93 protein-coding genes (1 of these 93 running past the window's edge) are annotated in these 99,790 nt (G+C 40.8%); 76 read left to right on the top strand and 17 right to left on the bottom strand.

Annotation, left to right across the window (positions count from 1 at the left end; translation table 11 throughout):
- The first annotated feature begins 102 nt into the window (after window positions 1–102).
- Entirely contained in the window at window positions 103–1,236 is a 1,134-nt protein-coding gene (locus tag R3X26_RS02455; RefSeq protein WP_317715522.1) for a flagellin, read from the top strand.
- Window positions 1,237–1,607: 371 nt separating this feature from the next.
- Complete coding sequence (locus R3X26_RS02450; RefSeq protein WP_317715493.1) at window positions 1,608–2,738, top strand: flagellin; 1,131 nt, start codon at window positions 1,608–1,610, stop codon at window positions 2,736–2,738.
- 229 nt (window positions 2,739–2,967) lie between these two features.
- Here R3X26_RS02450 and crr read toward each other — a convergent pair whose 3' ends face one another.
- The 5 genes from crr to cysZ all read right to left on the bottom strand — a co-directional run bounded on the left by crr (window position 2,968) and on the right by cysZ (window position 7,794).
- Window positions 2,968–3,477 carry a PTS glucose transporter subunit IIA gene (crr, locus tag R3X26_RS02445; RefSeq protein ID WP_317715521.1) on the bottom strand — a complete coding sequence of 170 codons (510 nt, stop codon included), beginning with the start codon at window positions 3,475–3,477 and terminating at the stop codon, window positions 2,968–2,970.
- Between the two features lie 46 nt (window positions 3,478–3,523).
- Window positions 3,524–5,251, bottom strand: coding sequence for a phosphoenolpyruvate-protein phosphotransferase PtsI (ptsI, locus tag R3X26_RS02440; RefSeq protein WP_317715520.1), 1,728 nt, complete (start codon window positions 5,249–5,251; stop codon window positions 3,524–3,526).
- Between the two features lie 138 nt (window positions 5,252–5,389).
- Window positions 5,390–5,647 (bottom strand): HPr family phosphocarrier protein, encoded by a 258-nt coding sequence (locus R3X26_RS02435; RefSeq protein ID WP_317715519.1) that lies wholly within the window; start codon window positions 5,645–5,647, stop codon window positions 5,390–5,392.
- Between the two features lie 298 nt (window positions 5,648–5,945).
- A complete protein-coding gene (gene cysK / locus R3X26_RS02430; RefSeq protein ID WP_317715518.1) occupies window positions 5,946–6,911 on the bottom strand; it encodes a cysteine synthase A in 966 nt (321 codons plus the stop codon).
- Window positions 6,912–7,065: 154 nt separating this feature from the next.
- Window positions 7,066–7,794, bottom strand: a complete 729-nt coding sequence (cysZ, locus tag R3X26_RS02425) for a sulfate transporter CysZ (RefSeq protein ID WP_317715517.1) — start codon at window positions 7,792–7,794, stop codon at window positions 7,066–7,068.
- 214 nt (window positions 7,795–8,008) lie between these two features.
- Here cysZ and zipA point away from each other — a divergent pair, with 214 nt between their 5' ends.
- The 3 genes from zipA to cueR all read left to right on the top strand — a co-directional run bounded on the left by zipA (window position 8,009) and on the right by cueR (window position 11,605).
- Window positions 8,009–8,992 carry a cell division protein ZipA gene (zipA, locus tag R3X26_RS02420; RefSeq protein ID WP_317715516.1) on the top strand — a complete coding sequence of 328 codons (984 nt, stop codon included), beginning with the start codon at window positions 8,009–8,011 and terminating at the stop codon, window positions 8,990–8,992.
- A 72-nt stretch (window positions 8,993–9,064) separates the two neighbouring features.
- Window positions 9,065–11,077 carry an NAD-dependent DNA ligase LigA gene (ligA, locus tag R3X26_RS02415; RefSeq protein WP_317715515.1) on the top strand — a complete coding sequence of 671 codons (2,013 nt, stop codon included), beginning with the start codon at window positions 9,065–9,067 and terminating at the stop codon, window positions 11,075–11,077.
- 141 nt (window positions 11,078–11,218) lie between these two features.
- Complete coding sequence (gene cueR, locus R3X26_RS02410) at window positions 11,219–11,605, top strand: Cu(I)-responsive transcriptional regulator (protein WP_317715514.1); 387 nt, start codon at window positions 11,219–11,221, stop codon at window positions 11,603–11,605.
- 5 nt (window positions 11,606–11,610) lie between these two features.
- Here the strand turns inward: cueR and R3X26_RS02405 are convergent, their stop codons facing one another.
- The 5 genes from R3X26_RS02405 to R3X26_RS02385 form a co-directional block, all read right to left on the bottom strand.
- On the bottom strand, window positions 11,611–12,063 hold the full coding sequence (locus R3X26_RS02405; RefSeq protein WP_317715513.1) for an NfeD family protein: 453 nt from the start codon (window positions 12,061–12,063) through the stop codon (window positions 11,611–11,613).
- A 9-nt stretch (window positions 12,064–12,072) separates the two neighbouring features.
- Window positions 12,073–12,993, bottom strand: coding sequence for an SPFH domain-containing protein (locus R3X26_RS02400; RefSeq protein ID WP_317715512.1), 921 nt, complete (start codon window positions 12,991–12,993; stop codon window positions 12,073–12,075).
- Window positions 12,994–13,491: 498 nt separating this feature from the next.
- A complete protein-coding gene (locus tag R3X26_RS02395; protein ID WP_317715511.1) occupies window positions 13,492–14,346 on the bottom strand; it encodes a co-chaperone YbbN in 855 nt (284 codons plus the stop codon).
- Window positions 14,347–14,698: 352 nt separating this feature from the next.
- Window positions 14,699–15,526 carry an SDR family oxidoreductase gene (locus R3X26_RS02390; protein ID WP_317715510.1) on the bottom strand — a complete coding sequence of 276 codons (828 nt, stop codon included), beginning with the start codon at window positions 15,524–15,526 and terminating at the stop codon, window positions 14,699–14,701.
- Window positions 15,527–15,595: 69 nt separating this feature from the next.
- The gene (locus R3X26_RS02385) at window positions 15,596–16,504 is read right to left on the bottom strand and encodes a TIGR01777 family oxidoreductase (protein WP_317715509.1); all 909 of its coding nucleotides are present in this window, start codon (window positions 16,502–16,504) and stop codon (window positions 15,596–15,598) included.
- 218 nt (window positions 16,505–16,722) lie between these two features.
- On the opposite strand from R3X26_RS02385, the gene yfcE reads away from it, so the two are divergent.
- The 61 genes from yfcE (at window position 16,723) to R3X26_RS02080 (ending at window position 77,067) form a co-directional block, all read left to right on the top strand.
- Window positions 16,723–17,274, top strand: coding sequence for a phosphodiesterase (gene yfcE, locus R3X26_RS02380; protein WP_317715508.1), 552 nt, complete (start codon window positions 16,723–16,725; stop codon window positions 17,272–17,274).
- A gap of 219 nt (window positions 17,275–17,493) precedes the next feature.
- The gene (gene flgB / locus R3X26_RS02375) at window positions 17,494–17,889 is read left to right on the top strand and encodes a flagellar basal body rod protein FlgB (RefSeq protein ID WP_317715507.1); all 396 of its coding nucleotides are present in this window, start codon (window positions 17,494–17,496) and stop codon (window positions 17,887–17,889) included.
- Window positions 17,890–17,893: 4 nt separating this feature from the next.
- On the top strand, window positions 17,894–18,310 hold the full coding sequence (gene flgC, locus R3X26_RS02370) for a flagellar basal body rod protein FlgC (protein ID WP_317715506.1): 417 nt from the start codon (window positions 17,894–17,896) through the stop codon (window positions 18,308–18,310).
- Window positions 18,311–18,322: 12 nt separating this feature from the next.
- Window positions 18,323–19,027: a flagellar hook assembly protein FlgD gene (locus tag R3X26_RS02365; RefSeq protein WP_317715505.1), complete on the top strand. Its 705-nt coding sequence runs from the start codon at window positions 18,323–18,325 to the stop codon at window positions 19,025–19,027.
- Between the two features lie 29 nt (window positions 19,028–19,056).
- Window positions 19,057–20,361: a flagellar hook protein FlgE gene (flgE, locus tag R3X26_RS02360; protein WP_317715504.1), complete on the top strand. Its 1,305-nt coding sequence runs from the start codon at window positions 19,057–19,059 to the stop codon at window positions 20,359–20,361.
- A 174-nt stretch (window positions 20,362–20,535) separates the two neighbouring features.
- Window positions 20,536–21,285, top strand: a complete 750-nt coding sequence (locus tag R3X26_RS02355; RefSeq protein WP_317715503.1) for a flagellar basal body rod protein FlgF — start codon at window positions 20,536–20,538, stop codon at window positions 21,283–21,285.
- 24 nt (window positions 21,286–21,309) lie between these two features.
- Window positions 21,310–22,098, top strand: coding sequence for a flagellar basal-body rod protein FlgG (gene flgG / locus R3X26_RS02350; RefSeq protein ID WP_317715502.1), 789 nt, complete (start codon window positions 21,310–21,312; stop codon window positions 22,096–22,098).
- Between the two features lie 79 nt (window positions 22,099–22,177).
- Window positions 22,178–22,957 carry a flagellar basal body L-ring protein FlgH gene (flgH, locus tag R3X26_RS02345; RefSeq protein ID WP_317715501.1) on the top strand — a complete coding sequence of 260 codons (780 nt, stop codon included), beginning with the start codon at window positions 22,178–22,180 and terminating at the stop codon, window positions 22,955–22,957.
- A 46-nt stretch (window positions 22,958–23,003) separates the two neighbouring features.
- Complete coding sequence (locus R3X26_RS02340; RefSeq protein ID WP_317715500.1) at window positions 23,004–24,095, top strand: flagellar basal body P-ring protein FlgI; 1,092 nt, start codon at window positions 23,004–23,006, stop codon at window positions 24,093–24,095.
- 10 nt (window positions 24,096–24,105) lie between these two features.
- Entirely contained in the window at window positions 24,106–25,032 is a 927-nt protein-coding gene (gene flgJ / locus R3X26_RS02335; protein WP_317715499.1) for a flagellar assembly peptidoglycan hydrolase FlgJ, read from the top strand.
- A 259-nt stretch (window positions 25,033–25,291) separates the two neighbouring features.
- Window positions 25,292–27,166: a flagellar hook-associated protein FlgK gene (gene flgK, locus R3X26_RS02330; RefSeq protein WP_317715498.1), complete on the top strand. Its 1,875-nt coding sequence runs from the start codon at window positions 25,292–25,294 to the stop codon at window positions 27,164–27,166.
- Between the two features lie 12 nt (window positions 27,167–27,178).
- Window positions 27,179–28,372, top strand: a complete 1,194-nt coding sequence (gene flgL / locus R3X26_RS02325) for a flagellar hook-associated protein FlgL (RefSeq protein ID WP_317715497.1) — start codon at window positions 27,179–27,181, stop codon at window positions 28,370–28,372.
- A gap of 496 nt (window positions 28,373–28,868) precedes the next feature.
- The gene (locus tag R3X26_RS02320; RefSeq protein ID WP_317715496.1) at window positions 28,869–30,023 is read left to right on the top strand and encodes a flagellin; all 1,155 of its coding nucleotides are present in this window, start codon (window positions 28,869–28,871) and stop codon (window positions 30,021–30,023) included.
- A gap of 293 nt (window positions 30,024–30,316) precedes the next feature.
- A complete protein-coding gene (locus R3X26_RS02315) occupies window positions 30,317–30,640 on the top strand; it encodes a Fis family transcriptional regulator (protein WP_317715495.1) in 324 nt (107 codons plus the stop codon).
- A gap of 74 nt (window positions 30,641–30,714) precedes the next feature.
- A complete protein-coding gene (locus tag R3X26_RS02310; RefSeq protein ID WP_317715494.1) occupies window positions 30,715–31,368 on the top strand; it encodes a cupin domain-containing protein in 654 nt (217 codons plus the stop codon).
- 360 nt (window positions 31,369–31,728) lie between these two features.
- On the top strand, window positions 31,729–32,859 hold the full coding sequence (locus R3X26_RS02305; RefSeq protein WP_317715493.1) for a flagellin: 1,131 nt from the start codon (window positions 31,729–31,731) through the stop codon (window positions 32,857–32,859).
- A gap of 319 nt (window positions 32,860–33,178) precedes the next feature.
- The gene (locus tag R3X26_RS02300) at window positions 33,179–34,315 is read left to right on the top strand and encodes a flagellin (RefSeq protein ID WP_317715492.1); all 1,137 of its coding nucleotides are present in this window, start codon (window positions 33,179–33,181) and stop codon (window positions 34,313–34,315) included.
- Between the two features lie 61 nt (window positions 34,316–34,376).
- Window positions 34,377–34,832 (top strand): flagellar protein FlaG, encoded by a 456-nt coding sequence (locus R3X26_RS02295; protein ID WP_317715491.1) that lies wholly within the window; start codon window positions 34,377–34,379, stop codon window positions 34,830–34,832.
- A 32-nt stretch (window positions 34,833–34,864) separates the two neighbouring features.
- Entirely contained in the window at window positions 34,865–36,877 is a 2,013-nt protein-coding gene (gene fliD, locus R3X26_RS02290; RefSeq protein ID WP_317715490.1) for a flagellar filament capping protein FliD, read from the top strand.
- 1 nt (window position 36,878) lies between these two features.
- On the top strand, window positions 36,879–37,184 hold the full coding sequence (locus R3X26_RS02285; protein ID WP_317715489.1) for a flagellar protein FliT: 306 nt from the start codon (window positions 36,879–36,881) through the stop codon (window positions 37,182–37,184).
- Between the two features lie 13 nt (window positions 37,185–37,197).
- Entirely contained in the window at window positions 37,198–37,608 is a 411-nt protein-coding gene (gene fliS / locus R3X26_RS02280; RefSeq protein WP_317715488.1) for a flagellar export chaperone FliS, read from the top strand.
- 226 nt (window positions 37,609–37,834) lie between these two features.
- The gene (locus R3X26_RS02275) at window positions 37,835–39,301 is read left to right on the top strand and encodes a sigma-54 dependent transcriptional regulator (protein ID WP_317715487.1); all 1,467 of its coding nucleotides are present in this window, start codon (window positions 37,835–37,837) and stop codon (window positions 39,299–39,301) included.
- Window positions 39,302–39,434: 133 nt separating this feature from the next.
- Entirely contained in the window at window positions 39,435–40,472 is a 1,038-nt protein-coding gene (locus R3X26_RS02270) for a sensor histidine kinase (protein WP_317715486.1), read from the top strand.
- Window positions 40,472–41,956 carry a sigma-54 dependent transcriptional regulator gene (locus R3X26_RS02265; protein ID WP_317715485.1) on the top strand — a complete coding sequence of 495 codons (1,485 nt, stop codon included), beginning with the start codon at window positions 40,472–40,474 and terminating at the stop codon, window positions 41,954–41,956. The genes R3X26_RS02270 and R3X26_RS02265 overlap by 1 nt, the downstream gene beginning before the upstream one ends.
- A gap of 119 nt (window positions 41,957–42,075) precedes the next feature.
- Entirely contained in the window at window positions 42,076–42,360 is a 285-nt protein-coding gene (fliE, locus tag R3X26_RS02260) for a flagellar hook-basal body complex protein FliE (protein ID WP_411572380.1), read from the top strand.
- 10 nt (window positions 42,361–42,370) lie between these two features.
- Window positions 42,371–44,116: a flagellar basal-body MS-ring/collar protein FliF gene (fliF, locus tag R3X26_RS02255; RefSeq protein WP_317715483.1), complete on the top strand. Its 1,746-nt coding sequence runs from the start codon at window positions 42,371–42,373 to the stop codon at window positions 44,114–44,116.
- The gene (fliG, locus tag R3X26_RS02250; protein WP_317715482.1) at window positions 44,109–45,167 is read left to right on the top strand and encodes a flagellar motor switch protein FliG; all 1,059 of its coding nucleotides are present in this window, start codon (window positions 44,109–44,111) and stop codon (window positions 45,165–45,167) included. The genes fliF and fliG overlap by 8 nt, the downstream gene beginning before the upstream one ends.
- Window positions 45,168–45,244: 77 nt before the next feature.
- Window positions 45,245–46,045, top strand: a complete 801-nt coding sequence (gene fliH, locus R3X26_RS02245; protein ID WP_317715481.1) for a flagellar assembly protein FliH — start codon at window positions 45,245–45,247, stop codon at window positions 46,043–46,045.
- A complete protein-coding gene (fliI, locus tag R3X26_RS02240; protein WP_317715480.1) occupies window positions 46,045–47,376 on the top strand; it encodes a flagellar protein export ATPase FliI in 1,332 nt (443 codons plus the stop codon). The genes fliH and fliI overlap by 1 nt, the downstream gene beginning before the upstream one ends.
- A 16-nt stretch (window positions 47,377–47,392) precedes the next feature.
- A complete protein-coding gene (gene fliJ / locus R3X26_RS02235) occupies window positions 47,393–47,830 on the top strand; it encodes a flagellar export protein FliJ (RefSeq protein ID WP_317715479.1) in 438 nt (145 codons plus the stop codon).
- Between the two features lie 155 nt (window positions 47,831–47,985).
- A complete protein-coding gene (locus R3X26_RS02230) occupies window positions 47,986–50,025 on the top strand; it encodes a flagellar hook-length control protein FliK (protein ID WP_317715478.1) in 2,040 nt (679 codons plus the stop codon).
- A 68-nt stretch (window positions 50,026–50,093) separates the two neighbouring features.
- Window positions 50,094–50,597: a flagellar basal body-associated protein FliL gene (gene fliL / locus R3X26_RS02225; RefSeq protein WP_317715477.1), complete on the top strand. Its 504-nt coding sequence runs from the start codon at window positions 50,094–50,096 to the stop codon at window positions 50,595–50,597.
- Window positions 50,598–50,604: 7 nt separating this feature from the next.
- On the top strand, window positions 50,605–51,657 hold the full coding sequence (gene fliM, locus R3X26_RS02220) for a flagellar motor switch protein FliM (RefSeq protein WP_317715476.1): 1,053 nt from the start codon (window positions 50,605–50,607) through the stop codon (window positions 51,655–51,657).
- Window positions 51,658–51,806: 149 nt separating this feature from the next.
- Window positions 51,807–52,211, top strand: a complete 405-nt coding sequence (gene fliN, locus R3X26_RS02215) for a flagellar motor switch protein FliN (protein ID WP_317715475.1) — start codon at window positions 51,807–51,809, stop codon at window positions 52,209–52,211.
- Between the two features lie 51 nt (window positions 52,212–52,262).
- On the top strand, window positions 52,263–52,703 hold the full coding sequence (gene fliO, locus R3X26_RS02210; protein WP_411572379.1) for a flagellar biosynthetic protein FliO: 441 nt from the start codon (window positions 52,263–52,265) through the stop codon (window positions 52,701–52,703).
- Complete coding sequence (gene fliP / locus R3X26_RS02205; RefSeq protein WP_317715473.1) at window positions 52,690–53,562, top strand: flagellar type III secretion system pore protein FliP; 873 nt, start codon at window positions 52,690–52,692, stop codon at window positions 53,560–53,562. The genes fliO and fliP overlap by 14 nt, the downstream gene beginning before the upstream one ends.
- A 14-nt stretch (window positions 53,563–53,576) precedes the next feature.
- Window positions 53,577–53,846, top strand: coding sequence for a flagellar biosynthesis protein FliQ (fliQ, locus tag R3X26_RS02200; protein ID WP_317715472.1), 270 nt, complete (start codon window positions 53,577–53,579; stop codon window positions 53,844–53,846).
- Window positions 53,847–53,866: 20 nt separating this feature from the next.
- Window positions 53,867–54,652 (top strand): flagellar biosynthetic protein FliR, encoded by a 786-nt coding sequence (gene fliR, locus R3X26_RS02195; RefSeq protein WP_317715471.1) that lies wholly within the window; start codon window positions 53,867–53,869, stop codon window positions 54,650–54,652.
- 9 nt (window positions 54,653–54,661) lie between these two features.
- On the top strand, window positions 54,662–55,792 hold the full coding sequence (gene flhB, locus R3X26_RS02190; protein WP_317715470.1) for a flagellar biosynthesis protein FlhB: 1,131 nt from the start codon (window positions 54,662–54,664) through the stop codon (window positions 55,790–55,792).
- A 130-nt stretch (window positions 55,793–55,922) separates the two neighbouring features.
- Entirely contained in the window at window positions 55,923–58,016 is a 2,094-nt protein-coding gene (gene flhA / locus R3X26_RS02185; protein WP_317715469.1) for a flagellar biosynthesis protein FlhA, read from the top strand.
- 123 nt (window positions 58,017–58,139) lie between these two features.
- Window positions 58,140–59,690 (top strand): flagellar biosynthesis protein FlhF, encoded by a 1,551-nt coding sequence (gene flhF, locus R3X26_RS02180; RefSeq protein WP_317715468.1) that lies wholly within the window; start codon window positions 58,140–58,142, stop codon window positions 59,688–59,690.
- Window positions 59,691–59,693: 3 nt separating this feature from the next.
- Entirely contained in the window at window positions 59,694–60,581 is an 888-nt protein-coding gene (locus R3X26_RS02175; RefSeq protein WP_317715467.1) for a MinD/ParA family protein, read from the top strand.
- Entirely contained in the window at window positions 60,574–61,308 is a 735-nt protein-coding gene (locus R3X26_RS02170) for an RNA polymerase sigma factor FliA (protein WP_317715466.1), read from the top strand. Before R3X26_RS02175 ends, R3X26_RS02170 begins: the two co-directional genes overlap by 8 nt.
- A gap of 43 nt (window positions 61,309–61,351) precedes the next feature.
- Window positions 61,352–61,720, top strand: a complete 369-nt coding sequence (gene cheY / locus R3X26_RS02165; RefSeq protein ID WP_317715545.1) for a chemotaxis response regulator CheY — start codon at window positions 61,352–61,354, stop codon at window positions 61,718–61,720.
- A gap of 51 nt (window positions 61,721–61,771) precedes the next feature.
- A complete protein-coding gene (locus R3X26_RS02160) occupies window positions 61,772–62,491 on the top strand; it encodes a protein phosphatase CheZ (protein WP_317715465.1) in 720 nt (239 codons plus the stop codon).
- A gap of 9 nt (window positions 62,492–62,500) precedes the next feature.
- The gene (locus R3X26_RS02155) at window positions 62,501–64,819 is read left to right on the top strand and encodes a chemotaxis protein CheA (protein WP_317715464.1); all 2,319 of its coding nucleotides are present in this window, start codon (window positions 62,501–62,503) and stop codon (window positions 64,817–64,819) included.
- Between the two features lie 10 nt (window positions 64,820–64,829).
- A complete protein-coding gene (locus tag R3X26_RS02150) occupies window positions 64,830–66,008 on the top strand; it encodes a chemotaxis response regulator protein-glutamate methylesterase (protein WP_317715463.1) in 1,179 nt (392 codons plus the stop codon).
- A gap of 8 nt (window positions 66,009–66,016) precedes the next feature.
- On the top strand, window positions 66,017–66,796 hold the full coding sequence (locus R3X26_RS02145) for a ParA family protein (protein WP_317715462.1): 780 nt from the start codon (window positions 66,017–66,019) through the stop codon (window positions 66,794–66,796).
- Window positions 66,786–67,931 (top strand): chemotaxis protein CheW, encoded by a 1,146-nt coding sequence (locus tag R3X26_RS02140; protein WP_317715461.1) that lies wholly within the window; start codon window positions 66,786–66,788, stop codon window positions 67,929–67,931. The genes R3X26_RS02145 and R3X26_RS02140 overlap by 11 nt, the downstream gene beginning before the upstream one ends.
- A gap of 3 nt (window positions 67,932–67,934) precedes the next feature.
- A complete protein-coding gene (locus R3X26_RS02135; RefSeq protein ID WP_317715460.1) occupies window positions 67,935–68,429 on the top strand; it encodes a chemotaxis protein CheW in 495 nt (164 codons plus the stop codon).
- A gap of 23 nt (window positions 68,430–68,452) precedes the next feature.
- On the top strand, window positions 68,453–68,887 hold the full coding sequence (locus R3X26_RS02130) for a DUF2802 domain-containing protein (RefSeq protein ID WP_411572378.1): 435 nt from the start codon (window positions 68,453–68,455) through the stop codon (window positions 68,885–68,887).
- 254 nt (window positions 68,888–69,141) lie between these two features.
- Window positions 69,142–69,759: a cytochrome c biogenesis heme-transporting ATPase CcmA gene (gene ccmA, locus R3X26_RS02125; protein WP_317715458.1), complete on the top strand. Its 618-nt coding sequence runs from the start codon at window positions 69,142–69,144 to the stop codon at window positions 69,757–69,759.
- A gap of 1 nt (window position 69,760) precedes the next feature.
- The gene (ccmB, locus tag R3X26_RS02120; protein WP_317715457.1) at window positions 69,761–70,429 is read left to right on the top strand and encodes a heme exporter protein CcmB; all 669 of its coding nucleotides are present in this window, start codon (window positions 69,761–69,763) and stop codon (window positions 70,427–70,429) included.
- Between the two features lie 126 nt (window positions 70,430–70,555).
- A complete protein-coding gene (locus R3X26_RS02115) occupies window positions 70,556–71,296 on the top strand; it encodes a heme ABC transporter permease (protein ID WP_317715456.1) in 741 nt (246 codons plus the stop codon).
- Window positions 71,297–71,298: 2 nt separating this feature from the next.
- Window positions 71,299–71,505, top strand: coding sequence for a heme exporter protein CcmD (gene ccmD, locus R3X26_RS02110; RefSeq protein ID WP_317715455.1), 207 nt, complete (start codon window positions 71,299–71,301; stop codon window positions 71,503–71,505).
- On the top strand, window positions 71,502–71,987 hold the full coding sequence (ccmE, locus tag R3X26_RS02105) for a cytochrome c maturation protein CcmE (RefSeq protein WP_317715454.1): 486 nt from the start codon (window positions 71,502–71,504) through the stop codon (window positions 71,985–71,987). The genes ccmD and ccmE overlap by 4 nt, the downstream gene beginning before the upstream one ends.
- Entirely contained in the window at window positions 71,984–73,942 is a 1,959-nt protein-coding gene (locus tag R3X26_RS02100; protein WP_317715453.1) for a heme lyase CcmF/NrfE family subunit, read from the top strand. The genes ccmE and R3X26_RS02100 overlap by 4 nt, the downstream gene beginning before the upstream one ends.
- 1 nt (window position 73,943) lies before the next feature.
- The gene (locus tag R3X26_RS02095; protein WP_317715452.1) at window positions 73,944–74,495 is read left to right on the top strand and encodes a DsbE family thiol:disulfide interchange protein; all 552 of its coding nucleotides are present in this window, start codon (window positions 73,944–73,946) and stop codon (window positions 74,493–74,495) included.
- Window positions 74,495–74,998, top strand: coding sequence for a cytochrome c-type biogenesis protein (locus R3X26_RS02090; protein WP_317715451.1), 504 nt, complete (start codon window positions 74,495–74,497; stop codon window positions 74,996–74,998). The genes R3X26_RS02095 and R3X26_RS02090 overlap by 1 nt, the downstream gene beginning before the upstream one ends.
- Window positions 74,998–76,212, top strand: coding sequence for a c-type cytochrome biogenesis protein CcmI (gene ccmI / locus R3X26_RS02085; RefSeq protein ID WP_317715450.1), 1,215 nt, complete (start codon window positions 74,998–75,000; stop codon window positions 76,210–76,212). The genes R3X26_RS02090 and ccmI overlap by 1 nt, the downstream gene beginning before the upstream one ends.
- 69 nt (window positions 76,213–76,281) lie before the next feature.
- Window positions 76,282–77,067 carry a VacJ family lipoprotein gene (locus tag R3X26_RS02080; RefSeq protein ID WP_317715449.1) on the top strand — a complete coding sequence of 262 codons (786 nt, stop codon included), beginning with the start codon at window positions 76,282–76,284 and terminating at the stop codon, window positions 77,065–77,067.
- Between the two features lie 97 nt (window positions 77,068–77,164).
- On the opposite strand, the gene R3X26_RS02075 is transcribed toward R3X26_RS02080, so the two are convergent.
- The 4 genes from R3X26_RS02075 to R3X26_RS02060 all read right to left on the bottom strand — a co-directional run bounded on the left by R3X26_RS02075 (window position 77,165) and on the right by R3X26_RS02060 (window position 81,557).
- Window positions 77,165–78,448: an outer membrane protein transport protein gene (locus tag R3X26_RS02075; protein WP_317715448.1), complete on the bottom strand. Its 1,284-nt coding sequence runs from the start codon at window positions 78,446–78,448 to the stop codon at window positions 77,165–77,167.
- 295 nt (window positions 78,449–78,743) lie between these two features.
- Complete coding sequence (locus R3X26_RS02070) at window positions 78,744–79,970, bottom strand: outer membrane protein transport protein (RefSeq protein WP_411572374.1); 1,227 nt, start codon at window positions 79,968–79,970, stop codon at window positions 78,744–78,746.
- 316 nt (window positions 79,971–80,286) lie between these two features.
- On the bottom strand, window positions 80,287–81,003 hold the full coding sequence (locus tag R3X26_RS02065) for a DUF3379 family protein (RefSeq protein WP_317715447.1): 717 nt from the start codon (window positions 81,001–81,003) through the stop codon (window positions 80,287–80,289).
- Complete coding sequence (locus R3X26_RS02060) at window positions 81,003–81,557, bottom strand: sigma-70 family RNA polymerase sigma factor (protein ID WP_317715543.1); 555 nt, start codon at window positions 81,555–81,557, stop codon at window positions 81,003–81,005. Before R3X26_RS02060 ends, R3X26_RS02065 begins: the two co-directional genes overlap by 1 nt.
- A gap of 807 nt (window positions 81,558–82,364) precedes the next feature.
- Here R3X26_RS02060 and fadI point away from each other — a divergent pair.
- Both fadI and fadJ read left to right on the top strand, forming a co-directional pair.
- A complete protein-coding gene (fadI, locus tag R3X26_RS02055; RefSeq protein ID WP_317715446.1) occupies window positions 82,365–83,672 on the top strand; it encodes an acetyl-CoA C-acyltransferase FadI in 1,308 nt (435 codons plus the stop codon).
- Window positions 83,672–85,795, top strand: a complete 2,124-nt coding sequence (gene fadJ, locus R3X26_RS02050; RefSeq protein ID WP_317715445.1) for a fatty acid oxidation complex subunit alpha FadJ — start codon at window positions 83,672–83,674, stop codon at window positions 85,793–85,795. Before fadI ends, fadJ begins: the two co-directional genes overlap by 1 nt.
- A 57-nt stretch (window positions 85,796–85,852) precedes the next feature.
- Here the strand turns inward: fadJ and R3X26_RS02045 are convergent, their stop codons facing one another.
- Window positions 85,853–88,648, bottom strand: coding sequence for an insulinase family protein (locus R3X26_RS02045; protein ID WP_317715444.1), 2,796 nt, complete (start codon window positions 88,646–88,648; stop codon window positions 85,853–85,855).
- 250 nt (window positions 88,649–88,898) lie between these two features.
- On the opposite strand from R3X26_RS02045, the gene sixA reads away from it, so the two are divergent.
- The gene (sixA, locus tag R3X26_RS02040; protein ID WP_317715443.1) at window positions 88,899–89,363 is read left to right on the top strand and encodes a phosphohistidine phosphatase SixA; all 465 of its coding nucleotides are present in this window, start codon (window positions 88,899–88,901) and stop codon (window positions 89,361–89,363) included.
- An 83-nt stretch (window positions 89,364–89,446) separates the two neighbouring features.
- Here sixA and smrB read toward each other — a convergent pair whose 3' ends face one another.
- Window positions 89,447–89,977, bottom strand: a complete 531-nt coding sequence (gene smrB, locus R3X26_RS02035) for an endonuclease SmrB (protein ID WP_317715442.1) — start codon at window positions 89,975–89,977, stop codon at window positions 89,447–89,449.
- 53 nt (window positions 89,978–90,030) lie between these two features.
- On the opposite strand from smrB, the gene prmB reads away from it, so the two are divergent.
- From prmB to glgA, 5 genes are all read left to right on the top strand, one after another.
- Window positions 90,031–90,966, top strand: a complete 936-nt coding sequence (gene prmB, locus R3X26_RS02030) for a 50S ribosomal protein L3 N(5)-glutamine methyltransferase (RefSeq protein ID WP_317715441.1) — start codon at window positions 90,031–90,033, stop codon at window positions 90,964–90,966.
- Between the two features lie 146 nt (window positions 90,967–91,112).
- A complete protein-coding gene (gene aroC, locus R3X26_RS02025) occupies window positions 91,113–92,198 on the top strand; it encodes a chorismate synthase (protein WP_317715440.1) in 1,086 nt (361 codons plus the stop codon).
- A gap of 168 nt (window positions 92,199–92,366) precedes the next feature.
- The gene (locus R3X26_RS02020; RefSeq protein WP_317715439.1) at window positions 92,367–92,897 is read left to right on the top strand and encodes an elongation factor P hydroxylase; all 531 of its coding nucleotides are present in this window, start codon (window positions 92,367–92,369) and stop codon (window positions 92,895–92,897) included.
- A 9-nt stretch (window positions 92,898–92,906) separates the two neighbouring features.
- Window positions 92,907–93,167, top strand: a complete 261-nt coding sequence (locus tag R3X26_RS02015; RefSeq protein WP_317715438.1) for a YfcL family protein — start codon at window positions 92,907–92,909, stop codon at window positions 93,165–93,167.
- Window positions 93,168–93,436: 269 nt separating this feature from the next.
- Entirely contained in the window at window positions 93,437–94,912 is a 1,476-nt protein-coding gene (glgA, locus tag R3X26_RS02010) for a glycogen synthase GlgA (protein ID WP_317715437.1), read from the top strand.
- Between the two features lie 196 nt (window positions 94,913–95,108).
- Here the strand turns inward: glgA and mnmC are convergent, their stop codons facing one another.
- Window positions 95,109–97,133, bottom strand: a complete 2,025-nt coding sequence (gene mnmC / locus R3X26_RS02005) for a bifunctional tRNA (5-methylaminomethyl-2-thiouridine)(34)-methyltransferase MnmD/FAD-dependent 5-carboxymethylaminomethyl-2-thiouridine(34) oxidoreductase MnmC (protein ID WP_317715436.1) — start codon at window positions 97,131–97,133, stop codon at window positions 95,109–95,111.
- A 142-nt stretch (window positions 97,134–97,275) separates the two neighbouring features.
- Between mnmC and fabB the strand changes: the two genes are divergently transcribed.
- Both fabB and R3X26_RS01995 read left to right on the top strand, forming a co-directional pair.
- Window positions 97,276–98,487, top strand: coding sequence for a beta-ketoacyl-ACP synthase I (gene fabB, locus R3X26_RS02000; protein ID WP_317715435.1), 1,212 nt, complete (start codon window positions 97,276–97,278; stop codon window positions 98,485–98,487).
- 244 nt (window positions 98,488–98,731) lie between these two features.
- On the top strand, window positions 98,732–99,790 hold the 5' portion of the coding sequence (locus R3X26_RS01995) for a 4-phosphoerythronate dehydrogenase (RefSeq protein ID WP_317715434.1). It continues 75 nt past the right edge of the window; only the first 1,059 of its 1,134 coding nucleotides appear in the window; the start codon lies at window positions 98,732–98,734; its stop codon lies beyond the right edge, outside the window.

The following is a 99,790-nucleotide window of genomic DNA, read 5'->3' as shown; positions in this document are numbered from 1 at the left end:
GAGCATGTTGCTCTCTTTTTTTCGCTGGTTTTTTATTTTTGTTGCTAAAGTTATGCCACGGTTTGCCGTTAACTTGCTGATACTCCGATCTAAGAAGGTTATATGGCCGTTACTGTTAATACTAATGTTTCAGCACTGATTGCACAAAAGAACTTAAGCCTATCAACTAATATGTTGAATCAGTCTTTAGAACGTTTGTCTTCAGGAAACCGTATCAATAGCGCAAAAGATGACGCGGCTGGATTGCAAATATCAAACCGACTTGAATCTCAAATGCGAGGCTTAGATGTGGCGGTTCGGAATGCGAATGACGGTATTTCTATCATGCAAACTGCAGAAGGGGCAATGAAAGAAACCACCAATATTTTGCAAAGAATGCGAGACCTGTCGTTACAATCATCTAACGGTTCCAACAGCAAATCTGAACGGATTGCTATTCAAGAAGAAGTGATTGCCCTTAATGATGAATTAAATAGAATTGCAGAAACCACATCATTTGCTGGGAAAAAATTGTTGAATGGTAGCTTTGCTAGTTCGTCATTTCAAATTGGCGCATCATCTGGAGAAGCGGTTCAAGTTAGTTTGCAGAATATGCGTTCTGATACCGTCAATATGGGCGCGGTTAGCTATATAGCGAATGGAATGGCTGACCAGAATTGGAAGGTTAAACAAGGTCAAAATCAATTGGTGATGAACTACATCAATGATAAAGGTGGCGAAGAGACGATTCATATAAAAGCCAAACAGGGCGATGATATTGAAGAGTTAGCGACTTATATTAATGGCCAAACCGATGCGGTATCTGCTTCCGTTAATGAAGATGGTCAATTGCAAGTCGTTATAGCGACGAATCAACTATCTGGATCAGTTAATTTTAGCGGTAGCTTAGCGAATGAGCTCGATCTTTCAGGGCCAATAATAGAAACAGTAGATGATCTGGATCTGACTACAGTTGGTGGTTCTCAGCGAGCGGTGGCTATTATTGACAATGCTATGAATTTTGTTGATGGTCATAGATCTGAGTTGGGTGCTTACCAAAATAGATTTGGCCATGCCATAAGTAACTTGGACAATATCCATGAAAATTTGGCCAGTTCGAATAGTCGAATTAAAGACACCGATTTTGCTAAAGAGACCACCAAGATGATTAAGCAACAAATTTTGCAACAGGTGAGTACTACGGTTTTAGCTCAAGCAAAGCAAGCTCCTAATTTAGCTTTAACGTTACTCGGTTAATCTCTTTGTTTAGTGTTATTACTCTTTCAGCTTACTATTTTTTATCTCACTGCGTTTTTTCGTTTTAACACTGTTCTGGTCTCATCACGCTATTCCTTCTTATTTGTATCACAGTGAAAAGTATCAAAGTGAAAATCAACTTGTGTGTATCGACTGTCGGTATAAATACTTGAGCTTTTATGAACTATGAAGCGAATGATTTTTGTCATAGGTCATATTTCGATTGGTTATTAATTTTTTTATTAATTTTGTGCATTTTTTTCTAAAGAAATCCGAAATAGCGCCGTTATAGAAAGTAACTTTGAGAGAACTACTTGGTTTTCCGAGACGTCGGAAACCGCTTTAAACGGAAAATCAATTGGAGAATTACCATGGCAGTTAATGTAAATACAAACGTAGCAGCAATGACAGCACAACGTCATTTATCTAGCGCAGCAAGCGACCTAAACACTTCAATGGAACGCTTATCTTCAGGTTTCAAGATAAACAATGCAAAAGATGACGCTGCAGGTTTACAAATTTCGAATCGTTTGAATGCACAGAGTCGTGGTTTGGACGTAGCGGTACGAAATGCAAACGACGGCATTTCAATAGCACAAACCGCAGAAGGGGCGATGAAAGAGACGTCAAATATTCTGCAACGAGTTCGTGACTTATCTTTACAATCAGCGAATGGCTCGAACTCAAAACAGGAGCGAGTAGCGATTCAAGAAGAAGTAACGGCGTTAAACGACGAATTAAACCGAATAGCGGAAACGACGTCTTTTGGTGGTAACAAGTTATTGAACGGTACGCACGGAACGAAATCTTTCCAAATAGGTGCGGATAATGGTGAAGCGGTGATGCTGAACCTAAAGGATATGCGTTCAGACAATGCGATGATGGGTGGTAGTGCCTACAAAGCAGAAAATGGTCAAGGAAAAGATTGGGCAGTAGCACAAGATGCGAGCATGACAATCAGCTTAACGGACAAATTTGGCGAAGCGCAAGACTATACGATCAATGCGAAAGCAGGCGATGATATTGAAGAGCTCGCGACATACATAAATGGTCAACAAGGTGACGTGAGTGCATCGGTTGATGAAGAAGGACGTTTACAAATATTTGCGGGAAATAACAGCGTAGACGGAGAGGTTTCTTTTAGTGGTAGTCTTGCGAGTGAACTAGGCATGACTGGTCCAACGGCGGTAACGGTGGACACGATAGATGTAACCACGGTTGGTGGTGCGCAAAATGCGGTAGCGGTTGTAGATGCGGCGATGAAATACGTGGACAGTCACCGTAGTGAGTTGGGTGCATTCCAGAACCGTTTTGACCATGCAATTAATAACCTAGACAACATTAATGAAAATGTGAACGCCTCGAATAGTCGAATAAAAGACACCGATTTTGCTAAAGAAACCACAGCAATGACTAAGTCTCAGATTCTACAGCAAGCGTCAACGTCGGTACTTGCGCAAGCTAAGCAAGCACCCAACACAGCGCTGAGTTTACTAGGATAAATAGGTTTACTGTCGTAACTGATGTCAACTAGGTAATGTGTTCCGGTCTTATTTGTTGGTATCGAGTGGACAATCAATAAAAGCCCAGCCAGAAATGGTTGGGTTTTGTTGTTTCAGGGAAAGCTAAATATTATTATGCTGGCAACAGATATAGAAGAATGGATAAAAAAACCGCAGATAAAATCTGCGGTTTTTAACAGTTGAAGCTTTAGTTTATTTAAACTAATTGCTACTTAGTTACGCGTAGCACTGGGCTCTCACCAACTGTCACGGCACCAGAAAGTTTATTCAACTCTTTGATTTCGTCCATATTAGAGATAACCACGGGTGTTAGAGTTGATTTTGCTTTTTCTTCTAGGAAGGCTAAATCAAATTCAATCACTGTATCGCCAGCTTTAACAGCTTGGCCTTCTTCTGCTATACGGGTAAAACCTTGACCTTTCAGTTCTACTGTATCGATACCGAAGTGAACAAAAAGCTCAACACCGTCATCAGATTCAATAGAGAACGCATGGTTAGTTTCAAAAATTTTACCAATTGTTCCGTTTACTGGCGCTACCATTTTGTCGCCAGAAGGTTTAATAGCGATACCGTCACCAACGATTTTCTCTGCAAATACTACATCTGGTACATCTTCGATGTTTACTATTTCACCAGAAATCGGTGCGATGATTTCGATTGCCCCCGCATCAGCGCTATCATCAGATACTAGCTTCTTAAGCTTGTCAAACAGACCCATGTTGTGCTCCTAAACGTTTAATTTTTTTCTATTCTATCGAATTATATTAGCAGTTGGATTTTTCTGCGATAAATTTTTCAACATGAGCTTCAATTTCTGCTGCAGTCGCCATTTCTAGAGCTTTATCAGCCATAGCTTTCACTTCTGCATAATCTGCATTTCGTATTATTTTCTTAACGCTTGGAATTGAAATGCCACTCATACTGAATTCATCTAGGCCCATACCTAGAAGAAGTAGAGTTGCGCGTTCATCACCAGCTAACTCACCACACATACCAGTCCATTTGCCCTCTTTATGAGAAGCATCAATCACCTGTTTAATCACGGTAAGTACCGCAGGTGATAGTGGATTATATAAGTGAGAAATCAGCTCATTACCACGGTCTACAGCTAGAGTATACTGAGTTAAGTCGTTTGTACCAATACTAAAGAAAGAAACTTCTTTGGCTAGGTGGTGTGCAATTGCGGCAGCGGCTGGTGTTTCTACCATTACGCCAATCTCAATTTCTTCGTCAAATGCAAGGTTTTCTGCGCGAAGTTCGTCTTGATAGGTTTTAATTGCTTGTTTAAGTTCACGTATTTCTTCTACAGAAATAATCATCGGGAACATAATACGAAGTTTACCGTGAGCAGATGCACGTAGTATTCCACGTAGTTGATCTTTAAGAATTTCACGACGATCTAAGCTGATGCGAATTGCACGCCAGCCGAGGAATGGGTTCATCTCTTGAGGAAGGTCTAAATAAGGTAAATCTTTGTCGCCACCAATATCCATAGTACGAATGATAACGGACTCACCTTGCATTGATTCTGCAACTTCTTTATAAGCTTGGTATTGTTCTTCTTCGGTAGGAAGAGAAGTCCGGTCCATAAATAAAAATTCGGTACGATATAAGCCAACACCTTCACCACCGTTACGTAGAATACCAGCGCAGTCTTTTACTGTTCCGATATTTCCGCACACTTCTACTCTATGACCGTCAGTGGTAATAGCGGGGAGGTCTTTTAATTTGGCCAGTTCTTCTTTTTCAGCAATAAATGAATCACGAATTTTCTTTGCGTCAGCAAGTTCTGCTTCAGAAGGGTTAACAATGATTTTGTTATTAATCGCATCGAGGATTAACATGTCACCGTTTTTGATTTTTGCAGTGACATCATTCGTTCCAACTATGGCAGGAAGTTCCAAAGAACGAGCCATGATAGAAGTATGTGAAGTACGACCACCAATATCACAAGCAAAGCCAAGCACATAATCAAGATTGATTTGTGCAGTTTCTGATGGTGTTAAGTCGTATGCAACTAAAATAACTTCTTCGTCAATATCAGCAAGAGAAACAATGTTGATACCAAGGGCATTTTTGACGAATCGAGTACCAATATCACGGATATCGGTAGCACGTTCTTTTAGGTACTCATCATCTAAAGATTCAAGTGCCGTTGCTTGCTCTTCAATAACGGTATGAATTGCGTTATCTACAGGCATCTTATCATTCTTAACCAGTGCTAAGATTTCTTCTTCTAGCTCTTCATCTTCAAGTAACATGATATGGCCTTCGAAGATTGCTTCTTTTTCTTCGCCAAATGTTTCTAGAGCTTTTTGTTTGACAATACCAAGTTGGTGAGCAGATTTATCACGTGCTTCATAAAAACGTTTTACTTCGCTTTCAACTTGGTCATCAGAAATTGTGTGTGTATTTAAAACAATTTCATCTTCTTGAAGTAGTAGAGCTTTACCAAAAGCAATACCTGGAGATGCTAAAATGCCTGAAATCATAGCTTTACCTTAAATTGGTCAACAGTATAGAGTATAAAGAAGAGTAACTATTATATGTGTAGTAGAATTTTGTCTCTAAGTCTAACAAAGCCATTTTGCTTTAAACAAAATGGCTTTGATTTTTGGAATTCGAGACGATTAGTCTAGCTTGTCCATTAATGCTACTAGGTGATCTACTGCTGCTTCAGCTTGTGCGCCTTCAGCCGAGATAGTAACTACTGTACCTTTTACAAGGCCCAGAGTTTGTAGTTTAAACAAACTTTTTGCACTAGCACTTTTACCGTTAGAAGTCACTGTGATGTCTGCGTCAAATGATTTTGCTTCTTTAACGAATTGTGCAGCTGGACGAGTGTGAAGACCATTTTCTGCTGTGATTTCTACTTGTTTTTGATACATGTGATATACCCCAATCGATTTATTTATTGTTTAAGTACTAGCTTAATTTGACTATTAGTCGAATTTTAAAATATAGAACTTACTTAGAGTGCTATAAATTGTTCACCAGTAAAACGAGATATTTGTTATTAAATGTTATCCCGTTGCTTAATTTTCTGTATTTATTGTTTTATTTCTAGCTTCAAAATAAAACATGTCCTGATAGTACCAAACGAATAGTAAGGATCAACAAAAAAGCCCCATAAAGGGGCTTTTTTAGTGAAAATTTTGATTTAAGCACACTTTTTTTACAAAAATGTTAGCCGTTTTCTTTCTCAGTAAACAGTCCTGCAAATAAAGCGGTACTTAAATAACGTTCACCTGAACTTGGTAGAACGGCAACAATCGTTTTACCTTCAAACTCCGGTAAAGCCGCAATTCGATTCGCTGCAACAATGGCCGCACCTGACGAAATACCAGCAAGAATACCTTCTTCTTCCATTAGGCGACGTGCCATCTCAATTGCTTCATCTGAAGTAACGGCTTCTACACGGTCTAGTAGCGCTAGGTCAAGATTCTCTGGGATAAACCCTGCACCAATACCTTGGATTTTATGCGGAGCAGGTTGAATTGTGTCTCCAGCTAATGCTTGTGCTATTACTGGTGATTCAGCTGGTTCTACCGCTACCGCTGTGATTGCTTTTCCTTTTTCGCCTTTCAGGTAACGAGCTGTACCAGTGATTGTACCGCCAGTACCAACACCAGCAACAAATACGTCAATTTCACCATCCGTTGCATCCCAAAGTTCTGGACCAGTTGTTTGTTCGTGAACTGCTGGGTTTGCTGGGTTATTGAATTGTTGTAGTAGTAAGTATTTTGCTGGATCGCTTGCTACAATTTCTTCTGCTTTAGCAATTGCACCTTTCATACCTTTCGCTGCTTCTGTTAGCTCTAGGTTTGCACCTAATGCTTTAAGAAGTTTACGACGCTCAAGGCTCATAGATTCAGGCATAGTTAGTGTTAACTTGTAACCACGGGCAGCAGCAACAAAAGCAAGTGCGATCCCTGTGTTACCACTTGTTGGTTCAACAAGCTCAATACCAGGCTTTAGTTTACCTGATTTTTCTGCTTCCCAAATCATGTTAGCACCAATACGGTCTTTCACGCTAAAGCTTGGGTTACGAGATTCAACTTTCGCCAACACTTTGCCACCGCTTACTTTATTTAGGCGAACAAGGGGAGTATTACCGATAGTTAGAGAGTTATCTTCAAAAATTTTGCTCATTTTGTATTGTCCTTTTCTACACGCGATGACATATTTTGTGTCGTTGATGAGCATAATAATGCTTAATGAAAAAAGCAAAAAGACCCAAAAGTTATAACATATTAACGAACGCTATTTTCTGTTTGTTTTTCAATGCGTTTATCAGTATTCATACTCAATGCTTTTGTTTGAATTCGTTAACCCACATAGCAGTAGCACCGCATACGGCGACAGGCATAACGATAAGATTTAAAATAGGAATAGCGGTAAAAAACGCAACACAGAAACCAAAACCATATGCTTTAGTTTGGTTTTGCTTCAGATCTTGGCGCATGGTGTGAAAAGGAACTTTATGGTTATCAAACGGGTAGTCACAGTACTGAATGGCCATGATCCAAGCGGAGAAAATAAACCAAAGAATGGGGGCAACTGTTTGCCCTAAAGCAGGAATGAGCAATAAAATGAACAGGCCGATCGCTTTTGGCGCAAAATAAACGATTTTTTGCAGTTCTCTGGCAATAATCCTCGGTGTATCTTTAATAATACTCACTAGGTTTTGATCACTGTCTAGTTTGCCACTTAGCTTTTCTTCTACTTTTTCTGCTAATAAGCCGTTGAATGGCGAAGCAATTAAGTTGGCTAATGTACTAAATAAATAAGAAAAAGTGCCAAGGATAGTAATGGTAAGTACCGGCCATAAAATATAAGAGAGCCAAGATAACCAATTTGGCACGTAAGACATCCAATCGGTTATCCAACCATTTAGATGAGAGAATAAATAGAATAGGGCACTGCCGACTAATATAATATTGGTAAGAAGTGGCAGGATGACAAATCGACGAATACCTGGAGTTAAGGCGAGTTGGATTCCTTGGAAAAAATAGCCGAAGCCGCTTTGTTTCATTTTTATTTCTCTTTGTGAAGTGGTAGAAAGGTATTGTACCTAGGGTTGTAAAAGTTTCAAAATGAGAAAAGCGTGTGAGTTATCACAAGCTGGTTTACACTAACTGTATTAATTTATTCAAAAACTTCATACACTTTTGGTAAAGTAGTTACATTATCCGATAGATTTTACTTCTGATGTTGGTTATTTCAGTAGATAGAGTAGAGAGTAGACAATGCAGGAATTGCGATTAGTACTCATTATAGTAGGTGCGCTAGCTATAGCTGCACTACTAGTTCATGGGCTTTGGACAAGTAAGAAAGAAGGCAAAAGCAAGTTTGCTGAAAAATCAATCGCTGATAGTGATGATTTGGGAGTACCGTTAACGACTTCTGGTGAGGATGTTGTTGTTAAAAAAGAGAAAAAAGATCCTGTCTTTGGTGTTAAAAGGGACTTTTCTCATGACCCTTTAGGTGTTGATGATCCTCTTGAGGTGGAAAGTGATACCTTTGATAGTATAAATAATCAAGGGGATAACGAGGATGATTTACCACACGTTACCTTATTTGATGATATCGATGCTTCTACAGAGGATAAAGTGATTTTTTCAGATGGCGATGAAGAAATCATCTTGAAGTCACCGAAAGTAACGACCAGTAAATCTTTATCAGAATCCACTCAGGTCAATAAATCTGATCCCGCATTGAATACCCAGTCTTCGTTATCTGGTGACATGCCGTTAGTCGGTGATCCCGTATTATCTAGCGATGAACCTGAAGTAACCGTTGAAGAAGAGATGCAAGTGATTGTTATCAATGTTCACTGCTCTGGTGATGAACCATTTGTTGGTACAAAATTATTCGACAGTATGCAGCAGAATGGTCTGTTCTATGGTGATATGGATATTTTCCACCGCCATAATGATATGTCAGGCACCGGAAAAGTATTATTTAGTGTGGCCAACATGATGGCTCCAGGGACGTTAAAACATGATGATCCAGCAACGTTCACTACTAAGGGTATTTCTTTCTTTATGACATTACCTGGCTTTGGCGATGTTGATCAAAATTTCAAGCTAATGTTGAGAACAGCTCAACAAATAGCGGATGATATGGGTGGAAATGTGTTAGATGAACAACGTAATTTGATGACGCCAGATAAGTTACTCAGTTTTAAAAATCAAATTAGAGCATTCAAAGCACGTACAGCCCAACTGTAAAATAAAAAAATTTAAAGGGCTCCGAATGGAGCCTTTTTTTAATGTATAAAAAATAAAACGGGATCAGGAAAAATGTCTCAGTCGGTCGAAGATAGACTTAATCAACTTAAAAAAGAACTGCATTTTCACGGCGTAAAATATTATGTAGAAGATGATCCTCAGGTACCGGATGTAGAATATGATCGTCTTATGCGAGAACTGTTAGAACTGGAAGAGCTGCATCCAGAACTTGTTTCGATAGATTCTCCAAGTCAACGAGTCGGAGGGATGCCATTAGATGGTTTTTCTCAAGTTAGTCACGAAATTCCAATGTTATCTCTTGATAATGCTTTTAGTGATGAAGAGCTAGATGCCTTCAAGAAAAGAATGGATGATCGAGTCACTAGCGACAACATTGATGCATTTTGTTGTGAGCCTAAACTGGATGGTTTGGCTGTTAGTTTACTGTATGAAAATGGTCTATTGACTCAGGCAGCAACACGCGGAGATGGTAATACTGGTGAAAATATTACCGAAAACGTTCGTACCATCAGTGCTATTCCATTAGTGCTTCAAGGTAAAGGCTGGCCAACAAGAATTGAAGTTCGCGGTGAAGTGTTTATGCCTAAAGCGAGTTTTGAAAAATTTAATCAGCAAGCATTAAAATTTGGCACCAAACCTTTTGTTAATCCAAGAAATGCCGCTGCAGGTAGTCTGAGGCAATTGGATTCACGCATTACAGCCAAGCGTTCATTAAGTTTTTATGCGTATAGTGTTGGCGTAATTGAAGGCGGTGAACTTCCCGTTAGTCATTATCAACGTTTTCTGCAATTGAAGAAATGGGGGCTACCGATGTGTCCAGAAACCGCCAAGTTGGACAATATGACGGCGGTTAAGGAGTATTACCAATCTATTTTACAGCGCAGAGATGAACTCGGTTATGAGATTGATGGCGTAGTAATTAAAGTAGATAGCATCGCTATTCAGCAACAACTCGGCTTTGTTGCTCGTGCGCCAAGATGGGCTATTGCTTATAAATTTCCAGCACAAGAAGAATTGACTAAATTAAATGGGGTCGAGTTTCAAGTTGGACGTACAGGGGCTATTACGCCAGTTGCAAAGTTAGAGCCAGTGTTTGTTGGTGGTGTTACGGTCAGCAATGCGACATTGCATAATGCTGACGAAATCGAACGTCTTGGCGTTATGGTTGGTGATACCGTTATTATTCGCCGTGCAGGAGATGTAATACCTCAAATTACTAATGTGGTTTTAGAAAAAAGACCTGAAGATGCAGTGAAGATCGTATTTCCTGATGCTTGTCCGGTTTGTCATTCCACCATTGAAAGAGTAGAAGGAGAGGCCGTTGCTCGTTGTACCGGAGGTTTAGTGTGTCGGGCACAACGTAAAGAAGCGTTAAAGCACTTTGTTTCGCGCAAGGCACTCGATGTTGATGGTCTGGGAGACAAGGTGGTTGAACAGTTGGTTGACAAAGAGATGGTTGATTCGCCCGCTGATCTATTTAAATTATCTGCTGGCGTGTTAACCGTTCTGGAAAGAATGGGGCCTAAATCGGCGCAAAATGTGGTTAACGCACTGGAACAATCTAAGCAAACGACTTTGGCCCGATTCCTTTATTCACTCGGGATACGAGAAGTAGGTGAAGCGACAGCGGCTAATTTAGCTGCTCATTTTAAGTCATTACCTGCGATACAAACAGCATCGTTGGAGCAGTTAATTGAAGTGTCCGATGTTGGTAATATTGTTGCTAATCATATTGTGCATTTCTTTGAGCAAGAAAAGAATGAACGAGTGATTAACGAGTTATTAGCTCAGGGTATTCATTGGCCCCAAATAGAAGAAACATCAGACGATGTGCCACAACCTTTAGCCGATAAAGTAGTGGTTATTACTGGTTCATTTTCTCAATTGAATAGAAATGATGCTAAAGCAGCTTTACAAGCCTTAGGCGCGAAAGTAACGGGTAGTGTATCGAAAAAAACCGATATCCTATTTGCTGGCGAAGCGGCGGGTTCAAAACTGACTAAAGCACAAGAACTAGGTATTGAGATTCTTGATGAACAAGCCCTAGTCGATATTCTTGCCTAATATTGATAACGGGACAGAGCTTGAATGTTGGCAATAAAGTGAACGGTTATTTCTAGCTTACGATTTGGCATGCAGTAAGGGGGGGAGATGAGTCCCCCTTGTTGACTTTTTATTGTTCTATTCCGTCTATGGTGAGCCTTTATGCATATTAATCAGGTGGTTAAGCTTACTAATTTATCTGCAAAATCAATCCGACTATATGAACAAAAGGGCGTAATTTCTCCGCCTTTTCGTTCCGATAATGGGTACCGTCAATATAACCAATCTCATATCGAAGAGCTACAGATCATTGCCAGAGCGAAAAGAGTCGGCTTTACTTTGGATGAGTGTAAAGAGTTAGTCAGCTTAGCGCTGAATCCCAAGGCCACCAGTGCAGAAGTTAAGCAGAAAACCCAACAAAAGCTGCAAGAAGTGGAGCAAAAATTGATCGAGCTGACTGAAATTAAAAATCAACTCGAACGTTGGGTTGAGGCATGTCCTGGAGATGAAGGGAATGTATGCCCAATAATTGATGGATTAAAATCTTAACTGGATTATTCCGTTGGCTCTATGGTTAAAATAATACCGTCTACTTCAACAATTTTAACTAATGTTCCAGCACTAATGTCTTGTTGACTACGTGCTGACCAAGTCGTGTCACCAAGTCTAATGCGACAGTTACCCTTTATAACATCTTCCTCAAGTTTGGTGACTTTACCAAGCAACTGCTTCTCTTTTTGGTTCAACGAACTCATGCTTTCTGCTTGGAGATCTTTTTTGTATTGGTATCGCCACCAAATCCATGTCGTTATCAACGAAAAGCTCGCAAAACAGATCCATTGTAATTGCCAGCTAATTGGTAAAAAAGATAACACTATGCCAACAAGGATAGCGGATAAGCCTAACCATAAAAAATACCCAGCGGTACCGAGCAATTCTCCAGAGAGCAACAAGAGCCCCAAAGCTAACCAATGCCAATGATTAACTTGATTGAGTAGTTCTAGCAAAATTGTTCCTTACTTATCATCTTTTTGAAGTTTAAACATCTCAGCGATACCCGCCACAGAACCCATTAATCCGCTTGCTTCTAAAGGTAGCATAATAATCTTACCATTTTCTGCTTGTCCAATAGACTTAATCGCATCGGTATAACCTTGAGCAATAAAGTAATTTACCGCTTGCATATCACCATTGGTAATGGCCTCAGATACCATAGTGGTAGCTTGTGCTTCCGCTTCTGCAGCTCTCTCACGTGCTTCGGCTTGTAAGATAGCTGCTTGTTTTTCCCCTTCCGCGCGTAGGATAGCCGATTGTTTGTGCCCTTCGGCTTTAAGAATTTCTGCTTGGCGAATCCCTTCAGCTTCAAGTACGTCGGCTCGTTTATTACGCTCAGCTTTCATTTGTGCATTCATTGCTGCTGTTAAATCGGCTGGCGGCTGAACATCTTTAATTTCAATACGTGTAACTTTCACTCCCCACGGGTTAGTGGCTTCATCGACTACTGAAAGAAGTTTCAAGTTAATCATATCTCGTTGACTGAGCATTTCGTCAAGTTCCATTGAGCCGAGCACAGTACGAATATTGGTTAAGGTTAAGTTTCGGATAGCGTGCTCTAAATCGTTAACTTCATAAGCCGCTTTGGACGCATCAATAACTTGAACAAAACAAACCGCATCGATGTTGACACTGGCATTGTCTTTAGAAATAACTTCTTGAGCTGGAATGTCTAATACACGTTCCATCATGCTGATTTTTGAGCCAACACTGTCAACAAATGGAATGATCAGGTTTAAACCCGGTTTGAGGGTTTGTGTATAGCGGCCAAAACGTTCAACAGTCCAGTTATTACCTTGAGGAACCGTTTTTACTCCTGCAGCTATAAAAACAATTGTAGTAACAATTAATATTCCTATCGTAATGAGTACATCTAAAGTCATGGTATATCCTTTTCTTTGTTTATTTTTATGATGCTGGCGTAACTTGCTGTCTTGATGTAGTAATAATTGATTAATTGACCATACACTAATCAAGAGAACTAAAAGTCAATAGACTTAGTTTAAATTGTTCTTGAATAAATATTAGGTTTATTGTCAATGTTTTGCTTGAATATCAAATAATGTTAACTCATGGAAATATCTTCTTGACTCATGTGATTTTAAGCTTCTTCATTTTGCTTGAGTTAATAAAACATATTAATGAAGCGTGAATGAGTGAGGGGAAAGCAATAAGTTTGAGGGTGGTTTATAGTAAAGTATTGAGCAATAAAACTGACAATCATAGAACTGACAGTCGACAGCGTGTAAACATCGAACATGAATAAAGCGCCGACTGTGAATCGTATTTTGCGATCCGTTAATATGTTTGCCAGTATTGCTTTCATTGCTAATGAAAGTACCGTTGCTAATGAAAGTACCGTTGCTAACAAAGTACCGTTATTAGTAAAGTAATGAATAAAGTTGTCGGCGATACTTAGCTGCAATACTATTGCTTTGACCTAAAGCCGCTAATATATCCATAAAGGACTTCTTCATTTCTCCATCTGATGTATTTAAATCTTTGACTAAAAATGACCAGAGCAATTGCAATGCTTCTTCTGAGCGTGATACTTCGTGGTATTGCAAAGCCAATTCCATCGCAACTTCAGGATCGTTAGGTTGTTGATTTAATCTCTCTTCTAAAGATTGAATTTCTGGACTATCTGCTGCTTGTTCATGCAGTTCTAATTTAGCAATTAGCCCTTTGTAATAATTGTCTTGGTATTCAAGTGGAATATGGTTAAGAAGCTGTTTAGCCAAATCAAATTGATTAGTTTGTAGATAGCAATCTGCGGTTAACAGTTTTACATTTCCTTTATTTTTCAGTTCTTCATCCAAAGAACTTAGTAAGGTTAAGGCACTGTCATGTTCACCAGCCTGCATTTTTTCTTGCGCTTCTTGCAAAGTGAGCTCATCTTGACTTGGCAAGTGCTTACTTAACATCTCTGAGATTGCCTCAATTGACTGAGGACCACCTAAACCGTCTACTGGTTGGCCATTGACAAACAGCGCGATGGTTGGCAACGCTTGAACACCAAATTGACTTGCAATTGCTTGTTGTTGCTCACAATTGAGTAACGCGAGAGTAAATGCACCTTTGTATTGCTGAGCGAGAGTGTGTAGTTGAGGTATGATTTCTGAGCTTTCAGGGCTCATTGATGCCCAGAAATGAATAAGAACAGGGCGCTGAACGGATTGCTCTAGAATTTGACGAAAATTCTGTTCGTTTAATTCAACTATATACTCAGGTTGCATGGTTTTCCCTTATTTAATAATGCTTTCTTCTTAAATATGGGTATAGACGACTAATATCAAGAGTGTTAGGTGGCTTCAAACAAAAAAACGCCAAATAAAGGCGTTTTTGTTTGAACTTTTGCGAGAGCTACAGAATAAATATAAACAGTAGCGCAACACCCACACCAATCCAATTGAGATGGTTTAATGTCATCATAGTCACCGAATGCAACGCTTAAAAAACATAGAACGAACGATCTAATACATCTATGGTATATACATTGTATTACAGCTATGTGACAGTTCTATCAAAAAGCAAATTAATTAAACAATATTGTATGAATAACGATGTTTATAGAAGATTTAATCTTCATTAAGCTGCTTTTCTCAGCAATGAGTCTAACCAGCGAGTGGGTAAAATACGTTTCAAAACGGAGAACACTTTGGTTGGCGTGGTCACTCGATACCTTAGTTTTGGTTTGGGAGAATTGAGCGCATGTAATAGTGGTGCAATGATAGATTCTGCCGGTAATACGAATTTATTTTTAGAAGAAGCATCAGCTAGCCGATCTAACTGAATACGATAAGCTTGCTTGTGCTCACTGTTAGTTACATCTATCCATTGGTTTAGTTTTAGCAATCCATTGGCTCTGAATTGAGTCTCAATTGGTCCAGGTTGGATAATACTGAGCTTAATATCGGTATTGTGTAACTCTAAACGCAAAGTGTCACTCCACCCTTCTATTGCAAATTTTGAGGCATTATAAGCACCTCGATATTTCATTGCTGCAAATCCTAATACGGAACTGTTTTGAATAATTCGACCATAACCGTTTTTTCGCATATAAGGTAATATTTCACAAACAAGTTGGTGCCAACCAAAAAAATTACTTTGGAATTGTTCTTTTAGTGCCTCAACCGGCAAATCTTCGAGAGCACCTGGTTGGCCGTATGCGCCATTGTTAAAAAGAGCATACAAGTTGTTATCACACAAAAGCATGGTCTCAGTAACCGCTTTGGATATACTGGCGGGATCATTTAGATCCAATTGTATGCAGGTTAATCCTTCTTCCTGTAGTCGTGCAACATCTTGCGGCTGTCGACATGAGGCTATCACGTTGAAGCCTTGTTGGTTTAGCGCATGGGCACAAACATACCCGATACCTGTAGAACAGCCAGTAATAAGGATAGTTTTTGACATAATAGTGTGGGTTCGCTTTATTGCAATAATGACCTATAAGTTAACAGCTTACTGGCTAAATTGTTTAAATTAATGTTGCAAAATAGATTTTAGGGCCGGTTCTAATCTTGGGTAGGTAAAATTAAACCCCAGCTCTGTTAAATGTTTCGGCTTAGCTCGAATACTATCGAACAACAGACAATTGGCTTCACCTAATACTAATTTTAGAACCCATTTAGGTGTTGTCAGTAACATAGGTCGATGAAGTGAAGAAGCTAACGTTTGGCTAAATTCTCGATTTGTTACAGGATGAGGGGCGCTAAAATTAAAATAACCACTGGCATGTGGTGTTGTTAATAAAAATACCAGTGCCCTGACCATATCGTGTAGATGTATCCATGGCATGTATTGTGTACCTTGACCTAAACGGCTGCCCAAACCTAGTTTAAATGGCGGTAGCATCATGGGGAGAGCCCCACCGTCTAGCCCTAAGACTAAACCTGTTCGAATAATACATACACGCGTGGATTCTGATTTAGCTTTTTTGGCAATTGATTCCCACATCTCGCATACATGGTGCGTAAACCCTTGATGGTAAACATGCAAAGATTCATCGAATGGATGCTGCTGCTGATCGCCATAATAGCCAACAGCCGAACCACTAATAAATGTAGCGGGTGGGGTAGTGCTTGCATGAGTGAGCTCGACCAACTTTTCAGTTAGCGACCAGCGACTGTCACAAATGACTTTTTTCTGTCTATTATTCCACCTTTTACCTGCAATCGGTTCGCCAGCTAAATTGATGATAGCGTCAATCTGGTTAAAATTAGTGTAGCTATCCAAGCTATCAATGTAAGTAATATTCCCAACATCAGCATGTTTTAATTTGCTTCTGGCACTGACGGTATCTCGAGTTAAAAGTACGATTTGATGTGTAGAAAGATGCTTAATTAATTCTGAACCAATAAAGCCAGTACCACCCGTTAGCAGTATATGCATGTGTCCCTCCCTATATTATAAATGTTACTTTCTAGTATAGACGCTTGCCTCTTTTTCTGGGGAATGTTCTCAAACTTTTGAGACATTTATTAGGTGTTAAAGAGATATTTGATGCTCACGGCTAACACCAATTAGTTATGCTAGTTTTCTTTGATATGAACCTAATATGATTTTATATTGCATGGTAACGTGTATCGAATACTAGATAGAGGTACCAAATGAAACTGTTTTTTGTATCTGATTTACATGGTTCATTACCCGCCACTGAAACGGTCTTAGAAAAATATCAGGCGTCGCGCAGTGATTTTCTTATTATATTAGGTGATGTACTTAACCATGGGCCTAGAAACCCGGTTCCTGATGGCTATCAACCGGCAGAGGTCGCGAGACTACTCAATACTTACAAAGATGAAATAATCGCGGTACGAGGTAATTGCGATAGCGAAGTGGATCAAATGTTATTAGATTTTCCGATGATGGAATCTTATGCATGGGTAATATTAGAAAGTGGAGCACGGATATTTCTTACGCATGGGCATCATTATAATAGTGACAACCGTCCAGCGTTAAAAGTAGGTGATGTGATCGCACATGGACACAGTCATATTCCAGTGGCAAAGAGGATAGGGGAGCAGTTTATTTATAATCCCGGTTCTATTACTTTTCCTAAAGGTGGTTATGTAGCAAGTTACGGTTTATATGAAAATGGGGTATTTAACGTCCTTTCATTCACCGATACAGTACTAAAATCTGTCACCATCGCCAACTAACTAGGATTTTAAGTCATCGAATAAAACATTATTTTGTCTTAAAAAAGCCCAAACCTAAACAACAATAGGTGGCTCAATTTATGCTAGTTAAGATAATGTCATGGTTGAGTTCAAAAAGTGCGTCATTGATTAGTTACACTGGCGATAGATAAATTTATTTTTTGGCACGATGATTGCTTTTATATAATCGTAAGTCATTTTTGATAGTAGAGGTACGGTATGACTATTTCTTTTAATGATGCGTTAGGCATTCACCAACACACCGTTGGTACTCGGGAGCGCAATGCAGAGATTATCTCTACAAACATTGCCCAAGCGAACACGCCTGGCTATAAAGCAAAAGGAATGGACTTTCAAAAAGCACTTCAGGCGGCAACGTCGGGGGCAAACTTTGGTCTTAATCGTACTAACGAGCGGCATATAGCTGCCTCTACTAACATTAATGGGGATGTAAAATACCGAATTCCTAATCAGCCCGATACTGGTGATGGCAACACGGTAGATGTTGATTTGGAGCGTAATTTGTTTATGCAGAATCAAATCAGACACCAAGCGTCACTGGATTTCTTAGGCGGAAAGTTTAAGAACTTAACTAAAGCAATCAAAGGGGAATAATTAGATGAGCTTATTTAATGTATTCAATGTAACTGGTTCTGCCATGAGTGCTGAATCTGTTCGTCTAAATACGACCTCAAGTAACCTAGCTAACGCAGATAGCATTAGTGGTTCTGCTAAAGAAACCTATAAAGCACGTCATGCTGTGTTTGGTGCCGAGTTGAGTAAGGCAAGTTACAACCGTGACCATACGGTTCCAGTTAAAGTTTTAGGAATTGTAGAGAGTGATAAGCCTCTACAAGCGGAATACAACCCAGAACATCCATTAGCTAACGATGAAGGTTATATTTATAAACCTAACGTTAATGTTATGGAAGAAATGGCAAACATGATTTCTGCATCTCGTTCATATCAAACGAATGTTCAGGTAGCAGATGCAAGTAAACAAATGCTGCTGCGTACGCTGCAGATGGGTCAATAAGGAGAAAGCGTAATGGCAATCAACAACGTTGGTCAGACCGGCTTGTCCTATGTAGACCAGCTTAAAAGCCTTCAAGAGCAAAATAAGCCGACTGAGACAACCGGTAAGCAAGACCTTAAGCAAGAGGATTTCTTATCTCTACTCACTAAGCAACTTGCTCAACAAGACCCGTTTAAGCCGGTAAGTAATGACCAGATGATAGCGCAAATGGCTTCATTTGCGACCGTTGATGGTATTAATCAGATGAATGGACAGTTCGAAAACCTAAATTCATCAATGACCTCCAACCAAGCACTTCAAGCATCAACATTAGTTGGGCGAGATGTGTTGGTTCCGGGTGCCGCAGGTATTAAAGCAGACAACGCTGGCATGGCAGCAATGGTTAAGCTTCCAGCCTCGGTGGATAATTTATTTGTCAGAGTAGAAAACGAACTTGGTCAATTAGTACGAACGTTAGATGTAGGGGCGAAACCTGCCGGTGATAGTCGTATTGAATGGGATGGTAAAGATGAAAACGGCGTTCCTATGCCGGCCGGCAAATACAATGTAAAAGCAGGCGGCTTATTGGAAGGACAAAGTACAGAGTTTGAAGTATCAACTTACGCAAACGTGAATAGTGTTCTTCTCGGTAAAGGTGATGGGAATGTACTGCTTAATCTGGCTGGCTTTGAATCGCCAGTTAAACTTGCTGAAGTATTAGAAGTTGGCAAAGCGTAACAGCGCTAGCTAGATAAGAGGAAATTGAAATGTCATATGTAGCTTTAAGCGGTTTATCCGCTGCACAATTGGATTTAAATACAACAAGTAACAATATTGCTAATGCCAACACGTTCGGTTTTAAAGAGTCGCGTGCTGAATTTGGTGATGTGTATTCAAGTTCTGTATTTACTAATTCTAAGACCACACCTGGTGGCGGGGTTCAGCCAAGTAAAGTTGCCCAGCAATTCCACGAAGGGTCAAGTATTTATACTAATAATCCAATGGATTTACGTATTGGTGGTACGGGCTTTTTCGCTGTATCAAAAGATCGCATGGTACCGCAACAAAATGAACTGACTAGAAATGGCGCATTTCATTTGAATAAAGACAACTACATGGTTAGCTCAAATGAGGAGTTTTTATTAGGTTATCAAGTTGATCCAGATAGCGGTGACGTACTGTCATACGAACCTACTCCGTTACAAGTCCCGCCTGAGTTTGGTAAACCTAAGCAAACGGCGAATGTAGAAGTCGGCGTTAACTTACCAGCGAATGGCGATTTAAAAGATCCAGCTCTGTTTGATTTTACAGATAAAGAAACATTTAACCGTTCAACTTCTTCTACCATTTATGATTCGATGGGACAGTCGTACAAATTATCGACCTACTATTTGAAAGATATGACCCAACCAAATACATGGCAGACTTACTATACTGTTACCGATAAAAATGGTGAAAAGCCACTGAATATTACTGGTGGTGATGCAACTAATGCTACCGGCCATATAGGGCATACCGTGAAATTTAATACTGATGGCACACTTGCTAGTATTAACGGTGGCAACAATATAGTGACAGAGCAATTAGGTGTCGGTCCAAATGCTATCGATTTAAATGGCGCGGATCCAACACAGCTAATGTCATTTAAGTTGGATGGGGCCACTCAGTTTGCCGCCCCATTTGAATTAACTAAATTTGATGAAGATGGCGCAACAACCGGCTTCCTCACCAAGCTTGATTTTGATGAAAATGGAACGATTTTAGGCACATACTCTAACGGAGAGAATATATCTCTTGGTCGAGTTGGTTTGGTAAGAGTATCCAATGAGCAAGGCCTTGATAAAAAAGGTGGCACTCAATGGGATTCTACTCAAGCATCTGGTCAGAAAATTTGGGGTGAATCTAATAAAGGATCATATGGAACGATCTCTAACGGAACGTTAGAGCAATCCAACATTGATATGACCCAAGAACTGGTTGATTTGATTTCAGCACAACGTAACTTCCAAGCGAACTCTCGATCACTTGAAGTGCATAATCAAACTCAACAAACTATTTTACAAATTCGTTAAGCGTTTTTATGAGTACAACTTTGCCGCTTTTGGGCGGCAAAGACCTTTCCTTTCTTTGCCTTTTTTCTATTCTTACCAATAATCTATCTATATCTTATTGTTATTAAACAACTAATTTAGTTGGCACGTCTATTGCTTTAGTTTACTTAGACAGTAAATTTTCGGAGCAATATTATGGATCGTGCCTTGTTTCTTGCCATGAGTGGCGCTAAGCAAAATATGCAAGAGATGCAGTTAAGAGCGAATAACCTAGCCAACGTTAGTACAACAGGTTTTCGTGCTGATCTCGCTCAAGCGCGCTCAATGCAAGCTTATGGTGACGGTTTACCCTCTCGCGTTTTTAGTATGACAGAGCGTCCGGGCCAAAATTTTGCTCAAGGGAGTGTTATAACCACAGGCCGTGATCTAGATGTAACGATTGAAGGCGATGGTTGGTTATCTGTATTAGATAAAACCGGCCAAGAAGGTTTAACCCGTAACGGCAATTTGCATATCGATGAAACAGGATTGTTAACCAATGGTTCTGGCCATGTGGTCCTGGGTGAGGCGGGGGCACCAATAACCTTGCCCGTCCCAATAGCAAAAATAGAAATTGGCCGTGATGGTACTATTTCCGTATTGCCGAAAGGTGCGCCTGCCGACGCAATGGAAGAAGTGGATAGAATTAAACTTTCTAGGCCAAATAATCGAGAGCTATTTAAAGACTCGAATGGACTGTTTAGAGCCAAAGATCCAAACCAGTTTTTTGAAGCGGATGCGAACGTAAAGCTTATGACCGGTGCAGTCGAAGGAAGTAACGTAAGTGCGATTGGTGAAATGACCAGTCTAATTGATATACAGCGCCAGTTTGAAATGCAAGTCAAACTGATGAGCAATGCAGAAGAGATGGATAAAGCATCTGATTCATTGCTTCGTATGAGTTAACAGATTTAGTTAAGGGGATTAGTTATGCATCCGGCATTATGGGTAAGTAAAACAGGTTTAGATGCTCAACAAACCAACATCTCGACCATATCCAACAACTTGGCAAACGCCTCAACGATTGGTTATAAAAAGAGTCGTCCTGTATTTGAAGATTTGTTCTATCAGAATATAAACCAACCAGGCGGTCAGTCGTCGCAAAACACAGAATTACCTAGTGGGTTAATGCTTGGTGCAGGTTCTAAAGTCGTCGCAACCCAAAAAATTCATACGCATGGCAATGCCCAAACGACCACCAACGCATTAGATATGATGATCGAAGGGGACGGTTTTTTCCAAATTGTTATGCCAGACGGCAACATGGGATACAGCCGAAATGGACAGTTTACGCTCAATGACGAAGGTATCATTGTAACCTCTGGTTCTGGTTACTCATTAGAGCCTGAGATTGCTATTCCCGATGATGCTATTTCTATCACTGTTGGTAATGATGGCGAAGTTTCCGTTCGGTTACGAGGTCAGCAAGACAACCAAGTTGTTGGACAAATAACCACGGTCGATTTTATTAATCCGGGTGGTTTAGAACCTATCGGGCAAAACTTATATTTACCTACCGGTGCCAGTGGTGAGCCAACAGAAGGCGTTCCTGGTTTAGATGGGCTGGGTTCTGTTCGTCAATCTATGTTAGAAACATCTAATGTTAACGTTACCGAAGAACTTGTAAATATGATTGAAGCACAGCGTGTTTACGAGATGAATTCAAAAGTTATTTCTGCCGTTGATAAAATGCAAAGTTTTGTTAATCAGCAATTGTAATATTTCCTGATTAAAGTCGTTATTTTTGCAATTGATGTCTGTTGAAACCAATAGTTTAATTTGAAGTGAGCGAGTCGCTATGAAACGTATTTTTGGGTTAGTTTTAATGTTAACCATGTCAGGTTGTACTATGTTGTCTCCAATCATTGAAGGCAACGACGTTGAACAGAGCACAACATTGGTTGACGCAGTGGAAGGCGACAAAGCGGAAGCCGAAGATTCAGGAATTATTGATAGTTTGAGAACGCGCAACGATCCGATCGAAGGCGATCCAGCTTGGGCGCCAATTCATCCTAAACATAAAGCCAAACATTATGCAGCCGCGACTGGGTCGTTATTTAATGTTGGTTATGCAACCAACTTATACGATGATTCAAAACCTCGTGGAGTGGGTGATATTGTTACCGTCATGATGGAAGAACAAACCAAAGCGGCAAAAAGTGCTGATGCCGATTTATCCAAAAGTAATGACTCTTCAATGGACCCACTTTCTGTGGGAGGGCAACCATTAACAATAGGTGATTACGATTTTTCTTATGAACTCAGCAATGATAACAATTTTAGTGGCGAAGCCACTGCCAATCAAAGTAACAGTCTAAGTGGTTCCATCACGGTTGAAGTTATCGAAGTACTTGCTAATGGCAACTTAGTTATACGTGGTGAAAAGTGGTTAACGTTGAACGCCGGAGATGAATATATTCGTTTGAGTGGAACTATCCGTCCAGATGATATTAGTTTTGATAATACTATTGCGTCAAATCGAATTTCTAATGCCAGAATCCGCTATTCAGGCACTGGAACCCAACAAGATATGCAAGAACCTGGATTCTTGGCACGATTCTTTAATGTCTCTTTATAGAAACGTGAAATAGTCGAAGTATTGACAGCAAAATGAGGTTCTATTCATGAACAAATTAGCAGTAATAATGGTTGGTATAGTGATGATGACAACATCGGCATATGCTGCAAGAATCAAAGACATTGCAGAAGTCGCGGGCGTCCGTAGTAACCAATTAGTTGGTTATGGCTTAGTCACGGGTCTTCCTGGAACAGGGGAATCTACACCGTTTACTGATCAAAGCTTCAATGCCATGCTGCAAAACTTCGGCATACAATTGCCACCAGGTACTAAACCGAAAACAAAAAATGTTGCCGCTGTAATTGTTACAGCAGAGTTGCCGGCTTTTTCTAAGCAAGGGCAAAAAGTGGATGTGACGGTTTCTTCTATTGGTTCCGCTAAGAGCTTACGTGGTGGTACGTTAATCCAAACCTTCTTAAAAGGTCTCGATGGCGAAGTTTATGCAATAGCACAGGGCAATTTAGTGGTGAGTGGGTTCAGTGCAGAAGGCGCAGATGGTTCGAAAATAGTAGGAAACAACCCAACCGTTGGTTTGATCTCTAGCGGCGCAAGTGTTGAACGTGAAATACCTAGTCCTTTTGGCCGTGGCGATTTTATTACATTCAATTTGGTTGAATCAGATTTCACTACCGCTCAGCGTATGGTTGACACAGTAAACAATTTCTTAGGTCCACAAATGGCGTCAGCGATAGATTCAACTTCAGTTAAAGTTCGAGCACCTCGTGATGTCAGTCAAAGAGTCGCATTTCTTTCTGCAATTGAAAACCTTGAATTCACACCGGCTGACGGCGCCGCCAAAATTATTGTTAACTCACGCACTGGAACGATTGTTGTTGGACAACATGTCAGACTGAAAGCCGCCGCAGTAACGCATGGCGGCATGACTGTTGCGATAAAAGAAAATTTAAATGTGAGCCAACCTAATGCTTTTGCTGGGGGAGAGACAGTTGTAACGCCTGATACCGATATTGAAGTGACAGAAAAACAAGGCAAAATGTTTAATTTCCAACCCGGTCTTACCCTTGATGATTTGGTTAGAGCTGTCAATGAAGTGGGTGCGGCACCTTCCGACTTAATGGCTATCTTACAAGCACTCAAACAAGCCGGTGCTATCGAAGGCCAACTTATCATAATTTAAGGGTGATGTGATGATAGACAATGCTAATGACATCGGATTTATTCACGATATCGCCAGTTTAGATAAACTGCGTCAAAATGCGGTAAGTGATGATGATGGCAGCCAAAAAGAAGCACTTACTGCTGCAGCAAAACAGTTTGAATCGATTTTTACTACCATGCTGTTTAAATCCATGCGAGATGCCAATGCATCGTTTGAATCCGATTTAATGAAGAGCCAAAATCAAGATTTTTACCGTCAAATGATGGACGAACAAATGGCCAGTGAATTAAGTGCTTCTGGCTCTTTAGGCCTTGCCGATATGATTGTTGCTCAACTTAGTTCTGGGCAGGCGGGAGATGACAGTGAAATAACCATGCGCAATGCAGCATTGGACACAACATTACGTCTACCTGTAGATGAAGCAAAATATGCTGATTTCGAGCAGAAAAAACTTTCTGCTGCGCCACTGAGTCAAAATCAGTCAGGTGGAAGTTTTGATAGTCCAGAGCAGTTTGTACAATCATTAAAACCTTATGCAGACAAGGCAGCTAAAGCTTTAGGCATTGACTCTTCAATTCTCATTGCTCAAGCCGCATTGGAAACAGGCTGGGGGAAAAAGGTCATAAACAACTCGTTAGGTAGCAGTAATAACCTGTTCAATATTAAAGCTGACAACAGTTGGAAAGGCGACAAGGTAGCGACTCAAACACTAGAGTTTCATGATAATGTGCCAGTGAAAGAAAAGGCTGCTTTTCGCTCCTACGACAGTTATGAAGAAAGCTTTAATGATTTTGTTCGTTTTCTTAATCAAAATCCAAGATACCAGACAACACTTTCTCAGAATAATAACTCTGAATCATTTATTCGAGGCATACATAAAGCAGGTTACGCAACCGATCCTAATTACGCTGACAAGGTACTGCAAGTAAAACAAAGAATCGATAAGATGCAGTAAAATTCAGAGTTAAAATATTAAGGCAAAAACTTGAAAGGGGGCTCTAAGCCTCCTTTTTCGGTCATAAGTACCACTCTTCTTAACTAATGATGGTTGTTTTGTACAACCATCATTATTTCTTACAAACACTACCTTTGGTTAAATGAAGTCGATCAGTTTTCGAATTTTATTGAAAATGGCCCAGTTGGCATGTCCTTTGCTAGATGGTAAGTAAGTTAAGCAATAAACATCTATTTTTCTTGGTTTTACTGGGGGCATTATGGCATCGGACTTGTTGAATGTTGGTACTCAGAGCGTATTAACCGCTCAGAGACAACTCAACACCACTGGTCATAACATATCGAATGCGAATACCGAAGGCTATAGCCGGCAATCGGTGATCCAAGGAACGAATTCGCCTCGTATGTATGGGGGTGAAACCTTTGGCATGGGCGTTCATGTGGAAAATGTTCGCCGCTCTTGGGATCAATTTGCCGTCAACGAACTCAATGTCTCTACTACCAGTAAAGCATTACGTGAAGATGATGAAAGCAATATTAATCAACTCACCAGTATGCTTTCGTCGTTGGCATCGAAAAAAATACCAGAAAATATCAATGAATGGTTCGATTCCATCAAAACTCTGGCCGACTCTCCGAATGATATGGGTGCTCGTAAAGTTGTATTAGAAAAGGCTGGGCTAATTAGTCAAAATTTAAATACTTTTTATGAAACGGTACGCCAGCAGTCGTCTAATACCAACCGTAAGCTTGACCTAGCCATTAACAGAGTCAATCAAATCGGTGACGAAATAAAAGATTTGCATAAACTAATGATGAGGACACCAGGCCCACATAATGACTTAATGGATAGCCATGAAAAATTGGTAAAAGAGCTTTCTGAATACACCAAAGTCACGGTAACTCCTCGCAACAATAATGAAGGCTATAACATTCATATTGGTAGTGGACACACGTTAGTTTCAGGTGCTGAATCAAGTAAATTAGCCATAGTGGATGGCTCGCCAGATGCGCAGCAACGTCAATTAGCTCTGGTTGAAGGTAAAGGGATAAAACCGATTAATCACACCGATATTGATGGAAAGCTAGAATCACTGTTTAAAATGCGTGATGAGCTTATTCCTTATGTACAAGACGAATTAGGTCGTGTTGCCACCTCTATTTCTTACGGTGTTAATGAACTTCAATCTCAAGGTTTGGATCTTAGAGGCGCTATTGGAGCATCGGTTTTTACCGACGTTAACTCAGATAGCATCGCAAAATCTCGTGTTGTGTTAGAAAAAAACTCTCAAGCAGATTTGGCGGTATATATCGATGATATTAGTCAAATAAAAGCAGGTGATTATCAGCTTCGTTACGATGGTAGCGATTATACCGTATTGAAACCATCAGGCGATGTTGTACAAGTAGAACCGAAAAATTCAGCTCTATATATCGATGGTATGCGAGTTGAAATGAACGAATCTCCTCGTTCAGGCGAAAAAATTATTTTACGCCCTGTTAGGTTTGGCGCAGAACAAATAAAAGTGGCAATGAATGATCCGGCAAAAATTGCCGCTCAAAGTTATGCTAGTTCGGCAACGTTTGAACAAGGTGATGCAGAATTTCGAGTTATAGAGGCTGGTGATTTAAAAGAATTTCAAGTCGTAGTTTCACCTCAAGGTGACCAATTTGCCGTACTCGATATGAACGGTAAAGTATTACTTCAACCACAAGACTACCCACCTACAGGTTCTGTTACCGTTCAAGGAACAACATTTGAATTAACAGAAGGTGCGGTTGCTAACGATAAATTTGCGGCCAATTTAACCGCTTCAGAAGGTGATAATGGTAACTTACGCAAAATGCAGGACTTACAAACTGCCAAAAATTTAAACGATAATAACTCGACAATCTTACAGCTGTATCATGATCTCAATACCGATATGGGCTTAAAAATGTCGACCGCCTCCAGATTGTCAGAAGTTGCTCGTCTTGAGAATGAATCTGCACAAGAGCGTGTTGCCGAAATATCCGGGGTAAATCTAGATGAAGAAGCCGCTAATATGATGAAGTTTCAGCAATCTTATATGGCGTCTTCTCGTATCATGCAAGTAGCAAATGATACGTTTAATACAATATTAGCATTGCGCTAGGAGGCTAATTAGATGGTTGGACGTATTTCAAGTTTTCATAATTACCAAACAGTGCAAAATGACCTACGCAGACAAGAAGCCAAGGTGGTACATAACCAAGCGCAGTTGGCTTCCGGCAAGAAGTTGTTAAGTGCTGCCGATGATCCTCTAGCGACACACTATGTGCAAAGTATTGGGCAGCAATCAGAACAATTGCGTCAATATATGGATGCCATAGTTTTAACGCGTAATCGCTTAGAGCATCACGAAGTCTTAGTTGCCAACTCGGAAGAATATACCGATGAAGCAAAAAGAACGGTAATGGAGATGATTAACGGTGCGCACTCAAAAGAGGACCGTTTAGCTAAGACCAGAGAAATGGAAGAAATATTCAATAACTTACTCAATTTGACGAATAGCCAAGATGAGTCTGGAAACTATATTTTCTCCGGCACAAAACCCAAAAATCAACCCTTTTTTAGAGATAACCAAGGTAACGTAACGTACACAGGTGACGACTATCAGCGCAAAATGAAAATCTCCAATCAGTTAGAGATGCCGCTGAACGATCCTGGTAGTAAGTTGTATATGCAAATTGATAATCCTTTCGGTGACTACACACCGAGCTATCAATTACAAGAAGGTTCTCGTCTATTGTTAGAGAGAGCGACTAATTTAGACAGTGAAGATACATCTGAATATCAAGTTACATTCGTTGATATGGGAGCAGGTAAATATGCCTATCAACTTAATAAAGATGGAAGTTCGGTTGCCGTTGAAGAATTCGATCCTAAAAAAGGCATTAAATATAATGACCTATCTATTCAGATAAAAGGGCAGATCACTGCCGGTGATTCTATCTCAATATCACCTAGTCAATCATTTAGCCTGTTTGATAGCTTTAAACAAGTTATTGACCTGGGTGATGCGTCGGTTTCAGATGCCTCGGCAACAGCTGAATTACATCGATTAACTGAAGAACTTGATGCCGCATTTATACATCTAGGAAAAGCAAGAACCGATGTCGGTGCGCGTTTAAATACTCTTGATATTCAATCGAATTTGCATGAAGACTTTAAGTTAACTCTAGCTAAGTCCAAAAGTGCATTTGAAGATTTGGATTATTCACAAGCTGTGATTGAGTTTAACGAAAACTCACTTGCTCTACAGGCATCGCAAAAAGCCTTCGGTAAGACAAAAGATCTTACCTTATTCAATTATATCTAACATGACTTAAACGGATTTAGCGACAGCTAATTCCATTAACTTCTCCATTGCCATATGCGCTACTGCCATATGTGCGGAGTCAGCAATATTCTGGTTATTGATGAAGTGACTTCGACGTCACTTCAATGTAATTAGGTGTAGCTTAAATGAGCAAAACGTAACGCAAGCGAGAAAGCGGCAATAGTTGTCATTGGTTAAAATAATCGCAGAAACTATTTGCCGCTTTATTAAAACATACACATTTACACGATATTTGACGTATAAATACCATGTTTTAATATATTGAAATATAAAGATTTTATTTTATTTAAGTAAAAAATAAAAAAGTGGCACACTACTTGTATTGTATTAACCATAGACAAAATGAATACATAATGAATTAAGTGAAATATTGACGCTTGGTTCGGCAAGTAAATATACGGTCAGTGCTTATCCAAATGAGACTAAAGCTGACCGCTTCGCAGAAAGCTTGCGAACTCAATAGGAGAGCAGAAAAATGGCTGTAACAGTAAATACTAACGTCGCCGCGATGACATCTCAGCGCTATTTGAATAAAGCATCTGAAAATTTGAATACGTCGATGGAACGCTTGTCATCTGGGCATAGAATTAATAGTGCTAAGGATGATGCTGCAGGTTTACAAATTTCGAACCGACTAAACGCTCAATCACGTGGTTTAGATGTCGCAATGCGCAATGCTAATGATGGTATCTCTATTGCTCAAACAGCAGAAGGTGCGATGAATGAATCAACATCGATTCTTACTCGTATGCGTGATTTATCACTGCAATCGGCAAATGGGTCAAACTCATTGACAGAACGTGTTGCTATCAATGAAGAAGTCACGGCATTGCAGGATGAATTAAACCGAATTGCAGAAACTACTTCATTCGGTGGACGTCGTTTACTTAATGGTTCTTTTGGAGAAGCGGCATTCCAGATAGGTGCTAACTCAGGTGAAGCAATGATCATGGGATTAACCAGTATTCGCGCTGACGATTTCCGCATGGGAGGTTCAACATTTAGCGCTCAACTACCAGAAGGTCAGACATTGGGTAGTGACTGGGGTGTGCCGGCAGATAAGCTTGATATGAAATTTGTTTTCGCAGCCGATGCAGAAAATGAAGAGTTAGTTATTGATATGCAAGCAAAAGCAGGTGATGATATTGAAGAACTCGCCACTTATATTAATGGTCAAACAGATAGGCTAACAGCCTCTGTTGGTGAAGGCGGAAATTTACAAATTTTTGTCGCTAACGACAAAATTGCTGGTGGGCTGGATATTTCAGGTTCTTTAGCCGCAGAAGTGGGAATTGGTGGAGCAGAAGCTGTCGCGACTACGGCTCAAGATATTGATGTCACCTCGGTTAAAGGTTCACAAAATGCAGTTGGCGTTATTGATTCCGCGTTACGCTATGTAGATAGCCAACGAGCTGATTTAGGTGCTAAACAAAACCGTTTGAGTCACAGCATTAATAACTTATCCAACATTCAAGAAAATGTAGAGTCGTCGAAAAGTCGAATTAAAGATACCGATTTCGCTAAAGAGACGACGGAACTTACTAAAAACCAAATTTTGCAACAGGCAGGGACATCGATTCTTGCTCAAGCGAAACAATTACCACAATCTGCAATGTCACTACTTCAGTAGTTGGTATTACAGTTATAACCTTGCTTTGCAGTAGTCGATACAGACGTGGTTCGACATTGAGTAAAGTTATAGTGGTAATGGCATATTAATATTAAGTCTGGCGGCTCTCTCACTTATTGCCAATAGACCCAAACATTAATGTGCAACGTAAAGCTGGTTATGTGTTATTTCTCTCGATCTCCACATAGGCTACCTAGCTTGCGACACGACCGGCCCCAGTTCTCTCAAAGGAAATGGGGCTTTTCTTTTTTTACTTTCCTTACTCTTCCACTACAAAATAAGAAGTTTGCTTCATGCGTAAATCAGATAAGAAGATCGAAAATCAAATTAGAGACGTGTTGACCGCGGTTTGTGAAGATACATTGAAAGGTTTCGATGGGTTCCTTTGGGTGACACATACCGTCAATTTCTCTTCGTTTCCACAGAGCTTAAAAATCGTCTGCGTATTCGAAACGAATCAAGATAGATCAGACTTTTTTATGGGAGAAGGGCCGCAGTATGTCGCAACGACCATCCAAAAAGCATTTAATGAGATTGGTATTCAATTAAAGAACGTCGACAAGCACATTTGTTACGATACTCAGAAAAATTACCAGCGCAGCAATCAAAGAAAGTAAAGTTGAGTATTCGCGTATAATAGAAACTAGAAATCCAAAAAATTAAAACGCTAAATAAGAGTAAGGTCGTTACTATGTTAAACATGGACTTTTCAAAGAGATTGGTTATTGAAACTGAACCACTAGATTGGATTGCGAGCCCAGCCAAAGGCGTATGGCGTAAGCCGTTAGAAAGAGAAGAAAAAGAGTCGGGTCACACGACTAGCGTGGTGAAGTATGCTCCACAATCTTCGTTTTCTGCGCACCCGCATCCACAAGGAGAAGAGATCTTCGTCTTAGAGGGGGTTTTCTCTGATGAAACCGGAGATTTTCCCGCGGGCACTTATATCCGAAACCCACCTGGTAGTGCACACTCTCCGTCGAGTATAGGTGGCTGCACGATCTTGGTTAAGCTAAACCAGTTTGATGCGAGAGATTTAACTCAAGTTCGTATCAATACTCTGGAAACGGATTGGCTTCCGGGGATTGGTGGATTGCAAGTGATGCCATTGCATCAGTTCGAACATGAGCACGTTGCGTTGGTGAAATGGCCGGCAGGTGAACGTTTCCAACCACATCGTCATTTCGGTGGTGAAGAGATTTTTGTGTTGTGTGGTACCTTTAAAGATGAATATGCTGAGTACCCAAAATATACTTGGATACGCAGTCCTCACATGAGCGAGCATTTTCCTTATGTGGAAGAAGAGACCGTTATTTTAGTGAAAACGGGTCACCTTCCCATTGATTAGCCAGTGTTAAAGATTTAAGTACATTTATTCCGCATTCTTGGCGATAGTCAGGGAGGTATAGAGTACACAATAAAGAACCTATTATTTTTCTAGCCATAGCTTTGATGAAGGTATTCTCGAAGACAAAACCGTCAATTATTTAGTTTAATGCTTTACCTATTTACTGCCCTTTTTGAACTCTCCTTTATGGTTTAGCACCCCCTCAAATTTGACGTTATTTTTAATTATTTATAAAAAATTTAAATTATTTGCTAAAGGAATTGATTTTCATGCCGTTAATGAAAGTAACTTTGAGAGAACTACTTGGTTTTCCGAGACGTCGGAAACCGCTTTAAACGGAAAATCAATTGGAGAATTACCATGGCAGTTAATGTAAATACAAACGTAGCAGCAATGACAGCACAACGTCATTTATCTAGCGCAGCAAGCGACCTAAACACTTCAATGGAACGCTTATCTTCAGGTTTCAAGATAAACAATGCAAAAGATGACGCTGCAGGTTTACAAATTTCGAATCGTTTGAATGCACAGAGTCGTGGTTTGGACGTAGCGGTACGAAATGCAAACGACGGCATTTCAATAGCACAAACCGCAGAAGGGGCGATGAAAGAGACGTCAAATATTCTGCAACGAGTTCGTGACTTATCTTTACAATCAGCGAATGGCTCGAACTCAAAACAGGAGCGAGTAGCGATTCAAGAAGAAGTAACGGCGTTAAACGACGAATTAAACCGAATAGCGGAAACGACGTCTTTTGGTGGTAACAAGTTATTGAACGGTACGCACGGAACGAAATCTTTCCAAATAGGTGCGGATAATGGTGAAGCGGTGATGCTGAACCTAAAGGATATGCGTTCAGACAATGCGATGATGGGTGGTAGTGCCTACAAAGCAGAAAATGGTCAAGGAAAAGATTGGGCAGTAGCACAAGATGCGAGCATGACAATCAGCTTAACGGACAAATTTGGCGAAGCGCAAGACTATACGATCAATGCGAAAGCAGGCGATGATATTGAAGAGCTCGCGACATACATAAATGGTCAACAAGGTGACGTGAGTGCATCGGTTGATGAAGAAGGACGTTTACAAATATTTGCGGGAAATAACAGCGTAGACGGAGAGGTTTCTTTTAGTGGTAGTCTTGCGAGTGAACTAGGCATGACTGGTCCAACGGCGGTAACGGTGGACACGATAGATGTAACCACGGTTGGTGGTGCGCAAAATGCGGTAGCGGTTGTAGATGCGGCGATGAAATACGTGGACAGTCACCGTAGTGAGTTGGGTGCATTCCAGAACCGTTTTGACCATGCAATTAATAACCTAGACAACATTAATGAAAATGTGAACGCCTCGAATAGTCGAATAAAAGACACCGATTTTGCTAAAGAAACCACAGCAATGACTAAGTCTCAGATTCTACAGCAAGCGTCAACGTCGGTACTTGCGCAAGCTAAGCAAGCACCCAACACAGCGCTGAGTTTACTAGGATAAATAGGTTTACTGTCGTAACTGATGTCAACTAGGTAATGTGTTCCGGTCTTATTTGATGGTATCGAGTGGACAATCAATAAAAGCCCAGCCAGAAATGGTTGGGTTTTGTTGTTTCAGAATGACATGTTATAGGAATTAAACCCGAACAGATAATATGAGCGAACTCACAAAATAAGTAATATATAAAAAAAATCAAATAATCTCCTAAAGGTTTTTTTATCTCCGCCGTTACAAGGGACGAGAGAAATAAAATTAGATGAGTCCTAGCGTGGTGAGAGACGCAAAGACCCATCACCCCACATGCCTAAGGAGATCAATTATGGCAATAAATGTGAACACTAATGTGTCTGCAATGACCGCACAACGCCACTTAGCCGGTGCTGCTGAAGGTCTAAACAAATCGATGGAACGCCTATCATCAGGTTACAAGATTAATAGTGCCAAAGATGATGCGGCTGGTCTGCAAATTTCCAACCGACTCACTTCCCAAAGCCGTGGTTTAGATACAGCGGTACGAAACGCAAATGATGGTATTTCTATTGCCCAAACCGCTGAAGGTGCAATGAAAGAAACCACGAACATAATGCAGCGTATGCGTGACCTTTCATTGCAATCAGCGAATGGTTCTAACTCTCGTTCAGAACGTATTGCTATTCAAGAAGAAGTAGGCGCACTTAATGACGAATTGAATCGAATTGCCGAAACGACCTCTTTTGGTGGTAACAAACTACTGAATGGTTCTTATGGTTCAAAATCCTTTCAAATCGGTGCGGATTCTGGTGAATCGGTTATGTTAACTATTGGTAACATGCGTTCTGATGATACCAACATGGCGGGTAAAAGCTACGTTGCAACAGAAGCCTTGAGCAAAGACTGGTCTGTACAAGAAGGTGCCAATGATCTGACGATTTCCTATAATGATCAATCCGGCGAAGCAAAAGAAATCATCGTAAACGCAAAAACCGGTGATGATATTGAGGAACTGGCCACTTATATTAATGGCCAAAATGGTGACATTAAAGCCTCTGTGGGTGAAGAAGGAAAACTACAGGTTTTTGCTTCAAATCAGAGTGTTGAAAATGGCGATGTTACTTTTAGTGGTGGATTAGCAGGAGAATTGAATCTTGCTGCTGGTGTTGAGCAAAGTGTTAACGACATTGATGTAACTACGGTTGCAGGTTCACAGCAAGCGGTCGCTATTCTAGATGGCGCTTTAAAAAATGTGGATAGCCAACGAGCTGGCCTTGGTGCATTCCAAAACCGCTTTAATCACGCAATTAGTAATCTCGAAAATATTAACGAGAATGTGAATGCGTCGAGAAGTCGTATTATGGACACTGATTTCGCTAAAGAGACCACTCAGATGACTAAATCTCAAATTCTTCAGAATGCGAGTACGTCGGTGTTAGCTCAAGCTAAGCAATCTCCATCAGCTGCATTGAGCTTGTTGGGATAAGTGGAAAATTACTGTAAAAAAGTAAATAACCACTTAACAACAAGGTGGAAGGGAGATCGGTATGGATATATCTGCATACACATCGAACATCCAGCCGTATGGCGAACCAAATAGCCGAGTTAACGAGGCGAATGGTAACTCCAGTGGCATTAAACTTGCTTTAAGAGATGGTGGCGCGACAGATAAGTTAGTGTCGACTCAGAAAGACGTCGGTAGAGTAACAACTGAAACCGACATGGCAGAGAAAACGAAGGCAGTTGAAGATTTAGTTCAAAAAAGAATTGATCTAAATAAAGGTCAATTACAAAAAATGGTAGAGAAAATGGATGAATTCGTTAACTCTATTAATAAAGGCCTTTCGTTTCGTGTTGATGAGGAATTGGGAAGAGATGTGGTCACAATTTTTGAAGCCAGTACTGGCGATATAATTAGACAGATTCCCGATGAAGAGATGCTAATTATACTTAGACGTTTAGCGTCAGCTTCCTCAGGTTTATTTATTGAGGAAAAAGTGTAACAGCTTTGTTTAACAATCTTATAGGTGAGTGAATGAGTGTAGGCCCGTTGGGTATGTCATCTGGTATGGATATCAATGGTATGGTCAGTAAAATTGTCGATTCCGAGCGTGTTCCTAAGCAAGCTCGGCTCGACAACGATCGTGCTCAAATTGGTATTGATATTAGTGCTTACGGCCGACTCAGAGAGTCACTTGATACGATGAAAAATCTGATGGCAAACTTTCGTCAGGATAAAGCCTTTGCGGTGAGAACCGTAGAATCTACTGATGATGGTGTGGTATCAGCATCGGCGACGACCGAAGCTATCGCTGGTCGATATGGTATCGATGTGCTGCAGCTTGCTCAAAGTCATAAAGTGGCGTCAGAAGCATTGTCTGATGACACAAAATTTGGCCCCGGCAAGCTGCAAATTTCACTAGGTGAAAAACAGTTTTCAGTTGATGTTAGACATTATTCTAATCTTAAAGATGTAGTAAGAGGCATCAACGGTGCAAATAATAATCCAGGTGTAAGAGCATCTATAATCAATGATGCTAATGGGCAACGTTTGATTGTTGCTTCAGATAAATCTGGTGTAGACAATAAAATTAAAATTTCGGCGGAATCAGAATCTACAAACCCACTGAAAAAGCTTGAATATCAAACCCTCGAAGAACGCCTCAGGTCACTAGAAGAGGCAAGAACGGCAGCCGCCGAGGCACTTTCTATCCCTATAAAAGGGCAAGATGTTGCCAACCAACAAACTCAGAAACTGGCGAGTGCAATTATTGATTCTGCAAAAGAGCCAGATGCTCGTGCAGCAGAAAATATTTTGGCTACAACTTCACCAGTTGATTCAGCGTCAGGCGATAATGGGCTTTCGACAACCGGTTATGTCAAAGCTGAAGAGTCTATTCCCGGTTGGACAGAAACGGCTTCAGGAACATTGCTCGACTCTTATCAACCACCAGAACCAGAGTTGGATAAGAAAGCGTTAGATAAAATGGCATTAGTGCCGGGATGGAGCAATACTGCGTCTGGTACATTGACCGATTCTTACCTAACGCCACAAGAAGCCGAAGAAGCAGAAGCTCTAAGAGAGGCCGTTGAACAGGCGGACATTCTGGCTCAAAGAACCAAACAAGATCAGCAAATAGCAGAAAAAGTGGCCTCCATTGAACAATCGGTCGCTAACGGCAGTTTAACTGAAGAGCAAGGTTATCAAGCCAAATTGGACTTATTACCGCCGGAAGAACGCGCAAAAAAAGTGGCGGTGGATAAAACGCAAGCTGCGTTAAAAAGTGCCCAAGATTCGATGGTGAGTTACTCTGGTATGACAGAAACTCAAGCGGCACAAGATTCTATTGTCATGCTCGATGGTATTGCTCAACTGAGCAGTGAAAATAATGTGATAGAGAACGCGATTGACGGTATAGACATTACTGTCAAGGGGGTAACTGATCCTACGGAACAGAAAACAGAAATCGGCGTTGAATATGATAGGCAGAGTGTGCGTGATGATATTTTGCAATTTGTCAGTGCGTACAACCAGTTTCATCAAGTTTCTAGTGAGCTATCTGCGGTTGATCCACAAACTGGCGCGTCAGGACCTTTGGCGGGTGACAGCGTAGTTAGAACGGCTCAAGCTCGTTTGAAAACAGCTTTTTCAACGGCTATTGAGCAAGCTCCCGAGGACCTCAAAACACTGACTGAGTTTGGTATCACTAGCACAAGACAAGGTACGCTAGAAGTAAATGATAAAATGCTTGATCGCCAGCTAAACAATAATTTTACTCGGTTGGAAGAGTTTTTTGGCGGTAATAAAGGGTTCGCGAAAAAAGTAGAAGATGCTATTCAGTCTATGACTGGCGTAACTGGTACGCTGAGAACTAGAGAGAATTCGTTAAGAGAACAGAATTACCGTTTAGATGACCAACAAGCCTCGTTGGATCGCAGGATGGAAAGCTTACAAGAGCGGACTAAGAGCAAATTTATGGCAATGCAAGACGCAACAGCAAAAATGCAGGGTCAACTTTCCGGCATGATGAATGCTTTAGGACAATAATGTGAATCAATTGATCAAAAAGCTAAAAGTATTAGACCATGAAATTATTGCTCTATTGCTTGAAGACCAAGTTGATAGCGAAAAAATCCTTGCATCTATCAATGAAAGGGAACATATTTTGCAAGAGATTGTGTTAAAAGCTAAGTCTGTTGCTGAATTTGAAAAGTCGCTTGATTGGCAGCAAGCTATTGAACGCACAAAACGTATTGTTGAACTGGCTCAGTCAGAAACAAATCAATTAGGCGAACAGCTTAAAAAGTATCGTCACGGTAACAAATCAGTACGACGTTACCAACAGTTTTTATAAAAAGAGGAATACCATGCGTGGTTCTTTACAAGCATATAAAAAAGTCTCTGTAGACAGTCAATTGAGTGCGGCTTCTCCGCACAAAGTGATTCAAATGCTGATGGCGGGCGCGATAGAGCGTTTGGTTCAAGGCAAAGCTGCTATGGCTCAAGGAAATATTGCAGTGAAAGGCGAACGCTTAGGTAAAGCACTAGATATCGTGATCAGCCTACGAACCTGTTTGTCTATGGATGAAGGGGGGGAAGTTGCGCAAAACCTCGACCAACTCTATGAATTTATGATCACTCAGATTTCTTTAGCCAATGCAGAAAATAATCCACAAGCGATTGACGATGTTGTTGGGATTTTAAGAGATATCAAATCTGCATGGGATCAAATCCCTGGTGAATATCATAATTTAACCGCAGCAGAGCTGGGTCAGTAATCACACATAGAAATAATATATATTTTAAATTATCCATTACTGACATCTAGTTAGTTGCCTTATTTTACAGATACCATAAAATGTAACCCATTAGACCTGAGTTTACTCATCTACTGGGTTTTTTTGTTGATGTTCTCTCCTAATTGACTATCGTTAAAAGAGATTTAGTTTGTATTACTGAATTAATAACAGATCCCACTAAAATATAAAGGCACTTTCTAACGCTATGGATAGATTAGCTAAACTGTTAGTTATTGAAGACAACGAACATTTACAGCTTCAAATGTCGACCATTCTTGAGTTTATTGGAGAACATGCGCTTATTGTTCATTCCGATCAAATCGAATCAATAAAGTGGTCAGCTGGCTGGTCTGCTTGTATTTTGGGAACCATTGATAAGCAAGACGCGGCAGATTCTATTGTTGATAAAATAAAAACGTCCATACATATTCCGGTGTTGTCTTTGGTTAAAAACGCTGGGTTAATTGCAGAGTTCCCGCATTTCATCGGTGAATTGGTTTTGCCTCTCAACTACACACAACTTACGGATGCGCTTCATCACTGTTCGGTTTTCCTAGGTAAGCAAGGTAGTGATTTTTCAATCGCTCGAAAAAGTACCTTATTTAGAAGTTTGGTAGGAGATAGTGAAGGTATAAAAGAGGTTCGTCATTTAATCGAACAAGTGGCTGTTACAGAAGCTAATGTTCTGATTTTAGGTGAATCGGGTACAGGAAAAGAAGTGGTCGCAAGAAATGTGCATTATCATTCGGCTCGACGTAAAGGTCCTTTTGTTCCTATAAACTGCGGTGCTATTCCAGCAGAACTGCTAGAAAGCGAGTTATTTGGCCATGAAAAAGGGGCATTTACTGGCGCAATCACGGCCCGAAAAGGACGTTTTGAATTAGCAGAAGGAGGCACAATCTTTCTGGATGAAATTGGTGATATGCCAATGCCTATGCAAGTTAAGTTATTGCGTGTATTACAAGAACGGTGTTTCGAAAGAGTGGGTGGCAATAGTACTATAAAAGTTGATGTTCGAGTTGTTGCTGCAACACACCGTAACCTAGACAGCATGATTACAGATGGTAACTTCAGAGAAGATCTTTACTATCGACTTAATGTTTTTCCAATTGAGATGCCGGCGCTGCGAGAGCGAAATGAAGATATTCCATTATTGCTAACAGAATTAATGTCTAGAATGGAAGCTGAAGGTAGCCATGCGATTCGATTCAGTCCAAGAGCGGTAGACTCTTTGATGGAGCATAACTGGCCGGGTAATGTACGTGAGTTAGCTAATTTGGTCGAGCGTATGGTTATTTTATATCCTAATAAGCTGGTTGACGTAACCAATTTACCGACTAAGTATCGCTACAGTGATATTCCTGAATTTCAACCTGAGTACACATTAAACAGTAGTGATATAGAAGAACAAGAGCGTGAAGTATTAACGAGCATATTTTCGAATAATTTTTCTACCAATGATGTAACAGAAACCAATGGTAATAATGAGTCAACGGCTATTTTACCTAAAGAAGGTTTGAATTTAAAAGAGCATTTAGCCGACCTTGAAGTAGAATTGATTAATCAGGCTCTTGATCTGCAAGATGGAGTGGTAGCAAGAGCAGCGGAAATGTTAGATATGAGGCGAACAACGTTAGTTGAAAAAATGAAAAAATATAACTTACAACGTTGAATTTTCGTCGAGATTGTTATTCCGTCAATATTATGACGGCGTTTTTTTTATTTAAATTACTGAAAATAAAGGAAAATATTTGGCTCGCTTATTGCTTTGATAGAATGTCGTACTATTTAGCCGAGAGACCCAAATGTCACCAGATTTCACAGAGGGCAACCAAACCCACTTAGGCACACTTGAAGATCAAGTTTCTAGGTATAAGCAAGTATTGGATGTAATGCCTGCCGGTGTGATTTTATTAGATACTCAAGGTGAAGTAAAAGAAGCAAACCCAGAGGCAGAAAAATTATTAGAAGTCCCATTGGTTGGGGAAAAATGGTATGCCGTGATCCAAAATGCTTTTGCTCCTCAAGATGACGACGGCCATGAAATATCACTAAAGAATGGTCGAAAAGTAAGACTGGCTATTTCAGCATCTTCAACTGGTCAATTAATTTTAATCACCGACCTTACTGAAACCCGTTTATTGCAATCTCGAGTTGGTGATTTACAACGACTGTCATCTCTTGGGCGAATGGTCGCTTCTCTTGCCCATCAAGTAAGAACCCCATTATCTAGTGCCATGTTGTATGCTTCAAATCTTGCCGCCGCTAACCTTCCTGCTCCCACGCGAGAAAGATTCCAAACTAAACTAATGGATAGGCTGCACGATTTAGAAAAACAAGTTAACGATATGTTATTGTTTGCCAAAGGTGGCGATAATAAAGTGGTGAATGCATTTACTACTAAAGAGCTACTCCAAGAATTCCAACCTATGATCGAAACCGTCATAAAGAACAACAATATTGATTACTTTTTAGAAGTAGAACAAGAACAAACTCAATTACTTGGCAACGCAAATGCTATTGCGTCGGCACTGAGCAATTTAGTGATTAATGCCATTCAAATAGCCGGTAAAGGGTCACAAGTCGACGTATTTATTAGACCTGTAGACAATGAACTAAGAATATCTGTTCAAGATAGTGGGCCTGGTGTTCCGCCAGAACTGCAAGCAAAAATTATGGAACCCTTTTTCACTACACGTTCACAAGGAACTGGGCTTGGTCTAGCAGTAGTGCAAATGGTTTGTCGAGCCCATAAAGGGCGATTAGAACTCATATCAGAAGAAGGGGATGGTGCTTGTTTCACTATGTGCCTTCCTGTTCAAGCAAACTCTGGAGAAGAATAATGGCGCAAAGCAAAGTATTGATCGTTGAAGATGATGAAGGCTTACGTGAGGCCTTAGTAGATACTTTAGCCTTGGCAGGCTACGATTGGATTGAGGCTGATTGTGCAGAAGATGCATTAGTTAAGCTTAAATCAGATGATGTAGATATTGTTGTATCCGATGTTCAAATGGCAGGAATGGGCGGTCTGGCATTGTTACGTAACATTAAACAGCACAAGCCAAACCTTCCGGTGCTGTTAATGACCGCTTATGCCAATATTGAAGATGCGGTTGCGGCAATGAAAGAAGGTGCAATTGACTACATGGCAAAACCGTTTGCTCCCGAAGTATTGTTAAATATGGTTTCGCGCTACGCACCAGTAAAAAATGACGATAATGGTGATGCTATTGTCGCGGATGAGAAAAGCTTAAAGTTGCTAGCGTTAGCAGATAAAGTGGCGAAAACCGATGCTAATGTAATGGTATTAGGTCCTAGTGGTTCGGGTAAAGAGGTGATGTCTCGATATATTCATAACATGTCGAATAGAAAAAACGGACCATTTGTGGCAATTAACTGTGCAGCCATTCCAGACAACATGCTTGAAGCCACGTTATTTGGCTATGAAAAAGGTGCGTTTACTGGCGCTATTCAAGCTTGTCCAGGTAAATTTGAACAAGCACAAGGCGGCACTATATTGCTCGATGAAATTAGTGAAATGGATTTAAACCTACAAGCCAAATTACTTCGTGTATTGCAAGAAAGAGAAGTTGAACGTCTTGGTAGCCGTAAAAGTATTAACCTAGATGTGAGAGTGTTGGCAACAAGTAACCGAGACCTAAAACGTTATGTAGCCGAAGGTAATTTCCGAGAAGACCTTTATTACAGACTTAACGTGTTCCCAATCTCTTGGCCTGCATTAGCGCAAAGAAAAGGTGATATAGAGCCATTGGCTATCCATTTAGCCGAAAGAAATTGTCAAAAATTAGGTATGCCGGTTCCCTCTTTTTCGTCACAGGCAGTCAGTAAATTATTAAACTATCCGTGGCCAGGTAATGTTCGTGAATTGGATAATGTTATCCAAAGAGCGTTGATTTTATGTGATCAAGGCGATATTCAAGCTGAACACATTCTGCTTGAAGGCGTTGATTGGCATGACGCTAATAGTTTACAAAGTGCGGTTGAAACGGGCGAGCCAGCGCCAAATATCGCACCGGTTGCGGAGGTTAATCCTAGTACACCGGTAGATTCTCCCGTTTCGTCATCTAGCTCAGTGTCCTCTATTCCTGTTTCTGATTCCAATGCGTCTGCTAGCACTAAGCCGCTCTCTTCAGGAGAAGGTTTAGGCAACGAACTGCGAGATCAAGAGTTTGCTATTATTTTAGAGACATTGATTGAATGCAATGGCAGAAGAAAAGACATTGCCGATAAGTTGGGTATAAGCCCAAGAACACTGCGCTATAAGTTAGCCAAAATGAGAGACGCTGGAATAGAGTTACCTTGTTAGTATTCTCCTGACTTTTTTAATGCTGGTATGCTAATTGCTTCTCCATTAATAGATAAGATAAAAAGTCAAATTATTGGCTTTGGGGAGAAGCAGTGAATATAAGTGGAATTCAAACTGAAATGCAGACAATGATGTTACAAGCATCAAATACAACCGAGTCTGCAACAAGCCAAAAAGTGGGAGCCGATTTTGGGCAACTACTGAATTCGGCAATCAACAATGTTAACTCTCTGCAAAAAGCATCTGGTGATTTGCAAACACGTTTCGATAGAGGGGATGAAAATGTCTCTCTTTCAGATGTAATGATCGCTAGGAACAAATCAAGCGTTGCATTTGAAGCAACCATTCAAGTCAGAAACAAATTAGTCGATGCTTATAAGCAACTTATGAACATGCCAGTATAGGTGATAAAGAGTGGCTCAAGACAATCAATCAACCAATTTGGCAGTAAGTGACGCAAGCGGCGGTGCCGTTGTTTCAAGCTCAGCCGATCTCGATAGCTCAACACAAGACCCAGGATTGAACGAAAAGCGTTCGTCAAAAGTTGATTTGGCAATGGGTGATCTAGATTTGCTCCGTCAAGTGGTTCTAGTCCTTTCCATTTCCATTTGTGTGGCCTTGATCGTCATGCTATTTTTCTGGGTCAAAGAACCTGAACTTCGTCCTCTTGGTTCATATGAAACCGAAGAACTTATCCCTATTCTCGATTATCTCGATGCGCAAAAACAAGAATATAAACTCGAAGGCAATACCATTTCTGTACCTGTTGATGAATACAGTCAGTTAAAACTGAATTTGTCACGAGCGGGTTTAAACCAAGCCACCCAAGCTGGTGATGACATACTATTAAACGATATGGGTTTTGGCGTATCACAACGATTAGAAAAAGAGCGACTAAAACTGAGCCGTGAAAGGCAACTAGCAAAAGCAATTGAACAGATGCGTCAAGTGCGTAAAGCGTCAGTGTTACTTGCTTTGCCTCAACAAAGTGTGTTTGTGCGTCAAAATCAAGAAGCATCAGCCACCGTCTTTGTTACTTTAGCAACGGGTACAACGTTAAAACAAGAAGAAGTCGATTCGATAGTCGATATGGTTGGTAGCGCCGTCTCCGGCATGAAACCAACTCGAGTCACGGTGACAGATCAACATGGTCGTTTGTTAAGTTCAGGGTCGCAAGATCCTCTATCAACTGCTCGACGTAAAGAACAAGATTTAGAGAGAAAGCAAGAACAAGCATTACGAGAGAAAATAGATTCAGTATTGGTACCAATACTTGGTATCGGTAATTATACCGCTCAAGTCGACATTCAACTCGATTTCAGTGCAATAGAACAAACACGTAAGCAATATGATCCACAAACGGCATCAACTCGTAGTGAATACACATTAGAAGATTACAATAATGGTAATGTAGTTGCAGGCGTCCCGGGAGCGTTAAGTAATCAACCTCCAGCCGATGCTTCTATTCCTGAAGATGTTGCACAAATGAAAGATGGCTCGTTGCTGGGTCAAGGGTCTGTTCATAAAGAAGCGACGCGAAACTTTGAATTGGATACCACCATTAGCCACGAGCGACGCCAAACTGGCGTTATCGACCGCCAAACGGTGTCGGTTGCTATTAAAAATAAAGCGGTAACTAATCCTGATACAGGTGAAGTCACTTTTGAACCAATGTCGGATAGCGACCTGTCAACCATTAAACAAGTGCTTATAGGAACGGTCGGCTATAATGAGCAACGAGGCGATTTATTAAATGTATTAAGTGTTAAATTTGCTGAACCACAATTTACCGAGACGTTAGAATCTAATATTTGGGATCATCCTAATTTCAACGAATGGGTTCGTTGGGCAGCAAGTGCCTTAGTGATTATTATTGTAGTGCTCGTTCTTATTAGACCAGCAATGAAAAAACTCCTTAACCCGAATGCAGATGCAGATGATGTCGAGTATGACGAAGACGGGATGCCAATTACTAGCGATGGTGAAACCAGTTTAATCGGCAGTGATATTGAAAGTGGCGAAGCATTTGAATTTGGTTCTGGTATTGATTTACCAAACCTACATAAAGATGAAGATGTGCTCAAAGCAGTAAGAGCACTGGTTGCAAATGAACCTGAGTTAGCTGCTCAGGTTGTGAAAAATTGGTTAGCAGATGCCTGATGATATTGTAAAACGCGAAGAGGGTGGTGCGGTTGCGACAACTGACGCCGTTGATATTACCAGTATATTAGGTGATGAAAAAGCCGCTATTTTGTTACTGAGTTTAAGTGAAGAAGATGCAGCTGGAATAATCCGCCATCTTGAGCCTAAACAAGTTCAACGTGTTGGTAGTGCTATGGCACGAGCAACCGATTTAAATAATGATAAAGTAGGTGCGGTGCATCGAGCTTTCCTCGAAGATATCCAAAAATACACCAATATAGGCATGGGTAGTGAAGACTTCATGCGTAAAGCGTTGGTTGCGGCGTTAGGTGAAGACAAGGCGGGTAATCTCGTCGATCAAATTTTATTAGGTACCGGTTCTAAAGGCCTAGATTCATTAAAATGGATGGATCCAAGACAAGTTGCCACCATTATTATTAACGAGCACCCTCAGATACAGACAATAGTGTTATCTTATTTAGATGCCGATCAATCAGCTGAAATTCTGTCTCAGTTCCCTGAACGGGTGCGGCTTGATTTAATGATGCGAATTGCCAATTTAGAAGAAGTACAGCCATCGGCATTAGCTGAATTGAACGAGATCATGGAAAAACAATTTGCCGGTCAAGCGGGTGCGCAAGCAGCGAAGATAGGTGGCCTGAAAGCTGCCGCAGAAATTATGAACTATATGGATAATAGTGTTGAAGGCGTCTTGATCGACCAAATTAGAGATCAAGATGAGGATATGGCCACACAAATTCAAGATTTGATGTTTGTGTTTGAAAACTTAATAGAAGTTGATGACCAAGGAGTACAAAAACTACTCCGTGATGTACCGCAAGATGTATTGCAGAAAGCTCTTAAAGGTGCTGACGAAGGCTTGCGTGAAAAAGTATTCAAAAACATGTCGAAACGTGCAGCAGATATGATGCGAGATGATATAGAAGCCATGCCTCCTGTACGTGTTGCGGATGTAGAAGCCGCGCAGAAAGAGATTTTAGGCGTTGCTCGAAAACTTGCTGATAGCGGAGATATTATGCTGTCAGGTGGCGCAGACGAATTCTTATAATGGTTGGCGTTCTGTTTTATTGTTTAGTGCTATATTTTAATTAGTTACGTAACGGAATCAAAATAAGTAGGTAATGTATGTCTCTTGAGCGAAAAAGAGGGTTTTTGCGACCAGAAGAAGATGATGTAGAAATCCAACCCGAGAAATGGGGATTGCCTGACTATACGCCTAAGTCTCATAATGAAGCACAAGAAACGGCATTGAATTATGACCCAAGTTGGATCCCTAATTTTGACGAACCAGTCACTGACGAGCCAATGGCGTTAACTCAAGAAGCCGTTGATGAAATACGTCAAAGTGCACACGAAGAAGGGTACCACCAAGGACAAGAAGCTGGCTTTACCGCAGGCTATGAAAAAGGTAAAGAAAAAGGCTTACAAGAGGGGCAATCTGAAGGTTTAGAGTTGGGTAAGTCCGAAGGACTCCAACAAGGGCAGGAACTGATAAAGCAACAGATAGAGCAGTTTATTAACTTGGCCAATCAATTTGCTCAGCCATTAGAATTGATGAACGCTCAAGTAGAAAAACAATTGGTTGAAATGGTGTTGATGTTAACCAAAGAAGTTGTTCATGTTGAAGTACAAACTAATCCACAAATTATTTTAGATACCGTCAAAGAGTCGGTAGAAGCGTTACCTATTGCTGGTCATTCAATCACCTTAAAACTCAATCCAGAAGATATCGATATTGTTCATTCTGCTTATGGCGACGAAGCGTTAAACTTGCGCAACTGGACTTTAGTTAGTGAGCCATCACTTAATCGTGGTGATATTCAAATAGAAGCTGGTGAGTCTAGCGTTAACTATAAAATGGAAGAACGTATTCGTTCTGTTATTCAATCTTTTTGTGCCGCTAATCGTTTTCAAGGAACAGAGTAATGCAAGCGCTTGCGGAAAAGCTATCGCAATATAAAACTCAAGGATTAACGACTCGCGCTATAGCATCAGGAAAATTGGTGCGCGTGGTTGGGTTAACTCTAGAAGCGACGGGTTGTAAAGCTCCGATTGGTAGTTTGTGCACGGTAGAAACATTAACTGGAAATATGGAAGCTGAAGTAATAGGTTTCTCTGGTGATAATTTATTTCTTATGCCAAGTGAACAAACTTCCGGCATATTACCTGGCGCGAAAGTGACGCCCATTACCAGTGAAGGCGGTTTGCCGGTTGGAATGGAGCTTTTGGGACGAGTTATTGACGGCGTAGGAAACCCTATCGATGGACTTGGTGACATTTACACCGATAAACGGGCTGCATTTACAAGCGACCCGATTAACCCTTTATTGCGCAAGCCAATATCTGAGCCTTTAGATGTTGGATTAAAAGCGGTAAATGGATTATTAACAGTGGGAAAAGGTCAACGAATAGGTTTATTTGCGGGTTCTGGGGTCGGTAAATCCGTTACCTTGGGTATGATGACTCGAGGAACAACTGCTCAAGTTGTAGTGGTTGGACTTATTGGTGAACGTGGACGAGAAGTAAAAGAATTTATTGAGGAAATATTAGGGGAAGAGGGCAGACAAAGGGCTGTAGTGGTGGCGGCTCCAGCTGATTCTTCACCGCTAATGCGCTTAAAAGGATGCCAAACAGCATTAACCATTGCCGAATATTTTCGAGATCAGGGATTAGATGTGTTATTGCTATTAGATTCATTAACCCGTTTTGCACAAGCTCAAAGGGAGATTGCACTCTCCGTTGGAGAACCACCCGCAACCAAAGGTTATCCACCATCCGTTTTTGCCAAGTTGCCGTCATTAGTGGAGCGCGCAGGTAACGGTAGCCCCGAACAAGGCTCTATTACCGCATTTTTTACCGTATTAACCGAAGGGGATGATCTTCAAGACCCTATCGCTGATGCCTCTCGAGCCATTCTTGATGGGCATATTGTTCTATCACGAGAAATGGCCGATGCCGGTCATTATCCAGCTATTGATGTTGAAAAGTCAGTGAGCCGGGTTATGCCACAAATTACTTCTGATGAACACATGTTAATGTCTAAAGCGGTTCGTCAAGTTTTATCTATTTGTCGCAAGAATCAAGATCTTGTTTCTATTGGCGCTTATAAACCAGGCACTGATCCTGCCATAGACAGTGCTTTCACCTTAAAACCAACGCTTGATCAATATTTACAGCAAAGCATGAAAGAGTCGGTTCCATATGAAATGTGCGTCAATATGCTGCGTAGTATTTTACAGGGCGCAGGTAGTAATTAGTGGAAGACAGTAACGTATGGAAAATGCATTAGATTTTTTGTTAGAACAAGCGAGTGAACGAGAGAATCAAGCGGTACTTGCGTTGAACAAAGCCCGCGCCGAATTAGAAGATTATTATCAACAAATCGCTCAAATTGAACGCTATCGACTGGATTATTGTCAGCAACTGATTGATCGTGGAAAAAATGGTTTGTCAGCTAGTGAATATGGGCATTTAAATCGCTTTTTAACTCAGTTAGATAATACACTCACCCAACAAAGACAGGCAGAAGGGCATTTTAAAACCCAAGTCGAAAACTGCCAAGAACATTGGCTAGAAACCAGAAAGCAGAAACGTTCTTATGAGTGGATGATCGATAAAAAAAACCAACAAAAACAGAAATTAGAAAATTATCGTGACCAAAAACAAATGGATGAATTTACTACCCTTCAGTACGCGCGACGAAAAAACTAGTTCCTCGATGAGTATGATATCGGTATGTCGGTGAGTTTTATACTGACTACTCTTGGTCTGATTTTTGCATTTGTAATCACAGATAGAATCTAGATAAACCATCGGGTTTATTTGTTATTGGCTACCTTTATGTAAGAGCACAAGAGACTAATTTTATGAATCAAACTTCTTTGTCTGTCAGCGATGTTGGTAAATCCATTCCTTTAGTCAAAAATGGAGTGACAGAGTCCAAAGAACCGTCCGATTCTAATGAATCAGGCAGTTTTCTGAGTACATTAGGCGCTATTTTTTCGACTGACGAAGAGCCAGATAAAGCAAGCTCAGTTAAATTGACCGATTCTGATGACACAAACACAGAGATTGTCGATGCTGAAGGCATTAAGACTCAACTTTCAGATGCTGCAAGTACCGATCTAGACGGATCAGAAGTCAATGGTTCAGAAGACCAAATTGCACAGTCTGGTACAGTGGAAGGACAACACTCAGTCGATGAATCAACAGATGTTGTTATTGATCAAATGACTAGCGATGAGATTTCAACCGAGTCAGGATTAAGTGATGAAGAAGTAGAGCAAAAAAAAGCTCTAAAAATGATGAATGAAGGTAACGAACTGCTAGGTCGACTGGATGAATCGAATCAAGCGTTAAAACAAACGGGAGGCAATAACTTGCCTCTAGCGGACAAAGTAGAAAAGGTTGCTTTCGACACTGGTTCTTTAGATAGCCTCGTTAGCGATACAGCAGACCAGCCTAATCAATTCCATGCAAGCAACTTGGTTTCCATCAGCGGTGACGCTACAGAATCTGACTTCATTACTAACAGTGATTTAGCAGAAGACGTCCAAGCTATCTCTTCTGTAACTGAGCAACAACAGTTAATGGCACTTTATACTGCTCAACAGGCTGAATCGGATGGTATTGATGCCGACAACCGACAAACTATGCCAGCGCCACTGTCCGAAAAACAGATCAAACTGATCTCGGATCAAGAGCTTGCTGCTTTATCTGAATCCGACCAGTTGGCGAGCCAATTGATTGAACAAGAGCTAGCTAAGCAGAATCAAGCACAGCCTGTACAAGATTCTGAACAACAGATGTTAAGCCAAATGAATAATAGTTTGGTCTGGAACGAGAAAGGATTATCTGTCGAAGCTTCGCTAGGTAAAACGTTGAGTCGTGAAGATATTGAAGCAACATTATTGGCCTTAAATTTGGATGATGTCCCGTTAGAAGAATTATCTGACGAAGAGTTAGAGTATCTCGCTCAATTGAGTATCGCTACCACTGGAGCCGAAACATCCAAAGTCACGACCGATCAGGTTAAGTCTCACTTTATGGCAGCCGCTGCGGCAAATTCCTTATCGCAACAAGCCAATCAGACTCAGCAATCTATTCAGTCTCAGCAGTCTATCCAGTTACAACAAGCCATAGCGCAATCTAATGCTCAAGCAGCATCATTAGAAAATGGCTCTGTGGCTGCTTCAGCACAAAATGGGTTTTCAGAGCAAGCTGGAGCCTCATTGGCTGGGCTCAATTCTTTCAACCCTGCACAGGTTGTTATGGCAAATAACGCTAATTCACAACAGCAAATGATGAAATCGGCATTGACCACAGCAGGTCTTGGTGAAGCACTGAATCCTAATGATAAAGGTGATAATAAGGAGAGTGGTTTATCTCAACAACTTTCGGGTTTAGCCGTTCAACAAGGTATCCAACAAGCACAAGTTAAAGGAGAAGCGTCACAAGCAGTACAACAAACGCCATTGCATTTGTCACGTGAAGCGGCCAGTGAAAAATTATCAGATCAAATTCAGATGATGATGTCAAAAAACCTGAAAAATATCGATATCCGTTTAGATCCTCCCGAGCTTGGAAGAATGCATATTAGAATGACGATGAATGGTGATACGGCTGCGGTTCAATTTACAGTGGCCAACCAACAAGCGAGAGATATGGTTGACCAAGCAATGCCACGATTAAGAGAGATGTTAAATCAGCAAGGAATACAGTTGTCTGATACATCGGTACAACAACAAAATAGTGGTCAGCAGCAAAATCAGTATGCTGAAAATGGCGAAAACAACTCAGCTGAAATGCGGGGTCGTTCTACTAATAATGAGCAAAATATTGACGAAAGCATCAATCTTAACGTTAATATTAAGTCAAAAGATGATGGAATTAGTTATTATGCTTAATATTTTTAATATAACTTAATGACTTATCAGTGTATAACTTTCTGAAAGCGGAATAATTTGAGATTTCTATGGCAGATGAGCAACAATTAGACGGTGGAGATGCACCGAAAGGCAAAAGCAAAATGATGATCATCATTATCTTAGTGGTGGTTTTATTGGCCGCTGGTGGCGGTGCTGCTTATTTTCTTTTGGGATCCGATGGCTCTGATGTCACGGAGACAGAGCAAGATCCTAACCAAGCCTCATTACCAGAGCCGGCTTCTTACGTGAACATACCTCAACCCTTTTTGTTCACAGCACCTGGTAAACAAAGAGATCGATTAGTACAAATCAAAGTTCAGGTAATGGTTAGGGGGATTAAAAATGAAGATCTTGCGCGACATCATTCCCCTTTAATCGAGAGTACTATTTTAAGTACATTGGGATCGACAACAGTAGAGCAACTGATCACACCGACAGGGCGAACTCAGTTACGCGAACAAGCCACCGAAAATATTCGTACAACAATGACTGAGTTGGTTGGGCAACCTGTTGTTGAAAAGGTTCTTTTCACCGATTTTGTAATTCAATAGGTTTCAAGTGACAGATTTATTATCTCAAGATGAAATTGATGCATTACTTCATGGCGTAGACGATGTTGATGATGCCGAAGACGAACTAGATACGGAGCTGGAAGGAACGGTCAGTTTTGATTTTTCTTCTCAAGATCGTATTGTTCGTGGCCGAATGCCTACACTGGAACTTATTAACGAACGTTTCGCCCGTCATATGCGAGTGAGTTTGTTTAATATGTTACGTAAAACCGCTGAAGTGTCGATCAATGGCGTACAAATGATGAAGTTTGGTGAATACCAAAATACATTGTACGTACCAACAAGCCTAAACATGGTGAGGTTTAGGCCACTAAAAGGTACCGCCTTGATCACAATGGAAGCTCGGTTGGTATTTATTTTAGTAGAGAATTTTTTTGGTGGAGATGGTCGATTTCACGCAAAAATTGAAGGCCGAGAATTTACGCCAACTGAGCGTAGAATCATCCAGTTATTACTCAAAGTAGTGTTTGAAGATTACAAAGAAGCTTGGTCCCCAGTTATGGGGGTAGAGTTTGAATATTTGGATGCTGAAGTGAACCCTAGTATGGCGAATATTGTTAGCCCAACAGAAGTGATTGTTGTGAGTTCATTCCATATAGAAGTTGATGGAGGTGGGGGTGATTTTCATGTGGTGATGCCATATTCGATGGTGGAGCCAATACGGGAATTACTTGATGCCGGTGTGCAATCGGACAAAATGGAAACCGATATCCGTTGGAGTTCAGCATTGCGCGATGAAATTATGGACGTACCGGTTAACTTTCGTGTCAATTTATTAGAAAAAGACATTTCTTTGCGCGATCTTATGGAGCTGCAACCTGGTGATGTTATCCCAATAAAAATGCCGGAAAACGCCACAATGTTTGTAGAAGAATTGCCCACTTATCGAGTGAAAATGGGACGATCTGGAGAAAAATTAGCGGTTCAAGTAGCGGAAAAAATTAAACGGCCCGACGTGGTAAAAACTGACATTGCATTTTTAGGCAAAGATATGATGTCAGAAATCGGCAGCGCCAATTCTGATTTGGACGACGACTAACAATCACAGCGGCTGGTTGTTATTACGATAAACTAGCATGCGACCAATAAGCATTATGACCCACAGTAATGCGCTAAATTAACATTTAACACAGACATAGGTAAGTCAATCAATCATTATCTACGTCGATAGAGAAACAGGTAATAACCATGGATCAAAACGAAGACCAAAAACTAGCAGATGAATGGGCCGCCGCTTTGAGTGAAGACCCTGCTGCGTCAGGATCTGACGACGCCGAAGTCGCGCCATTGGAAGAATTATCTGATGAGTCTGCGCCTATATCAGATGATGAGCGCCGTAAGCTTGATACTATTATGGATATTCCAGTTACCATTTCAATGGAAGTAGGTCGCTCACAGATAAGCATTAGAAACTTATTACAATTGAACCAAGGGTCAGTGGTTGAGTTAGACAGAATTGCCGGTGAATCACTGGATGTGATGGTAAACGGTACATTAATCGCTCATGGAGAAGTTGTCGTGGTCAATGATAAGTTTGGTATTCGTTTAACCGATGTGATCAGTCAAACAGAGCGCATTAAGAAGCTTAGGTAATCATCACCACTACTTATAATATAACTACACCAAGGCGAGCAATATAAAATGATGACAACCAGTGCTGATGTTGATGGTTCTAACGAGGAAAAAACCGATACATTTACGGTTAAAACAACCCTAGTGGTGAGTTTTGTCTGCTTTTCCGCACCTGCGTCAGCAGCTGTGCCACAGTTAGATTTGTTAACGACATTCGGCTCATTGATTTTTGTTCTGGCAGTGATATTTGCTTTAGCTTGGTTGCTTAAAAAGATGAGAGTACCTGCAATGGGAAATCAAAAAGGGTTGGCAGTCATAAAACAAATTCCCGTTGGTACTCGTGAACGAATTGCCGTAATCAAAGCGGGTGATGAACAGTTTTTAGTTGGTATCACCTCTCAATCCATCAACCTTATATCTCGGTTGGACAAACCCATTGATGAAGAGCAAGTGGCTAATAGCCAGTTTGCCAATCAATTCAGTCAGTTATTGAAATCAAATGAAAAAAAATAACGTTATCGCTGCATTAATAGTAGCGTTGGTATTTGTTCTGTTTGTACCTGTAACCACGGCTCAGGAAGAGCTTGACACACCTATTTCCAGTAATGCTTTAGGAGCAGAAAGTATTACTGTTACCGCTTTGCAAAGCGAGCAAAGTGGGTCAAGTAGTACAGGTTCCAGCAGCGTGTCTAATGCGCCGGGTATTCCTGCATTTACTATGACAGCGAATCCAGATGGCAGTGAAGATTATTCGGTAAACTTACAGATATTGGCACTAATGACCATGCTGGGTTTTTTACCCGCGATGGTTATTTTGATGACGTCTTTTACCCGTATTGTGGTAGTAATGTCGATACTACGCCAAGCAATGGGGCTACAACAAACACCTTCTAATCAAGTTATCATTGGTATTGCCATGTTCCTCACGTTTTTCATCATGTCTCCTGTGATTGATAACGTGAACCAAACCGCGATTCAACCTTATTTAGATCAGCAAATTTCTGCTCGTCAAGCATTTGATAATGCTCAAGAACCCATGAAAGCGTTTATGTTGAAGCAGACTCGATTAAAAGACTTAGAAACTTTCGTCAATATATCGGGTTCTGAAGTAACCAGACCGGAAGACGTTTCGATGGCGGTGCTCATCCCTGCTTTTATTACTTCGGAACTGAAAACGGCATTTCAAATTGGTTTTATGTTATTTTTACCTTTTTTAATCATTGATTTGGTTGTTGCTTCTATATTGATGGCGATGGGTATGATGATGTTATCGCCAATGATTGTGTCGCTGCCCTTTAAATTAATGCTTTTTGTGTTAGTCGATGGTTGGAATTTGATTCTTTCTACCCTAGCGGGCAGTTTTGCGTTGTAGCGAGGATAGCCCAAATGACTCCTGAAGTTTTTGTAGAAATATTTCGCAGTGCTTTATGGCTAGTTCTTGTCATGGTCTGTGCGATCATCATTCCTAGCTTGATGATCGGCTTAGTGGTTGCGATTTTTCAAGCCGCTACATCAATAAACGAGCAAACGTTAAGCTTTCTTCCGCGCTTAATTGTCACTTTGCTTGCTTTAATGTTCGGTGCTCATTGGATGACACAATCTATGATTGAGTTTTTCTATGAAATGGTAGAACGCTTACCACAAGTGCTTTACTAGCAAATAAGGTTGCATTACTGATGACAAGTTTTCCAACCACAATAGTACTCGACTGGATTGCTAATTATTTTTGGCCTTTCACCCGAATTTCAGCCATGTTTATGGTGATGACCGTTACTGGCGCAAGGTTTGTTTCTACTCGTATTCGGCTTTATCTTTCTCTAGCTGTGACTCTAGCGGTAATGCCAGCTATCCCTGCGGTAACAACCAGCATTGAATTGGTTTCATTAGCCGGTTTTTTAACTACTTTGGAGCAGTTGATTATCGGTGTTGCTATGGGCATGGTAACGCAATTTATTTTGCAAACCTTTGTTATGTTAGGCCAGATACTCGGTATGCAAGCCAGTTTAGGTTTTGCATCTATGGTTGATCCGGCTAATGGTCAGAACACGCCCTTGTTGGGACAACTGTTCATGTTTCTTGCCACTATGTTTTTCTTAGCAACCGACGGCCATCTTAAAATGATAAGTTTGGTGGTTATGAGCTTTAAAACCTTACCCATTGGAACTGGATCTCTTACCAATACCGACTTTCGCGAATTGTCTCTTTGGTTAGGCACTATGTTTAAAACCGCTTTAAGTATGTCATTATCCGGTATTATCGCTTTACTTACTGTAAATTTATCTTTTGGGGTTATGACTCGAGCAGCGCCACAGTTGAATATATTTTCTTTAGGTTTTGCTTTTGCCCTAATGGTAGGTCTACTCTTATGTTGGTACATCATGCTTGGTCTCTACAGCCACTATGAACTTTATTGGGTAGAAGGCGAGCAACAAATTTGTAAACTTATTCGACTGGCTTGTTAAAGAGAGTATATGGCAGATTCAGATGGACAAGAAAGGACAGAAGACGCAACGCCCAAGCGATTGCAACAGGCTCGAGAAAAAGGCCAAGTAGCTCGATCAAAAGAGCTGGCTTCCGTTTCTGTACTGATTGTTGGTTCTGTTTCTCTAATGATGTTTGGTGAAACATTAGCTAAGGGTTTATGGGCAGCCATGACGCGTTTATTTACGCTTAGCCGCAATGAAATTTTTGATACCACTATATTGTTGGATATTGCTTCTGGTGCTTTAGCGCAATTACTACTACCGCTATTTATCGTATTAATTACGTTATTTGTTGCCGCGGTTATTGGCTCGGCAGGAGTTGGCGGTATCAATTTTTCAGTACAAGCCGCGATGCCAAAAGCGTCTAAAATGAATCCATTAAGTGGTATAAAACGCATGTTTGGCTTACAAAGTTGGGTCGAGCTGCTTAAATCTATACTTAAAGTCTCTTTGGTTGCTGGTACCGCTTTTTACTTGATCAACGCTTCTAAAGTCGACCTATTTCAGCTGAGCATGGATACCTTTCCTCTCAATATTTATCACTCGCTCGACATACTCCTTAATTTTATTTTATTAATCAGTTGTACGTTACTGATTGTTGTCGCTATTGATATTCCGTTTCAAATATGGCAACACGCCAATCAATTGAAAATGACCAAGCAAGAGATAAAAGACGAATACAAAGAAACAGAGGGCAAGCCAGAAGTAAAAGGTAGAATCAGAATGTTGCAACGAGAAGCCGCGCAACGTCGAATGATGGCTGATGTTCCCACCGCGGATGTTATTGTTACTAACCCAGAGCACTTCTCTGTCGCTCTGCGTTACGATACAAGCAAAGATAAAGCACCGATAGTGGTAGCAAAAGGCGTTGATCATATGGCGCTGAAAATTCGAGAAATAGCCAGAGAGCACGAAATATTCATTATTCCAGCACCACCACTCGCGCGTGCTTTGTATCATTCTACTGAGTTAGAACAGCAGATCCCAGATGGTTTATTCACAGCGGTCGCACAAGTGCTAGCTTATGTATTTCAGTTGAAACAATATCGAAAACGAGGTGGTCAAAAACCGTCTCTCAACGATGAAAACATGCCAATTCCACCAGACCTTAAGTACTAATTATTGACCACAGAGTTCCGTTTATAACTTGGTGTCACTTTTTTGACTTATTGATTGGACTAATACTTGCATATTAGTAGCAATGTGTTGATTTATTTCTTTTTCAATCAAAATTGAAGCCTTGCAATTTATGAAATTTAACCTGCCATTCTCAGAAAAATTACCATCAATGTCCAATCGAGCAATACCGGCTATTGGTGCACCCATTGTTGTTTTGTCTACCTTGGGAATGGTGGTGTTACCGATACCGCCATTCTTACTCGACTTATTTTTCACTTTTAATATTGCCTTATCTTTGGTGGTCTTGTTAGTCACCATTTACACGAGAAGACCGTTAGATTTCGCTGCCTTCCCTACAGTATTGCTGGTTGCGACGTTATTGCGTTTAGCCCTTAACGTTGCATCAACTCGAGTGGTACTTCTGTACGGCCACGAAGGAGGTGATGCCGCAGGTAGTGTGATTGAAGCATTTGGTAGCGTGGTGATTGGTGGTAACTATGCTGTGGGTTTAATTGTATTCCTTATCCTTATGATCATTAACTTTATGGTTGTCACTAAAGGTGCAGGTCGTATATCAGAAGTAAGTGCACGCTTTACGTTAGACGCCTTACCCGGTAAACAGATGGCTATCGATGCCGATTTAAATGCGGGTCTTATCGACCAAGAAGCGGCAAGAACAAGACGTTTTGAAGTAACCAAAGAAGCCGACTTTTATGGTTCTATGGATGGTGCTTCTAAGTTTGTGAAAGGGGACGCCATTGCTGGTATCTTAATCCTATTTATTAATATTATCGGTGGATTGATCATCGGTATGATTCAGTTCGACCTCACCTTTCAAGACGCGATAAAAATATACACTTTGCTTACTATTGGTGATGGTTTGGTTGCTCAAATCCCATCATTACTACTCTCTATTGGCGCCGCCATCATGGTGACTCGTCAAAATACCGATGAAGATATGGGTAAAGAGATGGTATTCCAACTCTTTGATAACCCCAAAGCATTGATGATTACTGCGGCTATATTAGGTGTTATGGGCATTGTTCCAGGCATGCCTCATTTCTCTTTTCTTTCTTTAAGTCTTATTGCAGCTGCAGGTGCCTATTATTTAGCCAATAAGCAGAAGAAAGCGTTAGAGAAGTCGAACTTACCTGCCGTTGCCGAGCCAGAAAGTGTCGCTCAGAAAGAGTTATCGTGGGACGATGTTCAGCCAGTTGACATTATTGGTCTAGAAGTAGGTTATAGATTAATTCCTATGGTTGATAAAGAGCAAGGCGGAGAACTGCTTGAGCGGGTAAAAGGTGTGCGAAAAAAATTATCGCAAGATTTTGGTTTTTTAATACCTGCCGTTCATATACGAGACAATTTGGAACTGACACCAAATAGCTATCGCATTACTCTAATGGGTGTTGCAGTGGGTGAAGCAGAAATTCGTCCCGATCAAGAACTCGCGATCAATCCGGGACAAGTTTACGGCATGGTAGAAGGTGAACAAACCATTGACCCAGCATTTGGTCTTGAAGCCGTTTGGATTAAAGAAGATAAACGAGAACATGCGCAAGCTCTTGGCTACACAGTTGTCGATTCTGCAACCGTACTTGCTACGCATTTGAGCCAATTATTAACTAATAACGCCTCTCAGTTGATTGGCCACGAAGAAGTACAAAACTTACTAGAAATGCTCGGTCGTTCTACACCGAAACTAGTAGAGGGTTTTGTACCCGATCAATTGTCGTTGGGTGTTGTGGTTAAAGTGTTACAGAATCTACTTAATGAAGCGATACCGATACGCGATATACGGACTATCGTGCAAACCATGTCTGAGTACTCGAGTAAGAGTCAAGAACCTGACATATTAACCGCCGCCGTTCGAATCGCATTAAAACGACTTATTGTACAAGAAATCAATGGGATAGAACCGGAGTTGCCAGTAATAACGCTTATTCCTGAGCTGGAACAAATATTGCATCAAACTATGCAGGCGTCAGGTGGTGAATCCACGGGTATTGAGCCGGGCTTAGCTGAACGATTGCAATCGTCATTAAGTCAGGCGACGCAAGAACAAGAATTGAAAGGTGAGCCCGCGGTACTGCTTACTTCGGGTGTATTGCGCACAACATTAGCCAAATTTGTTAAAAATACGATTCCAAACTTAAGAGTACTCTCTTATCAAGAGATCCCGGATGAAAAACAGATTAGAATTGTGCAAGCAGTAGGGAACTAACGTAGCGGTTGTTTGTATTATAGATAAGTGATGAGCGGTTAACGTTAGATTTAATCAAGCAGATTGAATCTTGGGCGAATACATTGAACTTTGGATGAATACATTGAATCTTGGACGAATACATTGAAGATAAAACGATTTTTTGCCAAAGATATGCGATTAGCTCTGCTTCAAGTTAAAGAAGAACTTGGTTCAGAAGCAGTCATCATGTCGAATAAAAAAGTAGCGGGTGGTGTAGAGATAGTTGCGGCAATCGATGGTGATATGGCTGATAAACCTGTTGCTAAAGCACCGCCTCGTGTTCAATCTAGATATTCTAGTGAATCAAATAAAGCGCATGAATCTCAATACCAACGCGACCTAACAGATGATCGTGTCAGCTTACAAACGCAATCAGCGGCGCAATCAACGTCAAGTGCACAGAGAAACGCATCGGATTCGAAAACAAAGCGCTTTGCTAATATGCTGAAGCAATACAGCCGTAATGAAGACTCAAACGACGGCAATAATTCTGAAGCCGATTCACTTGCTGCTTTATTAAAGCGTCAATCAAGTACAAATAATGCTTCTCAACCACAAGTTCAGGCTCAACATGGGACAATTTCATCCTCTTTAGCGAAAGACTCAGGGTTAGCCAAACTTATTTCTGATGATTATCGTTCTGATAGCCAACGAGCCGAGAGACCAAAACCAAGATTAGATCCTTCGCGTTACGAGCGTAACTATAATCAATCAGCAGACAATGAAGAAAATAACCAAGAATTGAACTCAATGCGTGAAGAAATGATGTCAATTAGACGACTTCTTGAGCATCAAGTCTCTGGATTAATGTGGCAAGAAGTTGAACGACGCGAACCACTTAGAGCAATGCTAATTAAACGTTTAGAACGCATGGGATTATCTTCAGAACTTGCTGATCAGTTAGCGTGTTACATATCAGAAGACACGCCACCAGCTCAGGCTTGGAAAGAACTATTAGATTTAGTATCTGATCAAGTATCGGTTATTCAAACCGATATTTTAAAACGAGGTGGTGTGGTTGCACTATTAGGTCCAACTGGTGTCGGAAAAACAACCACCATAGCAAAACTAGCCGCAAGAGCGGCCATGGAATATGGCCCAGATAACGTCGCTTTAGTGACTACGGATACCTTTAGAATTGGCGCACATGAACAACTGGCCATTTATGGCAGGATCATGGGTTGTCCAGTTAAAATTGCAAAAGATTCAGAAGACTTAGCAGAAGTCATCTATCAATTACGTAATCGCAGATTAGTCTTAGTTGATACCGCAGGTATGGGGCAACGAGATGTGCGACTCACAGAACAACTTGATACGTTAATGCAAGATAGTGGCTCGGTTATAAATAGTTATTTAGTTCTTCCTGCTACAGCTCAAAGAAGAGTGTTGCAAGAAACTATTGACCATTTTAAACGTATTCCGCTTTCTGGCTGCATACTGACTAAGATCGATGAGTCGTTAAGTCTTGGTGAGTTTATAAGCGTTATAGTTCAAAATTCACTACCAGTAGCTTATGTCGCTAATGGTCAACGGGTACCCGAAGATATAGTGATAGCTCAACCCAAGTATTTGGTTGCCAAGGCCAATGAGTTACTTGAGAAATCAACTGAAAACGAACCTCACTATTGGACCAGTGATACCGATGGATTCTAAGCAATGACAGATAATAACATGCAAGATCAGGCCAGTGGCTTACGCCGACTAACTCAGCCAACCTTAACCAAGGTAATTGCGGTTACAGGTGGTAAAGGTGGGGTGGGTAAATCACATGTTTCACTAAGCTTGGCGATATCTATGGCTCGTCAAGGTAAGAAAGTGATGGTTTTGGACGCAGATTTAGGCTTAGCAAATGTTGATATTATGCTTGGATTACGCCCTAAACGTAACTTAAGTCATTTGTTGGCAGGAGAGTGCGAACTTAAAGATACCATTGTTGAAGGCCCACATGGGATAAAAATCATACCCGCTACGTCAGGTACGCAAAGTATGACAGAATTAAGTCATGCTCAGCACGCAGGCTTGATTCGCGCCTTTGGTTCTTTGGAAGAAGACGTCGATGTACTACTGATCGATACCGCAGCAGGTATTTCTGACATGGTGGTCAGTTTTTCACGTGCGGCTCAGGATGTTATCGTTGTGGTATGTGATGAACCGACCTCTATCACTGATGCTTATGCACTGATTAAATTATTAAGCCGCGAACATGGTGTACAAAGGTTCAAAATTGTTGCCAATATGGTGAGAAGTTATCGCGAAGGAAGAGAATTGTTTACAAAGTTGACATTGGTCACAGAACGCTTCCTGAATGTGAGTCTTGAACTGGTCGCATGCGTACCGTTAGATGATAAAGTACGTCAGTCCGTAAAAAAACAGAAAATTGTGGTAGACGCATTTCCTCGTTCTCCTGCTGCTTTGGCATTGAGTACGTTAGCCAACAAGGCATTAACATGGCCAATACCTAAAACACCGAGTGGTCATTTAGAGTTCTTTGTGGAAAGGTTGTTAAATAAACGAGAAACAATAGGGGAATCACTTGGTGAATAAGGCGCTAACCTATGACCAACACGCGAATGTTAATAGCCAGAAATCGTTTCTAGAGCAGTATTCGACCTTGGTTAAGCGTATCGCACACCATCTTATGGGCCGTCTACCGCCTAGCGTTCAGGTTGATGATTTGATTCAAGCTGGAATGATAGGGCTTTTAGAAGCGCAACAAAATTACGATAACTCTAAAGGCGCAAGCTTTGAAACTTACGCAGGAATAAGAATTCGAGGTTCGATGCTCGATGAAGTTCGCAAGGGAGATTGGGTCCCTCGCTCTGTTCATCGCAACAATCGAACAATTAATCAGGCAATTAGTGAATTAGAGGCTCAACTTTCTAGAGACCCTGCCGATATAGAAGTAGCACAGTATTTAAATATGACGATAGAGCAATATCATTCTGCTTTATCAGATATAAGTTGTTCGCGTTTAGTCGGTATTGAAGATTTAGGTGTGTCTGAAGATGTTATCTCTACCAGTGAGAATTCGTATTCAAATACACCATTTCAAGGTGTAGCAGACGAGAATTTTAGACAAGCTTTGGTTGAATCAATTAAAGGTTTACCAGAAAGAGAAGCTTTGGTTCTGTCACTTTATTATGATGAAGAATTAAATTTAAAAGAAATTGGAGAAGTATTAGGAGTAAGCGAATCTCGCGTAAGCCAAATACACAGCCAATCCATGCAACGTTTGCGTGCTAAACTAAGTTCGTGGACACAAGAAGACTAACACACTGAATTCAACTTCAGTGGAGGTAATTTTGAACAAAAACATGAAAATTCTTATTGTTGATGATTTTTCAACAATGCGTCGTATTGTTAAAAACCTACTACGTGATTTGGGTTTCAATAACACGCAAGAGGCAGATGACGGTTTAACGGCGCTGCCAATGTTAAAAAAAGGCGAGTTTGACTTTGTTGTGACTGACTGGAATATGCCAGGGATGCAAGGTATCGACTTATTAAAAAATATTCGTTCAGATGCCGATCTGAAACATCTTCCGGTATTGATGATTACCGCTGAAGCTAAACGGGAGCAAATTATTGAAGCTGCTCAAGCTGGCGTGAATGGTTATATTGTAAAACCTTTTACTGCCGCAACGCTTAAAGAAAAGTTAGACAAAATTTTTGAGCGTTTATAAGTCAATATACGCAACTAACTCAACATTAATCGCGTAGAAGGACTTTGCAGTATGATTTCAATAGAACAAGCACGCACCCTAGTTGAGCTACTCGAAGCTGGTAAGCAGAAAGAAGCCAATGACATCGTTATATCGATGTTAAAGGGTAGAGAGAACCCCATTATTAATGAAGTCGGTTCGCTAACAAGAGAGCTTCATGATGCTTTGGATCAGTTTAAGATTGATCCAAGAATGAGTGTTATTGCCAATGAAGAGATCCCGGATGCACGTAATCGACTCGAATATGTGATGGAAAAAACTGAATCTGCGGCGAATAGAACCATGGATGCGGTTGAGCGCTCTCTACCCATTGCAGATAAGCTACATGAAAGCCTACTTTTAGTTAGACCAACATGGAATGAATTGATGAAAGGTAGAATAGAACTATCTGAATTCAAAACGTTATGCTTGCACATTGATGAACTATTAACCCAAGTAGAGGGTGATAGTACTGAGCTACGAAGTCAATTGACTGAAATTTTGATGGCACAAGATTTTCAAGATCTCACAGGACAGATAATTTCTCGCGTCATTATTTTAGTCCGTGAAGTGGAAGAAAGATTAGTGGAAATTTTGACCTCTTTCGGTATAGAAAGTACAGAAAAAGAAACTTCGACTGCAAACAAAGTATCTACCGAGGCTGAGGGTCCAATATTAAATCCTCACGAGAGAGAAGATGCGGTTTCATCTCAAGATGATGTTGATGATTTGTTATCGAGTCTTGGATTCTAAGGGTAAACTATGAGCTATGAATTAGACGAAGAAATTCTACAAGACTTTTTAGTAGAAGCAGGTGAAATACTCGAGTTATTGTCAGAGCAACTGATTGAACTTGAAAATAACCCACAAGATAAAGAACTACTAAACGCGATTTTCCGTGGTTTTCACACCGTAAAAGGTGGCGCTGGTTTTCTAGCTTTAACAGAATTGGTCGACGCGTGTCATGGTGCAGAAAATGTGTTCGATATTTTGCGCAATGGTCAACGCCAAGTCACTGCCGATTTAATGGACACTATTTTACAGTCGTTAGATGCCGTAAACGTCATGTTTAGCGCTGTACAAAATGGTGAAGCCTTAATTCCTGCAGATCCGGCATTATTAGCCGAATTACACAGACTAAGCCAACCAGCAAGTGCAGACGAAGAGACGATACAAGAACCAGTCGATACTATTGAGCCGCCAGTAGAAACCCCTTCTGAAAGTACCATAGACTCCGCCATTCAAGCAGAAGATACGACGTCACCCATGAGTCAGAACAACTCATTAGACGACATTTCTCAAGATGAATTTGAGAAGCTACTGGATGAATTGCATGGTAAAGGATCGGCTCCTGGGGCATCTGCTAGTAGCACTAGTGCAGTCGGTGCATCTACTGTTTCCAGTATAGAAAAACCTGTCTCGACTTCGACTGAAGCGAGTACAGGTGACATTACCGATGATGAGTTTGAGAAACTACTGGATGAATTACATGGTAAAGGCAGTGCTCCCGGAGCAAGTTCCTCTGCTCCAGTAGAATCTGATTCTACTGTAAAACAAACTCCAGTTGAAAAACCGGCGTCGGTAGAAGCTGATGTAATGACAGACGATGAGTTTGAAAGTTTGCTCGACCAATTGCATGGTAGTGGCAAAGGGCCTTCTGTCGATGAATTGGAAAGTAGTGCCAAATTGACAGTTGAAGAAAGCAAACCTACAGCGAAAACTGAACTTGACGCTACGCCAAAAACCACGCAAACGTCAAAAGCTAGTCCGGCAGCTAAAAAACCAGTCGTCGAAAATAAAGTCGTTGAAAATAAAAAAGCGGCAGCAGAAAAGCCGGCCGTAGCAAAGAAAAAAGCAGTAGCAGAAAAAGCGAGTAAAACTCCAGTGGCGAAACCTCAAGCCGAAGCCACGGTACGAGTCGATACGTCCACTTTAGATATCATCATGAATATGGTTGGTGAGCTTGTGTTAGTTCGTAACCGTTTAGTGAGTTTAGGTTTAAGCCGTAATGACGAAGAAATGTCTAAGGCTGTTTCAAATTTAGATATTGTTACCGCTGACCTGCAAGGGGCAGTAATGAAAACCCGAATGCAGCCGATCAAAAAAGTATTTGGTCGTTTTCCTCGAGTTGTGCGTGACCTAGCCCGAACGCTAAATAAAGAAATTAAGCTTGAGATGCGTGGAGAAGATACAGACTTAGATAAAAACTTAGTGGAAGCATTAGCCGACCCTCTTATCCACTTAGTCAGAAACTCGGTTGACCATGGTATTGAAATGCCAGATGTTCGTGAACAAAATGGCAAATCTAGGACGGGTAAAGTCATTCTATCTGCTTCACAGGAAGGGGACCATATTGAACTTGCTATTGTCGATGATGGCGGTGGTATGGATCCAGATAAGCTAAGAAATATCGCGGTAAACCGCGGTATAATGGACAATGAAGCAGCCTCACGACTGACCGATAAAGAGTGTTTTAATCTTATATTTGCTCCTGGATTTTCGTCAAAAGAGAAAATATCGGATATCTCTGGACGCGGTGTCGGTATGGACGTGGTTAAAACTGCAATTAATACCTTAAACGGCGCGGTTGACGTTGATTCTGAATTAGGTAAAGGAACTAAAATTACTATAAAAGTTCCGCTAACTCTCGCGATTCTCCCAACACTAATGGTTGGTGTTTGCAATCAACCTTTTGCTCTGCCGTTAGCCAGTGTTAATGAAATATTTAACTTGGATTTATCAAAAACCAATATTGTCGATGGTCAATTAACGATTATTGTTCGAGACAAATCCATACCACTATTTTATCTTCAAAACTGGTTAGTCCCTAAATCAGGACAAGTTGATCAGCGTAAAGGTGGGCATGGGCATGTCGTTATTGTGCAGTTAGGTAGCCAGCGTGTTGGGTTTGTTGTCGATAATTTAATTGGTCAAGAAGAAGTGGTAATCAAACCTCTAGACGAATTATTACAAGGAACACCTGGAATGGCTGGTGCGACTATCACTAGTGATGGACATATTGCACTTATTCTAGATGTACCGAACTTATTGAAGCAATACGCTACTCGCTCTCGCATGTAAGAAGGATTATATGGCTGTAAAAGTACTCGTTGTTGATGATTCTAGCTTTTTTCGCCGTAGAGTGAGCGAGATAATCAATGCTGATCCTCGCTTAGAAGTTATTGACGTTGCAACAAACGGTAAAGATGCGATTAAAAAAGTAACGCAGCTTAAACCTGATGTAGTTACCATGGATATCGAAATGCCGGTTATGAACGGTATTAGTGCAGTGCGTGAAATAATGCAGGCAAATCCGGTTCCAATTTTAATGTTTTCATCGTTAACTCATGATGGTGCCAAAGCAACGTTAGATGCGTTAGATGCGGGCGCACTCGACTTTTTACCAAAAAAGTTTGAGGATATTGCGCGTAATAGGGATGAGGCTACTCAACTATTACAACAAAAAGTGTTTGAAATTTCTCGTAAGCGTATGTTGGTTCGACGCAGAACGGCATTGCCTGTTACAGGTGATTCACCATTAAAAACAGCGCCAATAGGTTCAACTATATCGGCTACTTCTGCATCCAAATCATCGATCCCTGCTTCAATAAGAAAACCGTCTGGTGGGGCTAATATAGATCGTGGCGTTAGGTCTGATCGAAAAATACATGCTAGGTTTCGAGCAACAGGGAAAAAATATCAGCTGACTGCAATTGGCACCTCAACAGGCGGCCCTGTTGCCTTACAAAAAATATTAACGAAGTTACCAAGTAATTATCCTCATCCCATTATCCTTATTCAGCATATGCCAGCGACTTTTACTGCGGCATTCGCTAGCCGCTTAAATACACTCTGTAGCATAAAGGTTAAAGAAGCCTCTGATGGTGACGTATTGCGTGCTGGCGTCGCGTATTTGGCTCCAGGTGGTATGCAAATGATGGTTGAAGGTCGTCCCGGCAGTGCAAAATTACGAGTTTTTGATGGGGGCGAGCGTATGAATTATAAACCAAGTGTGGATGTGACTTTTGGGTCTGCAGCTAAAGTTTATCAAGATAAGGTTCTCTCTATGGTACTCACCGGTATGGGAGCAGATGGTCGAGAAGGTGCTCGTATGTTGCAATCTGCCGGAGCCACAATTTGGGCGCAAGATGAAGATAGCTGTGTTGTTTATGGTATGCCGCAAGCCGTCGCCAAAGCCAATATTTCTAGCGAAGACCTTCCATTAGATCGTATTGCCGAGCGCATATTGGTCGAAGTCGGATTGGCTTAGGAGTCCATATGATCGTTTGGAGTGTAGCAAATCAAAAAGGCGGTGTCGGAAAAACGACTACTACCGTGACACTGGCTGGTTTGCTGAGTAAAAAGGGCCATCGAGTCTTGCTTGTAGATACCGATCCTCACGGGTCACTCACTACATATTTAGGATACGATTCAGACTCTGTAGCAAAAAGTCTTTTTGATTTATTTCAATTAACAGAAATAAATAGAGAGTCGATAAAGCCATTGATTTTGGCATCTGAAGTGGAAAACATTGATCTTATTCCCGCTCACATGTCGCTAGCAACATTAGATCGTGTGATGGGAAACCGTAGTGGAATGGGGCTAATTTTAAAAAGAGCATTGCTCGCATTACACGGTGATTACGACTATGTTCTTATCGATTGTCCGCCTATCTTAGGTGTTATGATGGTCAATGCATTGGCGGCAAGTGACCGAATTCTTATTCCGGTACAAACTGAATTTTTAGCTATGAAAGGGTTGGAGAGAATGATTAGAACGCTCGCCATCATGCAAAAATCTCGTAACCGAGCGTTTAAAACCACTATTGTTCCGACTATGTATGATAAACGTACGCGTGCATCATTAACCACGCTCAATCAGTTAAAGCAAGATTATCCAGATCACGTTTGGAGTTCAGCTGTCCCTATCGATACAAAATTTAGAGATGCTAGTTTGAAAAACTTGCCCGCTTCCCATTTTGCTGAAGGGAGCCGTGGAGTCTTTGCTTACAAACAATTGCTCATCTATTTGGAGAGGTTGGCCTTAGATGGACAGTAAAAAGATGCATAAGCTATCTGGCGCAGAAGCGTTAGAAGAATACTTTACGTCACTTTTAGATGAAGAGTTAGAATTTGACGGTGAAGACAGCGAACTGGTTACGGAAATGGTGCCGCAGAATTCAACCTCCAGCATCGAAACAAAGTCTGCTAATGATGAACACCAGCATTTGCAGTTGCAACAGCAGCCTAAATTAGACGATTATGACGCTCAAACTGAACTAGAATATAGTGAGTTAGAAGTTCCTGATTTGAATGTTGTGCAAAAGTTGTTGGATAAATTGGGATCGACCGATGTAATCGAAGAGCCTGAAATAGCGAACCTAATTGAAAAAAACACCGCAACGATTGCTCAAATAGATACTGAACAAGTAGAACCAGAAATTGCGAGTGTTGAAGAAGAGAAAACCGAAGAAATTCAACAGTGGCAAACTGAAACGGAATCTGATTCTCAAAAACAGTCCGCTCTCGTTGCGGATAACGAGATTGAGCAAACTACAGTCAACGATCACAATACGGCAACGGATCAGTTTTCAGTAGCAGAAGATAGCCCGCTTGTTGAACAAACTAATAGTATTGATACTGGAGTCGAGCCTCAATTACAGACTGACAACCAAGGATTAGGGTTTGAGGATTGGACAAGTACCGAACGAGATGTCGATTTTCAAGTATTGTACTTTGATGTGAACGGTGTCACCTTTGCTGTGCCATTAGATGAACTAGGTGGTATTCATAAAACTGCTGAAATGAGCCACTTGATCGGTCGTCCATCATGGTATCTCGGTTTACAAACGAATAAAGATAATCAATATGATGTTGTTGATACTGCAAAATGGGTTATGGCAGATAGACTAAAAGATGAATCACACAAAGAAGCGTATCAATATATTGTAATGCTAGGTAACAGTTCATGGGGGCTTGCCGCCACAGAACTAAAAGGCACTGAATTGCTAAATGTTGATAGCGTGCGTTGGCGTTCTCAAGCAGCGAAAAGGCCTTGGTTAGCTGGAATGGTAAAAGAAAAAATGTGTGCTTTGATTCACGTTGAAGCCATGATAAAAATGATAACTGCTGGTCTGGACGTAAAGTCTTTAGACAGTGACAAAGGTTTGTCGAAAGCGACACAAAGAGGATAAGACATGTCTCAAGCGAATGAAGTTGATGTAAGAAAAGATCAAGCAAATGATGAAGTACTTCAGTGGGTAACGTTCCAACTGGAAGAAGAAACCTATGGCATTAACGTAATGCAAGTTAGAGAAGTACTTCGTTATTCTGAGATTGCACCAGTGCCAGGCGCGCCGGATTATGTTCTTGGTATCATTAATCTGCGCGGCAATGTTGTGACCGTTATTGATACACGCTCTAGGTTTGGTCTGATGCAAGGTGAAATATCTGATAACACGCGAATCATTGTGATTGAATCAGAGCGTCAAGTTATTGGTATATTGGTTGATAGCGTGGCAGAAGTGGTATATTTGCGTTCATCAGAGATAGATACAACACCGAGTGTTGGTACTGACGAAAGTGCTAAGTTTATCCAAGGTGTCAGCAATCGAGATGGAAAACTATTAATCTTAGTTGACCTGAACAAATTGCTTTCTGATGACGAATGGAATGAGATGGCTCATTTATAATGTTAGAATCGTTCAATGATAATATGCTGATAGTGTTGTCTGCTGGGAGTGTCGTATTTAGCCTTGTTATTGCGCTTTGGTTGCTACGAGTAAGCAGTACATTACAAAAACGCAATGATCAGCAGCGACAAGAACTGAGGTCGCAAGAAAAAGAGCTATCTAAAGCGAATAATCAGCTACTTGAAGTGCGTTCAGTGGTGATTGGCTTAGGTCAGAAAATGACTGAGCAACAGGATATGATTCAGCATTTATCAGAACGTATTACAGAGTTGGAACACGTTGATTCCGATAGCCGACTTTATTCAAGAGCGACTAAAATGGTGCAGCTAGGCGCAGGCGTTGATGAATTAATACAAGAGTGTGAATTGCCAAAAGCCGAAGCGGAATTGATGATGGCATTGCAGACTAAAATATCAGGTAAAGATAGTGTGTCATCAACCAAAACAAGGCGAAAATAAAAATCGCTTGTTTGTAAAGAGTACGTCCGCTGCATAAATGATGTTAGCAATGTAAAGAGAAACGAAGTCGTTTCTCTTTTTTTTTGCTTTTGATGATTTATTTAAAGTGGTGGCACGTTACAAATAATTTTCTTATTCTGTGACCAATACAGTGAGCCAAAGCTCAGAAAATTTGATTTGTTGTTATTTTTATCCTACTTAGAGATACGCTGGTTATGTTAATATAACCTTTCAATTATCAACAAGTAGTAACCATGTTAGAAGTCTCAAACCTTACCGCTATTCGTGATGAAAAAATTTTATTTGAGGATCTGTCGTTTACTATCAATACAGGTGAACTTGTTCAAATAGAAGGCAGGAATGGAACCGGTAAAACCACTTTGCTAAGGATTATAGCTGGTCTTGGCGATTACGAAGTGGGGCAAATGTTATGGAATGATGTTCCTACACTCTCCAATAGAGACGCTTTTCATCAAGATCTCCTTTTTTTAGGTCATCAAACTGGAGTAAAAAGAGAGCTTAACGCTTTTGAAAACCTCTCTTTTTACCAATCCATCCATCAATCTGAACTCGATAAGAAGAAAATATGGGCGGCACTGGCTCAAGTTGGCCTTGCTGGAAGAGAAGATGTGCCAGTTGGGCAATTGTCCGCAGGCCAGCAACGACGAGTTGCGTTGGCACGCTTGTGGTTGAGTAAGCAGAAACTTTGGATTCTTGATGAGCCGTTAACAGCGATAGATAAACAAGGTGTGAAAGTTTTGGAAAACTTATTCTTGCGACATGCAGAAAGTGGAGGCATGGTGATGTTAACCACCCACCAAGATATGTTTCTTGACTACCCAAAATTGCGCAAAATTAAGTTAGGTAATTAATATGTTCCGCTCAATGTTAATGATCATTCGTCGAGAGCTGTTAATCGCTTTTCGTCGTCAAGCGGATATTTTAAATCCACTGTGGTTTTTTATTATTGTTATTACTTTATTTCCATTAAGCATAGGTCCTGAACCCGCTCTATTGGCTAGAATTGCCGCTGGTATTATATGGGTCGCAGCATTACTCTCGGCGCTACTTTCATTAGAGCGACTATTTAGAGATGATTTTCAAGATGGAAGTTTAGAGCAGATGATGTTGATGCCTGTGCCTTTGCCGTTAGTGGTCATTTCAAAGGTGATAGCACATTGGCTACTCACTGGCTTACCGTTAATTTTGATTAGTCCACTGTTAGCGGTGTTACTTTCTCTGGATTATTTTACTTGGCAAACGGTGGTGTTAACCTTGCTCGTTGGAACACCAACACTCAGTTTTATTGGTGCTATTGGTGTAGCATTAACGGTTGGTTTACAAAAAGGTGGCGTGTTACTCAGCTTGTTAATACTGCCACTGTATATTCCGGTACTAATCTTTGCCACTTCTGCCATTGATGCTGCGAGTTTAGGTATGCCATTTAACGGACAGTTAGCATTAATGGCCGCCATGCTTGCTGGCTCAATAACGCTGACACCATTTGCTATTAGCGCCGCTCTTAGAGTTAGTGTGAATTAGCGCGACAAACTACCTCTTTATGGGTATTGTTTTGCAGGTGGCAAACAATAGGATCATTCTTCAATACTCCGTTGAGCCAATAGTTAAAACGAAACAAAAAATATCAATTACTAGTGAGATTTGACCATGTGGAAATGGCTACACCCTTATTCAAAACCAGAAGTGACCTACAATTTATGTAACAAGCTGTTACCTTATTTTGCACTATTGGCGGTTTTATTTTTAGGTGCAGGAACCGTGTGGGGGTTAGCTTTTGCACCTTCTGATTATCAACAAGGCGACAGTTTCCGCATTATTTATATTCATGTTCCGGCAGCGATTTGGTCGATGGGCGCTTATATGTCGATGGCAATAGCTGCATTTATTGGTATCGTATGGCAGCTAAAACTATCTAATATGGCCGCTGCTGCAATGGCCCCCATCGGTGCTGTATTTACCTTTATTGCATTATTCACTGGTGCGGTTTGGGGTAAGCCAATGTGGGGGGCTTGGTGGGTATGGGATGCCAGATTGACGTCAGAACTTATTTTATTATTTTTATATCTTGGTGTTATCGCTTTGTACCATGCGTTTGATGATCAAAAAACCGCTGCAAAGGCTGCGGGTATTCTGGCGATTGTTGGTGTGATCAATCTTCCGATCATCCATTTTTCGGTAGAATGGTGGAATACTCTACATCAAGGAGCCACCATTACTAAGTTTGCTAAACCTTCTATTTCTGGTGATATGCTTTGGGCGTTATTACTTAATATATTTGGTTTTTTGTTCTTTTTTGTCAGTTTGACTCTGGTTCGATTTAAAAATGAGATCCTCTCTAGGGAAAGTCATCGTCCTTGGGTTCAGGCACTCATTGCTAGGAGAGTGTAATTATGCATTTTGAAAGTTTTGCTGACTTAGTGGCCATGGGTGGCTATGGTGCGTATGTATGGAGTGCATTTGGTGTGACATTCTTGTCACTTATTATACTGACGATCAGTAGTATCTTGACGGGTAAAAAAATTATTCAACAAGTCAAAAGCAAACAAGACCGTCAAGCTCGAATTGAAGCTGCGAAGAATTTGGAGAACACATTATGACCCCGATACGAAAAAAGAGAATGGGTTTATTACTAGCGATTTTTTTTGGCATCAGTGCCACAGTAGGTCTAGTTTTATATGCTTTAAACCAGAATATGGATCTGTTTTATACACCAAGTGAGTTGGTTTATGGCAAGCCTGATGGTACTAAACCAGAAGTGGGTCAAAGACTTCGTATTGGCGGAATGGTGGTGGCTGGTTCGGTAAGCCGAGATCCAGAATCACTAAAGGTTAGTTTTAAACTTGCCGATATTGGCCCACAAGTAACGATAGAATTTGAAGGTATTTTGCCTGACTTATTTCGCGAAGGGCAGGGCATAGTGGCTCAAGGTGTTTTGACCACTGCAACCACAATAGAAGCGTTTGAAGTACTGGCCAAACATGATGAAAATTATATGCCGCCAGAAATTGCCGAAGCGATGGAAAAAGTTCATGAACCATTGGGTTACTCTGAAGAGCAATTAAAAAGGACGGATAAATGATCGCTGAAATTGGTCACTTTGCACTAATTCTCTCATTAGGACTGGCAGTATTACTAAGCATTTTACCTATGCTCGGGGCTTCCAAACAATCGAATATGCTCATGGCAACGGCTCGTCCGTTATCGTGGGGAATGTTCTCCTTTTTATTGTTTTCGTTTTGTATTCTTTTATGGGCTTTCTATAGTAACGATTTCACCATTAGTTATGTGGCAAGCAATTCAAATACTGCTTTACCTTGGTATTATCGTCTAACAGCCGTATGGGGTGCTCATGAAGGTTCCCTTTTACTTTGGGTTTTGATCCAAGCAGGTTGGACGGTAGCGGTAGCCTCTTTTAGCCGAGGCATGCCACAAGAGTCAGTCGCTCGTGTTCTCTCTATTATGGGTATGATTAACGTTGGCTTTTTGCTGTTTATTATTATTACATCCAACCCGTTTTTACGCACATTACCATTTTTCCCTATTGATGGGCGCGATTTAAATCCTTTATTACAAGACCCAGGTTTGATTATTCATCCCCCAATGTTGTACATGGGCTATGTTGGTTTCTCTGTGGCATTCTCTTTTGCTATCGCTTCATTGATGACAGGGCGTTTAGATACAGCGTGGGCAAGATGGTCTCGCCCGTGGACTACCGCGGCATGGATATTTCTAACGGTAGGAATTTCTCTAGGTTCTTGGTGGGCTTATTATGAACTTGGCTGGGGAGGATGGTGGTTCTGGGATCCTGTAGAAAATGCGTCGTTTATGCCTTGGCTAGCAGGCACCGCATTGATGCATTCACTTGCGGTAACAGAAAAGCGCGGAACTTTTAAAGCGTGGACAGTGTTATTGGCAATTTCTGCTTTTTCTCTCAGTTTATTAGGTACATTTTTAGTTCGCTCTGGCGTGTTGGTTTCTGTGCATGCGTTTGCTTCCGATCCGGCACGAGGTATGTTTATTTTAGGCTTCTTGATTGTTGTGATTGGGGGGTCGTTACTTCTATTCGCATTGAAAGGATCGGCCATTCGAGTTCGTAGCGATTTTGCGCTGTTCTCTAGAGAGAACGGGCTATTAGCCAATAATATTTTACTTATTGCGGCACTGGTGGTTGTTTTAGTCGGTACGCTCTTACCGCTTATTCATAAGCAGATTGGTTTAGGCTCGGTTTCGATAGGCGCGCCGTTCTTTAACATGTTGTTTACGTGGTTAATGATCCCATTCTCTTTCATTCTCGGAATTGGTCCATTGATTCGTTGGAAACGAGACAAAATCTCCACTTTGTTTAAACCCATGCTGATATGCGGTGTTTTATCATTAACTCTTGCTGCGCTATTTGTCACTTTATTAGGTGATGGTTTCTCTGCTATGGCTTACCTAGGTTGGGTCATGGCGTTGTGGATAGTTAGCATGCATTGTTATGAAATACATGAGCGTGCTACACATAGACACCCTTTTATGCAAGGTATTACTAAGTTGCAAAAGAGTCATTGGTCAATGGTATTAGGGCACATTGGTTTGGCTGTAACGGTTATTGGTATTGCAATGACACAGAACTACAGCGTCGAACGTGATGTTCGTCTTGCTCCAGGTGAAAACTTTGAAATAGAAGGGTATAACTTCTATTTCAAAGGCTTACGAGATAAAGATGGGCCGAACTATAACGGCTATGTTGCCGATTTCGAGATAACCGAAAATGGTGAATATATTAATACACTGCATGCTGAAAAACGCTATTACACCACCGCAGGATCTATGATGACGGAAGCGGCATTGGATGTGGGTGTGACTCGAGATCTTTATATCGCTATGGGCGAACAACTCGGGGACGATGGTTCTTGGGCGGTAAGGCTTTATTATAAGCCATTTATTCGCTGGATTTGGGGCGGAAGTCTAATCATGGCATTAGGTGGTTTAGTGGCATTAAGTGATAAACGTTATCGTTTTAGAAAGAGTGGCAAGGATGTAACGGCTTAATATGAATAAGAAAATTTTATTTATCCCCTTCGCTTTGTTTATTGCGTTAGTGGTTGTATTTATTGTTCAACTTTCTAGAAACGCCGATGGTGAAGATCCGACAAAATTAGAATCGGTATTGGTCGGTAAAACAGTACCAGAATTTCGCTTAGAAGATCTAGCTGAGCCGGGTAAATTACATGATCAGGCTATTTTTAAGGGTGAACCATTATTACTTAATGTGTGGGCGACTTGGTGTCCAACTTGTTATGCAGAGCATCAAACATTAAATGAACTTGCTGATCGTGGTGTTAAGATTATCGGTTTGAACTATAAAGATGAGCGCGACAAAGCGATAACTTGGCTTAATGATTTAGGTAACCCATATCTTATTAGCTTGTTTGATGGCGATGGTATGTTAGGACTGGATTTAGGAGTTTATGGTGCTCCTGAAACATTTTTGATCGATGCAAACGGAATTGTTCGTTATCGCCATGTAGGCAATGTTACCTTACAAAATTGGGCTGAAGTATTACAACCTATGTATGCAAAGTTGATTGAGGACGCTAACTAATGAAAAAAATATTAGCGGTATTATTTAGCGTGTTACTTATTTCATTACCAGTTACCGCTGCGATTGATGTGTTTGAATTCGATAATGATCAGCAAGAACAACAATTTAAGGAATTGAGCCACACACTACGTTGCCCTAAATGTCAAAACAATACTATTAGCGACTCTAATGCTGAATTGGCAAAAGATCTGCGACTTAAAGTTTATGAAATGACCAAGGCAGGTAAATCTAAAGATGAGATCGTCGATTATATGGTTGCTCGCTATGGTAATTTTGTTACCTATAAACCACCGTTTACTATCGCGACATCTATTTTGTGGCTAGGACCATTATTGGTGGTGTTGATTGGCTTTGGCATAATAGTGGGTAACAGTAAGAGAAAATCGCAACAATCCGTTTCCTTGGTTGGAACGGACTCTATTGCCGATGCAAACCAATTAGACGCAGAAGAACAAGTTCGTTTGGACGCGTTATTAAAAGAAAAAAATGGAGATAAACAATAATGACGATTTTTTGGTTATCTACTCTTGTACTCACTTTGATTGGTTGTGCGTTTATTGCTTTACCACTAATGAATAAATCACGTTTTGATGACGAAGCGCGTCGCGATGAGTTAAATAAAGCATTCTATAAAGACCGTTTACAAGAATTAGAAGCGGAAGTAGAGGGTGGAATCGTTAACGATCAAAATGAACTGATTGTTGATCTGAAAAAGTCATTGCTTGAAGATATTCCAGCCAATGATTCGTCTAAACAGTCATTTTCTATCTCACCCAAAATGGTCTTCATATCTTCTGCACTATTAATCGCGGTTATTTCTTATGCTATGTATTCTGTGTTTGGTAGTGTAGATAAAGTGCAACATTGGCAAACCATCAACAATAAACTACCAGCATTAACTGAGAAGTTAATGTCACCAGAGCAACAATCATTAACAGAAGCCGAGCTTAAAGATCTTAAACTGGCACTGCGAACTCGGTTGCATTATCAAGCGGAAGATGCTCAAGGTTGGTTGCTATTAGGCCGAATAGCAATGGCGGATCGAGACGCAGATACGGCGTTTGGTGCTATGCGAAAAGCTTATGATTTGAATGCTGATGATCCTGATATTAGGCTAGGTTACGCTCAGTCGCTTATGATGGCAGAAAGTGAACAACAACAGCAACAAGCTCGTTCTATTTTGATTGGATTGCTGCAAGACGATTACGTTGATTTGCGTGTTTATTCTTTGTTAGCGTTTAATTCTTACCAAAATGGTGCTTATGAAGAAGCGATTCGTTTTTGGCAAACTATGCAAAAACTCATCAGCCCAGAAGATAATCGTTATAGCATGCTTGACCGAAGCATTCAAAATGCCGAGAAAATGTTAGGTAGACCCGTTACTACAACTAGTGTCCCTATTACGATTACATTAGATGAAACGGCCCAATTACCTGAACAAGGCGTGTTGATTGTTTCAATTCATGATGGAAATGGTTCTCCAGTTCCAGTTGCAGCGGCTAGATTTCCTATTGGTAGTTACCCTAGGACGGTTGTGTTAGACGATGCAAATGTCATGTTAGAAGGGCAAAGTATTGCTCAACTGGAAACATTAATGGTTAAAGCGCGTATTGACCAAGATGGCGATGTATCAACCAAAGATAGCGATTGGTATGGTGAAAGCCAAGCGGTAAAATTAGGTGATCAAGTTGCAATAACCATTGATAAGCAGTATTAATGTAGGTGTTAATTGGTTTAAGGCTGGTATTGTCCAGCCTTTTTTGTAACTTAAGGTATGTTTCTTATTATGTTTGCAACACAAATTAGAGCGGCTTTCATTATTTTGTTCGCCTCAGTTGTCGTTGGTTGCTCTTCTAATCCAACCAGTACCGATTTAGAGCAAGGTTCGCAACAAACTAACGTAACCGACGATTCTCAAGATGGCGATCCGTTGGAAGGGTTTAACCGTGCGATGTGGTCATTGAATTACGATGTGATTGACCCATATTTATTTCGTCCCGTTTCGCTTGCTTATGTCGACTATACACCGAGTCCAGTTAGATCGGGTATCGCCAATTTTTTGTCTAATCTTGATGAGCCAGCAAGCATGATAAACGATCTGATCATGGGTAATGGAAAGCAAGCGTTAAATCATTTTAACCGCTTTTGGATTAACTCAACGTTTGGCTTATTGGGTTTAATCGACATAGCAGGGGCCGCTGGTATTGTGGAAGATGACCGCGCCTTTAGTGACGCTTTAGGCCATTATGGTGTTGGCAATGGCCCTTATTTGATGGTTCCGGCTTATGGGCCGCTAACGACTCGTGAATTAACCGATACAGTGGACAGTCTCTATTTACCTCTATCTTATTTAAATATTTGGGCAAGTATTGGTAAATGGGCATTTGAAGGGCTTGAAAGTCGAGCCGCATTGGTTTCTCAAGAACAAATTTTACAGGCGTCGCCCGATCCTTACACCTTTACCAAAGATGTTTATTTGCAACGTCGTGATTATAAGGCACAGATAGAGCCAGAAGAATTGAGTGAGGAAGATGAAGATTTCCTCGACGATTATTTAGACGAAGAGTTTTAAATAAAAAAGCCCCTAACGGGGCTTTTTAGTCTGTTTAGCTAGAACGCATGTGCAGTGCTTAAAATAAGATAATCGTTGGAAACTCGTTGTCAGTTAATTAAAACAGATAACTTGCTTGCGCGCCCAGTACCCAAACGTTGCCTGAAACCTCGCTAGTGTATGAACCACCTAACGCCGATGCACTAAGATCACTGCTACCTCTAGGCTCTGAAATACTGGCATTTTTAGCTAATATATAAGCAAAACCTGCATCAAAATTGAGCTTCGGTGACCAGGCATAGCCTGCGCCAATACTCAACCAAGTTCGGTCGGTTTCTGGGATGGTCGCAGTGCGATTTTCATCATTCACTGCTGAAGTGTCGTAAGCTATACCGCTTCTTAGTAACCATTTTTTATTTACTTGGTATTCTGCACCAACAGCAAACCGATAACTGTCCTGCCAGTTTTCATCTTTGACTAATTGAGTTCCATAAGCCCCGTCTAGTGTGGCTTCGAGTTTTTTAAAACTACTCCAATCGGTCCAGTTTATACTGGCGGTAATGGTGGTTCTATCTGATAGTTGCAACATACTGGCTAATTCAGCCGTTGCAGGTAAAGTTAAAGGTAGGTAGCCAGATACAGAAGCCCCCGAACTTAAACCAAAGCCAATACCTTCGGCAGTGCCTTTTAGTTTTAAATCGACTTCTGATTTGTAAGCAAACCCAACACGGTGACGCTGATTAATTTGCCATACTGTGCCAATTTGCCAGCCCCAGTCAGTGGTGTCACCTTGCATATATTTGAGCGTCTCTCCCTCGTAACCGGAAGGGGCCTGTGAAGGTGCTGTTGCGCCAAAGTGTCCTTCAGCCGTAATATAACGAATACCACCACCGATACTTACCGCTGGTGTTATTTGGTAAGCAAGGTTGAAGTTGGCTTCCATTGTTGTCACTTCGGCTGTATCACCATAGTGACTGGCAGCGAAGTCGTCACCTAGATCGGTAGCCATACCGTAATTGGTACCTAAGGCAAACCCTATGGCTGTCTTATCATTCAGTTTATGTGAAATATAGATATTAGGGATAATGGCATCGTCAGCATAGTCACTACTATTCGCGTCATAGCTATTGCCTGCATAAGTTACTTCTCCGTTAACATCCACATTTGGGTTAACATAACTGGCGCCAGCTGATAGTTGCGTACCTTCTAAATAGGTTAGCAAGGCAGGATTGCGCCATTGTGAGGCGGCATTATCAGCCATGGCTGCTTCACCGGCAAAGGCTCGACCAAGGCCAGTAGCAGAATATTCACCAAGTTGAAATCCGGCCGCTGCCGCCGTTTGACCAAAGGTATTGATTGCACTGAACACTGCAAGTGAAACAAGAGTTTTATTTACTTTCATTATTATTGTTCGCTGAGTTGATTAGAGGGTGTTTTTCTCGAGCGGTATTTTACGAATAGAGTAATTGCTTTAATATTGAAATGTGAATAGAAGCTTTAATTCAGGTAATTATGCTGTTGTGGGCCAAAAATTAGAGGTTTAATGATGTGAATTGGTCAGACCATTGTTTTTTTCAGCGCACATCTGTGTTATGAAAGAGGCGAAAGTTAGTACAACTGTACGCTGAAGTAGATAAAAAAAGAGCCGGAAATTCCGGCTCTTAATGCATTACTACTTAATTTTAATCAATCGCTGATTAGAAGGTACGGCTGTATTGTAAGCCAACTAAAATAGCATCGGCATGAGTGGTGGCGGTTATGCTCGTTCCTAGGTCTGTTGACTCCTCTACATCAACATCTTCACCTAACAAGTAAGTAAAGCCGAAATCAACATTAGATTTTTCGGTTAAGTGGTAGGTAAAGCCAGCAGAAAACCAGTTACGATCAGAATCGGGAACCGAGATAGAAGTGACTTCATCTTGGGCGCTGGTATCATGCATATAACCCGCTCGTAGTGTCCAGTCTTGGTTTAAGAAGTAAGTTCCACCAATAGAATAGTGCATACCATCTTGCCATTCGTAGGTGTTAATAAAGCCTGCATCTTCGGCTTCTAACTTGTCAAATGAGCTCCAACCAATCCATTGAATGCTATAGTGTACTGCGAATTGGGTATCTTTTATTTCATGATAACCTGAGAATTCCAGTATGTCAGGCAGTGGCATGTAAAGTGTGTCATCAGAGTAAGTGCTAACTACCGGCATGGAGCCAACTAAACCTAGCTTATCAATATCACCTTTAGCCTCAAGTTTTGGACTGTAGTGATAGGCTAAACCAAAACGGTTTCTTTCGTCCAATTCGTAAACAGCACCTAGGTTGAAGCCGAGTGCCCAGCCATTTGCATCGATGTCGACAGCTGTAATACCTGTTGATGTTGTTCGGTTAAACTTGCCTGAGCCATAAACAGCATCCAAGCCTGCCCCCACGCTCCATTGGTCATTAATACGGTAAGAACCAGCGACACCTAGATTAAAGCTTTTCACATCGGTAGTGCCACCGAATTCTCCTGCAACATAATCATCATCAAACTCGGTTTTGGTACCAAAATTTGAGTAAGCGTTAACACCCCAAGCAAATTTGTCGTTGACCGGAACGATTAAGTGTAAGTTAGGAGCAACTGAGGTATCGCCAGCATCGTCTTGATTTGCGTCGTAAACACCGTTGTAAGTTGCATCTTTGACTTCGATCATCGATGTAATGGTTACAAAGCCCAGTGACATGGCGGTTTCATCGAACATGGCCATGGTGGCAGGGTTACGTGCCATTGATGATGCGTTATCAGCGATAACGGCATCACCAGCAAAGGCGCGACCAAGGCCGGTGGCAGATTGTGCATTAAGTTGGAAGCCGGCAGCTACTGCTTGTTGAGAGGCAAGCGTTATAGTGGCTGCAATAATCGACTTTTTAAACAGACGCGTTTTATTCATTAGTATTTCCTTTTGTAAAAATCGCCTCTTGTTAATGGGCGTTTTATCAGAGTGCTAACCCTGTATTAATTATTATTCAGAGCAATTGCTCAACTTAATACTGGATCATAAAGCAATATTATAGCGGTTAGAAATCCGACCATTAGCTAATTAGGCGAGAAAATACAAAAAATGGTAGCTAACATACGTGAAATTGCAGGAATTGGCTGTATTTTAGAGTTCTTGCTCTAAACGGTTGTTTAAAAGTTAATTATTTGTTGGTAAAATGTTGATTTTTGTGGTTACAAGCCCTCGTCAATCGAGGGCTTGTATTCGACTAAAGTCTAGTTTGAATAATAGAGGTAAGATTAGCAGCGATTTGCGGAATATTCTCGCCTTGTTCGCCAACTAATATAACGCTAGCTTCACTGATCGGTATGACCTTTCCTGACATGCCATCTTTTTCAAAATCAACCGCTTGCTCACTAGTTTTATTAGTGATAAATAAGGTTACTTTCCCTTTATCCCCTTGGAAAATGACATGTAGAGCATTGGATTTGCCAAAACCGCAATGGTTGAGGTAATAAACATGATAAGGAAATTCTTCGGTGAACTGGTAGGCAAATGGGCGCAATTTTGCATTTATTTGCTCCGAACTGACTTGCTCATCAAGATTATTAACAAATGGATACTCATGGATCACATGTTCAACCGCCGTATCGGCTAAACTCGCATGAGCCGAACCAACCAATAAAGGTGTCCAGTTAATCTGCCCGACAATCAACCCAGCAGCAAACGCAACCGATGCCGCCATCGCTAACATCTGTTTGGTGAAGCTTTTCTTTTGGTTGACAGTACTTTGATTAAATAAAATTCGGTCTGCTAGATCATCAGGCACATCAATTTTCATTGCTTGCTCAATCTTTGCATCGAGATCTAATACGTCGTCTGCAAATTTCTGATTTGCTTTTGCATACGAAATGCTGTCGTTTATTTCTTGATTGCGAAATTTGGGCTCTGAAAGTATTTGTCGACGAAATTCTAATTCATCCATTATTCAGCTCCTCTTAGGTTTATCACTTTGTTGTCTGTGCTCTCAATCATCTCTTTAAGCTGATTTCTTGCTCTAAAGAGTCGAGTCATAACCGTGTTCTTATTAAGATCAAGAATGTTACCTATCTCTTCGCCACTAAATCCACCAACTACTTGCAGAAAAAGAGGCTCTCTATACTCTGTATCTAGCTTCATTATTTGTGCCTGCATCCACTCTTGCTGATGATGCTTATCATCACTAACCTTGGCGTCATGGCCGTAATCATCGATATCTACCAGTTCGAGTTGTTTTCTTTCGAATCGTCTAGCATTTTCTCGTCTGAGAATGGTAATCAGCCAAGATTTTGCTGCTTTTTCATCTTGTAAGCTATCTAAAGATTTCCATGCACGAAGGCAGGTTTCCTGTACCAGATCTTCGGCTATGGTTTTATCTTTGCATAACCAATAAGCGTATCGATACAAGTCTTTGTGATAAGCACGTACAAGTGCTTCGTATTTTCTTTGTTTGTCCATACCAGAGTTGACCGAGGTAGTGGGCTTTTTCTTTCCAAAAATATTAATTATCGACACAAGAGCCTCCGTTTGCTCGTTGTCGTACACGAACTGAATATTGTATTGCCATCCTTTTTAAGGAAAGTAATGCACTTAAATGCTTGAGCCAACTGTTGTTTAGTGAACATCTGTTTAACTGACCGTGTTCTTAATCGCCAATAAATTGATCTACTTCAAAAACTCTTCACTATATCTAGCTATAGTAATTGCAGTTATCTAGCTAGCCTTCTGGGCTAGTGTGTTGAGCAAGATAACTCTTCCTTTTGGAGGCTGACTTTACTTTCTCCTAATCAGGAAACTGATTATTTTCAATTGGCGTGAGTTAATTGTTTTTATATTTATATTCTGACCACACCTAATACGTGTGGTTTTTTTTATTTGTCATTTATGTTGTTGTGCCTGAGGGCAAACATCCGCAATAATTCATCCAACCTTTATTTACATTGCTTAGCTAAATTTCAATTACTTCTAACTAGCTACTAGCCTCCATTTAATTAATCCTTGTCTGAATTTTTTTGATTTAACATTTGTCATATCATTTCAGTTTTGAGGGCTAATACCTATTTGGCTGCTTATATTGTGCTTTTTAAAGTTTGGTGTGATGTAGATCTGATGCTAGCCCATTTTGTGTATATTTAAAACTATTTACTCGTTCACCTCTTAATAAACAGCCTGCCTTATAGCAAACCCGTTCACCTAAAAGGTCTGTATTTGTATATGTGCCTCACGTTTATTTAAACGGTTGTTTGAATGATTTAACATTTTCGTTACAATGCCAGCAGGTCAGACCTTTAAGTTAGAGGAGAGAAAATGAGTCGACAAGATATCCGAACGCATTCTGGGGAAAGAATAGCCATTGTTGCAGGGCTTAGAACCCCTTTTGCTCGACAAAGCACAGAGTTGGGCCAAGTCCCTGCTGTAGATTTGGGCAAAATGGTCGTTAATGAACTGTTGGCCAGAACCGAAATTGATCCTCAGTTAATACAACAGGTTGTTTATGGGCAAGTAGTACAAATGCCTGCCGCGCCAAATATTGCTCGTGAAATAGTGTTGGGTAGTAAAATGAATGTGGCTACAGATGCCTATAGTGTGACACGTGCTTGTGCGACCAGTTTTCAGGCGTCAGTTAATGTGGCAGAAAGTATTATGGCGGGGAGTATTGATATCGGTATCGCAGGCGGTGCGGATTCCTCCTCCGTTTTACCTATTGGTGTGTCTAAAAAGTTAGCCGCAAGTTTGTTGGCGTTAAGTAAAGCAAAAACGCTAGGACAAAAATTGAAAATAGCACGCCAGTTGTCACTTCGAGATTTAGCTCCGGTTCCTCCCGCTGTAGCGGAATATTCTACCGGGATATCGATGGGTCAAACAGCAGAGCAAATGGCCAAAACTTACGGTATTTCTAGAGCCGATCAAGATGCACTTGCTCATCGCTCTCATACTCTAGCTTCATCTGCATGGAAGGATGGAAAAATTCGTGACGAGGTAATGACGGCTTTTCCTGAACCTTATAAAACTTGGATAGATCAAGACAATAATATTCGGCATGATTCCAGTTTAGAAAGTTACGCTAAATTACGTCCAGCGTTTGATCGCAAGTATGGCACCGTAACGGCAGCAAATAGCACACCCTTAACCGATGGTGGAGCGGCGGTAATGATAATGAGGGAAGGACGAGCGAAAGAGTTAGGGTTAAACATTATGGGCTTTATCCGTTCGTACGCTTTTTCAGCAATACAGGTTGAATACGATATGTTGATGGGGCCTTCTTACGCAACACCATTGGCTTTAGATAGAGCAGGATTATCGCTAGCCGATATTGATGTGATTGAAATGCATGAAGCCTTTGCTGCGCAAACGTTAGCCAATGTCAAAATGTTTGCTAGCGATAAGTTTGCCCAACAGAAACTGGGTCGTTCGAAAGCAATTGGTGAGATTGATATGGACAAGTTTAACGTACTCGGCAGTTCGATTGCCTATGGGCATCCATTTGCTGCCACAGGAGCTCGAATGATGGTTCAAACCTTAAGAGAATTAAAAAGAAGAGGCGGTGGGTTCGGTCTCACAACGGCTTGTGCTGCTGGTGGTCTCGGTGCTGCAATGATTCTGGAGGTGGAATAATGAGTGAGAATAAACTACCTCAATCAAGCTCTTTTCAGCTCACTATTGATGATGACAATATTGCTTGGCTTGCGCTTGATGTTGCTAATGAGACGATGAATGTGCTCAAAGCCGATTTAATTGATGCAATTGAATCATTACTGACTGATTTTGAAACCAATAACAGTAATATTAAGGGCGCCGTTATTTATTCAGCTAAGCCTGACAGTTTTATTGCTGGTGCAGATGTAAAAATGTTAGATGCTTGTCAGTCTATTGATGAAGCAGAAGCGTTAGCTAAGCGCGGCCAGGCGGTTTTTGACCGATTGGCTGCTTTGCCATTTTCCGTGGTAGCGGCTATTCATGGTATTTGTCTTGGTGGTGGACTTGAACTGTCGTTAGCTTGCGATTATCGAGTATGTTCTGATGATGACAAAACGCGCTTGGGTTTACCTGAAGTTCAGTTAGGGTTATTGCCAGGTTCAGGAGGGACGCAGAGACTGCCGCGTCTGATTGGTTTGCTACCATCACTTGATATTATTTTAACTGGCAAGCAAGTGAGAGCCAAAAAAGCCCAAAAATTGGGTATGGTTGATGCGAGTGTGCCAAAGTCCATTTTGTTGGATGTTGCCAAAACATTCGCGCATAAAACTAAACGCAAAATTATCACGCCTAACAAAGAAAAACTTATTTCAAGAAATGGCTTGATGAGAAAATTAGTATTTGATCAAGCGGCTAAAAAAACACAGAAAAAAACACGCAATAATTATCCAGCAGCCGATGCTATTTTAAATGTGATTAAATTCGGTTTAGAACAAGGTATGAAAAAAGGCTTAGAATATGAAGCTCGTGAGTTTGCTAAATTGGTCATGACCAGTGAATCACGGGCATTACGTTCCATCTTTTTTGCAACCACTGAAATGAAAAAAGACAATGGTACTGATGCTTCTCCTGCGGCAATTTCATCTATTGGTGTTTTAGGGGGCGGATTGATGGGGGCGGGTATTAGTCATGTCAGTGTGGCTAAAGCGCACGTTCCGGTACGTATTAAAGATGTTGCAAATGACGGCGTACTCAATGCACTGAATTATAATTTTAAGTTATTTTCCAAGCTGAAAAAGCGTCGAATTTTATCTAACGCTCAAGTACAACAAAAAATGCTGCAACTGTCTGGCGGTACTGATTTTACTGCGTTTAATCGAGTCGATATGGTGATTGAGGCGGTATTTGAAGATTTAGACTTAAAACAACAAATGGTAGCCGACGTTGAAGATAATGCACAAATAAGTACTATTTTTGCAACCAATACATCATCATTGCCCATTCATAAAATAGCAGAAAAATCACAGCGGCCAGAACAGGTCATTGGTCTGCATTATTTCAGTCCAGCAGAAAAGATGCCATTGGTTGAAATTATCCCGCACGATAATACGTCAGATGAAACGATTGCCACTGTGGTGAACTTTGCAAGAAAACAAGGTAAAACACCGATTGTGGTAAAAGACCAAGCGGGTTTTTATGTTAATCGCATCTTAGCGCCTTATATGAACGAGTCTGCTCACTTGTTAATGAATGGCGAACCGATAGAGTCAATAGATCATGCATTGTTGGAGTTTGGATTCCCTGTTGGGCCAATAGCTTTGCTTGATGAAGTGGGTATTGATATCGGTGCCAAGATTATGCCGATTCTAGTGAATGAACTAGGTGATCGCTTTCAAGGCCCTGATGTATTCGATGTTCTGCTTAATGACAATCGCAAAGGGCGGAAAAGTGGCAAAGGTTTTTATAGTTACAAAGGTAAGAAGAAGCAAGTGGATAAATCTGTCTATACCTTATTGAACTTGGTGCCTGAGTCAACAATTCCTCAACAAGATGCAGCGTTACGTTGTGTTTTTCCTATGCTTAATGAAGCGGTACGATGTTTGGATGATGGTATTATTCGAAGTGCGAGGGATGGTGATATTGGCGCTATCTTTGGTATCGGTTTTCCGCCCTTCCTTGGTGGACCGTTTAGGTATATGGATCAGGTGGGAATTACTGAAATTGTCCGGAAAATGCAGCAGTTTTCACACCAGTATGGTGATCGGTTTGCACCATGTGAAGGATTGGTAAATCGAGCTGAACAAGAGCAAAGTTTTTATTGATATTTTACTTTAACTGGAAACGGGCTAAGGTAACTAACCTAAGCCCGTTTTTTTGCTTTAGCCTAATTCGGTATCTTTAGTTCGTTGTTGGAACGCTTCGATACAGTCAATCTCTGTTCCTACGCTAAGTGGGTTAGCATTGATGTGATTATTACCTTTCGAGTGCATGATTAAGCGGGTCGCGGTTCTTGGTTTTAGAATATTGACGACAAAGCGGATCATGTCGACCCTAGATAAAGCATCTAATTTTTGTATTACTTGTTCTTTTTGGTCAAAGGTATGATCTTTATTGCCTATTGCCACCCAAAAACGTTGTGCACGGCTGCGTAAGTTATTATCCGGTGTCGCGATTTGGTTTCTCAGACCCTTTTTGCTGCTTTGCCATTGAGACTCGTTCAGTTCCAGCAGAACCATATAAAATGCATTCAGAAAATCATCAATCGCCGCTAAAAGCTCTTTTGGCGCGTATTTTGGTGATTGAACATATAAGACTAATCCTGGGTGACGATTTAACGGCATATTACCTGTGCCTACCATGTAACCAAGTTGTTGTTTAGTTCTTATCTCATTGAAAAATGCAGCCGACATCAAGTGGTTGGCTAAAGTGTACATCGCAATGTTGTCGGGGCCAGTATCTTGAGATTGATAGTAAACTACAATCGCAGAATCGTCTTGATTACAATCGACACTGCGCTGGAATGTGCCACCATCTTCGCCAAGCATAATTAACGGTCTGAGAGACTCCTCATATTGTTGGTTTTGTACTCGCATTGCTTGTTTTATCGTATCTGCGATTGCAATCGCTTGTGATTGTACCCAGTCACCATAAACAAACATTTCTATATGCAACTCAGCTAGTAGTGCTTCGACAAAATTAGATAGCTCATCAACTTGAATCGTTTCTAAGGCTTCAATCAATGCCGCATAAGGTGGGTTGTTTGGTTGTAATAATCCGGTCATCGCATTGAATAACTGAGATATAGGCCGATCTTTGGCCGCATTTCTCCAGCTACGTAACATCTGTTTTTTAATCAGTTTAAATCTGTCAGAACTGAATTCACGTTTGGCAAACTGAGTAAGAATCATGGCGAGTAACTCAGGTTGCTTTTGAGTAAACCCAGAAATAGAAAGCGTTATTCCACCTTGATGAGCATAAATATTATAGCCCATGCCTGCAATTTCCGCCGGATAAGTGCGCTTAGCTAGAGAATCTAAAAACATCTCTACACATAAGCGCATTTTGACGATTTTTCTTGCGGTAGAGACGGCATGAGGGCTATCTATTGCGATATAAATAACCCCTTTGGGTACTCTAAATTCCGTTTCTTGCAGGTGCCAAAGCCTAAACCCCGGTTGTGTTTCAATGAGAGTAGGGTGTATGGAAGCACTTTCCAATGGTTTCGGGTCAAGGTCATAACAGATAAATGGGTTTACTTCTGGCAACGTTAACTGTGGATTTAAGCTTGGCTTAGTCCACAATTTTATTTGTTCATCACTAAATTTCTTGACTGAATAGGGAGTGAAATACCATTTAGCTTGTTTATCAAATATTTGCTCTGTCTTGTTATTATCATCGGCAACCAGCGTAATTCGAGCATTATCTACAGTTAAGTAATTGAGTTGAGCGGTTAACAATGTTTGATCATAGTGGGACATTTTGTAGTCGCCATAGATGACATCTTCTTCTGGGTAATGATGTAGATTCATCACTAGGTGGCTGACCATATCTAAGGGGCGTGTTTTTTCTTGATAGCGAAAAGCCGATTCAAGCACAGCTTGCTTCTCTTCGAATCGCCACTTAGCGACGCCATCCATTTTAATTAATTCGATAAACTCAAAAATGGTTTTAATTACTTGGTCGGTCTGTTTGAGCCCTTTTCCTGTTAGATTGACGCTAATAGTAAACTCTCGAAAGTTACTTCCACTCACCCCCCCTCCAGCCGCTAATGCTGTAATCCATTTTTTTTGTTTAAGAAAAAGCATCAAACTCCCTTCACCTTCATAACCGAGTAAATGCGCAAAGTAGGACAAAGGTTTGGTACTGTAATACTCAGACATGCTAGGAAAGTTGAATGATAGAGTGAGTTTTCTGGAATCTTTTATTGGTTTAATTCTGACAAAAATGCCTTTATCTTGCTCACGAACCAAGTTTTCAGTTAAGCTTTTCCCTGCTAATTGTTTGTTTTTAATTGGCGAGAATTTTTCCGTTATCCATTTTTCAATCACATTGAGTGGTTGTGGGGCAACAATTGCCAGAGTCATTAAATCTGCGGAGTACTTCTGTTGATAGAAGGCAATGATTTCGTCACGAATGGTGGTATCTTTCCGGTCGGCTAATGTCTCTTTATTACCAACAGAAAATTTGGCAAATGGATGCAACGGATTGATAACTTCCTTGTGTACCTGATATAAACGCCTCGTATCATCTTTAAGTTTTAGATGATATTCAGAATCTACCGCTCTTCGTTCTTTATCAAGAGCTTCAGGATTAAAAAGTGGTGAGATAAAAAATTGGCTAAATCTGTTTAGGGCTTTTTCTGTCAATTTAGGCGATATATCGAAAAAGAAACAGGTATGCTCTGTACCTGTCCAAGCGTTATTACTTCCACCGTGTCGACTAATGAAGGTTTGAAAATCACCAATCTTAGGGTATTTTTCTGTGCCCAAAAATAGCATATGTTCTAGATAATGCGCTAATCCTTCTCTGTCTTGTGGATCGTCGTAGTGTCCAACATTGACTGACAGTGCTACGGCGGATTTCTGGGCGGAGAAATCTTCAATGAGAAGGGCTCGCAACCCATTTTTTAACGTCACATAGCGATATTGGTTACTGTCATTTGGGCTTAGATGCACAAGGTATCTCCAAGTAAAAAGAGAAGGATATTTTTGACACTTTTCACGTAATTTTGAACTCCATAAATTATAATGCCAGACTTTTTGATTAAGGTAATTGATATATTTATAATAATTTGCTTTGCTAAATAGTATAGCTCTGTTATTTGTTTACTAAAGTTTGTATAGATCACGTTCTTTGGTAAAACTAGCATTAACAATAAATCATAGACAATCTGAGACAGATGAACGCCTCAATAAAGGAATGACAATGAAAATTTTCATAATGCGGCATGGTGAGGCCGTTCATTATGCAGCGAGTGATGCAGAAAGAGAATTGACCGAACGCGGTCGCTCTCAATCGACAGCTGTAGCAATAGCCTGCGAAAAGCAAGAGGCTAATCATTTCGACTTAGTTTTAGTTAGCCCATATATAAGAGCGCAACAGACGTGGCAGACTATTTCTGAGCAGTTTGATGCTGACAAAGTTGAAACGTATGATGAAATCACGCCTTATGGTAATTCAGAACAGGCGTCGGCTTATGTTTCTGCTCTTGCACAGGTAGAGAAGCTTGAAACGATTTTATTGGTTTCACATCTTCCCCTAGTTGGCTATCTGACTGCGGAATTTGTAGAAGGCTTAACACCACCTATGTTTCCTACTTCTGGGCTTGCGTGTGTTGAGTTTGATCCTATCAGCCAAAAGGGTGAATTGCTTTGGCATATTCATCCGTAGCTTTGATTTATGGTTATTAAGTCATTCGTTATGAGTAATCATTGAGGCTAAGTAACCTCCCATTTTTAGGGAGGTTAAGGTTGTTACTTCTCAGGTATACTAAGTAAAATGAGTAAAGCTCCTGCTCCTCCAAATTCCAGAGGGGCTTGATGAAACGCCATTACTTGTGGATGTTGAGCCAACCAAATCGGTACTTTTTGTTTCAGTATATGTTTACCAATCCCATGCATAACACTAGCACAGTGCACATTTTCTTTGACACAGTGTGCAATCATGGCAGCAAGTTCTGTTTTTGCTTCTTGTTGAGTCATTCCATGCATATCTAGATACACATCCGGAACGTACACGCCACGACGAAGTCTCTTGAGTTCATATTTGGAAACGTCGCTTCTGGCATACCGCGTTGGTCCTTCTGCTTCAAGGTGAGGGACAAACTCGTCAGAAAAGAAAAATTCGTTGTCTTTTGTTTCACGTAAAAAACGTTGAACTTCTTTTTGTTTAGTTTCTCTGTTTGGTTTCTGGATTATGGTATCCTGTCGCAACTTTTTTATACCCTTTACCGCTTCTTGGAATAGGGAAAAGTCATCGTCACTAAATTGGTCTTTGTTACTCATAATATTAAGGCTGATGATTAGTTGCAGTATTGTAGCGCTTTTTGGAGGTAATTTTGGATAAGATTTTTGTAGAAGAGGTGGTATCGGAGTTGTATACCCTTCAGGATATGCTGCGCTGGACGGTTAGTCGCTTTAATGCGGCCGGTCTTTTTTACGGTCATGGGACAGATAATTCATGGGATGAAGCCATTCAACTTGTGTTACCGACTCTTTATCTGCCAATAGATGTGCCATCGCATATATTGAATTCAAGGTTAACAACCACCGAGCGAAGCCGTATTGTGAACCGTGTGATTAAGCGTATTAATGAAAGAACACCGACCGCTTATTTAACTAATAAAGCGTGGTTCTGTGGCTTGGAATTTTTTGTAGATGAGCGTGTTTTAGTACCTCGCTCTCCAATTGGAGAACTCATTGAAAGTGAATTTCAGCCTTGGTTATCCGCGCCACCGGAAAGAATTTTAGATCTGTGTACTGGTAGTGGTTGTATTGCTATAGCTTGTGCGCACGCGTTTGCCGATGCGGAAGTCGATGCAATCGATATTTCTGTCGATGCTTTAGCGGTAGCAGAACAGAATATTCAGGATCATGGCATGGAACAGCAAGTGTTTCCTATCCGTTCAGATTTATTCCGCGATCTGCCTAATCTGGATAAATATGACTTAATAGTAACCAATCCTCCTTATGTCGATGAAGAAGATATGAACAGTTTGCCAGAAGAATTTTCTCACGAACCGACATTGGGCCTAGCTGCTGGTAGTGATGGCTTGAAACTGGTTCGTCGAATTTTAGCTAATGCGCCTAAATATCTTAATGAAGGTGGAGTGTTAGTGTGTGAAGTGGGTAACTCGATGGTGCATATGATTGATCAGTACCCGAATATACCATTCACATGGATAGAGTTTGCCAACGGTGGTCATGGTGTCTTTACCCTAACCCGTGAACAATTAATAGAATGTTCCGATGAATTTTCACTTTATCAAGATTAATATTGACTGAAACGATAGAACGTTGCTCGTGGCGAGCGCTTTTTCTATTTAAAGGGTTTACAACGTTTGCTTATCAAGCGAACATGAACGTATGAACTACAGATGAAAAATCTTAACTTTTTAAGTTGAGAAACGTTGAGGATGCAATGGCAGGAAATAGTATAGGTCAGCACTTTCGAGTAACGACGTTTGGAGAGAGCCACGGCTTAGCGCTTGGCTGTATTGTTGATGGATGCCCACCAGGGTTAGATATCACGGAAGCTGATTTACAAAAGGATTTGGATAGGCGTAGGCCGGGTACCTCTAAATATACCACGGCTCGTCGTGAACCAGATGAAGTTCAAGTTCTGTCTGGTGTATTTGAAGGTAAAACCACAGGCACCTCTATTGGTTTACTGATTAAGAATACCGACCAACGTTCTAAAGACTACTCTGAAATAAAAGATAAGTTTCGACCTGGGCATGCAGATTATACTTATCATCAAAAGTATGGCGTTCGTGATTATCGTGGCGGAGGTCGTTCTTCTGCTCGTGAAACTGCCATGAGAGTGGCGGCAGGTGCCATTGCTAAGAAATACTTGCAACAACAGTTCGGTATTGAGATTCGCGCGTATCTTTCGCAAATGGGAGAGGTTTCGATTGATAAAGTCGATTGGAATGAAATCGAAAACAATCCGTTTTTCTGTCCAGATGTTGATAAAGTTGATGAACTAGATCAACTCATTCGCGACCTGAAAAAACAAGGTGACTCTATTGGTGCTAAGTTGCAAGTGGTTGCAACCAATATGCCAGTTGGACTTGGTGAACCAATTTTTGATCGTTTAGATGCAGATATTGCTCATGCATTAATGAGTATCAATGCAGTTAAAGGTGTCGAGATTGGGGATGGATTTGAAGTTGCCAGCCAAAAGGGTAGTGAGCATCGAGATTCATTAACGCCGAATGGTTTTACCTCTAATCATGCTGGTGGCATATTAGGCGGGATCTCTACTGGGCAAGATTTAGTGGCTAACATTGCTCTAAAACCAACATCGAGCATTACAGTACCCGGTGAAACGATCACTAAAGCAGGTGAATCAACTCAATTGATTACTAAAGGACGCCATGATCCGTGTGTTGGCATCAGAGCGGTTCCTATTGCAGAAGCGATGCTTGCCATTGTTGTGATGGATCACCTGTTACGTCATCGTGGACAAAATTACGGCGTAACAACCGAAACTCCAGAAATTTAATCGAATGAACAAGAGTCATCATCTCTAGGGTGATTCTTGTTCTTAGTTTGATCTAAACGTGTTTTTTGTCGCCAGTTTATGTCACCTAGTTAGCCTAACGGCCTCAATATTTTTATTTAGAGTTGCCATTTTCTAAGTTTATACGCCTTCATTTATAGTATCCAAATTATGCCGCATGACTATCGAGATTTAATCACTCTATTTAATCAAACGTTTTTTGACGAGTTTTGTACTCGTTTAGAGTTAGGTACCGATGAACCGGTATATTTACCCAAAGATGAAACCGTACCTTATCATCGTATTATTTTTGCACATGGTTATTACGCATCAGCATTACATGAAATTTCACATTGGTGCGTTGCTGGGCCAGAACGTCGTTTATTAGAAGACTTTGGTTATTGGTATCATCCGGATGGTAGAACAGCCGAAGTTCAAGCTAAATTTGAACAAGTAGAAATTAGACCACAAGCTTATGAATGGATACTATCGATGAGTGCTGGCTTTCCTTTTAATGTCAGTTGTGACAATTTACAAGGTGACTTTGAACCGGATAGATTCGCTTTTATGCAAAAAGTACAGCAAGAAGTTGCGACTATTTTAGCAGATGGTCTGCCTTATCGAGTGAAATTACTATCTAACAGGTTACGAGAGTTTTATAATATTCCTGAATTAGAACTAAATCAGTTCAAAGTGAAATAGAGAAATATAATGATATTAGAATATGAAGAAAAATGGCTCGATATGATTGATGCATCGGTTGAAACTGCGTCTGATGACGAGCTTTTTTCTGGTGGGTATTTGCGTGGTCATATCTCTTTATCAGCTGCCGAATGTGAAGCTGAAGAGATAACAGATATAGAATTATTTAAGAACAAGGTTGAGCAAAGCTTAGAAGAGGCACGGTCAGAGTTGTCTCCTGCGGATAGAACCATTGTTGCTGAATTATGGCTGCGATTAAAAAACGCTTAACCTAAGCAACCTGAACTTTGGGTAAGTATATTTGATAAAAACCTAACGGAATTCAAGTTTTTGATAAGTATTGGTAACTCTTTGCAGTTTTGACGGAGTGGCCATGGAGTCGATAATGGCTTTATGCTAAAACCGAAGTGTTTGGTGAGTGTACTAATGATGTTGAGTTGATAAATTTTTAGTTGTAATTGAACGACTTTTCATAACGCATAACCTTATTTTAAAGGTCATAAGTTTTGAAGTCATAAGCTTTTTGAGGTTATAAAAGTATGAATATAGTTTGGGCGACAAGTGAAGCAGCACCTTATGCGAAAACAGGTGGTTTAGCCGATGTGTCCTATTCGCTGCCGTATGCGATGGCAGAAAATGGACACAATGTATCCGTTATCATGCCGTATTATCCTCAAGTTATGGGCGATCAATGCAAAGATACTGAGCGAGTTTACGAATTACTTGGTGTTCCTTTTGGTGAAGGACACGAAGAATGGGCATCCATCAGACAGCATAAAATTAATGACAATCTAACTTTTTATTTTATCGAGCATGATAAGTTTTATGACCGTCCTAAATTGTATGATTGGGCGGGGAGTGAATATGCCGATAATGCACAACGTTTCATCTTTCTCTCTAGAGCTATTATGCAGGCGATACTAGCACTTGATATCAAAGTTGACGTATTGCACGCCAATGATTGGCATGTTGCTTTGTGTAATGTGTATATAAAAAGTGACTTATATAATGGTTACCACAATTTTGCTGAAAGCAAATCTATTATGACCATTCACAATATCGGCTATCAAGGTATATTCAATAAATTTAACTTACCATTAACTGGGTTAGATTGGAGTTATTTTAACTTTCAGTGTTTGGAGTTTCATGATCAACTCAACTTCTTAAAAGCAGGGATATTGACCGCGGATATGGTCACAACCGTTAGCCCTACTTATGCAGAAGAAATTTTAACGCCAGAATACAGTTTCAATTTGGACCATGCACTTCAGCACAAAGCGGTTAAAGGTAAATTACGTGGCATTATTAACGGCATTGATACTCAAGAATGGAACCCTGAAACCGATCAGTATTTGCCGCAAACTTATTCCTATCAAGATTTATCCGGCAAAGCGATGTGTAAACAAGAGTTACAGAGAGAATTTGGCCTAGAAATAAGACCTGATGTGCCATTATATGGTGTCGTGTCTCGCTTAGCTGAACAGAAAGGCTTAGATGTGTTTATTGAATGCATACATGACATGCTAGAGCATGATGATGTTCAGTTTGTTATTGTTGGATCTGGTGAACGTTGGCAAGAAGAGGCGTTGGCTGATTACGCGGAAAAATACCCACATAAATTTGCTGCATTTATTGGATACAGTAATAAGTTAGCTCATATGGTTGAAGCGGGTGCTGATTTGTTTGTGATGCCATCAAGATATGAACCTTGTGGTTTGAATCAGATGTACAGCATGAAATATGGAACGGTTCCTATTGTGCGGTCAACAGGTGGTTTAGAAGATACAGTACACAATTATTCGGCCAGTGAATTAGATAGCGCGACAGGGTTTAAGTTTTATGATTTATATCCAGCGGCGCTTAGGGATACAATGCGTTGGGCTGCATCGATTTACAGCAACGATAAGCCTGCTTTTGAAAAAATGGTTATTAATGGAATGCGTACCGATTTTTCTTGGCATCTTACAGCGACTGAATATGAAGAGCTGTACGAACATGCCAATACTCGGTATTAATAAGTAGACTACTCGGCATTAATCGTTAGATTTGGTGCCTAGAAGTTAACGCTTTATTACTGGCTCATGGCGCAGCCGCAATTATTCTGGCGATCGCACATAGTAAATTGTGCCATAGAAAAACCTCATCATATAAATTTTATACGATGAGGTTTTGTTTTTTAGGGATATTTTTCTCTTAGTTAAACATTGGCTATTATTCTTTACTGACTGGTCTGCCTTTCAGAAGTTTACGCACCCATATTTTTGCCGGATGGATATGCTCTAAACTATCTATAGGTAATGGTAATGGGTCGTTGCAAATTTGAGATGCCAATACCTCTGCCATTAACGGTGCGGAACACAGTCCTCTGCCCCCTAATGCTAAAAAACAATACAAATCAGGATAATCAGCTACTGTGCCAACGTCCTTGTTGTCACGCAACGTAGCATAGTCGTGTTTAACGGCTTCGAAATCACAGACATTACCAACGAATGGTAGGTGATCTCGACTAGTACTGCGTATGCCTTGTTTGGCTTGATGCGTTGTTATATCGACTTCTTTGACCCAGCTTTTGTCTGGTAAGGTTCGGACTAATTTGTCGGCGTTTTCTTGCTGTGCTTGCGCATCGAAAGCAAAATCGATATTTTTCCGATCATGGCTAGCGCCAATACAATGTTGTCGTGTATTGGGGTTATGTGGCGTCATATAGCCATTGTAGCAAAGTACCGTGTTCAGTTTTTTTAACGAATCTGTCGTTGGTACATGACTTACTTGCCCTTTAACGGGGGATTGCGGAATATTGGCGGTTTGAGACAGCTGGTTCGCTTTGTGACCATTAGCAACAACGACCACTTTATGTTGGAACTGCACATCATGTTGAGTTTGGTTATTTGTACCAGATAATGCCCAGCAGCCATTTTGTCGCTCTAATTGTCCTATTTCTGTATTTGTCACTAAGGTTAATTTTTGATTTTTCACTAAAAAATCAACTAAATTTTGAGTGAATTGTTGTGGGTTTAACCATCCGCCTAGAGGGAAATGAATTCCGTCTAAGTCAGTTGGTAGTCCGACAAGTTGATTCACTTCTTTACTATCAACAGCAGTAACTAGCTCTTTTACATAATTGCCTAGCAATATATTCTCGAGCTGTTTACGAGCTTTATCACTCCAAGCAACATGAGTTACGCCACACCAATCATGATCGAAATCGATGTGCTGAGCTGAGTGGTCAAAAAATTGTCGAGCAAACAGCAACGAAGGTGCGAAAATTCTGGATGCACCACTGTGATCACGATTTAATAGAGGGTAAAGCGCTCCTTGTTTATTTCCTGAAGCATTTTGAGCAACGTGCTCGTCTTGGCAATACAAGGTGACATGGACGCCTCGGCGGCATAACGTTGCAGCCAGAGCTGCACTGGCAATACCACCGCCAATAATAGCTACATCATCAACGTTATCGTTCGTCGGCCTCGCAAACCAAGGTTTAATATTGGTAAAAGGCTGTTTGAAATTTAATTTACCAGCCAGCATTTCTCTTTTCTGACCAAAGCCTTTTACTTTTTCCATGTTAAAGCCCGCTTCAATAAGGCCTCTACGGACAAAGCCCGCGGCAGTAAAGGTGGCGCAAGAACAGTCTTTTTTGGCAAGTTTTACCATGTTGTCAAATAGAGTCTGATTCCACATTTCAGGATTTTTGCTTGGTGCAAAACCATCTAAGAACCATGTATCCACGATCCCTTGTGAATTGGTCGCGACTAAAGGCATACAATCTTTTATATCACCAAACCAAAGGTCGAGCGTGACCGCACCGTCTGCAAAAATGAGTCGATGGCATTCAGGGACAGAAATAGGATAGCAATCTTGTAACTGTTTAGCGTAGCTTGCCAGTTCTGGCCAGGCTTGATGTGCTTTGACTAAATCATCTATATTTAATGGAAATTTTTCAAAACTGATGAAATGGAGTTCTTTTACTGGTGCATTTGGAAATTCAGCTCGAAAATTTTCAAACTGCTGCCATACTGCTAGAAAGTTTAAACCTGTGCCAAATCCAGTTTCAGCAATAACAAAACGGCGTTGGTCATATGTTTGCCATCTTTCTGGGAGATGATTTTGTTGGATGAATACATAACGTGATTCTTCTAATCCACTTGCGTTGGAAAAATATACATCGTCGAATTGTCCCGAAACAGGTGTTCCGACCTCATTCCACTCGAGGTGAGCATTTGTGATAGATGTCATGGTTTTAAACTGTTTGGCTTAATGTTGGTCTAAAATAAAGCTGAATTGTACGTTTTTATGGGAAAGCTGACCACTTTTGTTGGTCAACTTGGGTATTATCGTACCGTTATATTAAAGATTTTAAATATTATAGGAATACAAAATGAAACGCGCTGTCATCACTGGTATGGGTATCGTATCAAGTATCGGTAATAACGTTGAAGAGGTTTTAGAATCTCTTAAAGCAGGCAAATCAGGTATCAACGAATCTGAACAGTTCAAAGAAATGGGGTTACGTTCTCAAGTATGGGGTGATCTCAAAATTAAACCTGCAGACCATATCGACCGTAAAAAAATGCGCTTTATGGGTGATGCAGCCGCTTACGCTTACCTTTCTATGGAACAAGCCATTGATGATGCGAAATTAGCTGACGATCAAGTATCCAATATTCGCACTGGGATAGTCGTTGGTTCTGGTGGTGCTTCTGCATTAAACCAAACGGTTGCTGTCGATACGCTTAGAGAAAAAGGGGTACGTCGAGTTGGGCCTTATATGGTCACTCGTACCATGTCTTCTACTGTATCAGCGTGTTTAGCCACACCCTTTAAAATCCTCGGTGTGAACTATTCCATGAGCTCAGCTTGTGCAACCTCTGCACACTGTATCGGTCATGCAGTTGAACTTATTCAGTTAGGCAAACAAGATGTTGTTTTTGCTGGTGGTGGTGAGGAGCTTGATTGGAGCCAAACGATGATGTTTGACGCAATGGGTGCATTGTCGACTAAATACAATGAAACTCCAGAACTTGCTTCACGTACTTATGATGCAAACCGTGACGGATTTGTTATTTCTGGCGGTGGCGGTATCGTTGTGGTTGAAGAGTTAGAACACGCGCTTGCTCGTGGTGCAAAAATCTACGGAGAAATAGTAGGTTATGGGGCGACTTCTGACGGATATGACATGACCGCCCCTTCTGGTGAAGGTGCAGCGCGTTGTATGAGAGACGCAATGCAAAATGTAGACAGTGTTGATTATGTAAATACTCACGGAACGTCAACACCAATTGGTGATGGTAAAGAACTTGAAGCGATTCAAGAAGTCTTTGGTGGAAATAGCCCAGCTATATCAGCTACAAAAGCGATGACGGGTCATGCGCTAGGGGCGGCAGGTGTTCACGAAGCAATTTATTCCACACTGATGCTAGAAAATGACTTTATTGCACCAAGTATTAATATTGAACAACTTGATAGTGCGGCTGAAGGTTTAGATATCGTTACTGAAAAACGAGACCAAGCGATTACAACGGTAATGTCTAATAGTTTTGGTTTTGGTGGAACTAACGCCACTTTGATCATTAAAAAGTATCAAGCGTAATACGTTTTAAGGTCTGATTTAAAACGTAACGCAGAAAAGTTTCCAGAATCGATCAGTTTTACTGGTCAGACAGACGCAAGCATGCTCCTTTGAGAGCGGAACATGTTCCTTTTGTTCTGGAATTTGCCCAGTTGTCTATTTATCTAGGCGACTGGGCATTTTTATGCGCTTTATTCTTGCTTGAGAAATAGGTTTACGCCACAATCCACTCTCTTAACAACCATAAATAGTAATATCCTTACCCATGAAAATTCTTATTGATGAAGCAATGCCGTATGCAGAGGCTCTTTTTAGCCAAATTGGTGAAGTGACACTCAAATCTGGCCGATCTATTCAAGCCGAAGATTTGGTTGATATTGATGCACTAATGATTCGCTCGGTAACTAAGGTTAATGCTCAACTGCTTTCTCAGGCAAATAAACTGAAATTTGTCGGAACCGCTACCGCTGGTATGGATCATGTTGACCAGTCGTTATTAAAACAAAAAGGCATTTTCTTTACCGCTGCACCCGGCTGCAACAAAGTTGGTGTGGCAGAATATGTTGTCAGCGTCCTAATGGTATTGGCAGAGCAAAAAGGATTTTCACTATTTGATAAAACCGTAGGGATTATTGGTGCAGGTCAAGTTGGTAGTTATTTAGCCGCGGCATTACAAGGTATCGGAATTAAGGTCCTACTTAATGACCCAATTAAGCAGGCAGAAGGTGATAGCAGAGAGTTTACAGAGCTTGACTCGTTGTTATCTCAAGCGGATGTTATTACTTTACATACGCCGATTACTACCAGTGGCGACTACCCAACACATCATTTAATTAATGCGCAACGTTTGGCAAATTTTAGACCTGATCAAATACTGATCAATGCCGCTCGTGGTCCAATAGTTGACAATCAGGCGCTTAAAACTCGTTTGCAACAGCAAGACGGATTTAGCGCCAGTTTAGATGTTTTTGAATATGAGCCAATGGTAGATCTAGAGCTGTTACCTTTACTTGATTTCGCCACCCCGCATATCGCTGGCTATGGTTTAGAAGGCAAAGCTCGCGGAACCACCATGATCTATAACTTTTACAATGAATTTTTACAACGTGAGAACAGGGTGCAAGCAGCGGAATTATTGCCCATTGCGCCTATTCCACAACTCTCATTGCAACGTCAATGGGACGAAACAGTGCTCCATAAATTGACTCAATTGGTTTATGACGTGCGTTTTGATGATGCGATATTTCGCCGCGAGATCGAAAAAGACAACGCGTTTGATGAAATGCGTAAAAATTATTGGGATAGAAGAGAGTATAGTGCGATT

This window comes from Vibrio sp. TH_r3, from assembly GCF_033101115.1.
In the GTDB taxonomy this organism is placed as follows: Bacteria; Pseudomonadota; Gammaproteobacteria; order Enterobacterales; family Vibrionaceae; genus Vibrio.
This window is presented reverse-complemented; position numbering and strand designations above follow the sequence as displayed.

What these genes read in the sequence shown, in the direction of transcription:
- fliO (WP_411572379.1), top strand. Translation starts at nt 52,263, where the DNA reads ATGACAACCAGTGCTGATGTTGATGGTTCTAACGAGGAAAAAACCGAT.
- yfcE (WP_317715508.1), top strand. Translation starts at nt 16,723, where the DNA reads ATGAAACTGTTTTTTGTATCTGATTTACATGGTTCATTACCCGCCACT.
- R3X26_RS02070 (WP_411572374.1), bottom strand. Translation starts at nt 79,970, where the DNA reads ATGAATAAAACGCGTCTGTTTAAAAAGTCGATTATTGCAGCCACTATA.
- R3X26_RS02100 (WP_317715453.1), top strand. Translation starts at nt 71,984, where the DNA reads ATGATCGCTGAAATTGGTCACTTTGCACTAATTCTCTCATTAGGACTG.
- R3X26_RS02435 (WP_317715519.1), bottom strand. Translation starts at nt 5,647, where the DNA reads ATGTATCAAAAACAAGTAGAAATCACAGCAGAAAATGGTCTTCACACT.
- zipA (WP_317715516.1), top strand. Translation starts at nt 8,009, where the DNA reads ATGCAGGAATTGCGATTAGTACTCATTATAGTAGGTGCGCTAGCTATA.
- flgH (WP_317715501.1), top strand. Translation starts at nt 22,178, where the DNA reads ATGAAACGTATTTTTGGGTTAGTTTTAATGTTAACCATGTCAGGTTGT.
- flgG (WP_317715502.1), top strand. Translation starts at nt 21,310, where the DNA reads ATGCATCCGGCATTATGGGTAAGTAAAACAGGTTTAGATGCTCAACAA.
- R3X26_RS02140 (WP_317715461.1), top strand. Translation starts at nt 66,786, where the DNA reads ATGGACAGTAAAAAGATGCATAAGCTATCTGGCGCAGAAGCGTTAGAA.
- fliG (WP_317715482.1), top strand. Translation starts at nt 44,109, where the DNA reads ATGCCTGATGATATTGTAAAACGCGAAGAGGGTGGTGCGGTTGCGACA.
- flgC (WP_317715506.1), top strand. Translation starts at nt 17,894, where the DNA reads ATGAGCTTATTTAATGTATTCAATGTAACTGGTTCTGCCATGAGTGCT.
- flhA (WP_317715469.1), top strand. Translation starts at nt 55,923, where the DNA reads ATGAAATTTAACCTGCCATTCTCAGAAAAATTACCATCAATGTCCAAT.
- R3X26_RS02315 (WP_317715495.1), top strand. Translation starts at nt 30,317, where the DNA reads ATGCGTAAATCAGATAAGAAGATCGAAAATCAAATTAGAGACGTGTTG.
- aroC (WP_317715440.1), top strand. Translation starts at nt 91,113, where the DNA reads ATGGCAGGAAATAGTATAGGTCAGCACTTTCGAGTAACGACGTTTGGA.
- fliD (WP_317715490.1), top strand. Translation starts at nt 34,865, where the DNA reads ATGAGTGTAGGCCCGTTGGGTATGTCATCTGGTATGGATATCAATGGT.
- R3X26_RS02155 (WP_317715464.1), top strand. Translation starts at nt 62,501, where the DNA reads ATGAGCTATGAATTAGACGAAGAAATTCTACAAGACTTTTTAGTAGAA.
- fliH (WP_317715481.1), top strand. Translation starts at nt 45,245, where the DNA reads ATGTCTCTTGAGCGAAAAAGAGGGTTTTTGCGACCAGAAGAAGATGAT.
- cysZ (WP_317715517.1), bottom strand. Translation starts at nt 7,794, where the DNA reads ATGAAACAAAGCGGCTTCGGCTATTTTTTCCAAGGAATCCAACTCGCC.
- ptsI (WP_317715520.1), bottom strand. Translation starts at nt 5,251, where the DNA reads ATGATTTCAGGCATTTTAGCATCTCCAGGTATTGCTTTTGGTAAAGCT.
- R3X26_RS02365 (WP_317715505.1), top strand. Translation starts at nt 18,323, where the DNA reads ATGGCAATCAACAACGTTGGTCAGACCGGCTTGTCCTATGTAGACCAG.
- sixA (WP_317715443.1), top strand. Translation starts at nt 88,899, where the DNA reads ATGAAAATTTTCATAATGCGGCATGGTGAGGCCGTTCATTATGCAGCG.
- R3X26_RS02015 (WP_317715438.1), top strand. Translation starts at nt 92,907, where the DNA reads ATGATATTAGAATATGAAGAAAAATGGCTCGATATGATTGATGCATCG.
- ligA (WP_317715515.1), top strand. Translation starts at nt 9,065, where the DNA reads ATGTCTCAGTCGGTCGAAGATAGACTTAATCAACTTAAAAAAGAACTG.
- R3X26_RS02095 (WP_317715452.1), top strand. Translation starts at nt 73,944, where the DNA reads ATGAATAAGAAAATTTTATTTATCCCCTTCGCTTTGTTTATTGCGTTA.
- flgK (WP_317715498.1), top strand. Translation starts at nt 25,292, where the DNA reads ATGGCATCGGACTTGTTGAATGTTGGTACTCAGAGCGTATTAACCGCT.
- R3X26_RS02115 (WP_317715456.1), top strand. Translation starts at nt 70,556, where the DNA reads ATGTGGAAATGGCTACACCCTTATTCAAAACCAGAAGTGACCTACAAT.
- cueR (WP_317715514.1), top strand. Translation starts at nt 11,219, where the DNA reads ATGCATATTAATCAGGTGGTTAAGCTTACTAATTTATCTGCAAAATCA.
- fadJ (WP_317715445.1), top strand. Translation starts at nt 83,672, where the DNA reads ATGAGTGAGAATAAACTACCTCAATCAAGCTCTTTTCAGCTCACTATT.
- R3X26_RS02340 (WP_317715500.1), top strand. Translation starts at nt 23,004, where the DNA reads ATGAACAAATTAGCAGTAATAATGGTTGGTATAGTGATGATGACAACA.
- crr (WP_317715521.1), bottom strand. Translation starts at nt 3,477, where the DNA reads ATGGGTCTGTTTGACAAGCTTAAGAAGCTAGTATCTGATGATAGCGCT.
- ccmB (WP_317715457.1), top strand. Translation starts at nt 69,761, where the DNA reads ATGTTCCGCTCAATGTTAATGATCATTCGTCGAGAGCTGTTAATCGCT.
- fadI (WP_317715446.1), top strand. Translation starts at nt 82,365, where the DNA reads ATGAGTCGACAAGATATCCGAACGCATTCTGGGGAAAGAATAGCCATT.
- R3X26_RS02175 (WP_317715467.1), top strand. Translation starts at nt 59,694, where the DNA reads ATGACAGATAATAACATGCAAGATCAGGCCAGTGGCTTACGCCGACTA.
- flgL (WP_317715497.1), top strand. Translation starts at nt 27,179, where the DNA reads ATGGTTGGACGTATTTCAAGTTTTCATAATTACCAAACAGTGCAAAAT.
- flhB (WP_317715470.1), top strand. Translation starts at nt 54,662, where the DNA reads ATGGCAGATTCAGATGGACAAGAAAGGACAGAAGACGCAACGCCCAAG.
- R3X26_RS02145 (WP_317715462.1), top strand. Translation starts at nt 66,017, where the DNA reads ATGATCGTTTGGAGTGTAGCAAATCAAAAAGGCGGTGTCGGAAAAACG.
- cysK (WP_317715518.1), bottom strand. Translation starts at nt 6,911, where the DNA reads ATGAGCAAAATTTTTGAAGATAACTCTCTAACTATCGGTAATACTCCC.
- fliQ (WP_317715472.1), top strand. Translation starts at nt 53,577, where the DNA reads ATGACTCCTGAAGTTTTTGTAGAAATATTTCGCAGTGCTTTATGGCTA.
- R3X26_RS02080 (WP_317715449.1), top strand. Translation starts at nt 76,282, where the DNA reads ATGTTTGCAACACAAATTAGAGCGGCTTTCATTATTTTGTTCGCCTCA.
- R3X26_RS02065 (WP_317715447.1), bottom strand. Translation starts at nt 81,003, where the DNA reads ATGGATGAATTAGAATTTCGTCGACAAATACTTTCAGAGCCCAAATTT.
- R3X26_RS02320 (WP_317715496.1), top strand. Translation starts at nt 28,869, where the DNA reads ATGGCTGTAACAGTAAATACTAACGTCGCCGCGATGACATCTCAGCGC.
- fliJ (WP_317715479.1), top strand. Translation starts at nt 47,393, where the DNA reads ATGGAAAATGCATTAGATTTTTTGTTAGAACAAGCGAGTGAACGAGAG.
- R3X26_RS02295 (WP_317715491.1), top strand. Translation starts at nt 34,377, where the DNA reads ATGGATATATCTGCATACACATCGAACATCCAGCCGTATGGCGAACCA.
- R3X26_RS02150 (WP_317715463.1), top strand. Translation starts at nt 64,830, where the DNA reads ATGGCTGTAAAAGTACTCGTTGTTGATGATTCTAGCTTTTTTCGCCGT.
- R3X26_RS02310 (WP_317715494.1), top strand. Translation starts at nt 30,715, where the DNA reads ATGTTAAACATGGACTTTTCAAAGAGATTGGTTATTGAAACTGAACCA.
- fliR (WP_317715471.1), top strand. Translation starts at nt 53,867, where the DNA reads ATGACAAGTTTTCCAACCACAATAGTACTCGACTGGATTGCTAATTAT.
- fliI (WP_317715480.1), top strand. Translation starts at nt 46,045, where the DNA reads ATGCAAGCGCTTGCGGAAAAGCTATCGCAATATAAAACTCAAGGATTA.
- R3X26_RS02135 (WP_317715460.1), top strand. Translation starts at nt 67,935, where the DNA reads ATGTCTCAAGCGAATGAAGTTGATGTAAGAAAAGATCAAGCAAATGAT.
- smrB (WP_317715442.1), bottom strand. Translation starts at nt 89,977, where the DNA reads ATGAGTAACAAAGACCAATTTAGTGACGATGACTTTTCCCTATTCCAA.
- flgE (WP_317715504.1), top strand. Translation starts at nt 19,057, where the DNA reads ATGTCATATGTAGCTTTAAGCGGTTTATCCGCTGCACAATTGGATTTA.
- fabB (WP_317715435.1), top strand. Translation starts at nt 97,276, where the DNA reads ATGAAACGCGCTGTCATCACTGGTATGGGTATCGTATCAAGTATCGGT.
- R3X26_RS02020 (WP_317715439.1), top strand. Translation starts at nt 92,367, where the DNA reads ATGCCGCATGACTATCGAGATTTAATCACTCTATTTAATCAAACGTTT.
- R3X26_RS02385 (WP_317715509.1), bottom strand. Translation starts at nt 16,504, where the DNA reads ATGCATATACTGCTAACGGGTGGTACTGGCTTTATTGGTTCAGAATTA.
- R3X26_RS02275 (WP_317715487.1), top strand. Translation starts at nt 37,835, where the DNA reads ATGGATAGATTAGCTAAACTGTTAGTTATTGAAGACAACGAACATTTA.
- ccmA (WP_317715458.1), top strand. Translation starts at nt 69,142, where the DNA reads ATGTTAGAAGTCTCAAACCTTACCGCTATTCGTGATGAAAAAATTTTA.
- ccmD (WP_317715455.1), top strand. Translation starts at nt 71,299, where the DNA reads ATGCATTTTGAAAGTTTTGCTGACTTAGTGGCCATGGGTGGCTATGGT.
- fliL (WP_317715477.1), top strand. Translation starts at nt 50,094, where the DNA reads ATGGCAGATGAGCAACAATTAGACGGTGGAGATGCACCGAAAGGCAAA.
- R3X26_RS02305 (WP_317715493.1), top strand. Translation starts at nt 31,729, where the DNA reads ATGGCAGTTAATGTAAATACAAACGTAGCAGCAATGACAGCACAACGT.
- R3X26_RS02400 (WP_317715512.1), bottom strand. Translation starts at nt 12,993, where the DNA reads ATGACTTTAGATGTACTCATTACGATAGGAATATTAATTGTTACTACA.
- mnmC (WP_317715436.1), bottom strand. Translation starts at nt 97,133, where the DNA reads ATGACATCTATCACAAATGCTCACCTCGAGTGGAATGAGGTCGGAACA.
- flgJ (WP_317715499.1), top strand. Translation starts at nt 24,106, where the DNA reads ATGATAGACAATGCTAATGACATCGGATTTATTCACGATATCGCCAGT.
- R3X26_RS02160 (WP_317715465.1), top strand. Translation starts at nt 61,772, where the DNA reads ATGATTTCAATAGAACAAGCACGCACCCTAGTTGAGCTACTCGAAGCT.
- R3X26_RS02455 (WP_317715522.1), top strand. Translation starts at nt 103, where the DNA reads ATGGCCGTTACTGTTAATACTAATGTTTCAGCACTGATTGCACAAAAG.
- glgA (WP_317715437.1), top strand. Translation starts at nt 93,437, where the DNA reads ATGAATATAGTTTGGGCGACAAGTGAAGCAGCACCTTATGCGAAAACA.
- fliN (WP_317715475.1), top strand. Translation starts at nt 51,807, where the DNA reads ATGGATCAAAACGAAGACCAAAAACTAGCAGATGAATGGGCCGCCGCT.
- R3X26_RS02265 (WP_317715485.1), top strand. Translation starts at nt 40,472, where the DNA reads ATGGCGCAAAGCAAAGTATTGATCGTTGAAGATGATGAAGGCTTACGT.
- R3X26_RS02390 (WP_317715510.1), bottom strand. Translation starts at nt 15,526, where the DNA reads ATGTCAAAAACTATCCTTATTACTGGCTGTTCTACAGGTATCGGGTAT.
- ccmE (WP_317715454.1), top strand. Translation starts at nt 71,502, where the DNA reads ATGACCCCGATACGAAAAAAGAGAATGGGTTTATTACTAGCGATTTTT.
- cheY (WP_317715545.1), top strand. Translation starts at nt 61,352, where the DNA reads ATGAAAATTCTTATTGTTGATGATTTTTCAACAATGCGTCGTATTGTT.
- flgB (WP_317715507.1), top strand. Translation starts at nt 17,494, where the DNA reads ATGACTATTTCTTTTAATGATGCGTTAGGCATTCACCAACACACCGTT.
- R3X26_RS02355 (WP_317715503.1), top strand. Translation starts at nt 20,536, where the DNA reads ATGGATCGTGCCTTGTTTCTTGCCATGAGTGGCGCTAAGCAAAATATG.
- R3X26_RS02270 (WP_317715486.1), top strand. Translation starts at nt 39,435, where the DNA reads ATGTCACCAGATTTCACAGAGGGCAACCAAACCCACTTAGGCACACTT.
- fliP (WP_317715473.1), top strand. Translation starts at nt 52,690, where the DNA reads ATGAAAAAAAATAACGTTATCGCTGCATTAATAGTAGCGTTGGTATTT.
- fliS (WP_317715488.1), top strand. Translation starts at nt 37,198, where the DNA reads ATGCGTGGTTCTTTACAAGCATATAAAAAAGTCTCTGTAGACAGTCAA.
- R3X26_RS02075 (WP_317715448.1), bottom strand. Translation starts at nt 78,448, where the DNA reads ATGAAAGTAAATAAAACTCTTGTTTCACTTGCAGTGTTCAGTGCAATC.
- R3X26_RS02395 (WP_317715511.1), bottom strand. Translation starts at nt 14,346, where the DNA reads ATGCAACCTGAGTATATAGTTGAATTAAACGAACAGAATTTTCGTCAA.
- R3X26_RS02090 (WP_317715451.1), top strand. Translation starts at nt 74,495, where the DNA reads ATGAAAAAAATATTAGCGGTATTATTTAGCGTGTTACTTATTTCATTA.
- ccmI (WP_317715450.1), top strand. Translation starts at nt 74,998, where the DNA reads ATGACGATTTTTTGGTTATCTACTCTTGTACTCACTTTGATTGGTTGT.
- R3X26_RS02450 (WP_317715493.1), top strand. Translation starts at nt 1,608, where the DNA reads ATGGCAGTTAATGTAAATACAAACGTAGCAGCAATGACAGCACAACGT.
- fliE (WP_411572380.1), top strand. Translation starts at nt 42,076, where the DNA reads ATGCAGACAATGATGTTACAAGCATCAAATACAACCGAGTCTGCAACA.
- R3X26_RS02230 (WP_317715478.1), top strand. Translation starts at nt 47,986, where the DNA reads ATGAATCAAACTTCTTTGTCTGTCAGCGATGTTGGTAAATCCATTCCT.
- R3X26_RS02130 (WP_411572378.1), top strand. Translation starts at nt 68,453, where the DNA reads ATGCTGATAGTGTTGTCTGCTGGGAGTGTCGTATTTAGCCTTGTTATT.
- R3X26_RS02300 (WP_317715492.1), top strand. Translation starts at nt 33,179, where the DNA reads ATGGCAATAAATGTGAACACTAATGTGTCTGCAATGACCGCACAACGC.